General features: G+C 68.7%; 110 protein-coding genes, 1 tRNA gene and 1 pseudogene (1 of these 112 cut by a window edge). 61 read left to right on the top strand and 51 right to left on the bottom strand.

The genetic code is table 11. The annotated features are described in order from the left end of the window. Positions 1-482 carry the 5' portion of a C-terminal binding protein gene (locus C3L37_RS08150; protein ID WP_129114625.1) on the bottom strand. It extends 457 nt beyond the left edge of the window, so only the first 482 of its 939 coding nucleotides appear in the window; the start codon lies at positions 480-482; its stop codon lies beyond the left edge, outside the window. 300 nt (positions 483-782) lie between these two features. Between C3L37_RS08150 and C3L37_RS08145 the strand changes: the two genes are divergently transcribed. Together C3L37_RS08145 and C3L37_RS08140 are read left to right on the top strand one after the other, a co-directional pair. Next, positions 783-1961: an aspartate kinase gene (locus tag C3L37_RS08145; protein ID WP_129114122.1), complete on the top strand. Its 1179-nt coding sequence runs from the start codon at positions 783-785 to the stop codon at positions 1959-1961. Positions 1962-2084: 123 nt separating this feature from the next. After that, on the top strand, positions 2085-3425 hold the full coding sequence (locus tag C3L37_RS08140) for a tryptophanase (RefSeq protein WP_129114121.1): 1341 nt from the start codon (positions 2085-2087) through the stop codon (positions 3423-3425). 20 nt (positions 3426-3445) lie between these two features. Here the strand turns inward: C3L37_RS08140 and C3L37_RS08135 are convergent, their stop codons facing one another. From C3L37_RS08135 to C3L37_RS08125, 3 genes are all read right to left on the bottom strand, one after another. Continuing rightward, on the bottom strand, positions 3446-4105 hold the full coding sequence (locus C3L37_RS08135; RefSeq protein WP_129114120.1) for a metallophosphoesterase family protein: 660 nt from the start codon (positions 4103-4105) through the stop codon (positions 3446-3448). Positions 4106-4186: 81 nt separating this feature from the next. Further along, entirely contained in the window at positions 4187-4762 is a 576-nt protein-coding gene (locus tag C3L37_RS08130; RefSeq protein WP_129114119.1) for an IMP cyclohydrolase, read from the bottom strand. Between the two features lie 77 nt (positions 4763-4839). Further along, a complete protein-coding gene (locus C3L37_RS08125) occupies positions 4840-5085 on the bottom strand; it encodes a hypothetical protein (protein ID WP_129114118.1) in 246 nt (81 codons plus the stop codon). A gap of 158 nt (positions 5086-5243) precedes the next feature. Here C3L37_RS08125 and C3L37_RS08120 point away from each other — a divergent pair. Then, positions 5244-5316: transfer RNA gene (locus C3L37_RS08120), tRNA-Gln, on the top strand. A 186-nt stretch (positions 5317-5502) separates the two neighbouring features. On the opposite strand, the gene C3L37_RS08115 is transcribed toward C3L37_RS08120, so the two are convergent. The 3 genes from C3L37_RS08115 to C3L37_RS08105 all read right to left on the bottom strand — a co-directional run bounded on the left by C3L37_RS08115 (position 5503) and on the right by C3L37_RS08105 (position 9523). Then, on the bottom strand, positions 5503-6123 hold the full coding sequence (locus C3L37_RS08115; protein WP_129114117.1) for a DUF7344 domain-containing protein: 621 nt from the start codon (positions 6121-6123) through the stop codon (positions 5503-5505). Between the two features lie 437 nt (positions 6124-6560). After that, entirely contained in the window at positions 6561-7085 is a 525-nt protein-coding gene (cgi121, locus tag C3L37_RS08110; protein WP_129114116.1) for a KEOPS complex subunit Cgi121, read from the bottom strand. Beyond that, positions 7082-9523: an ATP-dependent DNA helicase gene (locus tag C3L37_RS08105; RefSeq protein WP_129114115.1), complete on the bottom strand. Its 2442-nt coding sequence runs from the start codon at positions 9521-9523 to the stop codon at positions 7082-7084. The genes cgi121 and C3L37_RS08105 overlap by 4 nt, the downstream gene beginning before the upstream one ends. Positions 9524-10155: 632 nt before the next feature. Here C3L37_RS08105 and C3L37_RS08100 point away from each other — a divergent pair. From C3L37_RS08100 to C3L37_RS08085, 5 genes are all read left to right on the top strand, one after another. After that, on the top strand, positions 10156-10401 hold the full coding sequence (locus C3L37_RS08100) for a ferredoxin (protein WP_129114114.1): 246 nt from the start codon (positions 10156-10158) through the stop codon (positions 10399-10401). Positions 10402-10502: 101 nt separating this feature from the next. Next, on the top strand, positions 10503-10661 hold the full coding sequence (locus C3L37_RS24280; RefSeq protein WP_164974719.1) for a hypothetical protein: 159 nt from the start codon (positions 10503-10505) through the stop codon (positions 10659-10661). 85 nt (positions 10662-10746) lie between these two features. After that, complete coding sequence (locus C3L37_RS08095; protein WP_129114113.1) at positions 10747-13230, top strand: DEAD/DEAH box helicase; 2484 nt, start codon at positions 10747-10749, stop codon at positions 13228-13230. A 76-nt stretch (positions 13231-13306) separates the two neighbouring features. After that, a complete protein-coding gene (locus C3L37_RS08090) occupies positions 13307-13525 on the top strand; it encodes a hypothetical protein (RefSeq protein ID WP_129114112.1) in 219 nt (72 codons plus the stop codon). 96 nt (positions 13526-13621) lie between these two features. Continuing rightward, a complete protein-coding gene (locus C3L37_RS08085; protein ID WP_129114111.1) occupies positions 13622-13840 on the top strand; it encodes a hypothetical protein in 219 nt (72 codons plus the stop codon). 64 nt (positions 13841-13904) lie between these two features. Here C3L37_RS08085 and C3L37_RS08080 read toward each other — a convergent pair whose 3' ends face one another. After that, positions 13905-14543 (bottom strand): Sjogren's syndrome/scleroderma autoantigen 1 family protein, encoded by a 639-nt coding sequence (locus C3L37_RS08080; RefSeq protein WP_129114110.1) that lies wholly within the window; start codon positions 14541-14543, stop codon positions 13905-13907. A gap of 200 nt (positions 14544-14743) precedes the next feature. Between C3L37_RS08080 and mdh the strand changes: the two genes are divergently transcribed. Further along, a complete protein-coding gene (gene mdh, locus C3L37_RS08075; RefSeq protein WP_129114109.1) occupies positions 14744-15658 on the top strand; it encodes a malate dehydrogenase in 915 nt (304 codons plus the stop codon). A gap of 130 nt (positions 15659-15788) precedes the next feature. Here mdh and C3L37_RS08070 read toward each other — a convergent pair whose 3' ends face one another. Beyond that, on the bottom strand, positions 15789-16259 hold the full coding sequence (locus C3L37_RS08070; protein WP_129114108.1) for a hypothetical protein: 471 nt from the start codon (positions 16257-16259) through the stop codon (positions 15789-15791). Positions 16260-16793: 534 nt separating this feature from the next. On the opposite strand from C3L37_RS08070, the gene C3L37_RS08065 reads away from it, so the two are divergent. After that, entirely contained in the window at positions 16794-17618 is an 825-nt protein-coding gene (locus tag C3L37_RS08065) for a TrmB family transcriptional regulator (RefSeq protein WP_129114107.1), read from the top strand. A gap of 24 nt (positions 17619-17642) precedes the next feature. On the opposite strand, the gene C3L37_RS08060 is transcribed toward C3L37_RS08065, so the two are convergent. Next, the gene (locus C3L37_RS08060) at positions 17643-19403 is read right to left on the bottom strand and encodes an excinuclease ABC subunit C (RefSeq protein ID WP_129114106.1); all 1761 of its coding nucleotides are present in this window, start codon (positions 19401-19403) and stop codon (positions 17643-17645) included. Between the two features lie 109 nt (positions 19404-19512). Here C3L37_RS08060 and C3L37_RS08055 point away from each other — a divergent pair, with 109 nt between their 5' ends. The 4 genes from C3L37_RS08055 to C3L37_RS08040 all read left to right on the top strand — a co-directional run bounded on the left by C3L37_RS08055 (position 19513) and on the right by C3L37_RS08040 (position 21997). Then, positions 19513-19761, top strand: a complete 249-nt coding sequence (locus C3L37_RS08055; protein ID WP_129114105.1) for a hypothetical protein — start codon at positions 19513-19515, stop codon at positions 19759-19761. An 89-nt stretch (positions 19762-19850) separates the two neighbouring features. Next, positions 19851-20138, top strand: coding sequence for a hypothetical protein (locus tag C3L37_RS08050; RefSeq protein WP_129114104.1), 288 nt, complete (start codon positions 19851-19853; stop codon positions 20136-20138). 123 nt (positions 20139-20261) lie between these two features. Next, complete coding sequence (locus C3L37_RS08045) at positions 20262-21185, top strand: ABC transporter ATP-binding protein (RefSeq protein WP_129114103.1); 924 nt, start codon at positions 20262-20264, stop codon at positions 21183-21185. Then, positions 21182-21997 carry an ABC transporter permease gene (locus C3L37_RS08040; protein WP_129114102.1) on the top strand — a complete coding sequence of 272 codons (816 nt, stop codon included), beginning with the start codon at positions 21182-21184 and terminating at the stop codon, positions 21995-21997. The genes C3L37_RS08045 and C3L37_RS08040 overlap by 4 nt, the downstream gene beginning before the upstream one ends. A gap of 45 nt (positions 21998-22042) precedes the next feature. Here C3L37_RS08040 and ligA read toward each other — a convergent pair whose 3' ends face one another. Further along, on the bottom strand, positions 22043-24133 hold the full coding sequence (gene ligA / locus C3L37_RS08035) for an NAD-dependent DNA ligase LigA (protein ID WP_129114101.1): 2091 nt from the start codon (positions 24131-24133) through the stop codon (positions 22043-22045). A 173-nt stretch (positions 24134-24306) separates the two neighbouring features. Between ligA and C3L37_RS08030 the strand changes: the two genes are divergently transcribed. Continuing rightward, positions 24307-25512: a pyridoxal-phosphate-dependent aminotransferase family protein gene (locus C3L37_RS08030; protein ID WP_129114100.1), complete on the top strand. Its 1206-nt coding sequence runs from the start codon at positions 24307-24309 to the stop codon at positions 25510-25512. 373 nt (positions 25513-25885) lie between these two features. Here the strand turns inward: C3L37_RS08030 and C3L37_RS24275 are convergent, their stop codons facing one another. Continuing rightward, positions 25886-26047 carry a hypothetical protein gene (locus C3L37_RS24275; RefSeq protein WP_164974718.1) on the bottom strand — a complete coding sequence of 54 codons (162 nt, stop codon included), beginning with the start codon at positions 26045-26047 and terminating at the stop codon, positions 25886-25888. Positions 26048-26251: 204 nt separating this feature from the next. Beyond that, complete coding sequence (locus C3L37_RS08020) at positions 26252-27469, bottom strand: hypothetical protein (protein ID WP_129114098.1); 1218 nt, start codon at positions 27467-27469, stop codon at positions 26252-26254. A gap of 168 nt (positions 27470-27637) precedes the next feature. Between C3L37_RS08020 and C3L37_RS08015 the strand changes: the two genes are divergently transcribed. The 3 genes from C3L37_RS08015 to hisA all read left to right on the top strand — a co-directional run bounded on the left by C3L37_RS08015 (position 27638) and on the right by hisA (position 31083). Continuing rightward, entirely contained in the window at positions 27638-28918 is a 1281-nt protein-coding gene (locus C3L37_RS08015; protein ID WP_129114097.1) for an O-acetylhomoserine aminocarboxypropyltransferase/cysteine synthase family protein, read from the top strand. 4 nt (positions 28919-28922) lie between these two features. After that, entirely contained in the window at positions 28923-30152 is a 1230-nt protein-coding gene (metX, locus tag C3L37_RS08010; protein ID WP_228546174.1) for a homoserine O-acetyltransferase MetX, read from the top strand. A 208-nt stretch (positions 30153-30360) separates the two neighbouring features. Further along, a complete protein-coding gene (hisA, locus tag C3L37_RS08005; RefSeq protein WP_129114096.1) occupies positions 30361-31083 on the top strand; it encodes a 1-(5-phosphoribosyl)-5-[(5-phosphoribosylamino)methylideneamino]imidazole-4-carboxamide isomerase in 723 nt (240 codons plus the stop codon). A 9-nt stretch (positions 31084-31092) separates the two neighbouring features. Here hisA and C3L37_RS24270 read toward each other — a convergent pair whose 3' ends face one another. Continuing rightward, positions 31093-31263 carry a hypothetical protein gene (locus C3L37_RS24270; RefSeq protein ID WP_164974717.1) on the bottom strand — a complete coding sequence of 57 codons (171 nt, stop codon included), beginning with the start codon at positions 31261-31263 and terminating at the stop codon, positions 31093-31095. 183 nt (positions 31264-31446) lie between these two features. Between C3L37_RS24270 and hisB the strand changes: the two genes are divergently transcribed. From hisB to ggt, 6 genes are all read left to right on the top strand, one after another. Further along, a complete protein-coding gene (gene hisB, locus C3L37_RS08000) occupies positions 31447-32037 on the top strand; it encodes an imidazoleglycerol-phosphate dehydratase HisB (RefSeq protein WP_129114095.1) in 591 nt (196 codons plus the stop codon). Positions 32038-32095: 58 nt separating this feature from the next. Continuing rightward, the gene (locus tag C3L37_RS07995; RefSeq protein ID WP_129114094.1) at positions 32096-32596 is read left to right on the top strand and encodes an amino acid-binding protein; all 501 of its coding nucleotides are present in this window, start codon (positions 32096-32098) and stop codon (positions 32594-32596) included. An 85-nt stretch (positions 32597-32681) separates the two neighbouring features. Beyond that, positions 32682-33161, top strand: a complete 480-nt coding sequence (locus tag C3L37_RS07990; protein WP_129114093.1) for a hypothetical protein — start codon at positions 32682-32684, stop codon at positions 33159-33161. 97 nt (positions 33162-33258) lie between these two features. Continuing rightward, a complete protein-coding gene (locus tag C3L37_RS07985) occupies positions 33259-33888 on the top strand; it encodes an IMPACT family protein (RefSeq protein WP_129114092.1) in 630 nt (209 codons plus the stop codon). A gap of 57 nt (positions 33889-33945) precedes the next feature. Then, positions 33946-35100 (top strand): NAD(P)/FAD-dependent oxidoreductase, encoded by a 1155-nt coding sequence (locus tag C3L37_RS07980; protein WP_129114091.1) that lies wholly within the window; start codon positions 33946-33948, stop codon positions 35098-35100. A 132-nt stretch (positions 35101-35232) separates the two neighbouring features. Continuing rightward, positions 35233-37185 (top strand): gamma-glutamyltransferase, encoded by a 1953-nt coding sequence (gene ggt / locus C3L37_RS07975; protein WP_129114090.1) that lies wholly within the window; start codon positions 35233-35235, stop codon positions 37183-37185. 25 nt (positions 37186-37210) lie between these two features. Here the strand turns inward: ggt and C3L37_RS07970 are convergent, their stop codons facing one another. From C3L37_RS07970 to C3L37_RS07960, 3 genes are all read right to left on the bottom strand, one after another. Beyond that, positions 37211-39910, bottom strand: coding sequence for a TRAP transporter permease (locus C3L37_RS07970; protein ID WP_129114089.1), 2700 nt, complete (start codon positions 39908-39910; stop codon positions 37211-37213). Beyond that, positions 39907-40398 (bottom strand): DUF1850 domain-containing protein, encoded by a 492-nt coding sequence (locus C3L37_RS07965; RefSeq protein WP_129114088.1) that lies wholly within the window; start codon positions 40396-40398, stop codon positions 39907-39909. Before C3L37_RS07965 ends, C3L37_RS07970 begins: the two co-directional genes overlap by 4 nt. A gap of 71 nt (positions 40399-40469) precedes the next feature. Then, entirely contained in the window at positions 40470-41525 is a 1056-nt protein-coding gene (locus C3L37_RS07960; protein ID WP_129114087.1) for a TAXI family TRAP transporter solute-binding subunit, read from the bottom strand. 195 nt (positions 41526-41720) lie between these two features. Between C3L37_RS07960 and C3L37_RS07955 the strand changes: the two genes are divergently transcribed. Both C3L37_RS07955 and C3L37_RS07950 read left to right on the top strand, forming a co-directional pair. After that, complete coding sequence (locus C3L37_RS07955; protein ID WP_129114086.1) at positions 41721-43835, top strand: S9 family peptidase; 2115 nt, start codon at positions 41721-41723, stop codon at positions 43833-43835. Positions 43836-44033: 198 nt separating this feature from the next. After that, positions 44034-44222: a hypothetical protein gene (locus tag C3L37_RS07950; protein WP_129114085.1), complete on the top strand. Its 189-nt coding sequence runs from the start codon at positions 44034-44036 to the stop codon at positions 44220-44222. Between the two features lie 19 nt (positions 44223-44241). Here C3L37_RS07950 and upp read toward each other — a convergent pair whose 3' ends face one another. Both upp and C3L37_RS07940 read right to left on the bottom strand, forming a co-directional pair. Next, entirely contained in the window at positions 44242-44919 is a 678-nt protein-coding gene (upp, locus tag C3L37_RS07945; protein ID WP_129114084.1) for a uracil phosphoribosyltransferase, read from the bottom strand. Between the two features lie 139 nt (positions 44920-45058). Next, positions 45059-45238 carry a hypothetical protein gene (locus tag C3L37_RS07940; protein WP_129114083.1) on the bottom strand — a complete coding sequence of 60 codons (180 nt, stop codon included), beginning with the start codon at positions 45236-45238 and terminating at the stop codon, positions 45059-45061. Between the two features lie 58 nt (positions 45239-45296). Here C3L37_RS07940 and C3L37_RS07935 point away from each other — a divergent pair, with 58 nt between their 5' ends. The 4 genes from C3L37_RS07935 to C3L37_RS07920 all read left to right on the top strand — a co-directional run bounded on the left by C3L37_RS07935 (position 45297) and on the right by C3L37_RS07920 (position 48552). Beyond that, a complete protein-coding gene (locus tag C3L37_RS07935) occupies positions 45297-45617 on the top strand; it encodes a hypothetical protein (protein WP_228546173.1) in 321 nt (106 codons plus the stop codon). A 198-nt stretch (positions 45618-45815) separates the two neighbouring features. Further along, positions 45816-46964, top strand: a complete 1149-nt coding sequence (locus tag C3L37_RS07930) for a GNAT family N-acetyltransferase (protein WP_164974716.1) — start codon at positions 45816-45818, stop codon at positions 46962-46964. A gap of 134 nt (positions 46965-47098) precedes the next feature. Further along, a complete protein-coding gene (locus C3L37_RS07925) occupies positions 47099-47998 on the top strand; it encodes a TylF/MycF/NovP-related O-methyltransferase (RefSeq protein WP_129114081.1) in 900 nt (299 codons plus the stop codon). Positions 47999-48144: 146 nt separating this feature from the next. Next, positions 48145-48552 (top strand): SRPBCC family protein, encoded by a 408-nt coding sequence (locus C3L37_RS07920; RefSeq protein ID WP_129114080.1) that lies wholly within the window; start codon positions 48145-48147, stop codon positions 48550-48552. 24 nt (positions 48553-48576) lie between these two features. On the opposite strand, the gene C3L37_RS07915 is transcribed toward C3L37_RS07920, so the two are convergent. Next, positions 48577-49845 carry a GTP-binding protein gene (locus C3L37_RS07915; protein ID WP_129114079.1) on the bottom strand — a complete coding sequence of 423 codons (1269 nt, stop codon included), beginning with the start codon at positions 49843-49845 and terminating at the stop codon, positions 48577-48579. An 89-nt stretch (positions 49846-49934) separates the two neighbouring features. Between C3L37_RS07915 and C3L37_RS07910 the strand changes: the two genes are divergently transcribed. The 3 genes from C3L37_RS07910 (at position 49935) to C3L37_RS07900 (ending at position 53193) form a co-directional block, all read left to right on the top strand. Next, a complete protein-coding gene (locus C3L37_RS07910; protein WP_129114078.1) occupies positions 49935-50231 on the top strand; it encodes a hypothetical protein in 297 nt (98 codons plus the stop codon). Between the two features lie 2 nt (positions 50232-50233). Further along, positions 50234-51199 carry an ArsA family ATPase gene (locus C3L37_RS07905; RefSeq protein ID WP_129114077.1) on the top strand — a complete coding sequence of 322 codons (966 nt, stop codon included), beginning with the start codon at positions 50234-50236 and terminating at the stop codon, positions 51197-51199. Positions 51200-51375: 176 nt separating this feature from the next. Next, positions 51376-53193, top strand: coding sequence for a carbon starvation CstA family protein (locus C3L37_RS07900; RefSeq protein ID WP_129114076.1), 1818 nt, complete (start codon positions 51376-51378; stop codon positions 53191-53193). A gap of 76 nt (positions 53194-53269) precedes the next feature. On the opposite strand, the gene C3L37_RS07895 is transcribed toward C3L37_RS07900, so the two are convergent. Both C3L37_RS07895 and C3L37_RS07890 read right to left on the bottom strand, forming a co-directional pair. After that, positions 53270-53899 (bottom strand): hypothetical protein, encoded by a 630-nt coding sequence (locus C3L37_RS07895; RefSeq protein ID WP_129114075.1) that lies wholly within the window; start codon positions 53897-53899, stop codon positions 53270-53272. After that, positions 53896-54273, bottom strand: coding sequence for a cupin domain-containing protein (locus tag C3L37_RS07890; protein ID WP_129114074.1), 378 nt, complete (start codon positions 54271-54273; stop codon positions 53896-53898). Before C3L37_RS07890 ends, C3L37_RS07895 begins: the two co-directional genes overlap by 4 nt. 96 nt (positions 54274-54369) lie before the next feature. Here C3L37_RS07890 and C3L37_RS07885 point away from each other — a divergent pair, with 96 nt between their 5' ends. From C3L37_RS07885 to C3L37_RS07850, 8 genes are all read left to right on the top strand, one after another. Then, a complete protein-coding gene (locus tag C3L37_RS07885) occupies positions 54370-54594 on the top strand; it encodes a hypothetical protein (protein ID WP_129114073.1) in 225 nt (74 codons plus the stop codon). A gap of 78 nt (positions 54595-54672) precedes the next feature. Beyond that, entirely contained in the window at positions 54673-55359 is a 687-nt protein-coding gene (locus C3L37_RS07880; RefSeq protein WP_129114072.1) for a DUF5828 family protein, read from the top strand. A gap of 107 nt (positions 55360-55466) precedes the next feature. Next, positions 55467-55706 carry a hypothetical protein gene (locus tag C3L37_RS07875; RefSeq protein ID WP_129114071.1) on the top strand — a complete coding sequence of 80 codons (240 nt, stop codon included), beginning with the start codon at positions 55467-55469 and terminating at the stop codon, positions 55704-55706. A 71-nt stretch (positions 55707-55777) separates the two neighbouring features. Then, positions 55778-56149, top strand: coding sequence for a helix-turn-helix domain-containing protein (locus tag C3L37_RS07870; protein ID WP_129114070.1), 372 nt, complete (start codon positions 55778-55780; stop codon positions 56147-56149). 254 nt (positions 56150-56403) lie between these two features. Further along, the gene (thrC, locus tag C3L37_RS07865) at positions 56404-57720 is read left to right on the top strand and encodes a threonine synthase (protein WP_129114069.1); all 1317 of its coding nucleotides are present in this window, start codon (positions 56404-56406) and stop codon (positions 57718-57720) included. A gap of 111 nt (positions 57721-57831) precedes the next feature. After that, a complete protein-coding gene (locus tag C3L37_RS07860) occupies positions 57832-58197 on the top strand; it encodes a hypothetical protein (RefSeq protein ID WP_129114068.1) in 366 nt (121 codons plus the stop codon). Positions 58198-58333: 136 nt separating this feature from the next. After that, positions 58334-58558 carry an antitoxin VapB family protein gene (locus C3L37_RS07855; protein ID WP_129114067.1) on the top strand — a complete coding sequence of 75 codons (225 nt, stop codon included), beginning with the start codon at positions 58334-58336 and terminating at the stop codon, positions 58556-58558. Further along, positions 58555-58938, top strand: a complete 384-nt coding sequence (locus tag C3L37_RS07850) for a type II toxin-antitoxin system VapC family toxin (RefSeq protein ID WP_129114066.1) — start codon at positions 58555-58557, stop codon at positions 58936-58938. Before C3L37_RS07855 ends, C3L37_RS07850 begins: the two co-directional genes overlap by 4 nt. A 24-nt stretch (positions 58939-58962) precedes the next feature. On the opposite strand, the gene serA is transcribed toward C3L37_RS07850, so the two are convergent. Both serA and C3L37_RS07840 read right to left on the bottom strand, forming a co-directional pair. Beyond that, positions 58963-60552, bottom strand: coding sequence for a phosphoglycerate dehydrogenase (gene serA, locus C3L37_RS07845; RefSeq protein ID WP_129114065.1), 1590 nt, complete (start codon positions 60550-60552; stop codon positions 58963-58965). A 110-nt stretch (positions 60553-60662) separates the two neighbouring features. After that, positions 60663-61694 carry a sensor histidine kinase gene (locus C3L37_RS07840; RefSeq protein WP_129114064.1) on the bottom strand — a complete coding sequence of 344 codons (1032 nt, stop codon included), beginning with the start codon at positions 61692-61694 and terminating at the stop codon, positions 60663-60665. Between the two features lie 125 nt (positions 61695-61819). On the opposite strand from C3L37_RS07840, the gene serB reads away from it, so the two are divergent. Further along, positions 61820-62464 carry a phosphoserine phosphatase SerB gene (serB, locus tag C3L37_RS07835; protein WP_129114063.1) on the top strand — a complete coding sequence of 215 codons (645 nt, stop codon included), beginning with the start codon at positions 61820-61822 and terminating at the stop codon, positions 62462-62464. 103 nt (positions 62465-62567) lie between these two features. Continuing rightward, entirely contained in the window at positions 62568-63932 is a 1365-nt protein-coding gene (gene glmM / locus C3L37_RS07830) for a phosphoglucosamine mutase (protein ID WP_129114062.1), read from the top strand. Between the two features lie 372 nt (positions 63933-64304). Here glmM and C3L37_RS07825 read toward each other — a convergent pair whose 3' ends face one another. The 6 genes and pseudogenes from C3L37_RS07825 to C3L37_RS07800 form a co-directional block, all read right to left on the bottom strand. After that, positions 64305-64604 (bottom strand): type II toxin-antitoxin system RelE family toxin, encoded by a 300-nt coding sequence (locus C3L37_RS07825; RefSeq protein WP_129114061.1) that lies wholly within the window; start codon positions 64602-64604, stop codon positions 64305-64307. Positions 64605-64614: 10 nt separating this feature from the next. After that, positions 64615-64896 (bottom strand): ribbon-helix-helix protein, CopG family, encoded by a 282-nt coding sequence (locus tag C3L37_RS07820; protein WP_129114060.1) that lies wholly within the window; start codon positions 64894-64896, stop codon positions 64615-64617. Between the two features lie 118 nt (positions 64897-65014). Further along, positions 65015-66166, bottom strand: coding sequence for a DUF7118 family protein (locus C3L37_RS07815; RefSeq protein ID WP_129114059.1), 1152 nt, complete (start codon positions 66164-66166; stop codon positions 65015-65017). Positions 66167-66175: 9 nt separating this feature from the next. After that, positions 66176-66544, bottom strand: coding sequence for a phosphoribosyl-AMP cyclohydrolase (hisI, locus tag C3L37_RS07810; protein ID WP_129114058.1), 369 nt, complete (start codon positions 66542-66544; stop codon positions 66176-66178). Positions 66545-66653: 109 nt separating this feature from the next. Continuing rightward, a pseudogene (locus tag C3L37_RS07805) lies at positions 66654-67658 on the bottom strand (prepilin peptidase). A gap of 80 nt (positions 67659-67738) precedes the next feature. Further along, on the bottom strand, positions 67739-69130 hold the full coding sequence (locus C3L37_RS07800; protein ID WP_129114057.1) for a GntP family permease: 1392 nt from the start codon (positions 69128-69130) through the stop codon (positions 67739-67741). Between the two features lie 394 nt (positions 69131-69524). On the opposite strand from C3L37_RS07800, the gene nosZ reads away from it, so the two are divergent. The 6 genes from nosZ to C3L37_RS07770 are packed head-to-tail and all read left to right on the top strand — an operon-like array spanning position 69525 to position 76026. Further along, positions 69525-71414: a TAT-dependent nitrous-oxide reductase gene (gene nosZ, locus C3L37_RS07795; RefSeq protein ID WP_129114056.1), complete on the top strand. Its 1890-nt coding sequence runs from the start codon at positions 69525-69527 to the stop codon at positions 71412-71414. 6 nt (positions 71415-71420) lie between these two features. Next, positions 71421-72206, top strand: coding sequence for a hypothetical protein (locus tag C3L37_RS07790; RefSeq protein WP_228546171.1), 786 nt, complete (start codon positions 71421-71423; stop codon positions 72204-72206). Further along, on the top strand, positions 72203-73582 hold the full coding sequence (nosD, locus tag C3L37_RS07785) for a nitrous oxide reductase family maturation protein NosD (protein ID WP_129114055.1): 1380 nt from the start codon (positions 72203-72205) through the stop codon (positions 73580-73582). The genes C3L37_RS07790 and nosD overlap by 4 nt, the downstream gene beginning before the upstream one ends. Further along, complete coding sequence (locus tag C3L37_RS07780; RefSeq protein WP_129114054.1) at positions 73563-74567, top strand: ABC transporter ATP-binding protein; 1005 nt, start codon at positions 73563-73565, stop codon at positions 74565-74567. The genes nosD and C3L37_RS07780 overlap by 20 nt, the downstream gene beginning before the upstream one ends. Beyond that, positions 74564-75451: an ABC transporter permease gene (locus C3L37_RS07775; protein WP_228546170.1), complete on the top strand. Its 888-nt coding sequence runs from the start codon at positions 74564-74566 to the stop codon at positions 75449-75451. Before C3L37_RS07780 ends, C3L37_RS07775 begins: the two co-directional genes overlap by 4 nt. Beyond that, positions 75451-76026 (top strand): nitrous oxide reductase accessory protein NosL, encoded by a 576-nt coding sequence (locus C3L37_RS07770; RefSeq protein ID WP_129114052.1) that lies wholly within the window; start codon positions 75451-75453, stop codon positions 76024-76026. Before C3L37_RS07775 ends, C3L37_RS07770 begins: the two co-directional genes overlap by 1 nt. 22 nt (positions 76027-76048) lie before the next feature. Here C3L37_RS07770 and C3L37_RS07765 read toward each other — a convergent pair whose 3' ends face one another. Beyond that, complete coding sequence (locus C3L37_RS07765) at positions 76049-76264, bottom strand: hypothetical protein (protein ID WP_129114051.1); 216 nt, start codon at positions 76262-76264, stop codon at positions 76049-76051. Positions 76265-76500: 236 nt separating this feature from the next. Continuing rightward, positions 76501-76815, bottom strand: coding sequence for a hypothetical protein (locus tag C3L37_RS07760; protein WP_129114050.1), 315 nt, complete (start codon positions 76813-76815; stop codon positions 76501-76503). Between the two features lie 92 nt (positions 76816-76907). Between C3L37_RS07760 and C3L37_RS07755 the strand changes: the two genes are divergently transcribed. Further along, positions 76908-77249, top strand: coding sequence for a hypothetical protein (locus C3L37_RS07755; protein WP_129114049.1), 342 nt, complete (start codon positions 76908-76910; stop codon positions 77247-77249). 239 nt (positions 77250-77488) lie between these two features. Here the strand turns inward: C3L37_RS07755 and fer are convergent, their stop codons facing one another. From fer to C3L37_RS07685, 14 genes are all read right to left on the bottom strand, one after another. After that, positions 77489-77878 (bottom strand): ferredoxin Fer, encoded by a 390-nt coding sequence (gene fer, locus C3L37_RS07750; RefSeq protein ID WP_129114048.1) that lies wholly within the window; start codon positions 77876-77878, stop codon positions 77489-77491. Positions 77879-78011: 133 nt separating this feature from the next. Further along, positions 78012-79142 (bottom strand): inorganic phosphate transporter, encoded by a 1131-nt coding sequence (locus tag C3L37_RS07745; RefSeq protein ID WP_129114047.1) that lies wholly within the window; start codon positions 79140-79142, stop codon positions 78012-78014. Between the two features lie 160 nt (positions 79143-79302). Then, positions 79303-80730, bottom strand: a complete 1428-nt coding sequence (lpdA, locus tag C3L37_RS07740) for a dihydrolipoyl dehydrogenase (RefSeq protein WP_129114046.1) — start codon at positions 80728-80730, stop codon at positions 79303-79305. Next, on the bottom strand, positions 80730-82364 hold the full coding sequence (locus C3L37_RS07735) for a dihydrolipoamide acetyltransferase family protein (RefSeq protein WP_129114045.1): 1635 nt from the start codon (positions 82362-82364) through the stop codon (positions 80730-80732). The genes lpdA and C3L37_RS07735 overlap by 1 nt, the downstream gene beginning before the upstream one ends. A gap of 3 nt (positions 82365-82367) precedes the next feature. After that, complete coding sequence (locus C3L37_RS07730) at positions 82368-83366, bottom strand: alpha-ketoacid dehydrogenase subunit beta (protein WP_129114044.1); 999 nt, start codon at positions 83364-83366, stop codon at positions 82368-82370. 1 nt (position 83367) lies between these two features. Continuing rightward, positions 83368-84471: a pyruvate dehydrogenase (acetyl-transferring) E1 component subunit alpha gene (gene pdhA, locus C3L37_RS07725; protein ID WP_129114043.1), complete on the bottom strand. Its 1104-nt coding sequence runs from the start codon at positions 84469-84471 to the stop codon at positions 83368-83370. 266 nt (positions 84472-84737) lie between these two features. Continuing rightward, entirely contained in the window at positions 84738-86102 is a 1365-nt protein-coding gene (locus C3L37_RS07720; protein ID WP_129114042.1) for a M20/M25/M40 family metallo-hydrolase, read from the bottom strand. Positions 86103-86177: 75 nt separating this feature from the next. Beyond that, positions 86178-86369 carry a hypothetical protein gene (locus tag C3L37_RS07715; protein WP_129114041.1) on the bottom strand — a complete coding sequence of 64 codons (192 nt, stop codon included), beginning with the start codon at positions 86367-86369 and terminating at the stop codon, positions 86178-86180. 178 nt (positions 86370-86547) lie between these two features. Next, positions 86548-87036, bottom strand: coding sequence for a hypothetical protein (locus C3L37_RS07710; RefSeq protein WP_129114040.1), 489 nt, complete (start codon positions 87034-87036; stop codon positions 86548-86550). Positions 87037-87038: 2 nt separating this feature from the next. Then, positions 87039-87575: a DUF7342 family protein gene (locus tag C3L37_RS07705; protein WP_129114039.1), complete on the bottom strand. Its 537-nt coding sequence runs from the start codon at positions 87573-87575 to the stop codon at positions 87039-87041. A gap of 120 nt (positions 87576-87695) precedes the next feature. After that, positions 87696-88631 (bottom strand): lipoyl synthase, encoded by a 936-nt coding sequence (gene lipA, locus C3L37_RS07700; RefSeq protein ID WP_129114038.1) that lies wholly within the window; start codon positions 88629-88631, stop codon positions 87696-87698. Positions 88632-88734: 103 nt separating this feature from the next. Then, positions 88735-89631 (bottom strand): trehalose-phosphatase, encoded by an 897-nt coding sequence (otsB, locus tag C3L37_RS07695; RefSeq protein ID WP_129114037.1) that lies wholly within the window; start codon positions 89629-89631, stop codon positions 88735-88737. Beyond that, positions 89621-91234, bottom strand: coding sequence for an alpha,alpha-trehalose-phosphate synthase (UDP-forming) (locus tag C3L37_RS07690; RefSeq protein WP_129114036.1), 1614 nt, complete (start codon positions 91232-91234; stop codon positions 89621-89623). The genes otsB and C3L37_RS07690 overlap by 11 nt, the downstream gene beginning before the upstream one ends. Before the next feature lie 5 nt (positions 91235-91239). Then, a complete protein-coding gene (locus tag C3L37_RS07685; protein WP_129114035.1) occupies positions 91240-91644 on the bottom strand; it encodes a hypothetical protein in 405 nt (134 codons plus the stop codon). Between the two features lie 165 nt (positions 91645-91809). Here C3L37_RS07685 and C3L37_RS07680 point away from each other — a divergent pair, with 165 nt between their 5' ends. The 3 genes from C3L37_RS07680 (at position 91810) to C3L37_RS07670 (ending at position 96453) form a co-directional block, all read left to right on the top strand. Further along, positions 91810-92475 (top strand): helix-turn-helix domain-containing protein, encoded by a 666-nt coding sequence (locus tag C3L37_RS07680; RefSeq protein WP_129114034.1) that lies wholly within the window; start codon positions 91810-91812, stop codon positions 92473-92475. Between the two features lie 97 nt (positions 92476-92572). After that, entirely contained in the window at positions 92573-93982 is a 1410-nt protein-coding gene (locus C3L37_RS07675; protein ID WP_129114033.1) for an MATE family efflux transporter, read from the top strand. Positions 93983-94119: 137 nt separating this feature from the next. Beyond that, positions 94120-96453, top strand: coding sequence for a DEAD/DEAH box helicase (locus tag C3L37_RS07670; RefSeq protein ID WP_129114032.1), 2334 nt, complete (start codon positions 94120-94122; stop codon positions 96451-96453). 10 nt (positions 96454-96463) lie between these two features. Here the strand turns inward: C3L37_RS07670 and C3L37_RS07665 are convergent, their stop codons facing one another. Next, positions 96464-97102, bottom strand: coding sequence for an HAD family hydrolase (locus C3L37_RS07665; protein WP_129114031.1), 639 nt, complete (start codon positions 97100-97102; stop codon positions 96464-96466). Between the two features lie 169 nt (positions 97103-97271). Between C3L37_RS07665 and C3L37_RS24810 the strand changes: the two genes are divergently transcribed. From C3L37_RS24810 to C3L37_RS07645, 4 genes are all read left to right on the top strand, one after another. Beyond that, positions 97272-98318: a hypothetical protein gene (locus C3L37_RS24810; RefSeq protein WP_129114030.1), complete on the top strand. Its 1047-nt coding sequence runs from the start codon at positions 97272-97274 to the stop codon at positions 98316-98318. A 41-nt stretch (positions 98319-98359) separates the two neighbouring features. Further along, positions 98360-99106: a topoisomerase DNA-binding C4 zinc finger domain-containing protein gene (locus C3L37_RS07655; protein ID WP_129114029.1), complete on the top strand. Its 747-nt coding sequence runs from the start codon at positions 98360-98362 to the stop codon at positions 99104-99106. 87 nt (positions 99107-99193) lie between these two features. After that, the gene (gene endA / locus C3L37_RS07650) at positions 99194-100249 is read left to right on the top strand and encodes a tRNA-intron lyase (protein WP_129114028.1); all 1056 of its coding nucleotides are present in this window, start codon (positions 99194-99196) and stop codon (positions 100247-100249) included. After that, positions 100246-101934 (top strand): tryptophan--tRNA ligase, encoded by a 1689-nt coding sequence (locus C3L37_RS07645; protein WP_129114027.1) that lies wholly within the window; start codon positions 100246-100248, stop codon positions 101932-101934. The genes endA and C3L37_RS07645 overlap by 4 nt, the downstream gene beginning before the upstream one ends. A 27-nt stretch (positions 101935-101961) precedes the next feature. Here C3L37_RS07645 and C3L37_RS07640 read toward each other — a convergent pair whose 3' ends face one another. Then, complete coding sequence (locus C3L37_RS07640) at positions 101962-102774, bottom strand: hypothetical protein (RefSeq protein WP_228546169.1); 813 nt, start codon at positions 102772-102774, stop codon at positions 101962-101964. 368 nt (positions 102775-103142) lie between these two features. Between C3L37_RS07640 and pheS the strand changes: the two genes are divergently transcribed. Together pheS and C3L37_RS07630 are read left to right on the top strand one after the other, a co-directional pair. Then, positions 103143-104648, top strand: a complete 1506-nt coding sequence (gene pheS, locus C3L37_RS07635; RefSeq protein ID WP_129114026.1) for a phenylalanine--tRNA ligase subunit alpha — start codon at positions 103143-103145, stop codon at positions 104646-104648. Further along, positions 104648-106438: a tRNA ligase subunit PheS family protein gene (locus C3L37_RS07630; RefSeq protein ID WP_129114025.1), complete on the top strand. Its 1791-nt coding sequence runs from the start codon at positions 104648-104650 to the stop codon at positions 106436-106438. The genes pheS and C3L37_RS07630 overlap by 1 nt, the downstream gene beginning before the upstream one ends. 24 nt (positions 106439-106462) lie before the next feature. Here C3L37_RS07630 and C3L37_RS25745 read toward each other — a convergent pair whose 3' ends face one another. Then, a complete protein-coding gene (locus C3L37_RS25745) occupies positions 106463-106954 on the bottom strand; it encodes an NUDIX hydrolase (protein ID WP_129114621.1) in 492 nt (163 codons plus the stop codon). A 628-nt stretch (positions 106955-107582) separates the two neighbouring features. On the opposite strand from C3L37_RS25745, the gene C3L37_RS07620 reads away from it, so the two are divergent. Further along, complete coding sequence (locus tag C3L37_RS07620; protein WP_129114024.1) at positions 107583-110180, top strand: valine--tRNA ligase; 2598 nt, start codon at positions 107583-107585, stop codon at positions 110178-110180. 23 nt (positions 110181-110203) lie between these two features. On the opposite strand, the gene C3L37_RS07615 is transcribed toward C3L37_RS07620, so the two are convergent. Together C3L37_RS07615 and C3L37_RS07610 are read right to left on the bottom strand one after the other, a co-directional pair. Next, positions 110204-111259: a quinone-dependent dihydroorotate dehydrogenase gene (locus tag C3L37_RS07615; protein WP_129114023.1), complete on the bottom strand. Its 1056-nt coding sequence runs from the start codon at positions 111257-111259 to the stop codon at positions 110204-110206. A gap of 83 nt (positions 111260-111342) precedes the next feature. Further along, entirely contained in the window at positions 111343-111540 is a 198-nt protein-coding gene (locus C3L37_RS07610; RefSeq protein ID WP_129114022.1) for a hypothetical protein, read from the bottom strand. A 243-nt stretch (positions 111541-111783) separates the two neighbouring features. Here C3L37_RS07610 and C3L37_RS07605 point away from each other — a divergent pair, with 243 nt between their 5' ends. Next, positions 111784-112092, top strand: coding sequence for a non-histone chromosomal MC1 family protein (locus tag C3L37_RS07605; protein WP_129114021.1), 309 nt, complete (start codon positions 111784-111786; stop codon positions 112090-112092). The last annotated feature ends 703 nt before the right edge of the window (positions 112093-112795 follow it).

The following is a 112795-nucleotide window of genomic DNA, read 5'->3' as shown; positions in this document are numbered from 1 at the left end:
AGGATCGTCGCGTCGAACCCCGACAGGAGTTCGACGAACCGCCGCGCGATCGGCCCGAACGAGACGACGCCGACGGTCGTCCCGGGGAGTTCGTGGATCGGCCCGCCGACCTCCCACGTCCACCCGCCCTCGCGGGTGTCGCGGTCGTACTGCGGCACCGACCTGACGGCGGAGAGCAGGAGCGAGACCGCGTGGTTGGCGACTTCGTCCGTGCAGTAGTCGGGGACGCGCACGACGGTCACGCCCCGTTCTGCGGCGGCGACGACGTCGACGTTGTCGATCCCGTCGCCCGCCCGCCCGATCACGGAGAGCGAGTCCAATCGCTCTATCGCCTCCGGCGGAACGGCCGTGGTCACGTCGGTCACGATCGCGTCCGCGCCGTCGGCCGCCGAGACGAGCGCGTCGGTCGACCCCATCTCCGCCGTCTCGACGGTCGCGCCGATCGGTTCGAGCACCCGCCGATGGTGCGCCGCGTCGATCATCGGATCGTCGCAGAGGACGACCCGAAAGCCGTCGCTCACGATACGTCGACCCCCGGCGTCCGTCGTCGCGACGGTTCCGTCCGCCGCGCTTTCCAGTCCGCTCGTGGCTCTCGTGTCCGGTTCATCGCCCGAGGGTTGCGAGCGCGCGGTAAAAAACCCCGGCCGCGATTTTCGCGATCCGGGATCGGCGGCGACCGCGGCAACCGTTGAACAAGTGGACACAGTTATGCGTGAGCCAGCGCTACGGCACCCCATGATTGAGCACCAGCGTGGAGACGCGCAGCGCACGGAGGGACGCGCGTGCGCGTAGTCGCGAAGTTCGGCGGCACGAGTCTGGGCAGCGGCGACCGGATCAACCGCGCCGCCGACTCCATCGCGGCGGCGGTCGCGCAGGGTCACGAGATCGCCGTCGTCGCCAGCGCCATGGGTAGCACGACCGACGAACTGCTCGACGAGATCAAGTTCGACGCGACCGACCGCGACCGCGCCGAGATCGTCAGCATGGGCGAACGCACCAGCGTCCGCATGCTCAAGGCGGCGCTCGGCGCTCGCGGCGTCGACGCGGTGTTCCTCGAACCGGGGAGCGACGAGTGGCCCGTCGTCACGAACGACCTCGGCGAGATCGAGGTCGAAGAGACCGCCAGCCGGGCGGCGGCGCTCGCCGACCGGCTCGACGGCGTCGTTCCGGTCGTCACGGGCTTTCTGGCGCAGAACGCCGAGGGCGAGATCACGACGCTCGGACGCGGCGGCAGCGACACGACCGCCGTGATGCTCGGCAGGTACATGGACGCGGACGAGGTCGTCATCGTCACCGACGTCGAGGGCGTCATGACCGGCGACCCCCACGTCGTCGAGGGCGCGCGAAACGTCGCCCGGATCACGGTCGACGAGCTCCGGAACCTCTCGTTCCGCGGCGCGGAGGTGGTCGCGCCGTCGGCGCTCTCCTACAAGGACGACGGCTTGGCGGTCCGCGTCGTCCACTACCAGCACGGCGATCTCCTGACCGGCGGCACGCGGATCGAAGGCCAGTTCGAGAACCTCATCGACATGCAGGAGGAGCCGCTCGCCTGCCTCACCGTGGCCGGCCGCGCCATCCGAAACCGACCCGGCATCCTCGCGGACCTCTCGCAGGCGCTGCGGCAATCCGACATCAACATCGACTCGGTCGCGAGCGGCATGGACTCGATCACCTTCTACGTCGCCGAGGACGTCGCCGAGGAGGCCGAGAACGTCCTCCACGGCGAGGTCGTCGCCGACGAGTCGCTGTCGAGCATCACCGTCGAGGACCCCATCGCCGTCGTCCGGGTCACCGGCGGTGAACTGCCGAACCAGCCCGGGGTCATCCAGGGCATCCTCTCCCCGATCGCGGAGGCGGGCATCAACATCCACGACGTGATCACGAGCGCCACCTCGGTCGCCATATTCGTCGCCTGGGACGACCGCGAACGGACGCTCGAAATCGTGCAGGGCGAACTCTGAGCGGACGGTCGGTCCGTTTTCCGATCGATCGTGTCCAGAATCGAACGCTCTCCACCGACTCTGTCGGGTAACGAGCGAGTGATAGCAGCGTGAAATTATGTGGGCGGGCTTCGAGACGCCACCATGCGCTCGTACAAGGCCAAGATGGTCGAGCCGATCACGCTCCCGTCCCGGGAGCGACGCGAGGAGGTTCTCGCGGAGGCCGGCTACAACGCGTTCAACATCCCCGCCGAGAACGTCTACGTCGATCTCCTGACCGACAGCGGCACGGGGACGATGAGCGACGCGCAATGGGCCGCGCTCTTTCGCGGCGACGAGTCCTACGCCGGCAGCGAGAGCTTCCACCGGCTTCGGGAGGCCGTCGAGGACGTCACGGGCTTTTCGCGCGTGATCCCCACGCACCAGGGTCGCGGCGCGGAGAACGTCCTCTACGGCTGTCTGGTCGAGGAGGGGGACGTCGTCCTCAACAACGCCCACTTCGACACGACCAGGGCGCACATCGCGAATCAGGGCGGCGATCCTGTCGACTGTCCGGTCGAGGGCGCGCGCGACCCGGTGCGGGACGCGCCGTTCAAGGGGAACTTCTCCGCCGACCGCGCCCGGGACGTCGTCGACGACGTCGGCGCGGAGCGCGTCCCGGTCGTCGTGCTCACGATCACGAACAACTCGACCGCCGGTCAGCCGGTGAGCGCGGCGAACGTCCGCGAGACGGCCGCCTTCGCCGAGGAGATCGACGCGACGTTCGTGATCGACGCCTGCCGGTTCGCGGAGAACGCCCACTTCGTGCGCCGGCGCGAGGAGGGGTACGAGGACAGAACCGTCGCCGACATCGCCCGCGAACAGCTCTCGCACGCGGACGCGATCGTGATGAGCGGCAAGAAGGAGGCACTCGTCAACATCGGCGGGTTCGTCGCGGTCCGCGACGCGGATCTCTTCGAACGGGCGAAACAGCGCGCGATCCTCTACGAGGGCTTTCCGACGTACGGCGGGATGTCGGGCCGGGACATCGAGGCCATGGCGGTCGGCCTGCGCGAGGCCGTCGAACCCCCCTACGTCGAAGACCGCGTCGAACAGGTCGAAGAACTGGGTCGCATGCTCGAAGAGCGGGGCGTCCCCATCTACCGCCCCGTCGGCGGGCACGCCGTGTACGTCGACGCCGGCGAGCTCCTCTCGCACCTCCCGAGCGAGCAGTTCCCGGGGCAGGCGCTCGTCTGCGAACTGTACCGCGAGGGCGGCGTTCGGGGGGTCGAACTCGGGAGCTTCGCGTTCCCCGGTGCCGATCGCCTCGAACTCGTCCGGCTCGCGATCCCCCGCCGGACCTACGGCCGCGAGCACCTCGAGCACGTCGCGGACGCGGCCGCCGCGGTCGGCGAGCGCGCCCCGGAGGTGACGGGGCTGGAGGTCGTCTCCGAGCCGCCGACGCCGGAGCTTCGACACTTCTCGGCGGAACTCGCGCCGGTTTGACGGGCGCACCTCGCCGCACCTCACCGCCCCTCGTACAGTCGCGTTCCGATGCGCTCCGGAAGGCCGGCCGCCTCGACCGCCTCGACGACCCGCTTCACGTCGTACTCGACCCGCCGCTTCTCGACCGTCATCGCGTCCAGATCGAGCACCGCGTAGGCCGCGCGGGGGTCGCCGTCTCGCGGCTGGCCGACGCTCCCGGGGTTCATCACGACCCCCTCGTCGAACCGCCGGACAGCCTGCACGTGCGTGTGACCGAGCACCAGCACGTCCTCGTCTCCGAGCAGGTCCGGCCCGAACTGCTCCGGATAGGTGTAGCGGTCGGGATCGGCGGGGTGGCCGTGGACGAGTTTCACGCGCCCGTCGGCGACGACCCGATCGTCGGGGAGCGACGCGAGCCACTCGACGGCGTCGGCCGACAGTTCGGCCCGGGCGTACTCGACGCCCGCGCCGGCCATCGAGTTGAACCCGAACGACGTCCCGCCGGCGACCGCGCGGTCGTGGTTGCCCATCACCGTCGGGACCGCCCGTTCGCGGAGCGCGACGACGCACTCCGCGGGCCAGGGGTTGTAGCCGACGACGTCGCCGGCGCAGACGAGACCGTCGACCGGCGGCATGTCGCGCAGGACGGCCTCGAGCGCGACGCGGTTCGCGTGGACGTCGGAGAGTACGCCGAGTCGCATGGACGTCGCTACGGCCTCCCGAAATTTGTGCCCTGCGGCGGACCTTCGCTCGATCCCTCGCGGAGCGATCGATCTCCCCGTCTACGATCCGTTTTCGATCGCCGTCTCGATTCCACCGCCGTCGACCCGGACGCCCGCGGCGCAGACCGCGTGTTCGAAGTCGAGATCGTAGGCGGTTTTCGCCGCCGTCGCGGCCGTGTCGGCGTCGAGCGCGAACGCGCGCGGTCGATCCTCCTCGTAGGTCGCGACGAGCGTCGGCTCGTCGACCCGCTCGACGAGCAGCGCGTCGCGGCGGACGATGCCGACGAACGCCTCGTCGGGACCGACGACGCCGGCGATGCGCGGCGTGTCGTAGTCGTCCTTCTCGTAATCGAGCGCGAGGAGGCTCTCGGCGAGCGCGTCGCGGGTGGGGTAGCCGAGCGCCAGCTTCTCGGCGACGGGGTCGACGTGCGATCCGTTTCCGAGGACGGCGCTGCCGCTCGCTTCCCGCACGCAGTTGTACGAAACGTACGGGTTATCGGTCTCCGCGGCGTCCGGGGTCGGCCCGACGGTCAGCGTCCCGTCTCGGTCGACGATGCGGCGGTTCGGGAACGACCGCGACGAGACGCGGTACGCGCCCACGCCCGGTCCGACGACGACGAAGCGTCCGACGTACATGCACGGAAATGCATATTTCGTCGCCAAATACGTGACGATTTATGCACGGTGGAGCCAGCTAATCCGACCGCGCGCCGTCAGTCCTGTTCGATCCGCCTGTCGACGATCGTCCTCCCCCTCCCGGCCGGCTTGAGCTCGACCCACTCGGGGAGCTCGTTCTCGTTGACCGGCGTGAGCATCATCAGTTCGGCCGACTCCGTCTCGACCAGCTCCTTGCCGGTTGTTTCGTCCCACATGCACAGCCGCCACACGTTGGTGTCGAGCTGCCTGCAGACGTCGCGTTCCGTGTAGAACCTCCCATTCGTACCTTCATACACGGGCATCATCGCCGGATCAGGTGTCCTAGATCATAATTCTATTTTCAGAAATCCCACACAAAATCGGCTCGTCCGGTCTCCCCGCCGACTGTCGTGTGACCCCCATTACCACGGCGGGGAAAACGCGCAACGCTTACATGGGCGTGGGCTGTAGCCGTGGATGCAGTCCCATGGGGTAGTGGCCAATCCTGTCGGCTTCTGGGGCCGACGACACAGGTTCGAATCCTGTTGGGACTACTGATATTTTCGCGCGAGTTCCGTACTCCGACGAGTCCTATCCGTCGGATTCTGGAGTCGAAACGAAGGGGTTCTCGATCCGGACGCGGTTTCGAACCGACTCGAACTCGAACGCAGGCGCGTCCGCTGGGCGAGATCGTCCGCTCGCTTCGCGGTCGGTTCGAGCGATCGACGCGAGAGCCCGGCCTATCGTTGAACGCCCGCGCCGCGGAGGTGCTTGACGCCGAGACCGACCGTGATGAACGCGAACATGCCCGTGATGAGCGGTCCGAGGTACGACGTCAGGACCGCCGGTGCCATCCCGAGCATCGACGCGAGCGTCAAAAGAGCCCCGACGACCGTCGCCCCGCCGTAGTACCCGGTCGATCCGTTCGCGGCCGGTTCCTCGTGCTCGTCGTCGCTCACCGTCGGCGTCTCGGTCTCGGATCCCTCGCCGACGTCGACTCCGAGATCGAGGTATGGATCGAATCGATCGGCGAGCGGCGTGCGCTCGACGATGCCGCGGCTCTGGTTGTACTTCAGAACGCCCTTCTCGTCGAGTTTCGGCAGGTGCGACTGGTAGAGCGCGATGTAGACGCGCTGGCGCTCGTCCGAGGTGAGCGCCTGTACCGTCGTGTCGTGCTCCCACGCGGCCACCTGCTCGGCCACGTCGCGCATGTCGACCCGATCGTCGCGCCCCTGCATGTACTGGAGTACGTACCGGCGTCGCTGGTTCTGCAGGATGTGGAACAGGTCGTCGGTCGACAGCTCGGCTCTCTTTTCGGTCGGTTCATCTCCCTCCTCGTGGCGTCGTTTCTGTGTGCTCATCTCCGATACCCTCCCTCGGGATCGATCGCGTCCTCCGTTTGCACTTGCTGCTCACCCGTTACCGATAGGAGTTACGGGTTGGTATTCAACGCTACTCCTAATCAGTTTGGACTGTGTGCGATTCTATATCGTGTCCGGCAGAGATATATACGTTTCGCTGAGTAATAGAAACAGTCGACACATCTTCTCAAAAAACAGCCAAAACCGCGAGACTCCGGTCAGACGACCGAACTGGTTCGGCCGCATCACTACTCCTCGGTCGAAGCCGACGCGGACGCTCCGGGCACCGACCCGACCGCTCGACGGTTCGTCTACCTTCGGAATGTGACGTATCCACTTTCAGTTAGCTCTGAGAAAAGAATCGAAATCCAACCGTCTCTCGTCCGTCGATTTCCAGTCGAAATGAAGGGGTTGGTGAAAATCGGAGTATTTTTATATCATTTCTCAACGTCAAGCAACGCGACACGTTCGAGGACGACGTCGGCGAGGTCGCCGTCGACGGCCGCGAGTTCGGCGTCGACGACGCCGAAGAACTCGCGAACGCGGGCGCGATCGAATTCGCCGAGCGTCGCCGCCGGTTCGAGGAGATCTGCGACCGCACCGGCGGCATTCGACTCGTTCACGCCTTCTCCGTTCGCGCCTTCCCCATCCGCGCCCTCTCCGTCGACGAGCGCGACGATCGGCCGACGGCCCTCGCCGACGCCCATCTCCAGCGACTGGTCGATCTGCCGCCGACCGGCCGCGTAAAGTAGGATTTCGACCGCGCGTTCGCGGGCGACGTTCTCGTCGCGCTCGATCGCACGATCCGCCAGCTCTGCCGCGCGTTCGAGGTGTCCGCGCCCGACGACGTACCGCGCGTCGAACGCCTGCACCGTGACGCCGTACTCGTCTGCGATCTCGTCGACCCGGGCGAGGAACGCGTCGAGGTCGTCGATCTCGGCGATCCCCTCGACGAACCTCACTGGAAATCACCCAGGTTCGCCTGTCCGTCGCCGTCGGCGCTCGCCCCCGGTCGTGCACCGGTACCGGCGACGGCCGCGCCGGTCGCCTCGTCGGCGTCGACGTCGTCCATCGACGGGTCGCGCCGCCCGACGTTTTCGAGGATCCGCTCCGCCGTCTTCCGCCGGCCGCGGAGCGCGGCGAGGACCACGGATTTGTCCGCCTCGCGGAGGTCTGCGCGGCTCTCGACGCCGGCCTCGTACAGCCGTCTGGCGCGCTTGCGGCCGACGCCGCGAACGCCCGCCAGATCGAGCAGTTCCTCGCGGACGCCGTACTGGACGCGCTTTTTGGCCTCGCGGACCGCGACGTTCGTCCCGAGGTCGAGTTCGCCCGCGAGCTGTTCGGCCGCGCCGAGGAGCCACTCGGCCGTCTCGACCTTCCCGCGGACGTCCCCCGGTCCGACGCCGTACCGCTCGGTGATGCGATCCTCGTCGACCTCGCTCGCCCAGTCTTCGAGCAGCTTGGCCGTCTTGAGGGCCGCGAGCCAGTCCTCGAAAGCGACGTCGTCGTACTCCGACGGCGTCCGACCGAGGAGTTCGCCCTCCCGCTCGTAACACTCCTCCGTGTACGTCTCCCTGTCGCCCGACTTCAGGTACAGCTCGTACATGTCCGGGGTTCGGCAGACGAGGTGGTACAGCCCGAGCGGGGTCGGCTTCGGCGGTTCGGCGTCCTCTGCCTCGTCGGGGACGAGGTCGCTCGCGGGCGTGAACCCGTCCGCCGCGTCCGCGTCCGTCACGTCCGCCGCATCCGCACCCGAATCCGCCTCGGCCGCGGCGGGTCGGGATCGAGCGCGTCCGGCTCGCGCCCGAGATTTCGGGTCCGCGGCGCGCTCCGCCCCGTCGCGGAGGCCGTCGATGATCTCCGCGGCGCTCATCGGGTCGAGGTAGAGCCGCGAGACGGTGTGGCCGATCCCCGTCGCCGAGATCGCGTCGCCGTCGCGCTCGACGAAGTCGTTGACTTCGAGGTAGTCGAGCACCGAGTCCGTCACCGATTCGAGCCGCCCGCGGCCGTCGGTCTGCGTCGCGTACAGCGTCCGATCGAGGAACTCCAGGATGGCCTCCCGGGAGTTCGCGAACCCCGACGCGACGGTCGCGAGGAGGTGCGTCCGGAGGGCGGGTTCGGCCGCGAGCTTCGAGTGGACGTCCTCGGGGTCGGCCCAGACGTACCGCTCGAACAACTCGTCCATCGTGTCGGCGTCCGTCGCGAGCAGCACGGCCTCGCCGTAGGGGTCGAGGCCCGGTCGGCCCGCGCGCCCGCACATCTGGTGGATCTCCAGCACGTCCAGCGGTTTCATGCCGCCGAACTCGCCGTCGTAGCGCCGCCAGTCGCGGACGATCACCCGCCGGCTCGGGGTGTTCACGCCCGCCGCCAGCGTCGGCGTCGCGCAGACGATCTTGACGAGCCTGTCGCGGAAGGCGTCCTCGACGAGGCGGCGGTGCTCGGCCGCGAGGCCGGCGTGGTGGAACGCCGCGCCCTTCGCGACGACCCGCGCGAGCGTCTCGCTCGTCTCTGTGTCCGAGACGCCGCGGATCTCCTCGGCCAGTTCGACGAGGTCGTTGCGCTCGCCGGTCGTGATCCGTTCGCCCGCGACGCCCGCGAGGCGCTTCGCCGCGGCCTCGGCGTTCCGCCGGGAGTTGACGAACACGAGCGTCGAGCCCCCCTCGTCGAGGGTGTCGGCGGCGAGCGCCGCGGTCTTCCGTTCCCCGGAGGCGACGGGCACCTCCCGCTGGCTCCCGTCGTCGAAGTTGATCGCGTTGCCGTAGTGGACGCCCGTCTTCAGGTCGATGGGCCGCCAGTCCGACTGGACGAGTTCGGCGTCGAGCCACGCGGCGACCTCGCCGGCGTTGCCGACCGTCGCGGACAGCGCGACCACCTGCAGTCCGGGGTTGATCCGGCGGAGCTTCGCGAGGGTGACTTCGAGCGTCGGGCCGCGGTGGCGGTCGTCCACGAGGTGGACCTCGTCGGCGACGACGCAGGAGAGCTCGGAGATCCACGGCGCGCCGTTGCGGACGAGCGAGTCCACCTTCTCGCTCGTCGCGACGATGAGGTCGCGGGTGGCGAGCCACTCGCCGCTCGACTCGTAATTGCCGGTCGAGACGCCGACGCTCACCCCGTGCTCCTCCCACCGTTCGAACTCGGCCTTCTTCTCCGACGCTAGCGCGCGGAGCGGGACGATGTAGAGGGCCTTCCCGCCGCGTTCGCGCTGGACGGACGAGAGCATCGCCAGCTCGGCGATGAGCGTCTTCCCGCTCGCCGTCGGGACCGACGCGACGAGGCTCTCGCCCTCCATGATCCCCGCCTCGACGGCCTCGGCCTGCGGCGGGTAGAGCTCCTCGACGCCCTCCGATTCGAGCCGCTCCGCGACGCCCGGCGGCAGACCGGTCAGGTCCGCTGTCTTCATTGGCCTCCTTTGGATCGTGTTCCGGTTTAAATTGTCGGAGGCGGGGCGGAAGTGGAGCGGGGAAGGGCCGCGTCCGGCCAGTAGACCGATCATCGACCCCTTCGGGTCCATCGACGCCGGGGTTTTCACCCTCCCACCCGTACCGTGCTCTGTTCGGTGGGTCGTTCACCTCTATCGCTCGGCGACGGACTGGGCGTACCTCCGACAACGGTTGCGAGCGTTTCGAGGTACGCTGAGTGATCCCTTCTTCAAACGCATCAAATATTTATAACCTAACCCCGCCAAGCCGAAAGTAGCGATGAATTGGATCTTACCGCTGGCCTCTCTGGGTTGTCTTCTTATGGGGGTCGGAAGTTACGCCGTCTGGTACGCGTTCGCGCACCCTCTCTGCACGTTAACTGGCGAGTGCGGACCGAACGTCCCGATCGCTCTACCGGGTCTCTCAGCCGCCCTCATCGGACTTTCGCTGCTCCTCTACGTTCGGCGACGAACCTAAACGCCGGCCGGCGGCATCCACACCCACCACGGGACCGATAGTTGTCGCACCGAGGCAGGGACACGCGCCCATCTCCCTCGGAGAAACCCGCCGCCGCGTCGCCACCCCTATGTAACCCACCCGCCAACCCACTCGTATGAGGATCGAGTACGACCGCGACACGTGCATCGGGATGTTCCAGTGCGTGGACGAGTGGGAGCGGTTCGAGAAGAACCTCGACGAGGGGAAGGCCGACCTCGATGGCTCGGAGGAGGTCGACGAGGACCTGTACGTCGTCGAGGTGCCCGAGGGCGAGGAACTCGACGCGGAGTTCGCCGCGCGGGTCTGCCCCGTCGACGCGATCGCGCTCTACGACGACGACGGCGAGCGCATCGTCCCCTGATCGTCCGCCCACCGCCCGGATCGCAGACGTCCGTTTCGTTCAACCGAATCCGACGCAACTGTTATCTTCCTCACCCGTGATAGCTCCCCTGAGCACGAGCCATGAGCCGACGTTCCCACGATCGCCGCGGTTCGCGCGACCGGCTGTCGGAGTGGGCCGCCCTCGTCGGCGCGGAACTGCCGGGGGAGAGCGAGGCGTCGAGCCCGGCCGACGACGAGGCGTCGCGGTCGGCGGAGGCGGACGCCGACCGCCGTAGCTGACGATTCGGTCCCGCCCGCCGCGCCGGCTTCACTTTCACCCCGGTTCGGGAACGCTTAACCGCGCGGCCCCGTAACCGGACGGACGATGGCGGCAACGGACGACGTGGCCTACGTCGAACACCCACTGCTGACTCCGTCGTTCATCCAGCGCCGGCTCTACCAGATCCGGCTCGCCGGCGCGGCGCGAGACGCGCACACGCTCGTCTGCCTGCCGACGGGGCTCGGAAAGACGACCGTGAGCCTCCTCGTGACGGCCGAACGGCTCGACGAGGTCGGCGGGAAGTCGCTCTTTCTCGCGCCGACGAAGCCGCTCGTCCAGCAGCACGCCGACTTCTACCGCGAGGCGCTCTCGACCCCCGACGACGAGGTCGTCGTCTTCACCGGCGACGTCCGCCCGGACGACCGCGCGGCGCTGTGGGACGACGCCCGGATCGTCGTCGCCACGCCGCAGGTCGTCGAGAACGACCTCGTCGGCAACCGGATCAGCCTGCGCGACGTCACCCACCTCACCTTCGACGAGTGCCACCGCGCGACCGGCGACTACGCCTACGTCTACATCGCGGAGCGGTACCACGACGACGCCGCGAACCCGCTCGTGACCGGCATGAGCGCGTCGCCCGGCGGCGACAAGGAGGCCATCCTGGAGGTGTGCGAGAACCTCGGCATCTCGGAGGTCGAGGTGATGACCGAGGACGACGCCGACGTGTCGGAGTACACGTACGACACGGAGGTCGAGTGGGAGCGCATCCAGCTTCCGCCCGAGATCCTGGCGATGCGCGACGCGCTCAACGAGGTGATCCGAGACCGCCTCCGGAAGCTCAAGTCGCTCGGCGTGACGAACACCACGCAGCCGGACGTCTCTCAGAAGGAGCTGAACAAGATCGGCGCGCAGCTGCGGACGATGATGAACAACGACCAGTCGGCGGGCTACAAGGGGATGTCCACGCACGCGGAGGTGATGAAGCTCCGACGCGCCGTCGAGCTGGTCGAGACCCAGAGCGTCGAGTCTGTCCGGCGGTACTTCGAACGGCAGCGAAACGCCGCGCGCTCGTCGGGGGCGTCGAAGGCGAGCCAGCGGCTCGTCACGGAGCCGAAGGTGCGCGAGGCGATGCGGAAGGCCGAGTCGTTCTCCGACCTGCACCCGAAGTTCTCGAAGACGCGCATCCTGCTCGCGGAGACGCTCGGCATCCGCGGCGGCCGGCGCGTCATCGTCTTCACCGAGTCCCGCGACACCGCCGAGGCGCTCACGGATTTCCTCTCCGAGAGCTTCGACACCCGGCGGTTCGTCGGACAGGGCGACAAGGAGGGGAGCGACGGGATGACGCAGAAAGAACAGCAGGAGACGCTGGACGCGTTTCGCGCCGGGGAGTTCGAGGTGCTCGTCTCGACCTCCGTCGCCGAGGAGGGGCTGGACGTGCCGGAGGTCGACCTCGTGCTCTTTTACGAGCCGGTCCCGACGGCGATCCGCTCGATTCAACGGAAGGGCCGAACCGGGCGGCAGACGGAGGGTCGGGTCGTCGTCCTGATGGCGGAGGACACCCGCGACGAGGCGTACTTCTGGATCTCCCGCCGGAAGGAGAGCCAGATGGAGGACGAACTCCGGAAGCTCAAGGGCGTCGCCGCGGAGGTCGAAAAGGAGCTCGACGACAGCCAGCGGTCGCTGTCGGCGTTCGGCGGGGCGAGCGGTGCGGGGACGGGCGACGACGCGGCGGCGGAAGGCGAACCGGCGGACCCGCCGGGCGACGAGCCGTCGTCCGCGGGCGCGGGTCGGCGCGAGCGCCTCCAGCCCGGACTGGGCGATTTCGGCGAGACCGGAGGCGGTGGGAACGGAGAGGAAAAACGCGAAGACGGCGACGCGGTCGACGACGAAGCGGAACCGGACCGAGACGGCGTCGTCGCGGCCGCCGGCACCGACGCGGCGGAGGCGGTCGAGATCGTCGCGGACCAGCGGGAACTCGACTCGACCATCGCCCGCGACCTCTCGACGCGCGAGGGGATCGAGACGCGCCTCGAAACGCTCGCCGTCGGCGACTACGTCCTCTCGGACCGGGTGGCCGTCGAGCGCAAGTCGGTGTCGGACTTCCTCGACACGCTCACCGGCGGCGATCGGTCGCTGTTCGACCAGATCCGCGACCTCTCGCGTCACTACGCCCGGCCGGTCGTGGTGATCGAGGGCGACGGTCTCTACGAGGAGCGCAACGTCCACCCGAACGCCATCCGCGGCGCGCTCGCCAGCCTCGCGGTCGATTACGGCGTGAGCGTCCTCCGGACGGAGGACGAGCGCGACACCGCAGACCTGCTCGAGGTGATCGCCTCGCGCGAGCAGACGAAGCGCGACCGCGCGGTGAGCGTCCACGGCGAGAAGGGCGCGAAGACGCTGGCCGAACAGCAGGAGTACGTCGTCGGCGCCATCGCCGACATCGGCCCCGTCACCGCCCGATCGCTGCTCGATCACTTCGGCAGCGTCGAGGCCGTGATGACCGCCGACGAGGACGACCTGCTCGAAGTCGACGGCGTCGGCCCGGTCACGGCGGAGCGCATCCGAGAAATCGTCGGCGTCGAGTATTAGGTGATATTATCGAGACTGTATGCTACAGCTAGCTTGCAGGAAACCTTTATATGCCTTGCTGACGATTAACTCAAACATGAGTAATAAATTCGAAACCGACGTCGCCCCGGCCGACGTCGCGTTCTACGGTCGACCGCAGCACGAGAGAGCGACGGCGTCCGAGCGGGAGTGGTACGGGGGTGAGGACGACGTCTCGGTCGCGGAGTACGAACGCCGCGCTGCGCTCGCTCACTACCACGAGATTCCCGCGGCGATCGCCGCCCCGTCGGTCGAAAGAGCCGGTGCGACCACGTAATAACCGGCAGAACGCTTTTGGGTGACGCTCGTGTCACGTACATCCACACCCATCATGTCGCCACCACAGGCGGACTCTCTCGACGGGAGGTCGGAGATGTCCCTGTACGGCGCTCCGCAGCACGAACGCGCGTCCGTCGACGAACGGCGGCTGTACGGCCCGCCGCAACACGAGACGGACGTCCCCGAGGAACCCCCGTTCCTCTTCCCGCGGTGGCGGTCCGATTCGGACGACGGATCAGCGAACGGTTCCTCGTCCGGCCCGTCGCCGACGGTCGTGACGGGCGGCTACCCCGCGACCGTCCTCGACGACTGACGCCGCGGATTTCGACCCCGCGAAACGCGTATTTTCGCCGCACGATCTCCGACGAGAGCCGCGGTTACTGGCGCAGCGCGGCGAGCGCCTCGGCCGCCTCGCGCGACGCTGCGAGCCACTCGGTCGCGCTCCTCGGGTCGTCCGCCGCCTCCGCCTCTCGGGCGCATCGCGTCAGCGCATCGACCAGCGCCGCCCGGGCTTCGCTCGGACCCGCGCCCGCGCTCTCGCCCGTCGCGACGACCCGACGGGATGCGGCCCCGTCCGCCGGTGACGACCGGCCCGCCGGCTCGTCGACGTTTCGGCTCGCTCCCCCGGGCGCTTCCGGGTTCTGACCGTCGACGCTCTCCCCCGCTGCAGCGGCCGGTCCGCCCGACGGTTCGTCGGCCGGTCGATCTTCGCCGGCCTCGGCGTCGCCGGCCTCGCTCGCGCCCGGAACGGCTTCCGTCGCCCCCGTCGCCCCGGTCGCCTCCTCGCCGTCGTCGACCCGTGCCGCCTCCGCGCCGGCTTCGCGGCAGATGGGGCAGAACTCCTCGCCGCCCTGGCGAAAGAGGGGGTTGCCGCACGCGTCGCAGTGTTTGTTCGTCATCGTCGCGCCCTGGAGCAGGAGTTCGCTCATCACCTGCGTCGATTTCCGCTTTTCCCTGTCCTTCTCGAACTTCTTGCGGAGTTTCTCCCGCTCGGCCTCCTTGTCGAAGTCGCTCATGTCGTCTACGTGGTTCCTCGGGTCGAAAAAGTCAACGGGACGGCGGGCGGAGAACGACGCCCTCCCGCCGGCGACGCGCTCGTCGTCGACGCCTTCGCCGGGACGGAATTCGACGTTCGACGAACATAATTTTCGTCAGGCCCTCCTTTTCCGCGTCTTTCGAAGCGTTTAATCGGAACCGCGGGGCAGATTCACGTGGTATGTCGAAAGTTAGCGTGGTCGGCGCCGCGGGCACGGTGGGCGCTGCCGCAGGATACAATCTCGCACTCCGCGACGTCGTGGACGAGCTCGTGTTCGTGGATATTCCGGACATGGAGGACAAGACGGTCGGACAGGCCGCGGACACGAACCACGGCATCGCCTACGACTCGAACACGCGGGTCAGACAGGGCACCTACGAGGACACCGCCGGCTCGGACGTGGTCGTCATCACGGCCGGCATCCCGCGCAAGCCGGGGCAGACCCGGATCGACCTCGCGGGCGACAACGCGCCCATCATGGACGACATCGGTTCCTCGCTCGCCGAGCACAACGACGACTTCGTCTCCGTCACCACGTCGAACCCCGTCGACCTCCTGAACCGCCACCTCTACGAGACGGGCGACCGCGATCGCCACGCCGTGATCGGCTTCGGCGGTCGCCTCGACAGCGCCCGCTTCCGCTACGTCCTCTCGCAGCGCTTCGGCGTGCCGGTGAAGAACGTCGAGGCGACCATCCTCGGCGAGCACGGCGACGCGCAGGTCCCCGTCTTCTCGAAGGTCCGCGTCGACGGCCGCGACCCCGAGTTCACGGACGACGAAAAGGAGGAGATTCTGGGCGACTTACAGGAGTCGGCCATGGACGTCATCGAACGCAAGGGCGCGACCCAGTGGGGTCCCGCGACGGGCGTCGCCCACATGGTCGAGGCGATTCTGCGCGACACGGGCGCGGTGCTGCCCGGATCGCTCGTCCTCGACGGCGAGTTCGGCTACGACGACACCGCCTTCGGCGTGCCGGTCAAACTCGGCTCCGACGGCGTCGAGGAGGTCGTCGAGTGGGAACTCGACGAGTATGAGCGCGAACTGATGGACGGCGCGGCCGAGAAACTCCGCGAGCAGTACGAGAAGATCTCCTGAACGGTCGGTCGACGGACCTCGCCGGCGTCGAACGCGAGGATCGACGGGATGACCGAACGCGACGATCAGAACCGAACGCGACGATCGAACGCGGACCCCGATCGGCGTCTCACCCGGACGACCGCGCGAACTACCGGCCGTCGGTCGCGAGCCGGTAGAGGCCCGAAGCGACCAGCAGGCCGAACGCGGCCGCGGCCCACGTCTCGACCGAGAACGCGTCGAACGGCGGCGTGCCGGCGTTCGCGCCGACGACCGCGACGACGCCGCCGACGCCGACGAAGAACTCGACCGGCGGCGATGCGGACGTCCTCTCGTCGCGGCGTTCGGCCGCTTGTTCGGTCTCCACGATCTCCTCCGCGAGTTCCGCGACGGTCATCCGTCCGCCGTTCGCCGCCAAACACCGCACGATCGTCCGCTGTCGATCGTCTTCCAGCGCGATCTCCGCGGCGTCGTTTTCCGACTCCGACGAGCGTGCGGACGACGCGTCCGCTCGGCTCCGCTGTGATTTGCGAGGGGCCTTCCTTCGACGATCGGGTGCCTCCGACTTCGGATTCGAAGCGCCGAGGCGCGGATTCGCCGCCTTCGCCAACATCACCGCCATAGCCGCCCAATCGGAACGATCGCCGCCCGTGCTACGCTCGTCGGCCTCTTCGACAGAGCCGTCTCCTTCGGTGGGATGCCTCTTACTCCGTGCGTCTCCCGCTTCGGCGCGCGACCGATCAGTTCTCGACGAACGCATGCGTTAACAGTCCGTTTCGAAGACTGCCATCCGAGGATGACAGCCCGGCGTGCGCCGTGAGTGGTTGGGCTCTCTTAGCACGCCAACCCCTAGGTTTTCCCTTCCCGTTATAACCGTTTTGTGATTAAACGAGTTAAAAAAGATGTGCACGCGCGAGCGGGTCACGCCGGGCTGTGAGGGACCGTACGCGTTCATTTTAGTTTCTAGTGACAACGACGGTGGACCCGATCCACGGCGTGCGTAAGGGCTATTCCTTTCGGTGACGTCATAACTCACCTGCGGTCGATCAATCTGCTTTCGGCTCGTCTCGATTTCGAAAACGGGATTCCGATAGGATATTTTGGGCCGACTATCAAGTGGGGGCAGGCCTGAAAGCAGGAGGCCGTGGTTGGGCTCATGACGAACACATCACCCGAACGGGAATCGATCGATCTGTTACAGCAGTTGGGAATGAAACAGTACGAGGCGGAGTGCTTCGTCGCGCTGACGCGCCTTTCGAAGGGCGGCACCGCAAAGGAGATCAGCGACGTCACGGACGTTCCGCGGACCCGCGTGTACGACGCGATTCGAACGCTGGAGGCGCAGGGGCTCGTCGAGGTCCAGCACAGCAGCCCGCAGCGCTTCCGGGCGCTGTCGATCGACGAGGCCACGCACACCCTTCGCCGGCGGTACGACTCGAAGGTCGACAGCCTCCGAGAGACGCTGGCTCGGCTCGAACCCGAGGAAGTCGCCGGCGACGAACGTCCCGTCCACGAGGTCTGGTCCCTCTCCGGCGAAACCTCGATCGAATCACGGACGCGACAACTCGTCGACGACGCCGACGAGGAGATCCTCTTTCTCGCTTCCGACGACGCCGCGATCTCCGGACCGTTGCTGGACGCGTTCGCCGACGCGACGGAGCGCGGCGTCTCCGTGGCGGTCGGAACGCTCTCCGACGCCTCCCGGCGCCGCGTTCGCGACTTCGTCCCCGAGGTCCGGACGCTCGGCTCGGGGTTGAAGTGGCTTCGGAACGACGCCGACGACGCCGCGCTGGTTCGGGTGCTCCTCGTCGATTGGGACGCGCTACTCGTGAGTTCGCGCGCGACCGGAGCCGACGGCCCGGCCGGAACCGAGACCGCCATCTACGGCAGCGGGCTCGACAACGGGGTCGTCGTGCTCGTTCGTCGGCTGCTGTCGACCGAGGCGTCCGGCGTCGTCGACCTCGCGCGCGAGACGACCTGACGGCGCGCCGTCGCCCCCAGTCGTTCACAACCGCTCTCTCAGCGCGCGCGCCGTCTTCTCGCCCACGCCCGGCACGTCCAGCAGGTCGGCGACCGACGCTCGCCTGACGTTCTCGACGCTGCCGAACCGTCGCAGGAGCCGCCGTCGCGTCGCCGGGCCGATCCCGGGCACGTCGTCCAGCACCGTCTTCACCTCGTCGCGAACGGTCTGGTGGTACTGGACGGCGAAGCGGTGCGCCTCGTCTCGGACGCGCTGGAGGACGTGTAACTGCGGCGCGTCGCTCGGCCACCGGCGGACGCCGTCGGGCGCGATCACGAGCTCCTCTTCCTTCGCCAGCGCGACCGCGGGCACGTCCCAGCCGACCTCGTCGAGGGCGTCCAGCGCGGCGGCGAGCTGTCCCTCGCCGCCGTCGATGAGCAGCAGGTCGGGATCCGGGCGGTCGTCGCGCCCCTCGACCGCCCGCTTCGCCCGCCACCGGATCAGCTCCCGCATGTTCGCGTAGTCGTCGTTCCGCTCGGGGAGCTTCTTTCGGCGGTAGTCGGCCTTCTCCGCCACCGCCCTGTGGGAGCGTCCCCCCACCCCCTCGTCCACGAAGCAGACGTCGCTTCCGACGACGGCCCGACCCTGCGCGTGGCTCACGTCGAACCCCTCGATGCGGGTCGGCCGGGGGAGCGAAAGCGCCTCGCCCAGCGCGCCGAGTTCGTCCTCGCCTCCCGCCCCCCGTCGCGCGTTCTTCAGGGCGAGCTCGACGAGCTTCGCCTCCCGCCCCGTCCCCGGAACGCGGACGGCGACGCCCTCGGCGTCGAGCCAGGCGAGCAGCTCGTCGTCGTCGGGGCGCTCGGACAGAAACAGCGCGTCCGGCAGCTCGCGCTCCGCGTAGTACTGCGGGATGAACGCCGCGAGGAGCGTCGCGATCCGATCCTCGCCGTCCGGCGCGTCGAGGCGGTGGCGCGAGCGGTCGACGAGCTGGCCGCGCTCGCTGTGGAGGCGCGCGACGGTCGCCGCGTCCCCCTCGATGGCGACGCCGAGCACGTCGACGGCGCGCTCGTCGCGCCGCGCCGACACCGCCTCGCCGCCCTCGCCGTGGAACGACTCGACCGCGTCGAGCCTGTCGCGGAGGTTCGCCGCGCGCTCGAACTCCCTCCCCTGGGCGGCCGCCTCCATCGCCCGCCGGAGCGGATCCGAGAGCACGCCGGTCTCGCCCTCGAAGAAGCGGACGACGGATTCCACGTCCTCGTTGTACGCGGCCTCGCCGATCTCGCCGGTGCACGGTGCGGTGCAGAGGCCCATCTCGTAGTCGAGACAGGGTCGGTCGCGCCCGGCGTACTTGTGATCCGAGCAGCCGCGGAGGCCGTACGTCTCCCTGAGCGCCTTGACGACGGTCTCGACCCGACCCTTGTCGGTGAACGGACCGAAGACGGTCGCGGCCTCGTCCGGGTCGCGGGTGACCTCGATGCGCGGGATCGGGTGCGCCGTGAGCTGGACGAGCGGGTAGGACTTGTCGTCCTTCAGCCGGACGTTGTAGCGCGGCTGGTAGCGTTTGATCAGGTTCGCTTCGAGCAACAGCGCCTGCGTCTCGGTGTCGGTGACGGAGAAGTCGATCCCGTCCGCGCGCGCGACCATCCGTCGGATGCGGTCGCTCCGGGGATCGGCGTACGACCGAACCCGACTCCGGAGGTCGACGGCCTTCCCGACGTACAGCACCGTCTCGTCCTCGTGAAACTGGTACACGCCCGGCTCGCGCGGAAGGTCGCTCGCGCGCTCGCCGACGCCGCTCGCATCCATCGGTTTCGGTAGCGTCCGGACGGCCTTGAGGGTGACGCGTTCGGCGTCGAACCCGCCCGCTCGGTCCCGACCAGTGCGTTTAACACGTCCGACCCGTCGTAGTGGGCGTATGGACTCTCGATCGACCGAGAACGTCGACGATCGGACGGAAGCCATCGACACGCTCGAAGACCTCTCCAGCGCCCTGAGCACGGCGTCGCACGAGGTCGGCGAGGTCGAAAAGACGCTGCGAACGCCGAAAGTCCCCGACGACCTCGTGTCCGACTCGGACGTCGAGGACCTCCGGGTCGCCGTCGAGAACGTCGACGCCGTCAAGTCGCGGCTCGACGAGCTCACGGCGCAGCTCCGCGACGCGTAGGCGCGACGTCGGGGAACCCCCCGCGAATCCGACGACTCGCGGCGCGCATCCCGAGGTTTACGTCGCCGACGCACCTACCGGCGAGCGACATGACCGCCGACTCGGACCCTGACCCAGACGCCGTCCGTCTGTGGCTCGTCGAGCGCTCGTACGACGACCGGAACCTCATCACCCTCGTCTACGCGACGCCGGACGGCGAGCGGATGCTCCGCAAGGAACAGGCGGCGACGATCATGCGCCAGCGCGGGGCGTCCGTCACCGCCGCCGTCGACGCCGAACCGGCGGCGCTCGACGCAGTTCCGGAGGAGGATCGCGACCGATACGCCGAGGAGGCGGCGCGAACCGCAGCGGGGTACGAACCGGGCGAGGAGGTTTGAGCCCGACGCCGAATCCGCCCCCTCAAATCGCCCGACGCGTCCGGCCAGAGCCGGTCTGAACAAGAATCTGTCGGCTGCGGCGAGACCTAAACTCTTTATCGGATGCTGAGACAAAAGCAACGCATGGCCGCTATCGAACTGGCTGGCGTGACGAAGCGCTTCGGCGGCGTCACCGCCGTGGAGGACCTCGACCTCACGGTCCCCGAGGGAGAGGTGTTCGGTTTTCTCGGCCCGAACGGCGCGGGAAAGTCGACGACGATCAACATGCTGTTGGACTTCGTCAGGCCGACGGCCGGCACGGTTCGCGTGCTCGGGCTCGACGCGCAGCGCGAGAGCGTGACGGTCCGCCGGCGGACGGGCGTGCTCCCCGAGGGATTCGGCGTGTACAATCGCCTCACCGGGCGCAAACACGTCGAGTTCGCGATGCGCTCGAAGGAGGTCGAGGGCGACCCCGACGCGATCCTCGAACGGGTCGGCATCGCCGACGCGGCCGATCGGAAGGCCGGCGGGTACTCGAAGGGGATGCGCCAGCGCCTCGCGCTGGGGATGGCGCTCGTCGGCGAGCCGGACCTCCTCATCCTCGACGAGCCGTCCTCGGGTCTCGATCCCGCCGGCGCGAAGGAGATGCGCGACATCGTCCGCACGGAGGCGGGACGCGGGGCGACCGTGTTCTTCTCCAGTCACGTGCTCGGACAGGTCGAGGCGGTCTGCGACCGCGTCGGCATCATGCGGGCGGGCGAACTGGTCGCCGAAGACAGCATCGCCGGCCTCCGCGAGGCGGCCGGCGGCGAGTCGACGCTGGTCGTCACCGTCGATAGCGCGACCGACGACGACCTCGCCGCCGTGCGCGCGCTCCCCGGCGTCTCCGGCGCGTCGACCGACGGCGGGACCGTCACCGTCGCCTGCGACTCGGACGCGAAGACGCGGGCCATCGCCGCCCTCGAAGAGGAGGGCATGACCGTCAGGGACTTCAAGACGGAGGAGGCCTCGCTGGAGGACCTGTTCCTCGCGTACACCGAGGACGGTCGGCAGGAGGTGCGCGCATGAGCTGGCAGGCGGTCGCGCGAAAGGACTTCCAGGACGCCGTCCGCTCGCGGTGGCTGCTCGCGCTGACGGCGCTCTTCGTCCTGCTCGTCTCCGCGCTGGCGTACATCGTCCGCCCCCAGCAGGGCCAGACGTTCAGCTCGAACGAGATCCTCAACCTCGCGAACGGAACGCTCGTCACGACGCTCGTGCCGCTCATCGCGCTCGTCATCGCGTACAACGCCATCGTGGGCGAGCGCGAGACCGGCTCGCTGAAGCTCCTCCTGTCGCTGCCGCACTCGCGCGCCGACGTGGTCCTCGGGAAGGTGCTTGGCCGGTCGGGCGCGATCGCCGCGCCGATCGTCGTCGGCTTCGTCGTGCCGGCGCTGCTGCTCGCGATCGGACCGCTGCAGTTCGACGCGGGCTCCTACCTCGGCTACACGCTCCTCACCGCGTTCCTCGGATCCGTCTTCGTCGCCATCGCGGTCGGATTCTCGGCGGCGACGGCCTCCCAGCGGCTCGCGATGGCCGGCGCGGTCGGGCTGTACTTCCTGTTCGTCCCGCTGTGGGGCGCCGTCCGATTCCCGCTTCAGATGTACTTCGGACTCGGCGGCGGCCCCGACTGGCTCCCCATCGAGGGGTCGCAGGTGATCGAGATACTCACGCTGCTCAACCCCACCGGATCGTTCAAGATCGTCTCGGGGGCGTTCCTCGGCGGCGACCTCTTCACGGCCGGCGACGTCTCGACGCAGGCGGCCGCGGCCGCGATGCTCCTCGGCTGGCTCGCGCTCCCGCCGCTGCTCGGCCTCTGGAAGTTCGAAAGCGACGACCTCTGAGGTCGTCGTCCGGTCCGACCGTCATCGCCCGTCCGACGGCGTCCGCTACCGATCCGGCGACGGCGAGTAGTCGACGCCCCGTTCTTCGAGCAGGTCGGCGAACCCTTCCTCGTCGAGGACCGGCACGCCGTGCTCCTCGGCGTCGTCGAGCTTTCGCCGTCCCCCCCCTTCGCCGACGACGAGGTAATCTGTGTTCCCGGAGACGCTGCTCGTCGCGGTCGCGCCACGGGCCTCCACCAGCTCCTGCGCCTCGTCCCGCGTGATCGAGAGCGCCCCGGTGAACACGAACGTCAGCCCGTCGAGTTCGTCGCCGCCCTCGACCGCCTCGGCTCGCGGCGTCACGTACTGTAGAAGATCGTCGATGACCGCCTCGTTCTCCTCGTTCTCGAAGAAGTCGCGAACGTGCGCCGCGACCGTCGGGCCGACGTCGTCGACGGCGCGAAGCTCCTCCGCGGAGGCGCTCCGGACGGCGTCGAAGGTGCCGAACTCGCGGGCGAGGCCGCGGGCGGTCGCGTCGCCGACCGTCGGAATCCCGAGCGCCGCGAGGAAGTCGCCGAGCGGCGGCTCGCGGGACGCCTCGATCTCGCGGACGAGGTTGTCGGCGCTCGTCTCGCCCCACCCCTCCAGTTCGGCGAGGTCGTCGCGGTCGAGCCGGTAGAGGTCGGGGAGCGATTCGAGCAGTCCCGCCTCCCGCAGCCGTTCGATCCGCTCCGCGCCGAGCCCCTCGATGTCGAGTCCGCCCCGGCTGGCGTAGTGCTGGATCGTCCGTTCGAGTTGGGCCTTGCAGGCCAGCCCGCCCGTGCAGTAGGCGATCGGGCCGTCGCGTTCGACCTCGCTGCCGCAGACGGGGCACTCGTCGGGGTACTCGAAGTGCCCCTCGGCGTTCTTCTCGACGACCTCATCGACGTAAGGGATCACGTCGCCCGCGCGCTGGACGCGCACGCTGTCGCCGACGTTCACCCCGAGCGACTCGATCTCTTCGGGGTTGTGCAGCGTCGCCCGCGAGACCGTGACGCCGCCGACGTCGACGGGATCGAGCAGCGCGACGGGCGTGAGCCGGCCGGTTCGGCCAACCTGGATCACGACGTCGGTCAGGGTCGTCACCTCCGAGCGGGCGGGGAACTTGTACGCGAACGCCCAGCGGGTCGCCCGCGCCGTCGCGCCCAGCCGCTCGCACTGCTCGCGGTCGTTCACCTTGACGACGACGCCGTCGATCTCGTAGTTCAACTCGTCGCGCTCGACCAGGAGGCGGTCGCGGTATTCGATCGCGCCCTCGACGCCGCCGACGAGCGCCGCGCGGTCGTTCGTCCGCAGCCCCCACTCTGCGAGCCGCTCGTACTCCCCGAGGTTGGTCTCGACGCCGTCCCAGTCGTCGCCGTCGGCCGTCGTCGCGGCCATCACGTCGTAGAAGAAGCAATCGAGCGGACGCTCGGCGACGACCGCCGGGTCGAGCTGACGGAGCGTCCCGGCCGCGGCGTTTCGCGGGTTGGCGAACGGGTCCTCCCCGGCTTCGACCCGCTCTCGGTTGTGCGCCCGGAAGGCGTCCTTCGGCACGTACACCTCGCCTCGGACGGCGAGTCGGTCGGGGAAGTCACCGCGGAGGCGCGTCGGCACCGTGCGGATCGTCCGGACCTGCGCGGTCACGTCGTCGCCCTCGCGGCCGTTGCCGCGGGTCGCCGCGCGCTCGTACCGGCCGTCCTCGTAGATCACCTCGACGGAGAGGCCGTCGAACTTCGGCTCGCAGACGTACTCGACCTCGCCGACCGCTCGACGGACGCGCTCGTCGAACGCCCGTACGTCGTCGGCGTCGCCGCTCCCTTCGATCGACAACATGGGCGCGACGTGCTCGACCGTCTCGAGTTCGTCCATCGGCTCGCCGCCGATGCGCCGGGTGGGGCTGTCGGCCGTCTGCAGGCCGAACTCGTCCTCCAACTCCTGCAAGCGGGCGAACAGCGCGTCGTACGTTCGGTCCGCGATGACCGGGTCGTTCTCGACGTAGTAGCGGTGGTCGTGCTCGCGGACGGCCTCGCGCAGCAGCGTCACCTGCTCTTCGGCTCGCTCCTCGTCCATCTCCTCCAGCGGTTCGAAGTCCGTCGGCGGATTTCGCAGGTAGGGGTTCGACGCCTGCTCGCTCATTGACGCGGGTTGGTGCGTCTTCGAAGTAAAGCCTCTGGAGACCGAGCGCGCAGCCTCGGAACGCGGATTCGGCTCGCGCCCGGGTCCGCAGTCGCCGACACGGCGAGGTCGCCCAGTGGCGACGTTTGCAGTCACCCGCGACGCTTATCCCGCGCGAGCGTGGACGACCACGTATGCCAGAGGACTCGGAGGACTTTCTGCTCCTCAATCCCGGCCCGGTACCCGTGACGGACGAGGTGCTGCGGGCGATGGCCGAACCGATGGTCTCGCACCGATCGACCGAGTTCGAAGCCGTCTACGAGCGCGCGCAGGACGGACTCGACTACGTCTTCACGCGCTCGACGCCCGACGGCGAGACGACGAGCGAGGGCGGCACCTCGCTGATCCTGAACGGGACGGCGACGATGGGGATGGAAGCCGCCGTCGCGAACCTCGTCGGAGGCGGCGGCAACGTGGTGTCGCTCGTCAACGGCAAGTTCGGGCGGCGCTTCGCCCGCATCGCCGACCGCTACGCCTCCGTCACCCGCGTCGAAGCCGACTGGGGCGCGTCGATCCCGGTAGAGGCGGTCGCCGAGGCGGTCACGGACGACACCGACCTCGTCACGATGGTCCACAACGAGACCAGCACGGGCCTGCTCAATCCCGTCGCCGAGGTGGGCGAGATCGCGGCCGAACACGGCGCGCGCTTCGTCGTCGACGGCGTCACCAGCCTCGGCGGCGACGAGTTCCGAATCGACGACTGGAACGTCGACGTGGCGATCACGGACGCCCAGAAGGCGCTGGCCGCGCCCCCGGGGACGAGCGCGATGTACGTCACCGAGGGCGCGGAAGACGCGCTCGACGGGGAGTCCGCCCCGTTCTACGAGGACCTCGACTGGCACCTCCGCAAGGCGGCGCAGCACCAGACGCCATTCACGAGCGCCGTGCCGCTCTTCCGCGCGCTCGCCGTCGCCGTCGAGGACATCGTCGAGGAGACGATGCCCGCCCGCATCGAGCGTCACCGCGCGCAGGCGCGCGCGTTCCGCGAAGGTTTCGCCGCGATGGGGCTCGATTCCTTCCCGGCCCCCGAGGGGCCGACCGCCTTCTCGAACACCGTCACGGCGATCTCGCTACCCGAGTCGATCCGCGGCGACGACTCGGCCGCGTTCTTCGACGCCGTGGCGGACCGAAACGTCAGCATCTCCGGCGGCCAGGCCCACCTCGGCGGGCGGATCTTCCGCGTCAGCAACATGGGTCGGCTGTCTGCGGCGCAGATCCTCCGCGGGGTCCGAGCGGTCGGCGAGGCGATGGACGAGGTCGGCATCGACGTCGACGTGGACGCCGGCGCGGACGCCGCCGAGGCTGAACTTCCAGCCGAGGCGGACGCGGTCGAGGCGTAGGCGGGTTCGCGTCGAATTCTGCAACGTCTTTTTCCTCTCTCAACACTGGTAATTGGTTCTGAGCCTGCGGCCGATCCGCCTCTTGTGCGGTACTACGTGCCGCCCGTTCACGTCTCGGGCGTGCCCCGCGCCCCACGTTCTATATCGTAGCATAACATTCATCGATTCCTCTTACGGGCTAAAAGCGCGGTCGTTCGGAGTCGGCGCGCTGTCCGTTTCGATCTTCACTTGAGCCCTATCGTCTACCTTCGGCGACCCATGGAACTTACGCTCCTCGCTCCCGGCGACTCGGCCGGCTTCCCGATGCTCGATGCGGCTGCGAGACCTGCCGGTCCGCCCGCGAGTGCTGTATCGAGCGGTCGTACTTTTCGGTTCACGACGATCGAACCGACGAGGCGTTGCTCGCCGTCGCCGGACCCGAGTTCCGGACGCGGGAGGCGACGCTCCCCGACGAGCGCGCCGTCACCCACGACTTCGACCGCGCCGTCGGCCTCGGCAACGCCGGAATCACCTCGAACGGGGCGATGAGCCCCACGGTCGGTTTCCGTTGCAGCCGACGACGCGGGGACGGCCGTCCCCCATCCGAACGCGAAGACGACCGCCGCCCTCGCCGACGGGCTGGACGCCGAGCGGACTCGAATCGTCCACGTCCGCCACCACTGCCCGCCGATGTGCCGTTCGACGAATCGATCGCGAACGACGGCGGCGACGCGTTCTCCGAGTCGTATCCGGCGTCCGCTTATAACTGTAAACCGACCATCGCGATACGAAAGCCGACTCGTTCCAATTCGTCGGTCCGTTCGTCGGCCGGGTAGACGACCACCGGAACTTCGTCGGCCTCCGTCGCCGCGAGCGTCGACCCCACGGCGTCGAGCGCCTCCGAGGCGGTCTCGGCGACAGCGATGCGGAGCGTCGACGGCCACGCGTCGACGCGGAAATCGACCGCCTCGTCGGTCGTCACGCCCTCGCCGTAGTGCTCGGCGAGTCGCCGTTCGACCCGGTCACGAAACGACGTGCGCGTCTCGTCCGCCGAGACCGGCGTCAGTTCGCCGTGCTCCTCCTGAACCGTCTCCATCGGGATCCCCAGCGTCGTTCGGTCGCTCCCGGCGAAGAGGAGGCTGACGCCGTAGAAGCCGTCCTCCCGCTCGATCCCGATGACGCTCCCGCTGTCGCCCCCGGCGCTCATCGGGCCGAACACGTCCACGCCCTCGAAGACGACCGGCTCGTCGTAGTAGCCGCCGACCCTGATTCGCGCGTCCCGGCTCCGCAGGTCGCCCGCGGTGACGCCGGTCGTCCGGCCGCTTTTCACGTACTCCTCGCCGAATTCGGCGTCGGTCCACCCGCGGAACGGGCCGATCCCCAGCACGTCGTCGCGAAGGCCCGCCTCGTCGACCGCGACGAGCGCGCTGTCGGTCCGGTTCGGCTCGTCGGGATGGATCTCGCCCCACTCGCGTAGCTCTCCGATGCGGTCCTCGGCGTCGCCGCCGTCCGCCGGGCCGGGCTGGAGGACCGGGTCGTCCCGCTCCGCGCTTCCCACCGGCGCGGCGACGTGGGCGTTCGTGAGCGCGACGGTTTCTCCGCTTTCGGTTCGGAGCGCGGGCGTTCCGAGCGTTCCGGCGCTCACCTCCGGATGGCCGCACGACACGCCCGCCGGCGCGGGTCGCCATCGACGCTTTCGGTTCCGATCGGTTCGTTCGACCGGCCGAACCGCCGCCTGCGTGCGAACGTCGCCGACCTCCTGTACGTCGGTCTGCACCTCCTCGCCGTCGATCGTCACCGTTCGCGGCAGGCGGTCGGACTCCGAGAGTTGCGCCTCGGGCACTTTCCTGCTGACGAACACGACGACCGCGTCCTCGCCGGTCTCCCGTTCTCCGACGCGCTTCGGCCCGATGCCGGTCCCGACGACGTTCGCGCACGATTCTAACTCGTTCCGTACGTCCGCTGGAATGTGATCCATGGGAATAATTCCACATCAAAAAACATAGTTGTTGTCTATACTGTACTCGGATAAACCGCCGAGGTGGAGCCACCGTCTCCGCCCGATCGCGTCCCCGCCGGCGTCTCCGCCAGCAGCTCTTGCCGTAACTGCTGGTTATAAGACTCTGAGGTAATATGCGTAGTACACATGACCCGCGGCTTCCACACCCGAAGTCTCCACGCCGGGCAGGAGCCCGACCCGGCGACGGGTGCGCGCGCTCCGCCCATCTATCAGACCACGTCGTACCTGTTCGAGGGCGCGAATCACGCCGCCGACCTCTACGCGCTCGACAGGGAGGGGGACGTGTACTCGCGGATCTCCAACCCGACGACGCGCCTGCTCGAAGACCGTCTCACGGACCTCGAAGGCGGCGTCGGCGCCGTCGCCACCGCCGCCGGGATGGCCGCCATCGACGCGGCGACGAGCGTCCTCGCCGAAGCGGGGGACAACATCGTCGCCTCCGCCGACATGTACGGCGGCACCTCGACGTACTTCACGAAGATGGCGAGTCGACGGGGCGTCGAGACGCGCGTCGTCGAAACGCTCGATTACGACGCCTACGAGGAGGCGATCGACGCGAACACCGCGTTCGTCCACGTCGAGACGATCGCCAACCCTTCCCTCGTCACGCCGGACTTCGAACGGATCGCCGAGATCGCCCACGACCGCGCCGCGCCGCTGGTAGTCGACAACACGTTCGCCACCCCCGCCCTCTGCCGGCCGATCGAACACGGCGCGGACGTCGTCTGGGAGTCGACGACGAAGTGGATCCACGGCTCCGGGACGACCGTCGGGGGCATCCTCGTCGACGGCGGGACGTTCCCGTGGGACCACCCGGACGCCGAGTACCCGGAACTCGCGGGCGAAAACCCCGCGTTCGGGATCGACTTCTCCGAACGCTTCGGCGAGCGGGCGTTCGCCGCGGCCGCCCGCCAGCGCGCCGTCCGAAGCCTCGGCAACCAGCAGTCGCCGTTCGACGCCTGGCAGACGCTGCAGGGGCTCGAAACCCTCCCGCTTCGGATGGAGAAACACTGCGAGAACGCCCGCGCCGTCGCCGAGTTCCTCCGCGATCACGACGAGGTCGGGTGGGTCACCTACAACGGGCTCGAGGAGCACCCCACCCACGACAACGCGACCCGGTACCTGTCGGGGTACGGCGGGATGATCACCTTCGGCCTCGCGGCGGGTTTCGACGCGAGCAAGCGACTCTGCGAGGAGGTCGAACTCGCTTCGTTCCTCGCGAACATCGGCGACGCGAAGACGCTCGTCATCCACCCCGCGAGCACGACGCACGCGCAGTTGACCGAGGAGGAACAGCGGGCGGGCGGCGTGACGCCCGACATGCTCCGCCTTTCGGTCGGGATCGAAGACGCCGAGGACGTGATCGACGACCTCGACCGCGCCATCGAGCGCGCGACGGGGGGGTGACGCCGTGGCCGTACCGATCGACCGCGGAACGCGCTCTCTCGGGGAGTTCCGCTTCGAGTGCGGCGAGACGATCGACGACCTCGACGTCGCCTACGAGGCGTACGGCGAGTTCGATGGCTCCAACGCGGTGCTGATCTGCCACGCGCTCACCGGCAGCCAGAACGTCGCGGGCGGTCGATTCGGCTCGCGGGCGTCCGACGGCGATCCCGGCACCGCGGGTCAAGCGCGCGCGTGGTGGAACGACATCGTCGGCCCCGGAAAGGCGATCGGCGCGACCGAGTACTACGTCGTCTGCGCGAACGTTCCGGGATCCTGCTACGGAAGCTCCGGACCGTCGAGCGAGAGGCCGGACGGCGAGCCGTACGGGACGGACTTCCCGCCGGTGACGGTCGGCGACTGGACGCGCGCGCAGCGGCGGCTGCTCGACGACCTCGGCGTCGGCCGACTCCACGCCGTCGTCGGCGGCAGCGTCGGCGGGATGAACGTCCTTGACTGGGCGAAGCGCTACCCGGACGACGTTCGGCGGATCGTCCCCGTCGCGGCGGCCGCGAGGCTCGACCCGCAGTGTCTCGCGCTGGACGCCATCGCGCGCCGGGCGATCACGACCGATCCGAACTGGAACGGCGGCGATTACTACGGCGGCGAACCTCCGAGGCACGGTCTCGGACTGGCGCGGCAGATCGGCCACGTGATGTACCTCTCGAAGAATTCGATGGAGCGGAAGTTCGGCCGCCGCGCGGCCGGTCGGGACTTCGCGGGCGACGCGTTCCCCGCCGACCCCGCGGCCGCGTTCTTCCCCTACCGCGACGTGGAGTCGTACCTCGACTACCAGGCCGAGAAGTTCGTCGAGCGGTTCGACGCCAACTCGTACCTCTATCTGACGCACGCGATGGACGACTACGACCTCGCGGAGGGGTACGAGTCCGACGCCGCCGCTCTCGGCGCGTTCGAGGGCGAGGCGCTGGTGATGTCGTTCACCGGCGACTGGCACTTCACGACGGAACAGGCGGAATCGCTCGCGGCGGCGTTCCGCGAGGCGGACGCGCCGGTCGCCCACCACGTCGTCGACTCCGACCACGGCCACGACGCGTTCCTCGTCGAGCCGGAGAGCGTCGGTCCGCCGCTCTCCGACTTCCTCGCCGACGGCGTTCGCGGTCGGGCGGTCACGGACACGGCCGAACGGGGCGGGGAACCCGAGTTCGCCCCCGTCCACAACAGCCTCTTTTCCGGGTGAGCGAGATCGAATCGCGAGGGGTGCGACGCGCGATCCTTGGCGAACGGACGGCACGACCGGCGGCGCGAAGGGAGCGTGCCGTGCGACCGCGGCACCCCTCGCGGCGATTCGTCAGGACATAGCACGGGGTGGTGCCGTTTTGGTACGTGAACCTTCGGTCGAAATCGGAACCGCGCGACTTTACCGTCGACCGGGCGAGAAGCCGACCATGACGCACTTCCCGGAGTTCGAGGTCGTCCCCGCGGTCGACGTGCAGGGCGGCGAGGTCGTCCAGCTGGTGCAGGGCGAGCGCGGCACGGAGAAGCGGTACGGCGATCCGGTCGAGGCGGCGCGGCGCTGGGTGGACGAGGGCGCGCGGACGCTCCACCTCGTCGACCTCGACGGCGCGTTCGAGGGAGAACGGAAGAACGCTCCGGCGGTCGAGTCCATCCTCGGCGCGGTCGACGTGGACGTCCAACTCGGCGGCGGCATCCGGACGGCCGCGGACGCGATCTCGCTCCTCGACCGCGGCGTCGATCGGGTCATCCTCGGCACCGCGGCGGTCGAGACGCCCGAGATCGTCGAGGAGATCGGCGCCGAGCACCCGGGCGCGGTGATGGTGAGCCTCGACGCGAAGGCCGGCGAGGTCGTCGTCTCCGGGTGGACGGAGGGGACCGGACTCGATCCCGTCGAGGCGGCGGCGCGCTACGAGGACCTCGGCGCTGGCGCGATCCTCTTCACCGACGTCGACGTCGAGGGACGGTTGGCGGGCGTTCGGACGGAGGGGGTTCGGCGGCTCGTCGGGGCGGTCGACATCCCCGTCGTCGCCAGCGGGGGGGTGGCGACGCTCGACGACGTGCGCGCGCTCCGGGAGGCGGGCGCGTCGGCGGTCGTCGTCGGCACCGCGCTCTACGAGGGCGAGTTCACCCTCCGCGAGGCGCGCTCGGCGTAGCGGAGCCGATCAGGGTCGTATCGGGACGCCCCGGCCGAACCCCCGGGCGACGCCGTCGACGGTCGAGTACGCGCCGAGGAGCACCAGCGGGACCCCGAGCGCAACGCCGATCGGCGTGAGCGAGCTGAGAAACAGCCCGCCGATCGCGAGCGTGAGGAACGTGAGTACGATCCGTTTCATAGGGGTGCGTTCGGGCGAGTCCACATCAATATCCGGCAGACGGCCGTCAGACTCGTGTTCCGAGGGTTACAGGAGCGCTGCGGGAGTCAGACGTTCTCCGAGGGTCTCGACGCGCGTGGGTCTCGCGTCACCGCCGGCCGGCGGCAACGCAACTGTCATAGGTTCGGCGGACGAGGCTCGACCATGAACGAGCGGACCGCCGCCGCCTCCCGGGAGACGGCGGAGACGGCCATCGACCTCACGCTCACCGTCGACGGCGGCGGCGAGGCGGCGGTCGACACCGGCATCGGCTTCTTCGACCACATGCTCGAAGCGTTCGCGAAGCACGGGCTGTTCGACCTCACGGTCAGCTGCGACGGCGACCTGCACGTCGACGACCACCACACCGTCGAGGACGTGGCGATCGTCCTCGGGGAGGCGCTCGACGAGGCGCTCGGCGAGCGGCGCGGCATCGTGCGGTACGCCGACCGGCGGGTGCCGCTGGACGAAGCCGTCGCGGGCGTCGTCGTCGACGTGAGCGGTCGCCCCTTCTTCGACTTCTCGGGGGAGTTCTCCCAGCAGTCGGTCGGCGAGTTCACGAGCGTCATGGCGGAGCACTTCGCCATGTCGCTCGCGATGAACGCCGGGTTGACGCTGCACGTCGACGTCGAGGGGGAGAACGCCCACCACGAGGTCGAGGCGCTCTTCAAGGCGCTGGCGCGGGCGCTCGACGACGCGACGCGCGTCGACGAGCGTCGAGGGGGCGAGACGCCGAGCACGAAGGGCGAACTGTAGTCCCCGCCCCAGCCGATCCGCACGATTATATTCGAACCGCGTCAATTCACGGTAAGGAATGTTCGACGAGATCATGGGGAAGTTCGAGGGGAGCCCGAGCCAGCAGGCGGTCATCCGCCTCCTGCTCGAACGCGGCTTCTCCGTCAACGACGAGGGCCGGGTCGTCTCCGGGGGGATCGAGATCCCGAACACGGGGATCGCCCGCGAGATCGGCGTCGACCGCCGCGTCGTCGACTCGACGACCGACGCCATCCTCGCGGACCCCGAACTGCGGCGCATCTTCCAGAACATCTCGGCCATCCCGAGCCTGATGGACCTCGCGCCCGTCCTCGACCTCGCCGTGCTGACGGTCGAGGTCGAGGACGCGGACGAACCCGGCATCGTCGCCACGATCACCTCGCTCATCGCCGACGCCGACATCAGCATCCGCCAGACGATTAGCGAAGACCCCGAGTTCACGGACGAACCGAAGCTGTACGTCATCACCGACGACCCCCTCCCCGGCGACCTGCTCGTCGAAATCCGAAACCTCCAGTTCGTCCGCAAGGTCGAGTTCTGACCCGATTCGGCTTTCGAAGCGCGTACTAGCCCGCTCTCGCGCCCGAATGGACACGCTCTTTTGACCTCGCGTCCGAGTCGCCGCCATGGACGACACCACCGAAGGCGCGCTGACGTTCTTCGCCGTACAGGGCGCGCTGGTCGCCGCGCTCATCCACCTCTGGGAGGGGCTGCCGAACCTCCTCGTGTACCTCCCGCGGGGCTCGTTCGTCGACCCTCGCCCCTACCTGTTCGTCCCGTCCGCGCTGCTCCTCCTCGGCATTCTCGCGGCGCTGTACCTCGGAAAAGGGAGCGACGCGCTGTACGCCCTCGGGGCGGGTATCCTGCTCGGATACCTGGCCGGGTACGTCTGGTGGCACCTCGGCGATCACGGCGGGTTCGTCCCGGGCGGTCACACGAACGCGTCGCCGGTCGCGGTTCTCGCGCAACACCTTCTGAACGATCCCGTGGAGTTCATCTCGAAGGTCGCAGAGCTCGTCGGGGCCGCCGCGTTCCTCGGCCTGCTGGTCGGCGACACGTCGGAGTCGACCGCGGATCGGGAGGAACGAGGGACGACCGCGGAGTGAGAAGAAAGAGGGACGGCCGCGGTGAAACCGGCGAACGACGGCCGCGCGGGGCGAGACGAACGACAGGACTTACGCCTCGTCGGCCGTACCGCCCGACATGACCGATCCCTACCGGACCGTCGCCGGCCGCGGGGAGGCGCGCTTCGAGGTCCGGGGCTCCGAGTTCATCGGCCACGTCGCCCCCGCCGACACCGTCGAGGGGGCGGAGGCGTTCGCCGAGGAGATCGAAGCGCGACACCCGGACGCGACGCACAACGTCCCGGCCTACCGCGTCCCGGCCGGCGAGGCGTCGAGTTCGCGGCCGGGCGGGAGCGCGATGCTCCGCGAGTGGTCGAGCGACGACGGCGAACCGTCCGGCTCGTCGGGGAAACCCGCCCTGAACGTGCTCGTCCAGCGCGATCTCCGGAACGTCGCCGCGGTGGTCACGCGCTACTACGGCGGGACGAACCTCGGCGTCGGCGGGCTGGCCCGGGCGTACTCGCGGGGGGTGAAGGAGGCGGTCGACGCCGCGGGCGTCGCGAGGGAGGTCCCCCACGAGCGCCTGTCGGTCGTCGCCGAGTACGACGACTCCGGCACGGTTCGGGGGATCATCGAGAGCGCCGGCGTCGAGTTCGAGGCCGACTACGGCGCGGACGCGCGCTTTTCCCTCCGGGTCCCCGTCGACGAGGCCGAGGCGCTCCGCGATCGACTGCGGAGCGCGACGAGCGGCCGGGTCGGGATCGAGTGATCCCCGTCGTCCCGCCGGCCCCGTCGGATTGAATACCCCGGCCGCCCCACGCGAGCCATGACCCAACGCGAGTACGACGCCGTCGTCGTCGGCGGTGGCATCGTCGGCAGCGCGGCCGCCTACCACCTCGCCCGCGGCGGGACGGAGACGCTGCTTCTCGACCGCGAGGACGCCGGCCGCGCGACCGACGCCGGCGCGGGGATCGTCACGACCGGCACGGAGCAGCGGGACGGTCCCGACGACTGGTACCGCTTCGCCGCCGACGCGATGGCGTACTACCCGGCGCTCGCGGACCGGCTGGAGGCGGACGGCTGCGCGGATCACAGCTACCGACGGCGCGGGATGTTGCAGGTCGCCGTGACGCCAGACGAGCGGGACGCGCTCGCGGCGGCGAGGGAGCGGGCCGAGCGCCGGACCGATCGCTTCGGCCACCCGCCCGACGGGAGCGTCGACCGGCTCGACCCGGACGAGGCGACGGAACTGTTTCCGCCGCTCTCCGACGTCGAGGCGGCGCTCCACTACCGCGACGCCGCGCAGGTCGACGGCCGGCGGTTCGAGCGCGCGCTCCGGACGGCCGGCGAGCGACGCGGCCTCGACGTTCGAAACGAGGCGGCGACCGGCGTCCGACTCGCGGACGACGGGGCGGTCGTCGGCGTCGAGACGGAGCGCGGCGGCCACGACGCCCCGTCGGTCGTGATCGCCGGCGGCGCGTGGTCGCCCGCCTTCGCCGCGGATCTCGGCGTCGACCTCCCCGTCGAGCCCCTGCGCGGGCAGATCGTCCACCTCGACTGCGCCGACTTCGACGCCGACCCGGACGCGTGGCCGATCGTCGGCGGCTTCCGACACCACTACGTCGCCCCGTGGGCGGAGGGCCGAGTCGCCGTCGGCGCGACCCGCGAGCGCGGCGTCGGGTTCTCGGCGACCCCGACGCTCGGCGGCCTCGACGAGGTGACGGCGGAGGCGCTGCGGCTCGCGCCGGGGCTCGCCGACGCGACGTACCTCGAAACCCGGGTCGGCCTCCGCCCCGCCACGCCGGACGACCTGCCGATCGTGGGCCCCGTCCCCGGCGTCCCCGGCGCGTACGTCGCGACCGGCCACGGGGCGACCGGCCTCCAGCTCGGCCCCTACAGCGGGAAGGCCGTCGCGGACCTGATCGCCGGCGGGAACCCGGTCGACGGGCTCGCCGCGTTCGCCGTCGATCGGTTCGATTGATCGTCGCGGGAGGGAGACGGCGAAGCGTCGACCGGCCGCGGGTCGATCGAAAACTACCAAAAATACGAAGTTTACATAAAATAATCTAGTCGAATCAGATTTAATAATTCGGTTACTGTACGGATGTTCGTAATGTCGGGTGACAGCGAACGACGCGGCGATCGGACGGACGAATCGCGACGCGGCGACCGATCGGGCGAATCGCGATACGGTGGCCGATCGGACGAATCGACGGACGAACGCGCGGCCGGGGGTGCACCCCGGACGAAGCGTCGGGGCTTTCTCAAGGGATCGGCCGCCGCGCTGGGCGGCGGCGCGTTGATCGGGGGTCGGGCGCGGGGCGCACCGGGGGGCGCGTCGTTCGACGCCGGGGGCGCGGACGGAACCGGCGTCGGGGGGACGTCGACCGCCCGGGGCCGAAACGGGATGGTGTCGACCGTCCACCCGCTTTCGACCGAGATCGGCGCGGACGTGTTGGAGGCGGGCGGCAACGCGGTCGACGCGGCCGTCGCCGTCCAGTTCGCGCTGAACGTCGTCCAGCCGCACAGCTCCGGTATCGGCGGCGGCGGGTTCATGCTCGTCTACGCCGCCGAGGAGGACGAGCTGTACGCGATCGACAACCGCGAGGAGGCCCCGCTCGGGGCCGACCCGGAGATGTTCCTCGGCGACGACGGGGAACCGGTGCCGTTCCGCGGGCGGCACACCAACGGAAAGGCCGTCGGCGTCCCCGGCACGCTCCGCTGTTGCGACGTCGCGCTCAAGCGGTTCGGGACGATGGAACTCGGCGAGCTGATCGACCCGTCGATCGACCTCGCGGACGGCTGCCGTCGGGTCGCGGTCGACGAACCGCTCGCGGAGGCCATCGCGGACAACGTCGAGGCGGGCGAACTCGGCGAGACGGCGCGGGAGGTGTTCGCGCCGGGCGGCGACCCGCTCGAAGCGGGCGACCCCCTCGTTCAGCCGGATCTCGCGGACACCTTCCGACTCATCCGGTCGGAGGGGATCGAGCCGTTCTACCGGGGCGAGATCGCGGCGGACATCGCCGAAACCGTCCAGAACGCCGAGGGGTACCGCGACGAGGGAGGCAGCATGACCGTCGACGACCTCGCGCGCTACAACGTCGAGGTCACGATCCCCGAGCGCGCCACCTACGACGGCGCGGCCGGGGAGCTTACGGTCCGGACGATGTCCCTGCCGAGTTCCGGCGGGCTCACCATTGGCCAGATTCTCGGCCTCCTCGAACCGTTCGACCTCGCGGACGAGGGCCGACGGTCGGTCGAGACGTACCACGCGATGATCGAGGCGTTCCGGCTCGCCTTCGCGGACCGCGGCGAGTACCTCGGCGACGACGCGTTCGTCGACGTGCCGTGGCAGGGTTACCTCGACGGCGAGTACCTCGACGAGCGGCGGTCGCTCGTCGATCCCGACGAGACCGCCGAGACGCCGGTCGAGGCGGGCGATCCGTGGGCCTACCAGCCGGGCGAGCCGTACCGGGTCGGTGCCGCCGGCTCGCCGGGCGACGACGGCCGCAACGTCCACAACCGCGGACAGACGACGCACTTCACCGTCGCCGACGGCGAGGGGAACCTCGTCTCGTGGACGACCACCATCGAGCAGCTGTTCGGCTCGGGCATCATGGTGCCCGGCCGGGGCTTCATGCTCAACAACGAGCTGACGGACTTCGACGCCGAACCCGGCGGACCGAACGAGGTCCAGCCCGGCAAGCGGCCGCTCAGCAGCACGAGCCCGACCGTCGTCTTCCGCGACGGCGAGCCGTACCTGACCGTCGGATCGCCCGGCGGGCCGACGATCATCACGACCGTCTCGCAGGTGCTCCTCGGCGTCGCCGAGTTCGGGATGTCGCTCGACGCCGCCGTCGCGGAGCCGCGGCTCTACGCCGACGCCGAGTCGGACGTGCTCTACGAGGAGACGCTTCCAGAGGGGATCCGGCGGGCGCTCGAAGAACGGGGGCACGGCCTGAGCGAGGAGTCGTCGATCGGCAGCGTGCAGGCGCTCGAAGTCACCGACGACGGCTACTTTGGCGTCGGCGACTACCGGCGGGATAGCGCGGTCGAAGGGTTGTAGGGCGGAACGACGGGGAAGAGTGGGGTCAGGCGACGTCAGGCGTCACGTCCGTCCCCGGCTCCGTCTCCGCGGCCCGCCGGTTCTTCGCGGCGAGCGTCACGAAGACGACGCCGCCGACGAACCGGAGCGCGAGGTCGAGGACCAGCGTCTCGACCCCGACGTTCACGCCGCCGAGCGACAGCAGCGCCAGCGTCGGATCGATCAGCATCCGGGGGGCCATGAGGAGGATCGAGGAGACGGCGAACAGCGCCCGGTCGGTCCGACTCACCGTCGTGTAGAGGTAGCCGATGATCGTCGGCCCGAGCGCGACGACGCCGACGAACACACCGACGATGGGGATCACGACCTCCGGGACGAAGTAGCCGAGATCGGCGACGTCGGCCGCGTTGACGATGTGGTAGTTCTCGGTGCTCTCCCCGCGGATCAGCAGGATGCCGGGCGAGAGGACGAACGCGAACGGCACGATCGCCTTGTTGAGCGACAACGAGAACGCCTCGATGCCCGTCTGGAACGGCTCGGACTTCGCCACCCCGGAGGCGGCGTACGCCGCGACCGCCACCGGCGGCGTGATGTCCGCGATGACGCCGAAGTAGAGGATGAAAAGGTGCGCCGCGAGCTCCGGCGCGTTCGACAGCGTCGCGATCGGCTCGCCGAGGAGCGCGATGAGGATGATGTACGTCACGGTCGTCGGCATGCCCATCCCGAGGATGATGGAGGCGACGGCGGTGATGACGAGCAGGGCGATGAGGGAGTTGCCGGCGACCGCCTCGATGAAGCTGAGGAGGTTCGGCCCGAGGCCGGTGACGCTGATCACGCCCGGGATGATCCCGGCGGCGGCGACCGCCACGACGACCATCGTCGCCGTCCGCGCGCCGGCGTCCATCGACTTCAGCACGAACGTCCCGAACCGGTACGCGCCGTTCTCCGCCATCTCCGGCCGGCCGACGGCGGACGCGGTTCGCTCCGCCGCTCCGTCCACGGCGTCGTCGTAGTCGAGAAGCGGCGTCCGGCCGCGTGGCCGGAGCAGGAGCGTCGCGCCGCTCACGAGGACGACGATCGTGCCGAGCTTTCCGGCCGCCGCGCCGAGCGCGGCTCCGACGGGGAGACCCGCGCCGCCCGCACCCGTCAGCGCGCCGACGAGGCCCGCCCCGGTCGCGGCGTACGCCCCCACTTCGAGCGCGAACAGGCCGGCGATCCCCGCGAACAGCGTACCGCGCGTTCGCTCGTTGTACGCGGCGACGAGGGCGATGAGCGCCACGACGGCGACGATGGTGTACCACGCCGACCGTGCGACGGAGAGGCGCTCGACGAGGAGGTAGTACAGGAGCAGCGCGAGCGGGACGAGGTAGAACCACCCCCGCTTCAGGTGCGGCCGGACGGAGACGAGCTCCGACGGATCCACGCCGCCGATGCTCTCCTTGGACGCTTCGAGGTGGACCATCACCCAGACGCCGAAGAAGAAGACGATCGCCGGGACGGTCGCGGCGACGATCACGTCGGGATAGGGAACGCCGATGAACTCGACGATGAGGAACGCCGCCGCGCCCATCACCGGCGGGAGGATCTGTCCGCCGGAGGAGGCGGAGGCTTCGACCCCGCCGGCGAACTCCGGCCGGTAGCCGGAGCGCTTCATGAGCGGGATGGTGAAGGCTCCGGTCGTGACGGTGTTCGCGATCGACGAGCCGCTTATCGTCCCCATGAAGCCGCTGGAGAGGATGCTCGCCTTCGCCGGGCCGCCCTTGCGGGTGCCGGTCAGGCCGTACGCGAGGTCGATGAACCACTGACCCGCGCCGCTCATCTCCAGGAACGCCCCGAAGAGGATGAAGATGTAGATCAGGTCGACGCTCACCTCGACCGGGATGCCGAACACGCCGTTCGATGTGTTGTACCACATGTTCTGGACGACCGAGTCCCACTCGGCCGAACTCGTCGAGAGGATCCCGAGGTAGGGGAGGTCCTGCGGGATCTGCGATGCGTACCGGGCGTACACGAGGAAGGCGGCGACGAGCAGCATCAGCAGGGTGCTGAGCGCCCGCCGCGTCGCTTCCAGCACCAGGAGCACGCCGATCGCCCCGAGGACGAACGCGTAGGACAGCTCGTCCAGCGGGAACCCGAGCGCCGAGACGACGTCGACGACGGGGGCGAGGACGGGAATCGCCTCCTGCGTCGGCTCCCCGTAGTCCAATCCGAGCGCGCGCATGCTCCGGACCTCGTCGAAGCTGGTGAGCATGTACTCCGCCGTCGCCAGCGCCAGCACGGCGAGGACGACGTCGACCGGCGTGACGCGGTTCCGATCGGGATCGACGATCGCCCAGCGGACGGCGGAGCGGACGCCGCGGCCCGCCCTCGTCGCCGGGTGATCGGGTCCGAACCGGCGTTCGAGTCCGGGGACGACTCGCGCGAACCGGCGCGTGAAGAAGCCGTCGTCGCTCGTCGCCGGGAAGAGCAAGAACGCGAGGACGAGCGCGAAGGCGACGTGGACGGATCGGACCTGCAGCGGCTGGAGCGACCCGAAGCCGACCTCGCCGACCGCCGGCAGCACCACGTCGAAGGTGTACCCCTCGGCGGCGAGCCACAGCTGGTACGCCGAAAAGAGGATCCCGACGAGCGAGACGACGACCGCGGCAATCCCGCGGAGGCTCCGCTTGCGCTCCAGTTCGTCGAGCAGTTCCTGTTTCTCCTCCTCGGAGAGTTCCTCGTCCGGGTTCGCGTCGTCGACTGTCATGGCATGATCCTTTCGAATATGGTTCGTCGTTCGATGTGCACGCGGACCGTCTCGCCGTCCGAGAGTTCGACGAGATCGTGCGTCCGGCCGTCGACTTCGAGTCGGTGCTCCGCGACCTCGCCCGGCGAGACGTACACCTCCTCCGTGACCACGTCGGGATCGTAGACGAACGTCCCGTTCTCGCGCGTCACGTTCGCGTCGGCCGGGAAGCCCCAGCCGTAGGACGAAAACTCCGCGCGGGTCAGGTCGAGCCGATCGCCGCGGACGACGTACACGTCCCGAACCGGGGTCTTCTCGACGCTGTGGGTGTACGTCAGCGCGACCGTCGCGCCGTTTTCGACCGGCGCTTCGAGCAGCCGCTCGCCGCTCTCCGCGTCCTCGACGACGAGCGCGCGGTCGGGCGTCTCCGCCGCCACGACGACGCCGGCGATCGCCAGCGACGCGACGACGACGATCAGGGTCGCGATCCGCCCGAAGCGGCCGCTCATGACCGTTCCTGACGACGCGTGCGCGCTCGGGTGGTCATCGGTTCAATCGGAGAGTGGCGGTCGGGTGTGGTTCAGTTGCCGCTCTCGTTGCCGCCGCTTTCGTTCCCGTCGCTCTCGTTGCCGCCGGAACCGCTCCCCTCGAAGTACGCCTGCGCGCCGGGGTGCAGTTCGATCGACATGCCGTCCTGCGCGGACTCCTTGGTGATGAACTCCTGTTTGATGTTGATCTGGTCCGTGTTCTCGAAGATAGCCTCCGTGACCGTCTGGACGACCTCCTCGGACTGATCGGCGTGCGTCCCGATCATCGCCTGCACCGCGACCGTCGGGACCGCCTCGTCGACGCCGTTGTACGTGCCGGCGGGGATCTCGTCGTCCGAGAAGTACGACCCCGTCTGCTTGACCTGTTCGCGCGCGTCGCCGGAGATCTCGACGATCCGGATGTCGGCGGAGTTCGACAGGTCGGAGATCGCGCCGACCGGCCACCCGCCGACGACGAACGCCGCGTCGACGTCGCCGTTCTGGATCTGCTCCGCGGCCTGCGAGAAGTCCGAGTTCTGCTCGTCGTAGTCGTTCACGCCGACCGCTTCAAGGATCTGTCGCGCGTCGACCTGCGTCCCGCTGCCGAGGTCGCCGGTGTTGATCGTCCTCCCCTGCAGGTCGCTGACGCTCTCGACGTCCGAGTCCGCCGGCGTGATGACGTGGATCGTCTCGGGGTACAGCGTCGCGACCCCGCGGATCTTGTCGAGTTCCTGCCCCTGGAACTCCTCGATCCCCTCGCCGTTGACGGCGAAGTAGGCGACGTCGTTCTGCAGGAGCGCGAAGTCCGCGTCGCCGCTCTGGAGGCTGCCGGCGTTCTCGACGCTCGCGCCGGTGGATTGCACCTGTAGCTTGTAATCCGTGTTCTCCTCGACGATCCCCTTGAACTGCGTGGAGAGCGGGTAGTACGTCCCGCTCTGGCTGCCGGCGTGCCACGTGAGCTGGTTATCGCCGCCGCCGTTTCCACCATCTCCGCCGTCGCCACCGTCGCCGTTCCCATCGCCGCCGTCGCCGGTACAGCCGGCCAGACCGACGATGCCTGCCGCGCCAGTCGCTGCGATAAAGTCACGTCGCTTGAGATTCCGAACCATGATCCCTGATACTTTACAACCGGATATATATTTGTCCATAGATCATCGTGAGTACGCTTATCCTACGATTCGGTAGCCGAATGTAATTTTTCTGTGGTGTACGGCTCGAATACTCGCGGTCGCGCTCCCGGAGCGGCCGACTGCGGTCTGCCGGCATCCGGAGAGCTATACCTCCGAAGAACCCGCTTCGGAGGTATGGCACGCGTCGCCGCCCGCGACTACCACGACCTTGCGAAACCGAGCGATCCCCGACTCTCGCCCGACGGGGGAACGGTCGCGTTCGTCCGCAGCGTCCCGAAGGACGGAGAATCGTACGAGTCGACCGTCCACCTCGTCCCCGCCGAGGGCGGCCGTCCCCGGCGGTTCACCGCCGACGAGGGCGTCGACTCCGCGCCGCGCTGGAGCCCCGCCGGCGACCGCCTCGCGTTCGTCTCGACGCGCGGCGAGAACGACGGACAACAACTCTGGGTGATGCCGACCGACGGCGGCGAGGCCCGGCGGGTGACGAACGTTCCCGGCGGCGTCCGCGATCCCGTCTGGAGTCCCGACGGCACCCGAATCGCGTTCGTGCAGGCCACCACCGAACGCGAGCGCGAGGAAGGGCTCGACCTCGGTCTCGACGACTACGAGGCCGACGGCGAGGCGTACGAGCGCGAGACGCCCGACCCCCGCGTGATCGACCGGCTGATCTACCGGCAGGCCGCGCGCTACGTCGACGGGGCGAGGAGCCACGTGTACGTGGTCGACCTCCCCGGCGACGGAGCCGGCTCGTCCTCCGACCTCGGCGGCGATAATGCCGCCTCGTCCTCAACCGACCCCGAGGCCGTCACGCGCCTCACCGACGGCGACTACGACTTCCACGCCCCGGCGTGGGGCGACGACTCGACGCTCTTCTACGGCGTCAAGCGGACCGACGACCCCGACGACAACGCCGCCGTCGACGTGGTGGCCCACGACCTCGACGCCGACGAGGCGGAGACGATCGTGCGGACCACCGCGTGGGCGGTCGCGCTCGCGGCGACCGACGACGGGCGGGTCGCCTACCCACGAACGCCCGAGGACCGCCTTTCGATGCGCCAGACCGACGTCGAGGTGTACGACCGCCGGACGGACGAGACGACCGTCCTCACGGCCGACCTCGACCGCACCGTCGAGTACGCGGCCGGCCTCAGGTGGGACTCCGAGTGCGAACACCTCTACTTTCTCACGCCCGACGAGGGCGACGTCGTCGTCCGCCGGGCCGCCGCCGATGGGAGCGGCGTTTCGACCGCCACCGTCGGCGGGCACGCGACCGGGTTCGACGTGGCGTCCGACGGCGGGGGCGAGACGGTCGCGCTCGTAAAGAGCGAGTGGGACCACCCCGGCGACGTCTTCCTCGTCCGCGCCGACGCGGAGACGCGGCTGACGGAGCTGAACGCCGACTACCTCGCGGAGCGCCGCGTGGCGGAACCCGAGGAGATCCGGTTCGAGTCCGACGGGCGCGAAATCCAGGGGTGGGTGCTGACCCCGCCCGAGTTCGACGAGGACGGCTCGTACCCTCTCGCCGTGGAGATCCACGGCGGTCCGCACGCGATGTGGTCGACGTCGGGGACGATGTGGCACGAGTTCCAGACGCTCGCGGCGCAGGGGTACGTCGTCTTCTGGTGCAACCCGCGCGGGTCGACCGGGTACGGCGAGGCGTTCTCGATGTCCATCGAGCGCGACTGGGGCGCGGTCACGATGCGGGACGTGCTGGCCGGCGCCGATCTGGTCTGCGAGCGGGGGTACGTCGACGAGTCGAACCAGTTCGTCACCGGCGGCTCCTTCGGCGGCTTCATGACCGGTTGGATCGTCGGCCACACGGACCGCTTCCGGGGGGCGGTCGCCCAGCGCGGCGTCTACGACCTCTCGTCGTTCTACGGCTCCACGGACGCGTTCAAGCTGATCGAGTGGGACTTCGGCGCGACGCCGTGGGAGGAACCGGACTTCCTCTGGGAGCGCTCGCCGGTCGCCTTCGCCGACGCGGTCGCGACGCCGACGCTCGTGATCCACGCGGACGACGACTTCCGCGTCCCGGTCAACAACGGCGAGATGTTCTACCTCTTCCTGAAGAAGAACGGCGTCGACACCAGACTCGTTCGCTACCCCCGGGAGGGGCACGAACTCTCCCGGAGCGGCGAGCCGGGGCACGTGGTCGACCGCATCGAGCGGATCGTCCGGTGGTTCGACGGCTACTCAGACCACCACGACGCCCCGCGCGCGCTCGACCGCGGCGACGACGGCCTTTCTGCCGGTACGGACGTGGACGAGGGTCGGTCGGGGGGCCAGTGACGCTCGGCGCTCCGAAGCGCCCCGAGCGCTCGTGTGAACAACGGTCGACTATCGAGCGCTCAGGGGGTCGGCTTCGGCAGCGATTTAGCGCCGAGAAATTCGGCCTCGGTGGTGCGGTTTTCGAGTCGAAAGAAGGGGGTTCGCGCCGTCGGCGCACGAGCGCGCCACGAACATGCGAACCCCGGTCGTATCGGGCGTATGCCATCGCCGGACGACACACGAGGCGCGTCGACCGACTGCGACTACTGCGGCTGCGACGTCGCCGCACACTCGCCCGTCTCCGTGGCGGAGGGGGTCGACCGCGACCCGGCCGGGACGTTCTGCAACTACGGCTGCCTCGTCGCGTACGTCGAACGGGAGGGACTCGCGACCGGAACCACCTGTTGAATCGACTGAACGCGACCGCTCACGCCGTCCGGAACGCCCGGTCGCCCGCGTCGCCGAGGCCGGGGACGATGAAGCCGTCGTCGTTGAGGTGGTCGTCGATGGCGACGGTGAGCAGATCCGCCTCGGAGAACTCGCCGCCGACGCGGAGCAGCCCCGCCGGGGCGCTGACCGCAGAGAGGACGAACAGGTTCTCGTAGCCCGGGGCTTCGTCGAGCACGTGTTCGAGCACGGCGCACATCGTGCTCCCGGTGGCGAGCATCGGGTCGGCGACGATGACGGTGTCCGTCTCCGTGATCTCGGGGAGTTTCACGTAGTCGATGGTGATCGGGAACTCGCCCGCCTCGTTCATTCCGGCCTCCTCGTCGCGGCCGGCGCTGATGACGCCCTGCTTCGCCCGCGGAAACGCCTTCAGGAGCCCCTCCACGAACGGCGTCGCCGCCCGGAGGACGTTGATGATGACCACGTCGTCGAGTCCCTTCACGCGCTCGCCGGTCGTCTCCGCGAGCGGCGTCGTGACGGGGACGTACTCCGTGTCCATCGCGCCGTCGATGATTTCGTAGCCGCAGATGCGTCCGAGCTTGACCAGCCCTTTTCGAAAGGCCACCTGTTCGGTCTCGACGTCGCGGAGCCGCGACAGCGTGTCCTTCGCGAGCGCGTGGGTGATGAGATACGCGTCGTCTCGGTCTTCGATGGTCATGCTACCCGTAGGCGGAACGCGAAGCGACATAACGCCTGCCATCGGCCGCGACCGCGCGACTGGAGGGGGTCATCGACGATCCGATCCACCGGACCGTCGCCGATCGATTCGATCCCCCCGGTCGCCCAACCCACTCCGGTCAGCGGGTGACGAGGTGCGTGACGACGAAAAGCAGCGCCGCGAGGACGGCGACGCGTTCGAGCGTGAACGGGACGACGTCGATGAAGGAGAGCCCCCAGACGACGACCGCGGCGAAGGCCGACGAGAGGGCGAGATTCATCGTCAACAGCACGCGAGGGTCGCCCCGTGATCGAGCCATACCGCCCGTGGTTCGGCCGGCGACTTAGCTTCTTGTACTCTCCAGCGATAGCCTCCCTATGGCCTTGAGGCTCAGGAACCGCCGCGGCGCGCCCGTCGATCCGGTGCCGTTTTTCGTCGTCGCCTCGCTGGCGTTCCTCCTGACGCTGTCGTTCGGTCCCGCGTACGGTCGGGCGCTGGGGCTGTCGTATTCGGCGGCGTTCGGCGGATCCGTCGTCGCGTTCGTCCTCCTGTCGACGCTCGCGTACTACCGGATGATCTGGACGGCCCGCCCGGACCTCCGGGCCGAGATCCCGGCGCCACAGCGGCTTCTCCGCCTGATATACGCGATGATCGCGCTCTTTTTCCTCATGCTCCTCCTCGCGTTACCCCTGTTGTGACGATCACGTTCTCCGACCGTTTCACGCCGGAAACCGTCCCTTGCGCGCTCGTCCCGTCGTCCGGCGCGCGACCCCCCGGGTTCAATGGCGCGTTGGCCGACCGAAACGATCCGTCGAGCCGAGGAAACCAACCGCTGCCTTCCGAAACGGATCGTACGCCGACGAATAACAAAACGGCGATCCCCGCAAGGAACGTCGATGACGCGCACGAAGGGCGAGCGCGGCGATCGCGAGGCTGACGACGCCTACGAGGTTCGGAGATACGCTCCGGGCGACCGCAACGGCGTCCTCGCTCTCGATCAGATCGTCTGGGGGCGGCCGCGCGGCGCCGACTGGTTCGTCTGGAAGTACGTCGACAACCCCTACGTCGACCACGTGCCGATCTTCGTCGCCGAGCGCGACGGCGAGATCGTCGGCGCGCGACCGTTCATGGCCTTCCGTATCCGATCGGGCGACCGGACGGCTCTCGCGTTACAGCCGTCCGACACGATGGTTCACCCCGATCACCGACGGCGAGGGCTCTTCTCGCGGATGACGGCCCGGGCGGTCGACTACTACGCCGAGCGCGACGCGGCGTTCTTCTTCAACTTTCCGAACGAGCTGTCGCGCGCGGGCTACCTCAAACTCGGGTGGCGCGACGCCGGGCTCAGGACGACGTTCTACCGCGTGCAGGATCCCGAATCGCTCGCACCCTCACGGGCCGGCGGTGCGGGCCGCGCCGTCGCCCGCCTCGCGACGCCGCTCGCGCGCGGGTACTGTCTCGCCCGCGATCGACGCTCCGATTCGTCGGACGGGATCGCGATCGAACGGCACGCGGACGTTCCGGCCGACCTGCTCGCGTCGTTGTACGAACGGCGGGTCCCCGACCGACTCCACGCGCTTCGCGAACCGCGATTTTACCGCTGGCGCTTCGCCAGCCCCGTGTGGAATCGGACGACGTACGTCGCCAGGCGGGACGGGACGCCGGTCGCCGGACTCGTCGCCCGGACTCGGACGACGACCGACGGCGTGACCGTCTCCCAGTTCGCCGAGATCGTCCCGCTCGTCGGCGACCGCGACTGGCTCGCCGCCCTCTCGCGACTCTTCGACGTCGCCCTCGCGGGCCACGCGGCGTCCGATCTCGTCGCGGTCGCCGCCGGCGGCGTCCCCCGAAATTTCCTCGTCCGACGGGGCTTCCTCCCGGACGACGCCCCCCCGCTGTCCGTCCTGAAGCGCAGCAGGTGTACGATCGTCGCCAGACCGCTTCGCGACGACCTGGAGGAGGACGACGCGTGGACGCTCAACGGCCGATCGCTGGTCGAACGGGACAGTTGGCTCCTGTCGTTCGGCGAGCGGGACACGACGTGAGTCCGTACGGTCAACCTGATTGGTTTCTCGGATTCCCGTTTTCCCGGTGTAGGGTAACGCTACCCGGGTGAAACGCTCGTCGGTGAGAGGTAGCGAATGGATAACAAAACCCGGCGCAACCGAGCGACTCCGGTATGGAACGCAGTGGACGGAACGCGGTCGCGACGCTCGCCAAGCTGTACCGGCTGGCGTTGCTCGTGCTGAGCACGCCAGTCGTTCTCGGCGAGTACTTCGCCCGCGAGACCGGAGCGGCGTACGGCGTCGGATTCACGAAGAAGTGCGAACTGGCCGGCCGGATGCTCCTGAACAACACCCGGATCCCGACCGGATCGTCGTTCGTCGAGCACCTGATCATCGCCACGCAGATCCTAAACCTCCCGCCCGAGCGCGACGGCGTCGTCGTCGAGTGCGGCTGTTACATGGGCGGGAGCACGGCGAACCTGTCACTCGCGGCGGGCGCGTGCGACCGCAAACTCGTGGTGTTCGACTCGTTCGAGGGGATGCCGGAACCGACCGACGTCGACCGCGCGCACGTCCTCATCGGATCGAAGGAGGTCCACACCTACGACGAGGGGTCGTGGCGGGGCTCGCTCGGGACGGTTCGGCGCAACGTCACCGCCTACGGCGACGTCTCGGCGTGCGAGTTCCGCAAGGGGTACTTCGAGGAGACGATGGCGGATTTCGACGAGCCGGTCGCGCTCGCCTTCCTCGACGTCGGCCTCCGCCGGTCCGCGGAGACCTGTCTCGAACACCTCTGGCCGCTGCTCGACCGCGAGGGGTACCTGTTCACGCACGACGTGAAGCACATGGAGATCGCGAGCCTCTTTTTCGACGCCGAGTGGTGGCGCGAGCACCTCGACTGCGACGCGCCCGGCGTCGTCGGCGCGGGCAGCGGCGTCGGCCTCCACCCGAAGACCAACGGGTTCGGCAGCCTCCTCGGCTACACGGTGAAGGAGCCGGAGCTCCGGTCGTTCACGCGCGTCGAAGAGGACGGCGCGGAAACGTACCGCGTCGGCGCGTCGGACGACGACTGACGGACTATTCGATCGGTCGCCCGACCGCGATTCGATCGGCCGTCCGACCGCCGATCGATCGACCGGCTCGTTCGGTACGTCCGGACGGTCGAGGCCCGATCGGCGGACTCGCGGCGTTTTTGTACCGTCGGCCGAAAGCGCGAGCGATGCGCGAGGTGCGCGCGACGCGGTTCGTGAGAGCCCCGCCGACGGTCGTCGAGCGGACGCTCTCTCCGGCCGCGGTCGTCGAGTCCGAGGGGAGCTTCGACGTGCGCGCCGTCGACGAGCGCGACGACGGGACGACGCTCGTGACGGCCGGCGCTCGCGGCCTCGAACTGACGTTCCGGTTCGAGGCGCGCGAAGAGGGACTCTCCTACGCGCAGGAGGGCGGCCCGTTCGACGCGATGGAGACGCGGCTCTCGGTCGCGCCGGAGAACGAGGGGTCGAGCGTGACGATGCGCTCGACCGTGAGCCTGGGGTTGCCCGCGGCGGCGGTGACGGACCGTATCGCCGCGTGGAAGCGCCGGGGGGAGATCGAGCGGGCGCTCGACGCGCTCGCGGCCGACGTGGAGTGAGCGCGGAGCGCGATCGAAATCCCGCTACGGCTCGACGAGCGCGCGTTCCTCGCCCTGCTCGGCCGGGAAGCGGTTCTCGAAATCGCCCCAGTCGGCGTCCATCTCGTCGTCGGAGAGGAGGCAGTCGTCGAGCGCCGCGACGAGCGCGTCCTCGTCCATCTCGCGACCGATGACGACCAGCTCGGTGCGCCTGTCGCCCCACTCGTCGTCCCACTCGACGGTGCGCCGGTTCGACCGGTACAGCTCCCGATCCAGTTCGGGGAGCGACGCGATCCACGGTCCGGCGGCCTCGACCCTGACCGACGGCCCGGCCTGCCCGAGCAGCACCTGCTGTTCGCGGCCCGCGATCCAGCACGTCCCCTTCGAGCGAACGACCGACTCGGGGAGCGCGGTCAGGAACGAGGCGAACCGATCGGGATGGAACGGTCGACGCCGCCGGTAGACGAACGACGTGACCCCGTACACCTCGTCCGGGTGCGCGTGGTCGTGATGTTCGTGGCCCGGGTGGCCGTGATCATCGTACTCATCGTGCTCACCGTGAGCGGCGCGATCGTCGCGGTTCGCGCCGTCCGACTCGGCAAGCGCCCGCTTCCACCCCGCGGCCTCGGCGGCGGTCGCGGGGTCGTACAGGTTCCGCCCGAGCAGCCGGTCGACCCCCACCTCGGCGAACGTGGCCGGGACGATCTCGGCGTCGGGTCGGAGCGTCGCGACGATCTCCTCGACCGTCCGCAGCTCCGCCTCCGAGACGAGGTCGCGCTTGTTCAGGACGACGACGTTCGAGAACTCCACCTGCTCGACGAGGAGGTCCGAGAGCGGCCGCGTCTCGTCGCCGTCGCGCTCGACGCTCCGCTCGGCGCGGCCTTCCTCCCCGAAGGCGTCGTAGAACAGGCGGGCGTCGACGACCGTCACGAGCGAGTCGATCGCGTAGAGCGCCGCGGCTTGCGACCCGGTCGTGAAGAGGCGGGCGACCGGTCCGGGCTCGCTGATGCCCGACGACTCGACGACGAGGTGGTCGAAGTCGCGATCGCGGGCGAGGCGGACGACCGCCGCGTTCAGGTCGTCCCGGAGCTCACAGCAGATGCAGCCGTTCGACAGCTCCGTGATTCCGTCGTCGACCGACAGATCCGACCCCTCGGACACCAGTTCGGCGTCGACGTTGATCTCGCCCATGTCGTTCACGAGCACTGCAACGTTCGTCCCGCCCGCGTTCCGAAGCAGGTGGTTGAGGAGCGTCGTCTTCCCGGCCCCGAGGCTCCCGCTGAGGATCGTCACCGGGATCGAATCGCGGCTCATGTGCCGTCCGAGGCGGCCGGCGGTAATGAATCCCTGTCGAACGATCCTGAGCGACACCCTTTTACCCGCCAGACGGGGAGTGCGAACGCATGACGCTCGAAGCGCGCATCGCGGCGTTCAGGGAGGTGGTGGAAGAGTGGCTGCGCGGGCTGTACCACGGGATGATCGCCCATCCGGCCTACGAGAAGATCGAATCGGAGGCCGAGGACGTGGAGGACACGTTCATGCTCGCGTGCTTCCCCGACGCGTTCGGGATCCCGAGCCCCGTCTCCTACTACACCGCCGAACTGCTCCCGTACCTCGAAGACGAGTTCGAGGCGTGGGAGCGGCGGATGTGGGATCGCGGGTCGCTCCTCGAGCGCAAGGGCCACCAGTACCACTTCTGACGATGCGCAAGTTCGTCTTCTTCGGCGGGAAGGGCGGCGTCGGCAAGACGACCGTCTCCTGCGCGTACGCGCTCAAGTGCGCCCACGCGGGGCTGGAAACACTCGTCGTCTCGACCGACCCGGCCCACAGCACCGCCGACGTGTTCGACCAGCGGTTCGACGACGCGCCCCGACCCGTCGAGGGCGAGAGGAACCTGCACGCGATGGAGATAGACCCCGACGATGAACTCGAACGCCACCTGATGGAGACGAAGCGCGCCCTCTCGGATCAGGTCAGCCCGGCGATGGTGAACGAGATCGACCGACAGATCGAGATGGCGCACCAGACGCCCGGCGCGTACGAGGCGGCGCTCTTCGACCGCTTCGTCGAGGTGATGCGCGACGCCGACGACTACGACAGGGTCGTCTTCGACACGTCGCCGACGGGCGGGACGCTCCGGCTCTTGGCCCTTCCGTCGTTTCTCGAAGGGTGGGTGACGCGCCTCGCGGCCAAGCGGAAACAGAGCGTCAAACTGTTCGAGCGGGCGGCGATCGGCAACAACCAGCCCCGGCGGATGATGGAGGGCGACCCGATCATCGCCCGCCTCGAAGCGCGAAAGGAGTTCTTCGAGTTCGCGGGCGAGACGCTCCGCGAGGAGGCGTCGTTCTTCCTCGTGTTCAACCCCGACGAGCTGTCGGTGCGGGAGACGCGCCGGGCGATCGACGGGTTGGCCGACCGCGGGCTCTCGGTCGACGGACTGGTCGCAAATCGGCTCACGCCCGCGCCCGACCCGGACGAGAACGGTCGGGGCGCGCGCTACCTCCGGGAACGGCGCGCGACGGAGCGCGACCGCCTCGACGGGGTCCGCGAGGGGTTCGACGAACCGCTCGTCGCGGCCATCGAGACGCGCGTCTCGGAGGTCAAAGGCGAGCTACTCGCGGAGGTCGCGTCGGAACTCGACGTCGAAACCGCCGTCGAGGCGGCGTGAGCACCACAAAGTATTCAAGCCACCTCTGATCTATTTTCTACTAATATAACTAAGAAAACAATCGTTTTAGTCCGTTTCACTATCTATATCGGGCGTTGACGGAGTGTCAACGGCCGCGCACAGAGGCCGAAGCTTTAAGTGGCCTATTTTCATGGATTGTAGTGAGGTTTGCACACATGGTACAGGTAATCTGGCTGGTCGTGACGGTGCTGGCGCTTTTCAGCGTCGGATATCTGGGGTACTCCCGATACCTGACGCAGTTCGTCGAACTCGACGACGATCGGGCCACACCGGCGCACAAGTACGAGGACGGGCAGGAGTACGTTCCTGCGACGAAACCCGTCCTCCTGGGGCACCACTATTCGAGCATCGCGGGCGGCGCGCCGATCGTCGGTCCCATCACCGCGGGGGTGGTGTGGGGCTGGGTTCCGGCGCTCCTCTGGATCGCCATCGGCAACCCGCTTATGGGCGCGGTCCACGACTTCACCTCGCTGTCGAGCAGTCTCCGGCACGACGGGAAGTCGGTCGGCTACATCATCGGCGAGTACGTCGGCGAGCGCGGCAAGAACATGCTGCTCTGGTTCGCGTTCTTGACGATCATCCTCGTCGTCGCGGTGTTCGCCCTGGTGGTCGGCGTCGTCTTCAACGCCTACCCGCAGGCGGCGACCGCGAGCCTCGTGTACATCGCGCTGGCGTTCGTCTTCGGGATCTACCTCTATCAACTCGATCTCCCGTTCGTGCTGGGGACGGTCGTGTTCGTGACCGCCGTGTTCGGCGGCGTGTGGCTCGGCATTCTGTACCCACTCGCGCTGTTCCAGCCGACCGCGGACACCGCGCCGGCGAGCACGATCGTGCTGTTCTCCGGCGAAGGGCTGTGGATCCCCGGAGCCGCGGCGCTCGGCGCGAACACCGCCGCGTGGATTCCGGTTATCATGATCTACGGGGCGCTCGCCAGCGCGCTTCCGGTGTGGATGCTGCTCCAGCCGCGCGACTACCTGTCGTCGTTCCTGCTGTACGCGGGCGTCGGCGGGGCGCTCCTCGCGATCATCGTCGGCACGCTCCTCGGCACGTCGGCGCAGCCGCTCGAGATCACCCTCGAACCGTACTACGGATTCATGGGTACCGCGGGCTTGCCGCTGTTCCCGCTCCTCTTCATCACCATCGCCTGCGGGACGATAAGCGGCTTCCACTCGCTGGTCTCCTCGGGGACGACCTCGAAACAGCTCAACAAGGAGTCCGACGCGAGGCTCATCGGCTACGGCGGCATGCTCGGCGAGGGCCTCCTCGCCGCCGTCGCGCTCGCGGCCGTCTCCATCGTCGGCTTCGCGCAGGGCGACGGCATCGCGCTGGCACTGCCGAACTTCGCCGCCGGCGGCGGCGTCATGCTCACGAGCTTCGGCATCCCGGCCGCGTACGGCGCGCCGTTCATGGCGCTCGTGCTCGTGAGCTTCCTCCTGACCAGCACCGACACGGCGGTGCGCCTCGGCCGGTACATGATGGAGGAGATCGTCGGGCCACCCGAGTCGTCGGTCGAGAAGGCCGCGACGAACCGGTACGGGAACGCGCTGGTGCAGATCGCCATCGCCTACGTCCTCGTCTCCAGCGGCACGTGGGAGGACCTCTGGCCGCTGTTCGGCGGCGCGAACCAGCTCCTCGCGGCGCTGGCGCTCCTGACCGTGACGGTGTGGCTCGCCAACTGGGACGACTCGAAACAGCTCATCAGCACCGGCGTCCCGATGGCGCTCATGACGATCATCACCGTGTGCGGGCTCCTGTACCTCGCGCTGTATCAGAACCTCTACCAGAAGTTCATCCTCACCGGCGGGGAAGGAACGCTCGCCTCGCAGGCGTCCGTGGCGGTTCAGATCGTCATCGCGCTCGTCCTCGTCTATCTGGCGCTCTCGCTCGTTCGACTCGGCTACGACAACATCAGACGCGCGCGTGCCGCCGGCGGTCAGGTCGCCGCCGACGGCGGCACCGAGTCGGACGACTGACCGTCCGCCGCCTCGACCTCGCCCCCCTCTCGACGCTTTCTCGCCTTCTCTCCGAGTCACCCCCGCCCTGCGAGCGTCAGGACCGACCGAACCGCCGGAACACGCGCGCGAAAAGGCCCGGCGACTCGGCGGGCACGTCTCGCCACAGCCGAAAGGCGCGGATCACGTCGGCGTTGCGGCTGCCGACCGCCGCTTCCTCCTCGGGGGCGACCACCAGCAGGTTGATCTCGTAGTGACCGTAGTAGCCGTACTTCAGGAGCGTCCGATCCGAAAATCCGGAGACGAACTCCCGCACGTCCGCCGGGATCCGCGGGACGACGAGCGCGAACGTGAAGTCCGTGCTGAAGTGCTCCTCGCTCGGCTCGATCCACTCGTCTCCGAGCCGGTGGCCGAGGTCGACGAGCGATTCGAGTTCTCTCGCCGTCGCGCGTCCAGCCCGTCGGGCGAAGAGGTGTTCCTCGGAGCCGTGGTTCGCGTAGTTGAGCACCGGGTGAAACAGGTGCTTTTGGCTCTCGATCCGCATCCGCCCGTAGAGGTCGAACCGCTCGCCGTCGATCACCTCGTCCCGCGTCAGGTCGTAGTTGTGCATCAGCCGGTCGGAGACGCGGTCGAGGTACGGATCCTCCCACGTGGGGACGTCGTCACCCGTCGCGCCGCCGGTCTTTCCTCCCGTCGCCCGGCCGTCGTCCACCTCCCGCCCGTTCATGCGTCCGGATCGTACCGGTGAGCGTCGCCGCTCGTCGGCGGCGCGCCGATCGCGATCACGTCGACCGGGCTGTCAGCCCCCCCGGGGTTGTACGCCCGGTGGGGGCTTCCGGGATCGACGGCGAACAGGTCGTTCGGCCCGAGTTCGTACGTCTCGTCGGGCGTCTCGACGCGCAGCGTCCCGGAGAGGACGTAGAACGCCTCCTCCTGTTCGCCGTGGTAGTGGTACGCGAGCGGTATCTGCTCTCCCGGTTCGGCGACGAACCGGTTCATCGCCATCCGTTCGAGCCCCGCCGGATCGGAGAGCCGCCGCAGATCGCACGGTCGATCCGGGACGGCGTCGACCTCGTCGGTCCGAACGACACGGTATCCCATGGACGGATAGACGCCGGTCCCCGTAGAAAAGTCCGTCGGGCCGCGCGGCGGCAACGTTTAATCGTGTGGTTCCCCTACGCCGACCCGAGAACACCCATGGCCAAACGAACCGAGGCGTGCGGACGCTGTGCGATGAGTTCCGTCGTCGACGCGTCGGTCTCCGACGCCGACGAGGACGACCGCGACCGGCGAGATCCGTACCGCGGCGATCGCATCGAGGTCGACGAGTCGGCGCTTCGGGCCGTCTCGCCGGCGGCGTGGATCGAGGGGACCGTGCGGCGGCTCGACGCGTTCGCGACGCGACTCGTCCGGGGCCGGTGAGCCGTCGGGAGGCGGTGAGTCGTGGTACCATTCGGCCGGAGACGTTTATATTCGTGACTCGCGTACCCCACGCAAGGGATGGAAGAGAGTATATCGGGCTTCAAACAGCGCGGTTCGTGGGGCGACATCGTCGAACACGGCGAACGCATCACCAGCGCGCTTCAGGAGGTGGACGCCGACGACGAGGCGTTCGAGGAGTGGAACGAGTGGCGACCGAAGACCCACGAGCGGCTCAGCGAGGACGTGAACGAAAAGACCGCAGACCAGGCGAGCGTCGACGAGGGGGAGGGCGAGAGGGCGGGAAAGGATCCGGACGAGGATCTGAAGACGGCGGGCGACAAGCTCTCCGAGTCGTACGAGCGCGTCGAAGCCGGTGACAACGAGGGCGCGATAGAGCGCTGGCAGGACTCCATCGACTACGTCGCCCGCGCGGCCGATTCGGCCGGTCGGAAGGCCATCCGCGCCGTCGAGGGGACGGTGTACCGGAAGGTGATGACGCAGCTCGCGCCGTACTACTTCGACAACGAACTCGTCAGCGCGAACATCCAGAAGACGACCCGCGGCGAGGACGAGGAGACGTTCATCTTCGAGGTGAACGTCAACGACGACGACCTGAAAGAGGAGGTCAGCCGTCGCCTCGGCGAGTACGAGGACGAGATCGACCGCTGGCACGTCGACACGGAAAAGGACACGGAGATCGTCGAGGTCGTCGAGGGCGTCGAACCGCCGAAACCGCCGACCGACACGAAGAGCACGACGAACTGACCTGCCGACGTTTCGCCTTCCGTTCCGTCCGACGCCGTCCTCCTTCGGCCGTACCGCCCTCCGTTCCCGCCAAACAGTGATTACGGCGGAGCGAGAGGGGACGGTCGATGCAGGAACCGCTTCGCGCGAGAGCGGGAGAACTGACGGCCGAGGAGATTCTGGCGGCGCTGGACGAGGGTCGCCGGGTCGTCATCGAGACGGAGATGCTCGGAGCCTCCCACGAGGTGACGCTGCGCCACGACGGCGAGACGTACTACTGCGACACGCCCACGACGCTCCACAAACACGAGAGCGAGGCGGAGATGCGCTCGTGCATCGACAAGATGGGCTACGGCCGTTCGGACTGACGATCGTCGGAGGAACCAGCAAACGGGGGCGCAGACAGAAGGTTAATCGCCGCGATGGCCGAACAGGGCGTATGGCTGACGCGCCAGACATGGAGGATCTGATCGGATCGGACGATCCGACCTTCCAACACGTCCTCGCCTGCGTCTTCGGTATTCAGGACCACGAGAGTCGAACGTATCTCGTTTTGCTCGGCAATCCCGGGAGCACGGTCGCCGAACTGGCGGATCTCCTCGACCGCGACCGGAGCAACGTCAACCGATCGCTGACGACGCTGCTGGACAAGGGGCTCGTCGAGCGCCAGCGACGGCTCTTGGACCCCGGCGGGTACGTCTACCAGTACACGGCGACGCCGCTTCCCGAGGCGAAGACGATGCTCCACGAGGCGCTCGACGAGTGGGCCGAGACCGTCCACGAACGGATCGACGAGTTCGGGACGACCTGAGGAGTTACTCTTTTCGACGAGTCGGACGGAGCCGAACTATCGTAGCGTCTGCAAGTCATCACACGCTCGACCCCACGCTGTCGTGCGGTCGGATGTGCACACGGTTGCAGACGCTACTATCGAATCGTCGAGACGGTAGAGGCGCCGTGAGGGTGACGAACCGAACGTGGCATGGCCGTCAACGCACTTCGACCGCCCGGCGGGATTCCCGCCGAACCAGCCCACTTTTCTCCGCGGACGCCCACCCCCCGGTAATGAGCCTGGAACTCTCCGCGCCGGCCCCGTCGGAGCCGGAGGTCGCGGACGACGGCGTCTGGTTGGAGTGCATCGAGTGCGGCGAGGCGTTTGCCCCGTTCGAGACGGTCCGGTACACCTGCGACGAGTGCGACGGACTGCTCGAAGCCCGCTACGCGGAACTCCCGACGTGGGAGGACTTCGAGGGCCTCGGCGTCTGGCGGTACGCCGCGACCCTCCCGTTCGACGAGGGCGTGAGCCTCCCCGAGGGAGACACGCCGCTCCACCGCGTGCCCCGGCTGGAGGAGTCGGTCGGCGTGCACCGACTCAGGATCAAACACGAGGGGATGAACCCGACGGGGAGCTTCAAGGACCGGGGGATGACCGTCGGCGTCACCGTCGCGGAGCGCCTCGGCGCTGAACGCCTCGCGTGCGCGAGCACCGGCAACACGAGCGCCGCGCTCGCCGCCTACGGGTCGCGCGCGGGGCTGGAGACGCTCGTGCTCCTCCCCACGGGGAAGGTCGCCGCGGGGAAGGTCGCGCAGGCCGCCCTGCACGGCGCGCGCATCCTCGAAGTCGAGGGCAACTTCGACGACTGCCTCGACATCGTCCAGGACCTCGCCGCCCGCGACGAGGCGTACCTGCTCAACTCCCTCAACCCCTTCCGGCTGGAGGGCCAGAAGACCATCGGACTGGAGATACTGGAGGAGTTCTACGCCGCGGAGGGGCGCTACCCCGACCGCATCGTCCTCCCCGTCGGCAACGCGGGCAACACCGCCGCGCTGTACAAGGCGTTCCGTGAACTCGTCCAGAGCGGCGCGCTGCACCCCCGGGACGTGCCGAAGCTGACCGGCGTGCAAGCGGAGGGGGCCGCCCCGATGGTCGAGGCCATCGAGAACGGCGAGGACTCGGTGCGCCGCTGGGACACGGTGGAGACGAAGGCGACGGCGATCCGCATCGGCAATCCGGTCAACGCGCCGAAGGCGCTCCCCGGCATCCGCGAGACCGGCGGCACGGCTGTCTCCGTCACCGACGAGGAGATCACCGCGGCCCAGCGCGCGCTCGCCGCGGAGGGAATCGGCGTCGAGCCCGCGTCCGCCGCCTCGGTCGCCGGCCTCGAAGCGCTCCGCGCGGAGGGGATCGTCGAGGACGACGAGGACGTGGTCTGCCTCACGACCGGCCACCTGCTGAAGGACCCCGACGCCGCATTCGAGGCCGGCGGCGAGCCGGAACCGGTGCCGAACTCGACCGACGGCGTCCTCCGGCACCTCTCCGGGGAATCTGACGGCTCGTCGTCGGGGGTGCTTGGTCGACTTTTCGGCGCGTTCCGTCGCTGACACGGGTCGCGACCGGGGCCGAATCACGGTTCGAACCAACGTCCCGGCGTCAGACGCGCGCACGACGGCGTCTGACGCACGTTTTTACGGGCCCCTTCCGTACGTGAGGACGTGCCTCGAGACGGGTTCCTGACAGAAACCGGCGCGGACGGATGCGATGGCGACTCGACGCCGCGCTCGCCGATCGACCGGCGCTCCGAAACCGCGCCCTTCACCGACGGCGGTCCGATCGACGATTCGACCGCCGGTCCGGGTTCCGACTCCGACCGGATCGCGGAACTCGAAGCGGAGGTCCGATCGCTCGAACGACGGCTCGCCCGCAGCGAAGCCGCCCGCCAGAACGTCATCGACCGCTACGAACGCCTCCTGTCGGCTCACGACCCCGCGACGTTCGCGAATCGGCCCGGGACGGACCCGGACGCGGTCTCGGACCCGTCGCTTCTCGCCCGCCTCCGCCGCCTCGTCCTGCGAATCTGACCGCGCTTTCGTCCTCGTTCGCCGATCGAAGCGCCGGAGAGGTATCGTTTCAAATTCCTCCGTCGAGGGTCGAAATCTACGATCGCGTGAGTGTGAGACGCATCAGCTAAGTGGGTGTACGCCTAAACGTACATGCATGGGAACGAAGAGCCTCACGATTACGGACGAAGCGTACGAACGGCTCAAGAACCACAAACAGTCGGGTGAAAGTTTCACAGACACGATCCTTCGACTCACGGGAAGTGACCGTGACGTGCTGAAGGGTTTCGGCGCGATGCGCGACGTCGAGGACTTCCGAGAAACGGTGGAGGAGACCCGAAACGAGTTAGACGCCGATCTTCGAGAGCGGTCCGACCGATGATCGCTTTCGACACGAGTTTCCTCTTGGACTATCTCGACGGTGTGGACACCGCTGCGGCCTATCTCGAAGCGAACGAGAGAAAGCCGTTCTTCGCACCGTCGCTGGCGCTCTTCGAAGTATACCGGGGTGTCGCCCGCGTCGGCGGTCACGACGGGATCGAGTGCGTCGCGTCCGGCCTCGATTGGATCGAACCCCTTCCGCTAACCGACTCGGCGGTTCGCGAAGCCGCCCTCATCGAGACCGAACTCCTCGATGCGGGTAACCGAATCAGCCTCGGTGACACGCTCATCGCCGGTATCTGCCGCCACAACGACGCGCGCGTCGTCACGCGCGACAGTCACTTCGAACGCGTCGACGGGCTCACCGTGGAAAATTATTGAGAACAGTGCGGGCCGCGCGACCGACTATTCGCCGGTGCCGTTCAGCACGATCGTCCGGACGCCGATGATGCGCTCGTCGGATTCGAGCGTCTCGATCACGTCCTCCGGGACCGAGGTGTCGAGGTTGTAGACGGTGAGCGCCTCGCCGCCGAACGTCTCGCGGGCGTTGAACATCCCCGCGATGTTGACGTCGTGGTCGCCGAGCACCGTCCCGATGAAGCCGATGACGCCGGGGCGGTCGTAGTTGCGCGCGACGAGCATGTGCCCGTGGGGGATGGCGTCGACGCGGTAGCCGTCGATGCGGACGATCCGCGGGTCGTCGCCGGCGAAGAGCGTCCCGCAGACCGACACCGACTCGTCGCCGTCGCCGACCGTGACGGTGACGAGGCTCTGGAAGTCCTCCGCCTGCCGGGTCTTCGTCTCCGCGACCTCGATGCCGCGCTCTTCGGCCATCGTCGGCGCGTTCACCGCGTTGACCTGCCATTCGAGGGGGGTGAACACGCCCTTCAGCGCGCTCGCGGTCACGAGGTCGACCTCCTCCGCGGCGATGTCACCCTCGTAGCGCACGTCGATCTCGGCGACGCGGCCGTCGAACACCTGCGCCGCGACCTTCCCCGCAGTCTCCGCGAGGCCGATGTACGGCCGGATGCGCGGGAAGGCGCTCTCGTCCACCGAGGGGGCGTTGAGCGCGTTCATCACCGGCTCCTCGCGGAGCGCCGCGATCACCTGCTCCGCGGTGCTCGTGGCGACGTTCTCCTGCGCCGCCTCGGTGCTCGCGCCGAGGTGCGGCGTGACGACGACGTCCTCGACGGCGAGGAGCGGGTTGTCCGCGTCGATCGGTTCGTCGGCGAACACGTCGACGGCGGCCCCGTCGATCGTTCCGCTCTCGACGGCCGCGGCGAGCGCCGCCTCGTCGACGACGCCGCCGCGGGCGCAGTTGACGAGGTACCCCCCGTCCATGCGCTCGAACTCCTCGGTCGAGACTAGTCCCTCGGTCTCGGGGGTGAGCGGCGTGTGGACGGTGAGGAAGTCGGCGCGTTCGAGACACTCATCGAACTCGACGAGCTCCGCGCCGAGCTGCTCCGCGCGCTCCTCGCCGATGTAGGGGTCGTAGGCGACGAGATCCATCCCGAGCGAGCCGAGCCGCTTTGCGACCTCCTGGCCGACGCGGCCGAGTCCGACGATGCCGAGCGTCTTGCCGTTGACCTCGGCCCCGAGGTAGTCCTTCTTCGCCCACTCGCCCGCCTTGAGCCGGACGTGCGCCTGGGGAATCGACCGCGCGGCCGCAAACGCCATCGCGACGGTGTGCTCCGCGGCGGCGCGGACGTTGCCCTCCGGCGCGTTGGCGACGATCACGCCGTGGTCGGTCGCGGCGTCGATGTCGATGTTGTCGACGCCGATGCCGGCCCGCCCGACGATGACGAGTTCGGGCGCGGCCTCGAACACCTCGCGCGTGACGTCCGTTCCGGAGCGAACGATCAGCGCGTTCGCGTCGGCGATCGCCTCTAGCAGTGCTTCGCCCTCTACGTCGTACGCGGTTTCGACTTCGTGGCCCGCCTCGCGTAACGTTTCGAGGCCGGCGTCCGCGATGGGATCCGTGACGAGTACCCGCATGTGGATAGGGACCGTTGGCCCGCGGTTAAGGGTTTCTCCAACGGCGGATAGTGCGTGCGACAGCGTGTCGCGCGAGGTGCTGACGCGCGCCTCGCCCCCGTCCGTCTCGGCTACCGATCTTCCGCGCGCGGCAGCGTCACGCGGAACACCGTTCCTCTGGGCTCGTTCTCGTCGACGCGGAGCGACCCGCCGTACCGCCGCGCGAGCGTCGCGACGAGGTGGAGTCCGAACCCGAACACGTCGGCGTCCGCCTCGCCGGCGTTGAGCGCGGCCGAAAGCGCCGCCGGGAGGCCCGGACCGTCGTCGGCGAGACAGACCGTCACGTCGTCGGCCGTCGTCTCGGCCCACAGTTCGATCTTCGGGTCGAGGTCGGCGTGGTCGACGGCGTTCGAAAACAGCGTCTCGAAGAGCGCGCTCACGCCCTCGTCGGCCACCACGACCAGCCGTTGGGGCAGTTCGGCGGTCACGTCGACGCCCTCTCGGTCCGCGGCCTTCGACGCCTCCCGCCGCAACACGGTCGCGAGGTCGATCCGGCGGATTCGCTCGGTCTCGCCCGTGAGAAGGCGCATGCGCTGGACCTGTCGGGCGACCGTCCGCGCCCACCGGAGGACGGCGTCGGCGTCGTCGCGGTTCGGTCGCTCGCGCAACCGCTCCGCCCTGCCGATCACCACCTGCATCGCGTTCAGCACGTTGTGTCTGAGCAGGTCGTTGAGAAAGTCGAGCCGATCCCGTTCCTCGGCGAGCGCCCGTTCGTGCTGCTCGCGCCGTACGTCGGCCGCCCCGAGGTACAACCCGGCCACCGCGCCGGCGGCGAGGTACATCCCCGTCACTCCCGCCGGGTCGGCGGCGTCTCCCCCGCGCGCGACGGTGACCGTCATCGTCCACAGGTTCAGCACCTGCACCCCGGCGACGGTCGCGAGCATCCTGCCGGTCACCGCGCCGACGAACGCCGCCGATTCTGCCCGCGCGTACTGGCGGCCGACGTGCGCGACGCCGGCGAGAAGGCCGATCGGAAGCGCGCCCTCCAGCACGACCGCCAGGGGCGGGTGGGCGACCGCGCGGAGGTGCGCGAGGGGAACGAGCGCGAACAGAACGGCCGCCGTCGTCAGCGACCACCGACGTACTGCCCCTCCCCCGTCCATCGCTACGAACGACCGACCCGACCGTTTAATACCTTTCTTTCTACAATTGTTCGCGTGTACGATGATCGCCGATCCCGCCGGACGGTTCAGGAGGTTTCAAACCGGAGCACGCCGACGGTACGCGCATGAAGCTGATCGCGTTCGACTTCGACGGGACGCTGTCGGACTCGGAGATGACGGTCCTTCTCGGTCGACGGAAGGGAGTCGCGGCCGAGATGGCCGAGATCACGGAGCGGGCGATGAACGACGAGATCGGCTACGCGGAGAGCCTGCGGCGGCGGGCGCGGCTGCTCGAAGGACTGGAGGAGGAAACGGCCGAGGCGGCGTACGGCGAGGTCGAACTCCGACCGGGCGCGGCGGATCTCATCGGCCGGCTGAACGACTACGGTCACCGCACGGCGATCCTCACGGGCGGGTTCGAACGCGGCGTCGAACGCGCGCTGGAGAAGGAGGGCGCGTCGGTCGACGCGATCGTCTCGAACCGACTGCCCGTGGCCGGCGGGCGACTCACCGGCGAGGTCGAGGGTCCGCTCGTCGAAGGGACGAAGGACCGCGAGCTCGAACGACTCGCCGACGAACTGGGCGTGCGGATGGAGCACACCGCCGCCGTCGGGGACGGCGCGAACGACCTTCCGATGCTCGAAGTCGCCGGCCTCGCGGTCGGATTCGCCCCGAAAGACGCGGTTCGGCCGGTTTGCGACGTGGTCGTCTCGTCGATGCACCGGCTCGAAGCGGAGTTCGAGGAGCGCGGGCTGCTGCGCGCGGAGTAACCGACGCGGCGACCTCCCTCGCCCCCGCGTCGCGCCTCCCGCTCGCGTCGCGTTCGAGGCGCGTTCGGAACGGCTTTGACGAGGGAACGATCACATTCCGATAATGAAGCTATTCGGGTCAAGCGGCACGCGCGGGGTGGCGGGCGATCAGCTCACCCCCGAGTTCGTCCTCCGCGTCGCCAAGGCCGCCGGCACGGTCTGGGACGCCGACCGGGCTGTCGTCGCCCGCGACACCCGGACCACGGGCGGCATGTTCACGAACGCCGCGACGAGCGGCCTCGCGAGCGTCGGCGTCGACGTCGACCGGCTCGGGGTCGTTCCGACGCCCGGCGTGGTCCGCTACTGCGAGGTCGAAGGCGTTCCCGCCGTTCTCATCACCGCCTCGCACAACCCGCCCGAGTACAACGGCGTGAAGCTCGTCGGTTCCGACGGCGTCGAGCTCCCGGTCCACCGGCTCGAACGCATCGAAGAGCACATCCTCGCGGAGGACTTCGACGTCGCCCCGTGGGACGGGGTCGGATCGACCGTGCGGGTCGACTCCGCGAACCGCGACTACGTCGACGAGATGCTCGCGACCGTCGACCGCGGGAGGATCGCCGACGCCGACCTCACCGTCGCGCTCGACCCCGGCCACGGTGCCGGGGCGCTCACCAGCCCCGACTTCTACCGAGAACTCGGCTGTCGGGTCGTGACGATCAACGCCCAGCCCGACGGACACTTCCCGGGCCGCGACCCGGAACCGGTTCCGGGGAACCTCGCGGACCTCGGTCGGCTCGTCCGCACCGCCGACGCCGACGTGGGAATCGCCCACGACGGCGACGCCGACCGCGCCATCTTCTTCGACGAACGCGGCGAGTACGTCGAGGGCGACGCCTCCCTCGCGGCGCTCGCGGCGGCGACGCTCGGCGCGGGCGACACGACCGTCGCCGCGGTGAACGTCTCCCAGCGGCTCGTCGACGTGGTCGACTCGGCCGGCGCGGCCCTCGAACTCACGCCCATCGGGTCGACGAACATCATCACCCGCATCCGCGAGCTGTGGGCCGAGGGCGAGTCGGTCCCGATCGCGGGCGAGGGCAACGGCGGCGTCTTCTTCCCGAACTACCGGCTCGTCCGCGACGGTGCGTTCGTCGGCGCGAAGTTCCTCGAACTCGTCGCCGAGCGGCCGGCCAGCGAGGTCGCCGTCCCGTACGCCGACTACCACAACGTCCGCGTGAACCTCACGTACCGGTCGGAGCGCGAACTCGACGCGATGCTCGCGGCCGCCGACGAGTACGCGGCGACGGCCGACGCGACGCCGAACACCACCGACGGCTACCGCCTCGACTACGGGGACGCCTGGGTGCTCGTCCGACCCAGCGGGACGGAGCCGAAGGTTCGGATCTACTCGGAGGCCCGCGACGCCGACCGGGCGCGGGAACTCGCCGACGGCGCGCGCGACGCGCTCGAATCCGCGCTGCGGACGGAGTGAACGACTCGCGGTGAGATGTAGACCGGGCGAAACGGTGCTTGGCCGATGGCGACTGCCAGCGGGTCATCGTACTCCTCTTCCGATTCGTCCACAGACTGGAGAGCCTCGAAGAGCGTCTCGTTGAGTGGTGGGTAGGCGAATCGTACCTCAGACGGGCCGTGGCCCCCGCTTGCGTGCTGGTGGCGGAGGAAGCCCCGGTGGATGACAAGCATGTCCTCCGGGTCGATTCGATTCAGTAACTGGGCGACCTCTTCCCAGTCTTCTTCGGGGATCTCGTCGTACGGGGGAGACGTTCGACCCCGTTCCCGCCGCTCTTCTCGACGCACTCCCTCGCCGCTTCGAGAAACTGTTCTGTCCTTTCAGTCGGGTCCGTCATTCGTCGTCGCGCCAGGACCCCCAGACCTCGCGGTATTTTCCGAGTTCGCGGTATTCCTTCTTCCGCTCGAAGACGTCGATGGCGTAGATAGTCTCGTTGTCCTTGTCCCAGTCGATCAGCACGCGGAAGTCACCGACTCGGAGCTTGTACCCCGGGTGGTTCTTCAGCCGATCGAGGAAGTGCTCCGGGAAGTCGCCGATGTCTTCGAGTTTGTTGATGACACGCTTCGCGTCTTCCGTCTCGAACTGCTCAACCGTCAAAAAGAACGCCTCTGTCAGAACGATGTCGTTCACCACTCGTCAGCCCTCACTCCTCGCTTTCGTCCTCGATGCCGAGTCGGTCCTTCGCTTCCGAAATCGACATCGTCCGTCCCGCTGCCACGTCCGCGTACCCCTGGGAGACGCCCTCCTGCGCCCCGGGCGTCAGAATCGGCTCCGTCGTGTCGCGCAGCACCTCACGGACAAACTCCGACCGATTGGTGTAATTCAACTCCTCGGCGAGTTCGTCGAGTTCTTCCAGAAGCCGCTTGGGGACTTTGACGTTGAGCTTCACCATCTCGCCGTTGTTCTCGCCCGCGTCCGTGCTCATGTATCGTGGTACTCGCGTGGTACACATAGAACTATCGCTCACTCGTTCTGACGCGGGCCGAAGCTATCGATTCAGAGGTCAGATTGAATAAAGAAACCGTACTACCAACTACTGTTCCCTACCGTCCCGGCGACGGGTGCGCTTCCAGCGCCGCCGTGAGGCGTTCGCGGCGTTCGCGGAGCGTTTCGCGCTCCGATTCGACCGCCCCCGACTCGATCCGCCGCCGCTCGTCGTCGTCCACTTCGGCCCTCGCGACGGCCGCGGTTCGCAGCCGCTCGTACCGGTCGGCGTCGGCGGTCAGATCGCGGACGGTCCGCGCCTTTGCGACCGCCTCGTCGGGCGCGAACCGCCCGACGACGGCGACCAGCTCGCGCGCGCGGTACCGCAGGTGATCGGCCGACGGCGGCGGCCACGACACCGTCAGCGGCTCCGCGCTCAGGCGCTGGAGGTACGTTCGGTTGACCGCGACGCAACGCTTGAGCGCGGCGGGATCGTCGACGTAGTGATCGAGCTTCGAGTTCGAGTACTCGGCGAACGAGAGCAGCTTCGGAATCGGCTTTTCGCCCGCCGGATTCGACTCGACGTACTCCCGGAGGTCCGCGGGCGGGCGGTCGTAGTCGACGAGCGGATACGCCTCGGTCGACGTGACGAAGTCGAGCAGGTCGCGCGCGCTCGCCCCCGACTCGAACGCGCCGAACGCCTCCCGAACCGCCTCGTTGTACGCCTCGATGGGGTCGCGGAGCACCTCGACGGGTGCGTCGAGATCGACCTCGCCGAGCGTCAGGAGCCGTTCGAGGCGGTCGATTCGCTCGTCGATCGCACCGAGACGCTCCTCCGCGGCGTGTCGCGCGCGCCGGAACCGCTTGCGAGCGTCCGCGCGGTCGTCGAGAAGACCGGCCACCTCGGCCGCGGCCGACAGCGTCTCCCGCGCCCGGTCGAAGTCGCGCTCGCGAAGCCGGCGGCGGTCGAGCGCCTCGTTCGCCTCCTCGAACGCGTCACGCGCCGGCAGGTCGTCGTCGAGATCGTCGACGAGGTCGACGAACGACTCCTGAAACCGAACGTACGCCCCGAAGTCGCCGGTGCCGGTCGCAGAGCCCTCGTATCGACGGAGCAGGTCTATCGCCCCGTCGTGCGCCGCCGCGACGGCCTCGACGCGCGCCTCGCCGACCGCTTCGATCTCGTTCTCGACGGTGCGCAGGTTCTCCGCCGCGGATTCGAGTTCCTCGATCTCCGGGATCGCCCCCTCCGCGTCCCCGAGCGATCTGGACATGGTCGCGGGCTACTCCGATTCGTACACGCGTTCGGGATCGAACACGCGCTCCCCGACGCGTTCGCCCTCGACGGTGCGATAGAAGCAGGAGCGGTGGCCGGTGTGGCAGGCCCCGCCCGCCTGTTCGACGACGTACACCAGCGCGTCGGCGTCGCAGTCGACCCGCACCTCGCGGACGGTCTGGACGTGGCCGCTGGTCGCGCCCTTCTCCCAGAGTTCGTCCCGGCTGCGGGAGTAGTAGTGCGCGCGCCCGGTCTCGCGGGTTCGTTCGAGCGCCTCCGAGGAGACGTACGCGAGCATCAACACCTCGCCGGAGTCGGCGTCCTGTGCGACGGCGGGGACCAGGCCGTCGTCGCCGAAGTCCACCTCGACGGTCATGCCTCGAAAAAAGTGGTTGCTCCCGATATGCTTTGTGACTAGCGGGCGGCGTCCGAGGAACGGTCGGGGGAACGGAGGTTGGTTGGAGCCAACGGCGTCCGCTCTTGGATCACACGACTCCGATCGCCGTGAGCGACCAGAACAGCAGGTCGCCGAACGTGAAGGCGCAGAGCAGGCCGACGAACATCGGAACGACGAACGGGAGGCCGGGCGACACCCACACGTCGTCCTGGGCCGTCACGGCTTCGAGCCCCTCGCGGAGCGAGTCGGGCGTCGTCCCGTACGCCGATCCCTCGACCGACGAGAGAAACGCCGCGGCCGCCCACGGATCTTCGACGTCGCGGCCGTCGGATCCGTCGGAGCCGATCGCCCCCGGTTCGGCCGGGCCGACGCCGCCGTCCGTCGCCGGCGCGGCGTGAACCGCCCCGTCGGTGGGGTCGTGCGTTTCGCCGACGCTCGCCGGATCGCGGTGACCCGTCGGGTCCGCGCGCAGGTCGGCGAGCGTCGCGCCGCGCCAGCGAAGGTACATCCGGAGCGCGTCGAGGTCGAGCCCGCTGCGGGTGATCCCCCGGCGCGTCTCGAAGAGGCGGCCGTGCGCCGTCGGGAGGGCGTCGGCGGGAAGTCGCCGCGCGAGGAACATCGCCGGCCGAATCTCGCCCGCGCGGGCGTTTCGGAGCGCGAGCGCGAGCGGATACGCGAGGCCGACGAGCACCGTGTTCGAGAGCACCGTCAACGAGAACACGCCGAGCGGCGCGTGGACGAGCGGGAACGCGACGGCCCCGAGGTCGTAGGTCGGGACGGTCGGCAACAGGACGGCGAGCGTCATGAGCGCCTTCGCGTCGGCCCCGCCGAAGCCGCCGAGCCGCTAGAAGGCGTAACTGAGCGAGACCACCAGCCCCACGCTGACGGCGACGCGGACGAGAAAGAGCCGGTCCGCGAAGCCGACGAAGGGGGCGTGAACCCACAACTCCCAGCCGAGCAGAACCGTGCCGAGCGCACAGAGTGGGTACCAGAGGCGGTTCGGAAGCCGACGGGTGCGATGGTCCCGCAGGGCCGCCCACGCGAACGCGGGGAGCGCGAGCAAACGCAGGAGGTCGGGCACGCTACCGAGCACGGGAGTTCAGGCGAGGAGCGAGGTGTTAAATGTTCGCTTCCGGACTGGTCAGGGAACGTGATAAACGTCCCCGGCGGGCGTCAGGCCAGCGGGAGAACCGTCGAGAGGACCAGCGCGTTGAGGAGGCCTGTTATTCCGATCAGGATGGTCGCGACGGTCCACGTTTTGAGCGTCTCCGTCTGCGTGAGGCCGCCGATCTCCTTTACGATCCAGAAGCCGCTGTCGTTGTACCACGAGCAGAAGGTGGCGCCGGCACCGATCACCATCACGAGATAGGCCAGGTTGACCGAGAGGTCGCCGGCCAGCGGAGCCGTGATCCCGGCGGTGGTGACGATGGCGACCGTCGCCGATCCCTGGACGACGCGAACCGCGGCGGCGATAACCCACGCCGTCACGAGCAGCCCCAGACCGACGCCTTCCAGCGCGTTCGCGATGTACTCCCCGGCGCCGGCCGTTTCGAGCATGACGCCGAACGCGCCGCCGGCGGCGGTGATCGCGGCGATGTTGCCGCCGCTTTTGAGCGCTTCCGTCAGTTCGTCGGCGAACGTCTCCCTGTCGACGGCGCTGATGCGGAAGTACGTGAGCGCCGCCGCGATCGCGGCGGCCGTCAGCGCGAAGTTCGGGTCGCCGACGAAGCTGGTCACGGCCGCCGGGGCCGAATCCTCCCCGACGAACGTGTCGACGGTGGTGTCCGCGCCCACGAGCACGACGGCGAGGAGGATCGGGAGGAGCGATTCGAACACGCCGGGTAGCTGACCGACGGGCGTCTGGGCGACGTCTTCGAGCTCGTCGACCGTGGTTCCCATCGCGTCCCGAAGCGGGATCGTCATCCGCCTGTTGATCCAGTACCCGTAGCCCAGCCCCGCCATGATCGCGGTCGGGATTCCGACGAGCAAGCCGACGAGGATCGTCTGCCCGAGGTTGGCGTCGAACTCCTCCACCGCGAGCAGCGGTCCCGGCGTCGGCGGAACGAATCCGTGCGTCACCGCGCCGGCCGCGCCCACGGCGACGATGTACAGCGCGTAGTTTCCGCCGGTACGCGAACGGGCCGATCGCGCCAACGGCGCGAGCAGGTAGAAGACGTTGTCGAAGAACACCGGCACCGCCAGCACGAAACTGCTCCCGAACAGCGAGATCTCGGTGTTCCCCTCGCCGAACAGCGACGTGAACGCGCGAACGATGCGATCCGCCGCCCCGCTTTCGACCATCGACTTCCCGATGACCGCCGCCATCAGGATGGGGATCCCGATGCCGGCCATTCCGTCGCCGAAGAAGGCGGCGGTCTCGGCGGCGACGTCTCCCAGCGGGACTGCCGGGGTCACGAGCCCGACGGCGAACGTCGCGAGGATGAGTCCGATGAACGCCGGAACGTCCAGCACGACTAATAGCAACACGACGGTGATCACGCCCACCAGCAGGGCGGCGACCGGTGCTTGTCCTCCGAGCTGGAGTACCGTGTTCGCAAATGGCATGTCGGCGAAAATTTCCCCCAATCCCCTTATTGGTTTCGGTATTAATAATTATATTCGTCGTTAATAAATCTGAGTGGATTCAGGGAGGGGGTCACGACGCGGCCATCTCGCCGTATATATCAGAAATTTTACATATGATCGAGTGACGTCGTCCCTCGAATTCTCGTCGAACGCGGCGGGGTTTCGGGCGCACGCCGACGACCTCGGTCGGGACGTCGCGGGTCGCGGCCGCACCGACGTTCTCGCGAAGACGACCTTCCCGAAGCGAACATGTTCTCGCGGTTTACCGTCTCGTGGGAATCTGAGACAGCACTTTACGGATCCTGCGCCGACGGCCGATCGTGGCGGGGACGTCGTCGGCCGGTTCGGTCGCAGATCTCCGCCGGTGAATCCGATGTCAGACGCGAACACTGCAAACGAGCGGCGCTCGAACGACGGCCCGGCCGACGATCGCGAACCCCTCTTCCCCCGCCTTCCGCGTCGGGACTTCGTGAAAGCGGGGATGGCGGCCGGCGCGATCGGGTCGCTCGCCGGCTGTACGAGCGTTCTCGACCGGGGAAGCGACGACGACGTGAACAGTTCGCGCGGGGACGTCCCGCCGGGGGAACACGACGAGTACTACGCGTTCCTCGGCGGGGGCCACTCGGGCGAGGTGCGGGTGTACGGCCTCCCCTCGATGCGTCAGCTCATGCGCATCCCGGTGTTCGGCCGGGAGAGCGCGCGGGGGTACGGCTACGACGACGAGACGCGGACGATGCTCGAAGAGGCCGGCGGCTACTCCTGGGGCGACGTCCACCACCCGCGGTTGAGCCAGACGGACAACGACTACGACGGCCGCTTCGCATACGTCAACGACAAGGCCAACGGCCGAATGGCCCGGATCGACCTCACGTACTTCGAGACGGACGCGATCGTCGACATTCCGAACACGCAGGGCGTCCACGGGGCGTGCGCTCGGCTTCCCGACACGGACCTCGTGTTCGGCGTCGGCGAGTTCCGCGTCCCGATGCCGAACGACGGCCGAGACCTCGACGATCCGGGGTCGTACACCTCGGTGTTGACGGCGATCGACCCCGACTCGTGGGACGTCGCCTGGCAGGTGCTCGTCGACGGCAACATGGACAACGGCGACGGCGGGAAGAACGGCCGCTGGTTCTTCGCGACCGGCTACAACAGCGAGGAGGCGGTCTCTCCGAGCGAGATGACGGGTTCGGACACGGACTACCTGAAGGCGTTCGACACCCTCCTGATCGAGGACGCCGTCGAAAACGGCGACTACGAGGAGATCGGGGGCGTCCCGGTCGTCGACGGTCGCCGGGACAGCCCGCTCAACCGCGGCGACGAGCCGATCGTCCACTACGTCGACGTCTCGAAGAGTCCCCACGGCGTGAGCGTCACGCCTGACGGAAAGTACGCCATCGCGAGCGGCAAGCTCGACCCGACGTGTTCCGTCGTCGACATCGAACGGCTCGACGAGGTCGACGATCCGACCGAGGCGATCGTCGGCCGTCCGAGCGTCGGGAACGGACCGCTACACACGGCCTACGACGGCCGAGGGCACGCGTACACGACGCTTTTCATCGACTCGCAGGTCGTCAAGTGGGACATCGAAGCGGCCGTCGAGGCCGAGGAGGGGTCCGAGGACCCCGTGATCGAGAAAATCGACGTCCACTACAACCCCGGACACCTGATCGCCTCCGAGTCGTACACGGCCGAACCGCAGGGCGACTGGCTGATCTCTTTGAACAAGCTCTCGAAGGATCGGTTCCTCCCGGTCGGGCCGATGCACCCGGAAAACGACCAGCTGATCTACATCGGCGACGACGAGGAGGGGATGCAGCTGGTGAAAGACACTCCGGCGTACGCGGAGCCGCACGACGCCTCGATCGTGAAGGCGGACAAGCTCGATCCCGCGGCGGTCTACGATCCGGCCGATTCCGACGCCGAGTTCGTCGCGGCCGGCGAGGACGATATCACCCGCGAGGACGGGCGCGTCCACGTCCGGATGACCTCCGTGCGAAACGAGTTCGGCTATCCGGACGTCACGGTGACCGAGGGCGACGAGGTGACGTTCACCGTCTCGAACATCGAGGAGACCTCCGATATGCTGCACTCGCTCGCGATCCCGGAGTACGACATCAACATCAAGATGGCACCGCAGGAGACGTCGGAGGTGACGTTCACCGCCGACCGGCCGGGCGTCTACTGGATGTACTGCGCGTACTTCTGCAGCGCGCTGCACCTCGAAATGCGGGCGCGGCTGCTGGTCGAACCGAGCGGGTGATCGCCGATGCTCCGCCTCTCACGGATGCTGGAACTGCGTCGGGCGCTCGCAGTCGTCACGGCCGGGTTGCTGGTGGCCGCCCTCTCGGTTCCGGTGTGGAAGATCACGCTCAGCGCGCCCCAGTACGTCGATCCGCTCACGGTCGAACTGTACGCCTATCCGCGACTGGCGGGGGATTTCGAGGAGGTGAGCGCGCTCAACAAGTACGTCGGGTTCTACTACCCGGACCCGGTGTACGTCGAGCCGAACTACGAGGTACACGACGCGGCCGTCGACGTCCCCGAGTGGGTGCTCGCTCCGGTGGCGTTCGTCGGCGGCGCCGTCGCCGCCGCGGTCGTCGCAGTCCTGCCGTCGGACAGGATCTCTCGGGGACTGACCGTCCTCTTCGTCTCGACGGTCGCGGTCTTCGGGACGATGCTCGCGGGCGTCCAGTACCGGCTCCACCAGGCGGGCCACGCCCTCGATCCCGACGCGCCGCTCGAAGGGATCGACGGGTTCACGCCGCCGGTCCTCGGCAGCTACGAGGTCGCGAACATCAGCGGCAGCGCCGGCTTCGGTCCCGGCGGCTACGTGGCGGTCGGCGCGCTCGCCCTGCTCGCCGTCGCGTTCTCCCTCCGCGACTCGACGGCCACCGTCGCAGACGTTCCGACGCTCCTTCGCGCTGGGCGACGCCGGCTCCGGGATCGCATTTCGCGCCGCGGCGCCGGCGACCGGGACGGCTCCGCGGCCAACGGGGACGGGTCGGCCGCGACCCGGATCGGCGACGCGCCTCCGGACGGTGAGCCGCCGTGAGAGAACGGTACTTCGCCGTCGTCGCCGCGGCGGTGCTGGTATGTTCGGTCGCGGGCTCGGCCGTCGCGGGGACGGACGGTCCCGCGTGGGACGAGACGACCGAGAACTGGCGGCCGGACGCGCCGGACGTGACCGACGCCCACGAACCCGACGCGCCGGGCGTCGCGACCGTCGACGGCGAGGAGTACGACTCCGTCCAGGCGGCCGTCGACGCCGCCGACCGGGGCGAGACGGTCGTCCTCGACGGGCGGTTCGACGAGACCGTGACCGTCGAGACGCCGGGGGTGACCGTCGAGGCGGCCGAACGCGACGGCGCGCTGATCGACGGCGGCGGCGACGGCTCGGTCCTCGCGGTCGAGGCCGCGAACGTCACCGTGAAAAACGTCTGGCTCCGCAACTCGGGGACGGACCGCAGCGACGAGGACGCCGGCGTCTTCGTCAACGACTCGGACGCGACCCTGTCGGCGATCAGACTCACCGAGGTCACCTTCGGGATCTGGGTCGACGGCGTCGACGGAGCGACCGTCGAGGGCGCGGAGATCGCCGGCGACGAGGAGCTGTCCGCCAACGAGCGGGGCAACGGCATCCACCTCTGGGAGGTCGACGACGCCGTCGTCGAGGACAACGCCATCACACGGACGCGAGACGGGATCTACTACTCGTGGTCCGAGGGCGTCCGCGCGGAGGACAACGTCGTGTGGGACCTCCGCTACGGCGTCCACTACATGTACTCGAACGACAACCACCTCGAGAACAACACCGCCTTCGACAACCACATCGGCTTCGCGTTGATGGTCTCCGAGGAGCTTTCGCTCGTGAACAATACGGCCGTCGGGAACGACGAGGGGAGCGGCCACGGGATTCAACTGAAGGACGTCGAGGACAGCGAGATCAGCGGCAACGACCTCGTCGCCAACGGCGACGGTTTCTACGTCCACAACGCGCAAGACAACGACCTCGCCGACAACCTCGTCCTCGAAAACGACGTCGGGATCCACATCGCGGCCGGCAGCAGGGGCCAACGCGTCGCGGGCAACAGCTTCATCGCGAACGACGTGTCGGCGTTCGCCGAGACGACGGAACAGGAACGCTGGAACGGCACCGACGCCGGCAACTACTGGTCCGACGCGAGCGCGGTCGACCTCGACGACGACGGGACGAGCGAGGTCCGCCACCAGCCCGCCGGTGCCGTCGAGCGGCTCGTCCGAGACCGGCCCCGGGCGGCGGCGTTCGCCGACAGCCCCGCGTTCGACGCGATCCGGCTCGCGGAGAGTTCGTTCCCGGTCGTCGAATCGCCCGGCATCGTCGACCACCGACCGCTCGCCGAACCGAACCACGACGACTGGGAGTCCTACTATGAAACTCACGATCACTGACGTTCGAAAGCGATACGGCGACGTGGTCGCCCTCGACGGCGTCTCCTTCGAGGTGCCGTCCGGGTCGACCTTCGGCGTTCTCGGGACGAACGGGGCGGGCAAGACCACCCTGTTCGGGTTGCTGGTCGGCCACGACGATCCCGACGAGGGGCGGCTCGAAGTCGGCGGCCTCGACGTCTCCCGCGCGGGGAACCGCGTCCGAGAGCGGATCGGATTCCTGCCCGACCGCGCCGGCTTTCCGGGATCGATGACCGGCCGCGAGGTGCTCGACGTCCACGCCCGCCTCCGCGGGATCGACGGCCGTCGAGAGCGGATCGCGGAGTCGCTCGCGGTCGTCGGCCTCGCGAACGCGGCAGATCGCGCCGTCTCGGGCTACTCGAACGGGATGGGCCGCCGGCTCGGTCTCGCCGCGGCGCTGCTCGCGCGGCCGCCGGTGCTCGTCCTCGACGAACCGACCGCCGGACTCGACCCCCGCGGGGTCGCGACGTTCCACGGGATCGTAGAGCGGATCGACCGCGAGACCGACGCGACCGTCGTCGTCGCCTCGCACGCCCTCTCGGAGGTCGAACGCCTCTGCGACGGGATCGCCGTCCTGCGGGACGGCCGACTGTGCGCGACCGGTTCGATCGACGAGATCCGCGGTGCCGGCGGGGATTCGATCACCGTCCGCGTTCGGCCTGCCGGCGATCCCGCGGCGCTTCGCGAGTCGATCCGGCGGTACGGTCCGACCGCGACCGCCGGCGACTGGCTCGAAGCGACCTGCGACCGCGCGGACGCGTTCGACCTCCTCGGCTCGCTCGACCGCGAGCGCGTCGAGCGATTCGAGATCCGGGAGCCGGGGCTCGAAGCGGCGTTCCACGAGATCGTCGCGCGCGGGGACGTCGGAGGCGACGCACACGTCGAAACCGGCGCGCGTGACGGATCCGACGAACGCCGCGGAACCGACGCAGCCGCCGGGACGGCCTCGGAGGGGGCGGAGCCGTGACGTCCGACGACGCGGCCCAGCGCCCGGACGGGGGGTACGAGACCGCCCTCGGATCGACCAGCGTCGGCGCAGCCCGGGGCTGGTGCCGCCAGGTTCTGGTCGTCGCCGAGACCGAGTACCGCCTCGCCGTTCGGGGCCGCTGGGCGCTCGCGATGACCGCGATCTTCGCCACGTTCTCCCTCGGACTCGCGACCTTCAGCGGCGCGAGCGTCGCCCCCGAGGGGTTCGACCGAACCGTCGCCAGTCTCGCCGTGATCGCCGTCTACCTCGTGCCGCTGGTGGCGCTCGCGTTCGGCTACGACGCGGTCGTGGGTCGCGAGGAGAGCGGCTGGCTCCAGGCGCTGTTCGCGCTGCCGGTCGATCGGTCCCGGATCGTCGTCGGGACCGTCCTCGGGCGGGTGGTCGTGTTCGCGAGCGCGGTCGTCATCGGGTTCGGGATCACCGGCGGCCTCCTCCTGCTGGAGTTCGGCCTCGACGGCTTCGACACCTACGTCGGCTTTCTGCTCGCGACGGTCGCTCTCGGCGTCGCGTTTCTCGCGTTCGGGATCTTGCTGTCGACGCTCGCCCGCGAGAAAACCCACGCGCTCGGACTCTCGCTGCTCCTCTGGGCGTGGTTCGTCCTCGTCCACGACCTGCTCGCGCTCGGCGTGCTCTCGGCGTTTGACCTCCCCGACGCCGCGGTGTCGGCGCTGCTCGTCGCGAACCCGACCGGCGTCTACCGCGCGCTCGTCCTCGGCGCGCTCGGCGCGGGCGGCGACGCCGGCTTCGCCGCGGTTCTCGCGAGCGCCGGTCTCTCGGGATCGGTCCTCGTCGCGGCGCTGGCCGCGTGGATCGCCGGTCCGATCGCGGCGGCCGCGATCTGCATCCGCCGGAGGCGAGTGTGATGGCGGACGTCGGGTCGACCCGTCGTCGGCTGCTGGTCGGAATCGCCGGGGTCGGCGTCGCCGGCGCGGCGGGCTGTCTGGCCGGCGACGAACGCGAGGGGCGCGACGACGCACCCGCCGACTCGATCGATCTCGACGGTCGCGAGTGCGACGCCTGCGGGATGGTGATCGGCGAGGCGTACGGCGTCGCGGGCCAGCTGTTTTACGCCGACGGAAAACCGGAGGATCCCCCCGCCAGGTTCGACAGCGTCGTCGAACTCGTGACCTACCACGAGGAGCGCCGGGACCGCGGCTGGGAACTCCGAGAGGCGTTCGTCGCCGACTGCTCGCGCGTCGACTACGACCTGGAGACGCGCGAGGGCGAGCGGTACGTGACGACCCACGCCGCCGACGACGCCTTCGCGGACGCGACCGAACTGCGGTACGTCGTCGACAGCGGCGTCCGGGGGGCGATGGGACCGGCGTTCGTTCCCTTTTCCGACGGCGACGACGCCGCGGCGTTCGCCGACGAACACGGCGGCGAGGTGGTCGGGTGGGACGAACTCCCCGATGCCGCCCGATCCGCGTCGCGGTGACTGCGATCGAGTCGGCGAGTGGCTACAGCGTCAGCCCCAAGACGGCGACTACGAACCCACCGACGATCCAGGCGAGGCCCGCGCGTCTGTAAGCCTTCTCTCCCTCCTCGGTGAGCCCGTCCCCGTCCGGGCCGAACGGCGCGTGCTCGAACCGGAACGTCGCCTGCGGCTTGAGGAGATACGCCGCGCCCACGACCCAGAAAATCGTGCTGATGAAGAGGACGCCTCGCCAGCTCATACCGAGTGGTTCGAACGGGAGACGATGTGTCTTTCGTCGCCTCGGACGATCCGCGACCACGGCCCGTCGGTGGAACGGCCAGTCGTATAAAAGCGGTTATCGGGGAGGGGACGCTCGCTAGAAAATCGGTTTGGGTGGCCCGTTCGGGCCACGTCGAGACCTAGATGTAGATGACGCGGGTCTACAGGCGGAGCAGCCCGAGTGCCTCGGGGCAAGCCCTGAGGGGATTCGCCTGACTAGGCCCAGTCGTGATCTTCTATCCCTTCGTAGTGTTTCAGACGGCTGTCTATCTCCCATTTCTCCCATTTACACTCGTGATAGAGAACGTCAGCAAGGATGCCGAAGTTACTCGTATCGAGTTCGATTCCCCGATTACCACGGTAGGTGATGTACGGCTCACTTCGGAGATCATCGTAAACATCGCGCGCGGTCGGGTAGTCGCCGTCGATAGCTGAAAGGCTAAGAAGATCTTCCTTCGTGATCGGTGTCTCCCACTTGTGTTTCGCAATCATCGTCGCCAAGAGGGCGCATCTCACCGACGGCTTCTGCATACTCGGAGTATTGAACTACCAACGTATAAATACTGTTAATGGGAGTTAACAGTGGTGGAAACGCTTATGAACTCGCGTAGCCTGAACCCTGTATGAGCAGTACGGAGCACACGGAGGGCGGCCGCGAGCAAAAAAAGGAACTCCGCAAGGACCACCCCAGCGGGTGGTTCCACCTCACACAGCACGACGCGATTCCGATTCTCGTGGATGCGCTGCTTGACCTACCGCCCAATCGGGAATTCAACAAAACAGAGTTCGCGGAGCACGCGGGCGTTACGCGGCAGACCGTAGGCAACTACACGGATCTACTGCTGGAAGTCGAACTGATCGAAGAAGTCCCGAACACCTCCCCACGCCGCTACCGGGTCGCAGATAGCGACGTTGTTCGAGAACTCTTCGAATTGAACAGCGCCCTCAACAACGTTGGCAAATAACCCGCCCGAAACCCTGTAGTGGAATCCCCAATAGTAGGGAGGTGAGATCGCTCACTCTCACCGCTCACTGATACACTATCGGTAGCTCGCTAATGATTTCAGAAAAATGTTCTGTCCGCAGCTAAGAGATACTCTTAGATAGGCTTGAGGCGCCCTCTCGGCGGTGAAATCGACGATTTCGAGAGTATCCAAACCCCGTGAGAGGGGTGGTTTGTTAAACGAGCGTTTTACGCCGTTAATTAGATGACGCGGTTCTGCAGGTAGTCGAGGTGCTTCGCGTTGTAGACGATCTTGACCTCGTCGGCGGCCGGGCTGCCGATGCAGGTGAGGCGGACGTTCTTGTCGTCGACCTCCTCGTCCGAGAGGATCTGCTGCATGTCCATCTCGATCTCGCCCTCCTTCAGGATGGCCGCGCAGTTCGCGCAGGCGCCGGCCCGGCAGGAGAACGGCCAGTCGTAGCCCTGCGCCTCCGCGGCTTCGAGGATGTACTCGCCCTCGTTCACGTCGAGCGTGCCGTAGTCCTCGTCGCTCAGGCCCGCGTCGGCAGCCTGGCCGAAGAGGTCGTCGTCGTTTAGATCCCAACCCTGGTCGTCGAGCACTTCGTAGTTGAGGTATTCTACCGTGGGCATCAGCCTGCGGTTCGGCGGCCATCCCATTAGACTTTGCTGTTCTCGCGGCAGTTTTCCGATCCGACCGCCGCGTCGATCGAAAACGCGTCGCTCTCGTCGGCGTCCTCGAAGCCTCGTGCGGCCGATCGCGTCGTCACATCACCGGGCCGTACCTGAATACGACGTACGCCACGACGGTCGCGATCGCCGGGACGAGGTTCTGCAGCACGATGACTCGCGCCGTCGTCGCCGGTCGGTAGAGTTCGGCCGCGGTCTGGGGTTCGGCCTCGTTCGTCCCGGCCTGTTCGATCGGTTCGGCGGCCACCGCCGCGTCCGCGGCGTCCGGCGTCTCCAGTGGTTCGAGCGGCCCTTCGGCCCTCGTGGCCCGCCCCCACCCGAGGCCCACGATGCTCATCGTGGCGATGACGACGAAACTGGCCGGGACGCCCAGCGCCGAGAGGACGGTCACGAGCGATGCGCTGACCGCGGCGACGACGAGCGCGGCGACGAGCGGCAGTTCGGTGAGGTCGTTGCCCATCGTCTCCAGCGTCCGCCGCGCGATGGTGAGCGCGCCGAGTCCCATCGCGCCCGCCGCGAGCAGGATGCCCTGGTTCATCGTGAGCGACCGGTTGCCCACGAGGGGGGCGACGGCGTTGGCGACGTTCGACGCGCCCGCCGAGAACGCCATGTAACAGGCGATTCCGATCACGAGTAACGTCCCGCCGAACTCCCGCGGCGTCGTCTCCGGTCCGAGTCGCGGGTACGGACCGAACTCCACGAGCGGCCCGTCGCTGCGTTTGATGGCGATCCGCGCGGCCAGCCAGTCGTAGCCGTACCTGCCGATCACCGCGCTGATCCAGAACCCGATGACCGGCGAGACGAGCCACCACGAGATGATCTCCAGGATGATGCCCGTGTTCAGCCGTCCCGTCGCCAGCCCGAGTCCGGCGATGGCCCCGACGGCGGTCATCGAGGTCGACGCCGGGACGCCGAAGACGTTCGAAACGAACAGCGCGGTGCCGATGAAAAACAGCACCGCGATGCTCGACGCGAGCGTGAACGGGTCGCCGCTCACGAGTTCCGAGCCGAGCGTGTCGACGACGCGTCGCCCGACAGTCCAGCCGCCGAGCAGGGCGAAACCGGTCATCAGGACGCCCGCGCCGATCTTCGACACCGCGCCGCTGCCGACGGCCGGGCCGAACGCGACGCCGGTGTTCGAGCCGCCGATGTTGAATCCGACGAAGACGGCGACGATCAATCCGACGGCGAGGAGAATTTCGCTCACTGTGTAATGCTTCGCGCCCTCGTATAAGAGGGTTATTTCGACGCGATGAGATTCGGACGCGGCAGCGTTCGGGTGCGACCGTGTTCGAGTACGAATCCGCCCGAGCGAAGTGCGGTCGTGCGGCCGTGCGGCCACGCGCCCGCCGCGGGCGCGCAGCGAGTCACCGATTCAGCGTGTGAATCGCCTGCCCCTGCGCGTTCTCCGCCGCTTCCATCACGGCTTCCGCGAGCGTCGGGTGGGTGTGGATCGTCGAGGCGACGTCCTCAAGCGTCGCGCCCATCTCGATCGCCAGCGCGACCTCGGCGACGAGTTCCGACGCCTCGGGGCCGACGATCTGCGCGCCGAGGACGAACCCCGCGTCGTCGTCGGCGACGATCCGGACGAATCCCTCCGTGTGGTTCGTCGTCAGCGCGCGTCCGCTGGCGTTGAACGGCATCTCCCCGACGACCGGATCGAAGCCGGCCTCCTCCGCTTCCGCCTCGGTCATGCCGACGGTGCCGATCTCGGGATCGGTGAACACCGCGGCGGGGATCGCCTGGTGGTCGAGCGCCGCGGGTTCGCCGGCGATGACCTCGGCGGCGACGATGCCCTCCGTCGACGCCTTGTGCGCGAGCATCGGCTCGCCGGCCACGTCGCCGACGGCGAAGATGTGCTCTTTCTCCGTCCGCGCGCGGTCGTCTGTTTCGAGGAAGCCGCCGTCGTTCGTCGAGAGCCCGGCGTTCTCCAGGTCGAGCGTGTCCGTGATCGGCCGTCGACCGACCGCGACGAGCACCCTGTCCGCCGGGTACGCCGACTCCTCGCCGTCTTCGTCCTCCGTGACGACCTGGATGCCGCCGTCGCCCGACTCGCGCCACTCCTTCGCCCCCTCGCCGAAGTGGAACTCGACGCCGAGGTCCTTCGCCTTCCGTTTCACGACGCGTGCGACGTCGTCCTCGTAGCCCGGCAGGGCGTCGTCGAGCATCTCGACGACCGTCACCTCCGTGCCGAGTTTGGCGAAGACGGTCGACAGCTCCATTCCGATGTAGCCCGCGCCGACGACGACGAGACGGTCCGGGATCGAGTCGAGTTCCAGCGCTTCTTTCGACCCGATCACCGGGTCGTCAGCGTAGCTGAAGTTCGGGATCTCGATCGTCTTGCTCCCGGTGGCGACGATGCAGTGTTCGAACTCGATCGTCTCCGACCCCTGTCCGTCGCCGCCGTGGGCGACGCGGACGCGGTTTTCGTCGGCGAACGTCGCGGTCCCCTCGACGAGGTTCACGCCGTTCGCCTTGCAGAGCTTCTCGACGCCCCCGGTCAGGCGGTCGACGACGCCGTTCTTCCAGTCGAGCATTCCCGCCATGTCCACGACGGGATCGGCGTGGATGCCCATCTCCTCGGCGTGGCCCGCCTCGTAGGCGAGGTCCGCCGCGGTGATGTACGCCTTCGAGGGGATGCAGCCCCGGTTCAGGCAGACGCCGCCGTAGGCGTCCTTTTCGACCAGCGTGGTGTCCAGCCCGCGCTGCGCGGCGCGGATGGCGGCGACGTAGCCGCCCGGTCCGGCGCCGATGACCAGTACGTCCGTTCCGGTTGAGATGTCTCCGACGACCATTATTCGATGAGCAGCAGCTTCGGGTTCCGCAGGTACTCCATCACGCGGTTCGTGAACGCCGCCCCGTCCGCGCCGTCGATGACGCGGTGGTCGATCGAGAGCGACAGCGGCAGCGTCTCGCGGGCGACGACGACGTCGCTCACGGTTTCACCGTTCGCGTCACGAGATTCCTCCGGAATCTCGCGTTCTTCCACCACAGGACGCTTCTCGATCGCGCCGAGGCCCAGGATCGCCGTCTCGGGGTAGTTGATGATCGGCGTCGCGTACTCGCCGCCGATCGCGCCGAAGTTCGTGATAGTGAACGTGCCGCCCTGCAGCTCCTCGCGGGTGACTTTCCGCTCGCGAGCGCGGGAGGCGAGGTCGTTCACCTCGCGGGCCAGTTGCAGGATCGACTTCCGGTCCACGTCCTTCACGACGGGCACCATCAGCCCGGCGTCGGTGGCGACGGCGATGCCGATGTTGTAATACTTCTTGAGGACGACCGCCGATTCGTCCTCGTTCTCCTCGTCCAGCGTCGAGTTGAGCACCGGGTACTCCTTCAGCGCCGCCACGAGCGCCTTCATCACGAACGGCATGTACGTGAGCCTCACGCTGCGCTCCTCCGCGACTTCCTTGAACTCCTCGCGCAACTCGACCAGCCCGTCGACGGCGACCGTGTCGTGGTGGGTGACGTGCGGCGCGGTGTACTTCGACCGCTCCATCTGCTGGCCGATGGTGCGTCGGACGCCCCGGTAGGGGACGCGCTCCTCCTCGCCTTCGGCAGCGGCCGCGGTCGTCGTCTCGGCCGCCGCTTCGGCCGCTTCGGCGGCCTCGACCGGCTCGGCCTCGGCTTCGACCTCCGCCTCGCGGGCCGCCCGCTGAGCCGCCGCGTACTCCGTCACGGCGGCGGGCGTGACGAACGGCTGCCCGTCGCGCTCCTCGGTCGCCGGCACGTCGTTTATGTCGATCCCTTCCTCCTCCGCGAGCCGTCGCGTGGCCGGCGCGGCCAGCGTCCGATCGCGTCCGGCCGCGTCCGGTGCCGGACCGGTCGGTCCTTCGCCGTCCCGCGACTCCGCACGCTTCGTGACGGCGGCCTGTCCGCCCACGTCCGCGTCGCGCGGGCCGGACGGCTCGGCCTCGGCGTCGTCGCCTTCCTCCGCCACCGCGCGCACGTCGGCGTCGGTGACGCGTCCGCCGGGACCGCTTCCCGCCACGCCCCCGATGTCGACGCCGAGTTCGCGGGCGAGCCGTCGGGCGCTCGGAGCCGCGAAGACGCGGCCGCCGGGCGTCCCCACCTCGTCGGTCTCGGCCGTGGCCGTCGCCTCGTCGCCTTCCTCTCCGTCGGTCTCGGCCAGATCGGCCGGCTCGTCGGCGCGTTCCTGCGCCTCGGCGCTCGCCGCTTCGTCCTCCTCGCCGTCCACGTCGAATGTGATGATGACGTCCCCGACGGGGACCATCTCGCCCTCCTCCGCGAGCAGCTCCTTCACCGTCCCGTCGTACGGCGACGGCACCTCGACGAGCGCCTTGTCCGTCTCGACCTCGGCGACCGGCTGGTCCTCGGAGACCCCGTCGCCGGGTTCGACGAGCCACGAGACGAGTTCGCCCTCCGCGACGCCCTCGCCCACGTCCGGCAGTTTGAATTCCTTCGTCGCCATCGTTCAAAACTCCACGGCGCCCCGGATACCTTCTTCGACCCGCGCGACCGACGGGAGGTAGTAGTCCTCCAGCGCGTACAGCGGGAACGGCGTGTCGAAGCCCGCGATCCGCTCGACCGGCGCTTCCTGGTACAGGAGCGCCTCCTCCTGAATTATCGAGGCGATCTCGCCGCCGAGCCCGCCGGTCTTCGGCGCTTCGTGCACCACGGCCGCCCGTCCCGTCTTCTTGAACGACTCGACGATCGTCTCGCGGTCGAGCGGCGACATCGTCCGCAGGTCCACCACTTCGCAGTCGATGCCGTCCTCGGCGAGGTTCTCCGCCGCGTCGAGCGTCGGTCGGGTCATCGCGCCCCACGTGAACACGGAGACGTCGGTTCCCTCGCGCCGAACGGCGGCCTCGCCGATCGGAACCGTGTACTCCTCCTCCGGAACCTCGCCGCGGAAGGCGCGGTAGATCAGCTTGGGTTCGAGGAAGATCACCGGGTCGGGGTCGCGGATGGCCGAGGCGAGGAGCCCCTTCGTGTCGTACGGCGTGCTCGGGATGACGACCTTCAGCCCCGGCTCGTGCGCGAAGAACGCCTCCTTCGACTCGGAGTGGTGCTCGGGCGCGCGGATGCCGCCGCCGTAGGGCGCGCGGACGACCAGCGGGCAGGTGAACCGCCCGCGGCTCCGGGTGCGGAGGCGGGCGGCGTGACTGACGATCTGGTCGAACGCCGGGTAGATGAAGCCCATGAACTGGATCTCGGGTACGGGCTTCAACCCGTACGCCGCCATGCCGATGGCGGTGCCGACGATGCCCGACTCGGCGAGCGGCGTGTCGATCACCCTGTCGGGCCCGAACTCGTCGTACAGCCCCTCGGTGGCGCGGAAGACGCCGCCGTTCTTGCCGACGTCCTCGCCCATGACGAGCACGTCGTCGTCGCGGTTCATCTCGGTGTACAGGCCGTCGCGGACCGCCTGTACGAGCGTCAGGTTCTGTGTCGCGGTTTGTTGCGTCGCCATGTCACTCCCTCAGGAACGCTTCGTCGCCGTACTGCTCTCGGAGCGCTTCGAGCAGCGCTCGCTGCTCGCGCAGGTCCTCCGGGATCGATTCGTACATGTACTCGAATATCTCCTCCGGTCGCGGCCGTTCGACGGCCTCCGCCGCGTGGATCGCCTCCGCGACCTCGTCTTCGACCGACTGCCGGACGCTCTCGATCGACTCGTCGTCGAGGCGGCCGGTGTTTCGGAGGAACGCTTCGAGCCGCGGAATGGGATCTTTCGCCTTCCACCGCTCGACCTCGTCGGCGTCGCGGTACACCGTCGGGTCGTCGGCGGTCGTGTGCGCGCCGAAGCGGTACTGGACCGCCTCGACGAGCGTCGGTCGGCGCTGACCCTCCTCCGGGTTCTTCGCCTTCTCGACGGCCGCGCGGGTGACCGCGTAGACGGCGAGCGGATCCATCCCGTCGACCTGCACGCCGTCGAAGCCGTAGGCGATCGCCTTCTGCGCGATCGTCTCGCTCGCCGTCTGGCGCTCGCGGGGCACGGAGATCGCCCACTGGTTGTTGTTGCAGAAGAAGACGTTCGGCGTGTCGAAGACGCCCGCGAAGTTCAACCCCTCGTGGAAGTCGCCCTCGCTCGTGCCGCCGTCGCCGAAGTAGCAGATGAAGGCGTTGTTCTCCCCCTTGAGCTTCGACGCCCACGCGGCCCCCGTGGCGTGGAGGATCTGCGTCGAAATCGGCACGGCGACGGGGAAGATGTTCACGCCCTCGTCCATCCTGTTGCCGTCCTCGTGTCCCATCCAGTAGAGGAGCGTCTGCTTCAGCGGCAGTCCGCGGACGACGCCCGCGCCGTGTTCGCGGTAGCTGGGAAACATCCAGTCGTCCGCGTCCAGCGCGTGGGCGCTGCCGATCTGCGCGCCCTCCTGTCCGGACAGCGGCGGGTACGTCCCCATTCGCCCCTGTCGCTGGAGGCTCACGGCCCGCCGGTCGAAGTGCCGGGCCAGCCGCATCTGTCGGTACATCTCCACGAGCTCCCCGTCGGAGAGGTCCGGTACCTCCCCGACCACCTCGCCGTCCTCGTCGAGAACTCGTACCTGATCTCGGGGGTCGTGCTGCAGCGTGCTCACGGTCGAACCCTCCTGTGCATGGACGAAACGTCTCCCGCCCGAGTTATAGGGTTTTCGTAAATAATTTACTATAGTTGAGAATCTTGCCAACGATTCGCAAATGAATTCGCGAGATCGCAAGTGAATTAGAAATATTCCAAAAATACGTCCGACGATCGGCTGAGAACGGGACCGTTGTCGACTTCACGGGATCATATTGAACGAACGTGAAGGTTATCCGACGGTCGGCCGACGCGCGCGCCGCCGTCGACGGCGCGTTACCGCCGTCAGCCGTCCGCGTCGTACCGCCGGATCGTCTCGTAGACCGCGTCGCTGCCGAACGAGACCGATTCCGCGGGGATCCGCTCGTCGGCCGCGTGGACGAGTTCGAGGAAGTCGAAATCGGCGGGGAGGTTCATCGGTGTGAATCCGTACGTCTGGACGCCGACGCGCGCGAAGTGGCGGGCGTCGGTGACCGCCGGGAGCACGAACGGGACGGGAACGGCGTCCGGTTCGGCGTCCCGGAGAACGCCGCCGAGCACGTCGAACAGCCCGAGGTCCGTCTCCGCGGGCCCCTCCTCGTACCTGAGGATCTCGAACTCGATCCCGTCGCCGAGGAGGTCGCGGAGTTCGGCGAGGACGTCGTCGGCGGTCTGGCCCGGAAGCAGCCGACTGTCGATCGTGAGTTCCACCCGCGAGGGAATGACGTTCTCCTTACCGCCCCCGCGGACGATCGTCGCGTTCGCCGTGTTGTGCAGGAGCGCCTCGAACGTCCCGGCGTCCTCGCCGAACGCCGAGAGCGCCGCCTCGACGGAGTCGGCGGACTTGAGGTCGGCGAGCGCCTCGCTCGTCGGCTCGCCGACCGCCTCAGCCATCCGGTCGAGCATCTCCTCTACGGGCGGCGTCAGGTGGTACGGCAGGCGCTCGCGGTCGAGCGCCGTCAGCGCCCCACCGAGGCGTCCCATCGCGTCCCCGCGGCTCGGATAGGAGGCGTGTCCCCCCGGCCCTTCGATGGTCGCGCGCAGCCAGCAGAGCCGCTTTTCGTTCACCTGCACCGGGTAGAGCCGCGCGCCCCCGAGGTCCATCGGGTAGCCGCCGAACTCGCCGAGCGCGAAGCGGACGTCCTCGAACAGGTCCGGGTGTTCGTCGACGAGGTAGCCGGCGCCCGCGTCGCCGCCGCCCTCCTCGTCGGAGAGGATACACAGCAGCACGTCGCCGGCGGGGTCGACCCCCTCGCGGACCGCCCGGAGGAACGCGGCGACGAACATCGCCACGCCGGCCTTCATGTCGAGCGCGCCGCGACCCCACACGAAGCCGCCCTCCTCGACGCCCGCGAAGGGCGGGTGCGTCCACGCCTGATCCGCGGTCGGGACCACGTCGACGTGGCCGTACAGCATGAGCGTCGGCGCGTCGCCGCCCGGCAGCCGGGCGACGAGGTTCGGGCGCTCCGGCTCCGTCGCGTACGCTTCCGCTTCGACCCCGGCGTCGGCGAGGAGTCCTTCGATCCACTCGACGCAGGCGCGCTCGGCCCCCGGCGGGTTCGTCGTGTCGAACCGGATCAACTCCCGCAGCAACTCGGCCGGCCGCTCGCAGATCTCGGCGTCCGCGGCCGGGCCGCCGTCGCCGGTGTACTCGCCGCTCGTCTCCGACATGGCTGCGCTACGCTCACGGCGGACGGTCATAAAGACTCGCGTCGCAGCGGTTCGCGTCGGCCGATTCCGCGCGATCTACGGGCCCGTCCGTCGACCGCGCATCAGGAGCCAGTACGCCCCGTAGAGCAGCGCGGCCAACGCGAGCAGGCTCACGACCGCCTCGACGAGCATCGTGAGGAGTCCGAGCGCGAAGCCGAGCACGCTCAGGGCGACGAGCGCCGCGAGGAGCACGAGGCCGACTTTCAGGAGGGTGGTTCCGGTGCCCATGCGCACGTGTTGGGCGGGGAGAACAAGAACCTTGGCGGTGATCGCGCCGGTAGCACTCAGACACGGGGCGGTCGCCGGATTCGGTATCGCCGACGACGCGTCCGAACGTCCCTTCCTTCGGTCGCCGTTCACTACTCGGCGGTCGCGCGAGCGACCGCCCTACTCGCGGTTCCTCGCGTCACCGCTCGCTATTTGGCGGCGGCTCTCGCCGCCGCCCTGTCCCCTCACCGATCGCAACTCGCTCCCAGAGATCCGCGATACGATCGTCGACGTTCGCCATCGTTCGAGTCAGCACGTCGGCCGGGTGGGTGACGGTGACGGGGTCGTCGACGACGTTCGTCGCGTCCGCGTCGGGCGGTCCGTGAAAGTGAGCGTCCGCCGCGTGCGGGTTCGGATGTCGGTCCCACCGACACTGCCAGACCGTCCCCTCGTCGTGGCGCTCGCGGTAGTGAAAATTGTACTCGTCGTTCACGTACCACTGGATCTCGACCGACGCCTCCAGAACGGTCGCCGGATAGCGGTCCGCGTCAAGGTGGAGAACGAGCGCGGTCAAGCGACCGTCGGTTCGGGCGCCGCCCGTCCGCGCCACGAGCGAGTGACCGCGGACGCGATCGCGAAACGATTCGAGGACGGCGCTGTCGATCGGCCCCCGGCCCGCGTCCGCCATCGCTACGCGTGAAGTCCGTCTCGCTTCCGGCGCGCCATCGAAATCGCGTCGCGGTAGACCCCGAGGTCCCGCCGGATCGACGCCCACTCGCCGGTCGTCTCCCACAGTTCGTGAACCGTCTCGTGATCCGCGTCGGGGGGGAACGAGACGGCGTCCGGCGTCGGAACCCCGTACCGCTCCTGAAACGCTTCGTCCTCGGATTTCAGCGTTCGGAGTCGATCGAGCAGTTCCTCGGACGTGCGCTCGGTCGCGAGTTCGTTCGCGCGACGCCACCGGAAGTACTCGTCGTTGCGGGCGTAGCGCGCGCGGTCGCCGTCGGTCCACCTCCGCGCGACGCCAAGGTCGGCGAGTTCGGACAGGTGTTTTCGCGCCGCGTTCGGCGAGCACGCCGCCCGCTCCGCGAGCGCGGCGATCGGCGTCGGCTCTCGAACGCCGACGATGACGTCCTTCACTCGCTGGCGCGTGTCGCGCGTCTCGATCCACCGCTCGCGCTCGCGTTCGATGGACTCGTCCGACGGTGCCGGACCGAACTCGGGCATGATCAAATATTCGCGTCAGACCATCATATATCTTCGCACGCGGTCCAGCGATAGCGATTGACGAACTGCTTGGCGGCGGCTCTCGCCGCCGCCCTGCTCACGGCTCCCTTCGGTCGTCGTTCACTGCTCGGCGGTCGCTCGCGCGACCGCCCTCGCCTCCTCCACGGTCTTCCCCTCCCGAATCAGCGCGTCGACGAACAGCTCGCCCGCCTTGTACGACGACCGGACCATCGGTCCCGACGCGCAGTAGAGAAAGTCGAACTCCTCCTCCGCGACCCGCCGCCACGTCTCGAACGCGTCGGGGTGGACGTACTCGAACACGTCGAGGTGCGAGCGCGACGGCTGGAGGTACTGGCCGAACGTGACGACGTCCACGTCGGCCTCCCGGAGGTCCGAAAGCGTCTGGTAGATCTCGTGTTCGTACTCGCCGAGACCGAGCATGAGGCTCGTCTTCGTGTAGGCGTCCGATTCCCGCGCGGCCTGCTCTAGGACGCCGATCGACTGCTCGTACCCCGCCCGACGATCCCGTATCGGCCACTGGAGGCGCTCGACGGTCTCGACGTTGTGCGCGAGCACGTCCGGCTCGGCCTCGACGATCCGGCGCACGAGTTCCTCCTCGCCCCGGAAGTCGGGGATCAGCACCTCGACGAGGACGCTCGGATCCCGTCGCTTGATCTCGCGGATCGTCCGCGCGAAGTGGCTCGCGCCCTGATCCGGCAGGTCGTCGCGGTCGACGGAGGTCAACACGACGTAGTCGAGGCCGATTTCGGCGACGGCCGCCGCGACGTTCGCCGGCTCGTCGGGGTCGAGCGGTTCCATCCCGCCGGTGCGCACGTCGCAGAAGTTACACCCCCGGGAGCACCGGTCGCCCATGAGCATGAACGTCGCCGTCCCCGGCCCGTCCCGCCCGCTCCAGCACTCGCCGAGGTTCGGACAGTTGGCCTCCTCGCAGACTGTGTGTAGGTCGCGGTCGCGGAGCGTCCGCTTTATCTCCGTGAACCGGCGGCCCGACGGCGGCCGCATCTTCAGCCAGTCCGGCTTCCGCCTGGTCTGCATACCTCCTCCTTCGTCCCCGAGGGCAAAAACGTGCGGATCGTGCGGATCGTCGAGCGTCGGAACGATCGAACGATAGCGCGGTCGATCGCCGGTCGGCCCGCGGTCACGCAATCCGGTCGTCCGGATCGCCCGCCGTCTCGGCTCCGAGTTTCGCCGTCCCGGTCGTCGCCAGCCAGCGGAAGAACGCCTCGACCGCCGCCGGATCCGCGACGCTCTCGGCGGCGACGGTCTCGCCGTCGGTGCCGACGTAGACGCTGACGCCGCCGCGCGCTTCGACCGTCCGGAAGCCCGACTCGTCGGTCCGGTCGTCGCCGAGAAACACCGGGAGGGGTTCGTCATCGCGCTCTTCGAGCAGGGCCGCGATCCGCTCGCCCTTGTCCCACTCGATCTCCGGGTGGATCTCGACGGCGTCCTTCGCCGACTCCGTGCGGAGGCGGCCGTCGCTGAGCCACTCGACGACGGTGTCGACCGTCTCCCGGAGCGCCTCCCGTCGATCGGGCGGCGTCTCCTGCAGGTGTAGCGTCGCGGACAGCCCCTTGTTCTCGACGAGCAGGCCGTTTTCGACCGCGAACTCGCCGTCGAACGTGCCGCAGACGCGGTCGACGTCCTCGGCGTACTCCTCGGCGCGCGGGTGGACCGTCCGCTCGCCGTCGCGGAGCTGTTCGAGACCGTGGTTCCCGGCGTAGGTGATCCCGTCGACGCCGACGCGCTCCGCGACGTCGGTCAGCTCCCGGCCGCTGATCACGGCGACGGTGACCCGGTCGTCGGCCGCGAGTTCGCGCAGGAGTTCGCGGATCTCCGCTCTGATCTCCGCCGCGTCCGGCTCGTCGACGATCGGCGCGAGCGTCCCGTCGAAGTCCGTACAGAGGAGCAGCGCCGAGCGATCCGGCAGCCGCTCCGCGAGCGCGCGGAGGGCGCTCGGGAGCGGTCGGCCGCCTCCGGGGACGCGGCGGTCGTCGCGACGTCCCGCCCCGCGACCGTCGGCGTTCTCAGTTCCCATCCGTACGCTCCCGTGACGACTCGCGTCCGTTCTCTCCGTCCCGCAACCGCTGCGTTCGTTCGAGCACGGCGTCGATCCAGTCGTCGAGGTTGTTCTCGGCGACGGTCTTCCGAAGCGTCCGCATCCGCGTCCGTCGCTCGTCCGTGGGCATCGTCAGCGCCGCCTCGATCGCCTCGGCGAACGCGGCCGAGTCGTACGGCTCGACCGTCTTCGCTTGCGCGCCGAGTTCCTCGTCGGCCCCGGCGAGCGTGCTCAGGAGCAGGACGCCGTCCTCGTCGGCCTGTGCGGCGACGTACTCCTTCGCGACGAGGTTCATCCCGTCGCGGATGGGGCTGATCAGCGCGAGGTCGCTGTGGCGGTACAGGCCGTACAGCTCCTCGTTGGCGAGGTGGTCCTCGATGTAGACGACGGGCGTCCAGTCGTCCGTCCCGAACCGCTCGTTGATCCGCTCGACCTGTTCTTTCACCTCCCGTCCGAGCTGCTGGTACGCCGGGATCGCCGACCGACTCTCGCTCGCGCGCTGTACGTACGTGAGCTCCCCTCGCCACTCGGGATTCTCCTCCCAGAACAGGTCGAGCGCGTCGAGCCGTTCTGGGATCCCTTTCGTGTAGTCGAGCCGATCGACGCCGACGGCGACGCTCGCGTCCGGATCGATCCCGAACCGGTCGCAGAACGACGGCCAGAACGCCTCGTCGGCGCGTTCGCTCAACTCGGCTATCCGTTCGACGTCGACGCCCATCGGGAACGCCTCGACGACGGTCGTGTGCCCCTCGTACTCGACCTCGCCGGCGTCGAAGTCGACGGCCGCGTCGTCGAGGCAGGCCGCGACGCCTTCGAGGAAGTTGTCGCGGTACCGCTCGATGTGGAAGCCGAGGAGGTCGGTCGCGAGCAGCCCCTCGACGAGTTCGCGCCGCCGCGGACAGACGCGGAAGGTGTCCCACGCCGGCCACGGGATGTGCCAAAACTGCATCAGCGTCGCGTCCTCGCCGAGCGCGGGACGCACCATCCCCGGCGCGAGCGCGAAGTGGTAGTCCTGAAACCAGACGATCGCGTCGTCCGGCGCGGCCTCCGCGACGATCCCCGCGAACGTCTCGTTCACGTCGCGGTACCGCTCCCAGTACGACTCGTCGTACTCCATCTTGTCGACCAGGTCGTGACACAGCGGCCAGAGCACCTGATTGCTGAACCCGTAGTAGTACTCCTGGATCGCTTCCTCTTCGAGCCAGACCCGTTTGAGGGTGTAGCTCGGATCCTCCGGCGGCACCCGGACGCGGTTCTCCGCGTCGACGACCACCGGATCCGCGTCCGCGTCGCCCCACGCGATCCACAGGCCGTCGATGTCGCGCATGACCCGGTCGAGACCGGCCGTGAGGCCGCCGATCGGCTGATCGACGACGATCTCGTTGCTCTCGTCGGCGTAGTTGTGCCGGTACGGCTGTCGATTCGAGACGACGACCAGATTCGAGACGCCTTCGGACCTCTCCGTGTCCGCCTCGCTGTCTTCCTCCTCTTCGTTCTCCTCGTTCTCCCTCCCGTCGCTGGAATCGACGGATCGCGGGCCCTCCCGCTCCACCGCCGTCCGATCGGACCGTATGGGTAACATGTCTGTCACAGCTCCGCGACTCGGGCGTCCGTTCGAGCGTCCTGCGGCGGTTCGTGCGCGCCGAGTCGCTCGGTGAGTTCGCCGAACGGTATGCCGGCGTCGGAGTCGACGCTCTCGACCGTCGCGTTTATCAACTCCATCCAATCGTACAGCACGCACACCGCCTCCTCCTTCGCCGACACACGGAGAATGGGTTTGACGCTCATCGCCTCCCCGGCCGACTGTCGGCACTGGAGCTGCCATCGGTGCGAACGCCCGGACCCGGGCATCTCGGCGGCGTCACCCACCTCGATCGCTTCGAGGTGGACGCCGACGTCGCGGTGGCGGAACCGAACCGCGTTCCCGTCGGTCGGTGCTCTCACCCAGTTGGGCGGCACCTGTCCACGGGCGAACCGTGTGATGTCACTCATTCACTACCCTTTATGAGGCCTCCTTCGGGCATCCTGATTGTGCTTGTATATACCACCCTTTCGTAACGGAGGTGATCCCCCGTAATATAGCCGCGACGGAGTGTCATCCGCGCCGATCGATCGGCAATCCGGTAACTTAACCGAGTGGCCCGACGTGGGGCTCTCATGAGTACTATCGCAGAGGTGGAGGTTCCGGCAGCCGAATTCGCCCTTCGGGAGACGCTCTCGACGCTCCCCGACGTCCAGTTCGAGGTGGTCCGGCTCGCGGCCCACGACCACGAGCAGGTAATGCCCTACCTACGCGTCTCCGAGGGCGACCTCGAATCGGTCGAGCCCACGCTACTCGACGATCCGAGCGTCTCGGACGTGGAACTCCTCGACGATCTCGGGAACGAACGGCTCTTCCGGATGAACTGGGTGAGCGACATCCGCGTCATTCTCCACGTCGTCCTCGACGAGGGCGCGACCGTCGTCGACATGCAGGGAAAGGACGACTCGTGGCAGCTCAGGATACTCTTCCCGACCCGCGATTCGCTCTCCGCGACGCACGACTTCTGCGTCGAAGAGGGGCTCACGTTCACGATCAGGAACATCTACGACCTGAAGGAGTCGGTCGGGAGCGGCCAGTACGGTCTCACGTCCGAGCAGTACGACGCGCTCGTCACCGCCGCGGAACGGGGGTACTTCGACGTTCCCCGCCGGCTGACGATGTCGGAACTCGCGTCGGAACTCGGCGTTTCCCAGCAGTCGCTCTCGGAACGGCTCCGACGCGGACACAAGGCCCTCGTCGACAGCGCGCTCCGCGTCGGCAAGTCGTCGTTCGGAAAGTGACTCCCCTCCGAGGGCGATACTCGTGCGGGTCGGATCCATCGTATGACAAACATCGACAAACCTTTATTGTATTATATGATATGCGTAAATCGTATTGATGCTCGACCTCTCGAAAGAGGACATCACAGAAGGTCCGATTCCCCGCGCCCTCCTCCTCCTCGCAGCTCCGTTGCTCGTCCAGAACGTGACGCAGGTCATACAACAGATTGTCGATATATTCTGGCTCGGTCGGATGACAGGCACCGCCGATCCGGTTGCGGCGGTGGGGTTGAACTATCCGATCGTCAGCGTCTTCCTCATGCTCGCGGTGTTCGCTCCCTTCGTCGGGACGCAGGTTCTCGTGGCGCAGCGCGTCGGGGGCGACGATCCGGCGGGGGCGCGATCGGTCGCGTTCCACGGCGCGACGATGGGACTCGCGTTCGGCGTCGTCGTGGCCGCAGTCGCCGCGGCCGGGGCCGGTCCGATCGTCAGGGCGGTCGGGGCCGGTCCCGCGATCGCGGGCATGGCGACGGCGTACCTCGCCACCTACGCGCTCGTGCTCCCGTTCGCCGCCGTCAGCGACGCGGTCGAGGGGGCGTTCGTCGGCTGGGGAGACTCGCGCGCCGCCCTCTACGTCACCGTCACCGCCGTCGGCGTCAACGTCGTTCTCGATCCGATTCTCATCTTCGGGTACGGCTTGATTCCGCCGCTGGGCGTGCGGGGGGCGGCGCTCGCAACGGTGCTCGGCACGGCAACCGGGATGTCTCTCGCGGTCGCGATGGCCGTCGGACCGCGCGGAAGCCTCTCGCTTTCGCCCGCCGACGTCGGCTTCGAAACCCGCACGTACCGGGAGATCCTCGACGTCGGCGCGCCCCTCGTCGGCCAGCGCCTCGCGCAGGACGGCGTCCGGGTGCTGATCGTCGGGATCGTCGCGAGCGTCGGCGGCGCGGCGGGTCTCGCCGCGTACACCATCGGGGCGCGCGTCGCGAGCGTCGCGTTCATCCCGGCGACCGGCCTCCAGCAGGCCGCCCAGAGCATCGTCGGACAGAACCTCGGCGCGGAAAAGCCCGCCCGGGCGGGGCAGACCACGTGGGTCGGAGCCGGTATCGCGGCCGCGGCGCTCTCCGTCGTCGGGGCGGTCCAGTGGCTCTTTCCCGGGACGATCGCGCAGCTCTTCGTCCCCGAGATCGGACCGGACGCCCTCTCGCTCACGATCTCGTACCTACAGATCCTCGCCTACGGCTACTGGGCCATCGGCGCGAGCTACCTGTTTCTCGCCGGGTTCAACGGCGCGAGCAGAACGCGGACGAGCATGGCCGTCTCGCTCGTGCAGTACTGGGGCGTCCGCCTTCCCGTCGCCGCCGTCGGCGCGTACGCCCTCGACATGGGCGTCGCGGCGGTGTTCTGGGCGGTGACGCTCTCGAACGTCGCCGCGGCGCTCGGCGCGGGCGCGTACTACTACTACACGACGCAGGCGGGAATGCTCGAACGGGCGGCAGAGCGCGCCGCCGGGGCGGTCTCGGACTGATCGGCGTTCGATGGTTCGAGAGCGACCGACCGACCGCCGCCCCGTCGACCGCGAAGGAAACGCCTTTGCCGCCGTAGCGCCCGCCTTCCTCTGATGAACGCGTCCCCCTCGCATTCGTTTCCGCCGGTGGTGCGCCGATGAAGGTCGTCGACGCCGTCCCCGAGTTCGCCGGCGCGTTCGGCTTCGAGGAGTTCAACCGGATGCAGCGGGAAGCGCTCCCCGCCATCTTAGAGCGCGACGACAACGTCGTCGCCAGCGCGCCGACGGCGAGCGGCAAGACGGCGCTCGCCGAACTCGCCATCTGCCGCTGTCTCCGCGACGGCGGCACGGCGCTCTTCGTCGCGCCGATGCGGGCGCTCACGAACGAAAAGGAAAGCGAGTGGGAGCGCTTCGAGGAGCTGGGGTACTCCGTCTACGTCGTCACGGGCGAGCGGGATCTCAACCCGCGGCGCGCGGAGCGGGCCGACATCCTCGTGATGACGCCCGAGAAGACCGATTCGGCGACCCGCAAGCACGACTCGGGTCGCTACTCCTTCGTCGCGGACGTCGACTGCTGCGTCATCGACGAGGTCCACCTCCTCGACTCCGAAAAGCGCGGCGGCGTGCTTGAGGTCACGATCTCGCGCCTCCGCCGGCTCTGCGACCCACGGATCGTCGCGCTGTCGGCGACGATGCCGAACATCGAGGACGTGGCCGAGTGGCTCGACGCGCCCCCGGCGGCGACGTTCGACTTCGGCGACGAGTACCGGCCCGTCGACCTCCACGCCGGCGTCAAGACCTACTCGCACGGCGAGAACTCCTTCGCCGACAAGTACCGCCGGCTGTACCGCGCGCTCGACCTCGCGGAGCCGCACATCCGCGACGACGGGCAGGCGCTCGTGTTCGTCTCCTCCAGGCAGGACGCCGTCATGGCCGCCGCGAAGGCCCGCGACGAACTGGCGGAGCGGGACGTGCCGGTCGGCGCGCGCGGCGACTACGACTTCCACAACGAGGCGAAGGAGCTGCGCAACGACAGCCTCCGCAAGGCCGTCCTCGACGGCGTCGCGTTCCACCACGCCGGCCTCGCGAAGTCCGACCGCGACCGGGTGGAGGCGTGGTTCCGCGACGGGAAGGTGAAGCTGCTCTTTTCCACCTCGACGCTCGCGTGGGGCGTGAACCTCCCGGCGCGCTGTGTCGTCATCCGGGACACGAAGTACCACGACCCGCTGGAGGGCGACGTCGACATCAGCCCGCTCGACGTGTTACAGATGCTCGGGCGCGCGGGCCGGCCGGGGTACGACGACGTCGGCTACGGCTGGGTCGTCTGCGACCGCTCCGACGCGGACCGCTACCGTCGACTGCTCCGCGAGGGAACGGAGATCGAATCGCGGCTGGCGGAGGACATCGACTCGCACCTGAACGCCGAGATCGCGATGGGGACGATACGCGACCTCGACGACGTGATGTCGTGGCTGGAGACGACGTTCTACTACGTCCGGGCGCGGAGCGAGCCGGAACGCTACGACTTCGACGGCCTGCACGGCCGCGTCCGGGAGACGCTGGAGACGCTCGTCGACCGCGGTTTCGTCGAGACGGACGAGGACCTCGGGGTCGAGGCCACCATTCTCGGTCGTCTCACCTCGAAGTACTACCTCCGGCTGGAGACGGCGAGCCGCTTTCACGCCCTCACGGAGCGCGAGCGGATCGCGGTCGGAGACGTGCTCGAAGCGGTCGCCGGCGCGGCGGAGTTCGACAGCGTCTCCGCCCGCCAGTCGGAGCAGGACGCCGTCGATTCCGTGCTCGGCCGGGACACGGCGCTGGAGAACGGCCACCGGAAGGTCCTCGCCATCCTCCGGTCGAGCATGACCGGATCGACGCCGTCGGACCTCCGCAGCGACGCGTGGGTGATAAAGCAGAACGCGCTCCGCCTCCTCGCGGCGCTCCGTGAGTTTCTCGACCGCTTTTCGGGTCCACGTGCGGCCACCCTCGCCCGCCGCGTCGAGGCCCGCGTCGACCACGGCGTCAGCCGGGACGCGGTCGGATTGACCGCGATCGACGGCATCGGGGCCGCCCGCGCCAGCACGCTCGCCACCGGCGGTATCGAAACCCCAGCCGACGTGATCGACGCGGGGGCGGACGAACTCGTCCGCGCGGGGATGTCGCGGGGCGTCGCGGAGCGGATCGTGGAGTCGGCCCGCGCCCTCCCCCGCGTCGTCGTCGAGTGGGGGTCGTTCCCGGACCGAATCGACCGCGGCGAGAGCGAGATGCGCGAGGTGACGGTTCGAAACGTCGGCGGCGGCGCTCGCGCCGGCGTGCGCGTGACGGTGAACGACGTCGAGATGAGCGAGAAGACGACGTACCTCTCGGGCCGGACGACGGTTCCGGTCGGCGTCTTCGGCGCGCAAGAGGAACTGACGTTCGCCGTCGAGGTGGTCTTCCCCGACCTGCCGCTCGCGCCGGTCGTCGAGTCGAGGACGGTCGTCGTGGAGTGACGTTCCCGGTTCAGCCGAGGAGCTCCGCCCGCAGCTCCGCCGGCCCGTTCACGACCACGTCGGCCGCCGAGAGGTCCGTCCCGGCGTTCGTCTCCGTCCGGTAGCCGACGACGTAGGCTCCGGCCCGCGCCGCCGACAGCGCGCCGTTGGTCGAGTCCTCGACGACGGTGCAGTCTTCGGGTTCGACGCCGAGCTCCGCCGCCGCGCGCTCGTACACGTGCGGCCGGGGCTTGCCCGGCCCGTCGATGTCTTCGGCGCTGAGCACCAGATCGAGCGGCCCGAGGTCGAACCGGTCGACGACGGTCGCGATCCAGTCCGGGGGCGCGGAGGAGACGATGGCGAGCGTCCGGCCGCGGTCGCGGAGGTCCCCGCAGAGGTCCGGGAACCCGTCCATGAGCGTCACCTTCTCGCCGTAGATTCCCGTGGCGGTCCGGTCGTAGAGGTCGATGAACTCCGCGCGTTCGACGACGAGTTCGTAGTGCTCGTCGAGGTGGTCGTGGATCTCGCGGTAGTTCATCCCCGTGATCTCGTCGTCGTCGGGGCGATCGCCGGCGAGCGTTTCGGGAAAGAGGGTTTCCTCCTCGAACTCGTGCCAGTAGTCCTCGGAGTTCACGATGACGCCGTCCATGTCGAAGCACACTGCGTCCATGTCGGTGGCCGTCACTTCGCGGATGGGAGCTAAAGGTGTTCAGGCCGGGCCGGCGATCGTGCGCTTCGGCCGGCTCTAGTCGCATCCTACCCGCGGTCGCCCCGGCGTTTCCCGTCGCATAACAATGAGCCGTGAGCGCGAACCGTCGACCGACCCACTTCGAACCCCCATGACGCCGAATCGCCGCTCCGTCGCGCTCCTCTGTGCGACCTCGCTGCTCTGTCTCGCCCTGATCGTCGCGTCGGCGGTCGGAGCGGCCGGACCGCACCGGTCCGGGACCCTCGACGGTCCGACGCCGTCCGTGAACGCGGTCGGGGCGTCGCCGCCGGTGGCGCAGCAGTCGGAACCGCCGAACGGCTCCGGGTCGAACGGATCCGACGATCCCGCGAACGAAGGCGACGGCGAGAACGGAAGCGCGGGCGGCGGCGGGGACGGCCCAGCCGCGAACGACGGGGGCGGGAACGAGAGCGCTGGAAACGGAAACGGCGACGGAAACGCCGGCGACGGGAGCGAGGATGCGGTCGACGACGGTGGCGGAGAGGGGGACGCCGACCGAAACGCGACGGACCGAAATCGGAACGGAGCGCCGTCGACGCCGACCCAGCCGTCCACGCCGACGCCGCCATCGACACCGAGTCGGCCGTCGACGCCGACCCAACCGTCGACGCCGAACCAGCCGTCCGCGCCGTCCCCCCAGCCGACGCCAACGTCGACTCCCAGTCCGACGCCCACACCCACACCTACGCCGACGCCGACGCCGGCCCCGACGTCCACGCCGAACAGGACCGGGCCGGAGGGCCTCCCGCACGGTCAGATCGGCGTGACGGACGTCTCGGCGAACCGGTCGACCGTCCCGGTCGGCGCGCCGGTCGGAATCGAGGTGACGGTGTCGAGCGCGCGCTCGTCGCCGCAGTGGTACACCGTCGGGCTGTACCTGTTCGACGAACCGGAGCGCGTCGAGCGCGTGCGCGTCCCGCCGAACGGGTCGGTGACGGTCCGGTTCGTCCACCGGATCGACTCCACGGGGTGGCACGTCGCGCGCGCCGGCGGGGAGGAGACGACGATTCGGGTGGTCGAGCGCGACCGAGCCGGCGGGGCGGCCCGATCCGACGAGAGACGAAACGGCTCCGACGTCCTCGCCCTCTGGCTCGCGCTGCTCGTCGGCGCGATGGTGGCCGCGACGGCCGCGACGGCCGCCGCGGCTCGGCGGTCGTAGCCGGCGAACGTTTAGGTACGATGACGGGACCAGCCCGTTCCATGCCCGACACGATGCGGATCTTCGCCGGCGAGTGCACGACGACGTTCGAGGGGACGCGCGACGCGACCCAGCGCGGGTCCGTGGTCGTCGTCGTCAAGCCGGACAAGACGGTTCTCGTCCACGACGCCGACGGCTACCAGCCGGTCGCGTGGATCACCAGACCCGACGCCGTCACCGTCGAGACGGCCGGCGAGGGGTTCGGCGTCACGGCGCGGGCGGGCGAGCAGACGCTCCGCGTCGTCTCCCATGACACCGCCGGCCGCGCCGACTACCCCGTCTCCGAGGCGGGGGTCCCCGTCGGGGAGTGTCCCGACTGCGGGGGCGCGCTCGTCCGAACCCGCGGCGACGTGGCCTGTCTCGGCTGCACCGCCAGATACGGCCTGCCGGCCGGGGCGTCGGTTCTCGAAGACGCCTGCGGGGGGTGCGGGCTCCCGCTCGTCCGCGTCGAGCGCGGCGACGCGTTCGAGGTGTGCGTCGATTACGCCTGCGACCCGCTCGACGAGGCGGTCCGCGAGCGATTCGACCGCGCCTGGTCGTGTCCCGACTGCGGCGACGACCTCCGGATCGTCCGCGGACGCGGTCGCCTCCTGGCCGGGTGCGACGCCTATCCGGACTGCGAGACGGCCTTTTCGATCCCCGCCGGCGTCGTCGCGGGCGAGTGCCCGTGCGGATTGCCGGCGTTCGAGACGGCGGCCGGCCGTCGGTGTCTCGACGGGACGTGCGAGCGACGGACGGACGACCGGTGACGGTCGGACGTCGCACAGAGCGCTCCGTCCCGCGATTCCGCCGGGCGCACCGCAGTCCATATGTCGGTGCCGCCCTGCACCTCACTCATGGACGGATCTCTTCGGGGCGACGTGGTGCGCGTCGGCGGCGACGCCCGACAGCGCTTTCACGACTCGCGGGGGTACGGCCGCCCCGCGGGCGGGAATCGGATCGACCTCTCCCGCGTCGAGGCGGCGCACCTGCTCTTTCGCGGCGATCTCGACGCCGTCGACGGACGCGGCTTTCGCGACTTCTTCGTCACCTCGACCGGCGAGAGCGACCGATTCGCCCTTCGATTTCTGGTGTACGTCGACCTTCGCGAGCGGGGCTTTTATCTCTCGCCCGCCCGCGACGGCTGGCCGGGCGTCGGCGCGGCGGCCGACTACGACTATGCGGTGTACCCGCGCGGCAAGGGCCCCTACGACGGCGACGTCGCTTACCGGGTCCGCGTCGTCGGCGAGCGACAACCCGTCGCGGCGACGCGTCTCGCCGGCCGCGTGCTCGCGGTCGTCGACGAGGAGAGCGAGATCACCTACCTCGACGTCGCGCGCCACGAGTTCGACGGCCGGACCGACTACGAGCCGCCCGCGTCGCTCCGGGGGGAGCTCCTGGACGATCGCGCGATCTGCTGGAACGCGCCGAACGAACTGTACGAGCGCGGGTTCTACGGTCAGCCGCTGACCGGCCGGGAGACGGCGGCCGACGGCGCGCTCCAACTCTCGCTCGTCGAAGCCGCCGCGCTCGCGGAACGGGGGTATCTGACCGTCGACGACGAGGAATCGGACGCGTACGAGGCCGTCGTCGATCGCGGACGGTCGGTCGAGGGCGAGCGGTTCGACCGTCGACTCCGCGTCTACCGGGCGCTTCGGGACCGCGGCGTCGTCCCGAAAACCGGGTTCAAATTCGGCGCGGACTTTCGGACCTACGCAGAGGTCGAATCCGTCGAGGACCTCGGCCACTCCGAGAACCTCGTTCGGGTGATCCGGCCGGACCACGAGTTCGCGCCGCGGGACCTCGCGCTCGACGTGCGGCTGGCCGGCGGGGTCAGGAAGCGAATGGTTTTTGCGCTGACCGACGCCAACGGAGGCATAGACTGGCTTTCGGTCGCCCGGTTGACGCCATGACACGAGACAGACCTACCGAGACGGACGCACGGACGGAGGCGGGAGCGGATTCGACGCCCGGAACGCGGCCGGCGACGGACGGCGGCGACGCGGCCGCCGGGGCGGACGCCGTCGCCCTCGACCCGTGGGGCTCTTCGACCGTCTCCGACTACCGGAAGCTGTTCGAGGAGTTCGGCATCGAGGAGTTCGACGACGCCCTCCCCGAGGTGCCGGAGCCGCACTACCTGATGCGGCGGGGCGTCATCTTCGGCCACCGCGACTACCGACCCATCGCGGCGGCCATGCGCGACGGCGGCGAGTTCGCCGTCCTCTCGGGCTTCATGCCGACGGGCGACCCGCACGTCGGTCACAAACTGGTGTTCGACGAGATCATCTGGCACCAAGAGCGCGGCGCGGACGCCTACGGTCTCATCGCCGACCTCGAAGCCCACAGCGCGCGCGGCCTCCCCTGGGACGAGATCGACGAGCACGCGCGCGACTACCTGCTCTCGCTCCTCGCGCTCGGGTTCGACGCCGACGAGGGGACGCTGTACCGGCAGTCGGACAACCGCGAGCTACAGGACCTCGCGTTCGAACTCGGCTCGAAGGCGCGGTTTTCGGAGTTCGAGGCGATTTACGGCTTCGACGGCGAGACCTCGGTGTCGCACATGCAGAGCGTCGTCACGCAGATGGCGGACATCCTCTACCCGCAACTGGACGGCCCGAAGCCGACGGTGATCCCGGTCGGGCCGGATCAGGATCCGCACGTCCGCCTCGCGCGGGACCTGGCGGCCAAGATGCGCTTTTTCAAGGTGACGGAGGCATACGCGAGCTTCGAAGCCGACGCGCTCGAACGCGACGTGATCGCCGAGGCGCACCGGACACTGTCGGTCGAGGCGTCGGGGGGATCGGAGGCGTCGGAAGGGCCCGGCGAACGCGGCGGAACCGACTCCGTCCGCTGCGAGGACGCCGCCGCGTGGCTCGAATCGGGCGAGTTCGACCGATCGCGGCTCGAATCCGACGGCGTCGGCGTCTCCGAGGCCGTCGTCGAGTCGGCGGTCTCGAAGCTCGACGCCGCGGGGAAGGAGCCGCTGCGCCCCCGCGTCCGATTTCTCGACCGCAACGCGACCGAGTCGGCGTTCGAGGCGCTCATCGACGCCGTCGAGGGAGAAAAGCGCGTCTTCGAGGGGCACGTCGATGCGTTCGACCTCTCTCGCGAGGCGGCGGAGGAACTGGCCCGCGAGGTCGAGATCGACGAGGGCGGCTACGGCTTCCTTCCCCCCTCCTCGATCTACCACCGGTTCATGACCGGCCTCACGGGCGGGAAGATGTCCTCGTCGGTCCCGGCGAGCCACATCAGCCTGCTCGACGACCCCGAGGACGGCTACGACAAGGTGAAGTCGGCGACGACGGGCGGCCGCGAGACGGCCGAACTCCAGCGCGAACTCGGCGGCGAGGCCGACAAGTGCCCCGTCTACGAACTGTACGCCTACCTGCTCGCGGGCGACGACGACGAGTTCGCGAAGGAGGTGTACGACGAGTGCGTCGGCGGCGAGCGCCTCTGCGGCGACTGCAAGGAGCAGGCGGCGCGGTTGATGCGCGAGTTCCTCGAGGACCACCGCGAGAAGCGGGAAGAGGCGGAGGCGGTGCTCGCGGACCTCGACATCGATCTCGACTCGAACCGAAGGGGCGTGGCCGGCGAGTGAGAAGCCGACGAGCGCCCCCACAGCCGATCACAGCAGGACGAGCACGCCGGTGTACAGGGCCGCCCCGAGGGCGAACGCCCAGAATCGACTCTGTCGCCCCTCCGGAAGCTCCTCTTTGATCACGTTGAGGATGACGCTCCCGGCGAGAAAGGAAAAGAGGGCGTCCACCAGCAGCTCGTTCACCTCGACGAGGAACCCGATCAGCGTCCCGCCGACGACCGCGGCCGCGAGCATCCACCGCCCCCACCGGTGGTAGACGCCGCCGTGGTGGTCCCGGAGGCCGTAGTCGTTCACGAAAAAGTGCAGCGCCATGGCCGTGAAAAACAGGAAGAGTCCGGTCACGCCGGGGTCCTCGCGGTGGACCAGCAGGTAGCCGATGAGGGCGTTGTAGACGGCGAACGAGCCGACGTGCACCCAGAAGACGCCCGCGTCGTCCTCTCGGTTTCCCGGGCCGCCCTCCCGGTCGCCTCCCTGCCCGTCCCTCGATCCGGCGGCGAGCCGTTCGAGGCCGTAGAAGGTGACGAAACCGACGAGCGCGAGGAGGTAGACGTGGTATTCGACGAACAGCGCCACTCCCGTCACCTCCGTCACCGTCCGCTCGAACCGCTCCGCGGCCCGCTCTACCTCCGGCAGGACGTGCACGAACACGTACGCGACCGACGCCCCGCCCGCGAAGGAGAGCCAGCGACTCCGCGGCACGACGTCGAGGAAGCGGAGGCGGCCGCCGAACAGGTGGACCGCGGCCAACCCGAGGGCGAGCGCGAGGACGAAGAGGGCGGACGGTTCTTGCGTCCGAACGCTCGAGTCAACGATCGCCGCGACGGCCGAGACGCGGTCCATGGACGTTCGATTACACGCCCGCCCACAAGAGCGTGGAGGCCGCTCTCAGCGCGCGACGGCGGTCAGCGCCGGAGGCCTGTCAGCGCGTGACGGCCGTCGGCGTCCGACGGAACGCTTTTGGTTCGACGCAGCCATCGACCCGGTATGACGTCCGGACCCGACGTCGAGAGGGCGGACCGTGAATCGACCACCCCCGGGTTCGGCTTCTTTTTCCGCGCCTGATCGGCCGGCGGACCCCCGCCGCGGCGTCGGGGCGAAACCGCCCGAATCGGCGCGGGGACCGCCCCGTTCCCGTCGGGGCGCGGCGGCCCCATCCCGGAACGGCTAACTGACGACGACGAACAATCGGTATCAACGGACACAGAGGAATGCGACTCCCGAAATCACAGGTCGCGGTCTTGGAGGCCGCGAGCGCGACGGAGGCACAGCCGATCGAACGACTGGCCGAGGAAGCGGGCCTGAAGCCCGAGACGGCGACCGGAGCCGTCTTCGACCTCCGAGACGAGGGGCTCGTCGAGGTCGAAGAGCGGACCGAAACGAGCGTCGAACTCACGGCGGAGGGGCGCGCGTACGTCGACGGCGAACTCCCGGAGGTACGGCTCTACCGCGCCGCCGTCGACGCCGGGGCCGACGAGGAGCCCGCTCGGATGGGGCGGGCGATCGGCGCGTCGGGCCTCGACGGGCCGCAGGTGAACATCGCGCTGTCGAACTACGCCCGGAAGGGGTACGGGCGGATCGAGAGCGGCGAGATCACCGCCGACCCCGACGCCGACCCCGACGCCGACGACGAGGCGGCCGCGCTCTCGGCCGCCGCGGAGGGCCGGGAGGTGACCGACGCGACGGTTCTCGAACGGGTAGAGAGCCGCGGACTCGTCGAGCGCCGCGAGCGCACCGTCCGCCTCGTCGCGCTCACGGACGACGGCGTCGCGGCGCTCATGGAGGGCGTCGAGGCGGCGGAGACGGTCGACCGGCTCACGCCCGAGCTGCTCACGAGCGGCGAGTGGCGCGACGTCGAGTTCACGGCGTACAACGTCGAGGCCGACGCCGCCGAGTACGGGGGCGGCAAGGTCCACATCCTCCGGCAGACCGCGGACCGCGTGAAGGACGTGCTCGTCGGCATGGGATTCAAGGAGATGGCGGGCCCGCACGCCGACGCAGACTTCTGGATCAACGACTGCCTGTTCATGCCGCAGGACCACCCGGCGCGAACCCACTGGGACCGCTTCGCGCTCGACGTGCCGCCGATCCGCGACCTCCCCGAGGAGCTCGTCGAGCGCGTCCGCGCGGCCCACCTGGAGGGCGTCGGCGACGACGGCGACGGCTACCACTCGCCGTGGTCCGAGAACTTCGCCCGGGCCGTCGCGCTTCGCGGTCACACCACGTCGCTGTCGATGCGCTACCTGTCGGGCGACGCCGTCGGGCCGCTGGAGCCACCGCAGCGGTACTTCAGCGTCGAGAAGGTGTACCGGAACGACACGCTCGATCCGACCCACCTGCTGGAGTTCTTCCAGATCGAGGGATGGGTGATGGCCGAGGACCTCTCGGTGCGCGACCTGATGGGGACGTTCGAGGAGTTCTACCGACAGTTCGGCATCACGGACCTTCGGTTCAAGCCGCACTACAACCCCTACACCGAGCCGTCGTTCGAGCTGTTCGGCCGCCACCCCGAGACGGGCGAGCTCATCGAGATCGGCAACTCGGGGATGTTCCGCCCGGAGGTGCTCGAACCGCTGGGCGTCGACTGCGACGTGATGGCGTGGGGGCTCGCGCTCGAACGCCTGCTCATGCTGACGTACGGCTTCGAGGACATCCGCGACGTCCACGGGACGCTCGCGGACCTCGAACTGCTCCGCGAAACCGAGGTGATCCACTGATGCCAGTCGTAGACGTCGACCCGGACGAACTGCGCCGACTGACCGGCCGCGAGGAGAAGACGGACGAGGAGTTCAAAGCGGACCTGTTCGCGCTCGGCCTCGAATACGAGGGCGAGACGGAGGACGGGGAGATGCAACTGGAGTTCGGCCCCGACCGCCTCGATCGGCTCTCGGTCGAGGGCGTCGCGCGGTCGCTCCGGTACCAGTACGGCGACGACCGCGGGGTGTACGTCCCGAAGACGAACGACCCCGACTGGACGATCGAGGTGGACGAGAGCGTCCCCGAAGAGCGCCCCTGCGTGACGGGCGCGATCGTCCGCGGCGTCAACCTCTCCGAGGAAGCCCTGGATTCGCTGATCCAGTTGCAGGAGAAACTGCACGCGACGATGGGCCGAAAGCGCGCGAAGGGCGCGATCGGCATCCACGACCTGACGATGCTGAAGGGCGAGGTGCTCACGGACGAGGGGAAGGGCGACAACTCCGTGACCTACCGCGGCGTCGCGCCCGACGGCGACCGGTTCGTCGCGCTCGACTCAGACGCCGAACTGACGCCGGGGGAGGTGCTCGAAACGCACCCGACGGGCCGGACGTACGCCTCGCTGGTCGAGGAGTACGAGGCCTACCCGGCGATCTACGACGAACTCGGCCTCTTTTCGTTCCCGCCGGTCGTAAACGGCCGCCGGACGGAGGTGACGGAGAACTCCCGGGACCTCTTCATCGAACTCACCGGGACCGACCAGTGGACGATCGACCGGATGTGCAACGTCGTCTGCTACGCGCTCGACGCCCGCGGCGCGACCATCGAGGAAGTCGAGGTCCGGTACCCGGACGCGACGCTGACGCGGCCGGACTTCGAGGTCGACGCGAAGACCGTGACGCACGAGCGAATCGAGGGCGTGCTCGGGGTCGACCTCTCGACCGACGAGGTCGTGGACCTGTTCGAACGCTCGGGGCTGAGCGCCGAGGTCGACGACGGAGATGGTGCCGGTGCCGAGGTGGCGGGCGGTGCCGGTGCCGAGGAGACGGGCGCCCCCGACGCCGACGGAACGGACGCGGGCGTCGCCTACCGGGTGTCGATCCCCCCGTACCGCGTGGACGTGCTCCACCCGGTCGACCTCGTCGACGACGCGGGGCGCGCATACGGCTTCAACGACCTCGCGCCGCGGTACCCCGACGTGGGGACCGTCGGGGGTCGCCACGAGCGGTCCCGGTTGGAGGACGCCGCTCGGACGAGCCTCGTGGGGCTCGGCTTCGAGGACCTCCTGAACTTTCACATGATCAGCGAGGCGGAGAACTACCGGCGGATGCGGATCGAACCCGGGAGCCCGGTCGTGGGCGGCGGCGACCCGGTCGAGATCACGGAGCCGTACAGCGAGGATTACACGATGCTCCGGACGTGGGCGCTCCCCTCGCTCGCGATGGTGCTGGAGAACAACACCCACCGCGCGTACCCGCAGGACCTCGCGGAGATCGGGCTCGCGGCGGCGGTCGATCCCGAGGAGAACACGAACGTCGCGGAGCGCCGGACCGTCGCGGCCGTCCTCGCCCGCTACGACGCGACCTACGAGGACGCGAAGGCGCGGCTGCAGGCGCTCTGCCGGGACTTCGGCGTCCGGCTGGAGACGCCGCCGACGGAGCACCCGTCCTTCATCCCGGGGCGCGCGGCGGCGGTCGTGATCGACGGCGACGAGGTCGGCGTGATCGGCGAGATCCACCCCGAGGTGCTCGTCGAGCACGACCTGGAGTTGCCGGTGGCGGCGTTCGAGTTCCGGTTGGCGGCGCTCGACTGAACGGCAACGGCGACGAACGCCGCGTCAGAGGTACGCTCGGAGGAGATCGCCGTCGTGGAGATCCTCCGGGATCGATTCGAACCACCGCGCCGCCTCGATCTCCCCGTCGGTCGCTCCCAGCCGCGAGGCGTCCGGAATCTCCCCGTCGGCGCGAGCCGCGTACACCACGTACTGCGCCGTGAAGCGCTCGCCGCCGTCGGCTTTTGCGACGTACGACTGGTCGAAGACGACGATGGGCCCCTCCACGACCGCGTCCAGCGCCGTCTCCTCGCGAACCTCCCGTCTCGCGGCTTCGACGGGCTCCTCGTCGGATCCGACCGCGCCCCCGGGCAGGATCCAGCCGTCCGACCAGCCGTTCCGGACGAGCGCGATCCGTCCGTCTGGGTCCCGAACCCGGGCGGCGGCGACCAGGCCGGAGCCGTCGAGGGCCCACCCTCGAAGGGCGCTCAACTTCGATTCGGGGAGTCGAATCGTCTGCCGTTCGCGGGGCGCGTCGGGGGCGATCTCTCGGGGCACGTTCGCGTTTTCCTCGCCGTTTTTCCATCCCCGTTTCGGTTTCTCGGCCGTTCGTCGGTCGCGGATTCGGTGGCGATCTTCGTCGTCGCGAGTTCCGCCCCTCATCTCGATTTCTGCGAGTTGCGCCGACGGGATCGCCGTGGGAATCTGTCGACAGGGTCGTCGTGAGAACCTCCCGACGAGGTCGTCCGGAAAGCCCGCGGCCGCTCGACTCGCGCGGCTCGCTGCGCGCTTCGCCTCGCTTCCCTTCGGTCGCTCGGCTGCGGTGCTTGCGTCGCCGTGCGTCGCCGAGCGGCCGCCCCCTTTCGATCCCGCCCGTTCGCCTCGGTCCTCCCCAGCCTCGCGGTCGGCACGGGAGCCGACCGCTCCCTCGCGCGCCGCGGTCGGCCACGGAGGGCCGACAGCGCGCGCCGCGCGTGGTGGGTAAGCGTTAGTGTGGTGGGTGGCGTCGGCATCGTCTCTGTTGCCGGCATCGTCTGCGTCGCCGGCATCGCCTGCGTCGTCTGTGTCGCCGGCGCGTCGGTGGTATCGGCGTCGGCGTCGACGTCCCATTCGTCGCCGTTCGCCCGCCCTCCGACCGACCAACCGAGGCGTTTAACAGCACCGACGGCGGTAGATTCGTCAGAGAATGCCGAGTGGAGATTACGATCCCGACACCGTCGAGGCCGAGTGGCAGGACCGGTGGGTGGAGGAGGACACCTACGCCTACCGCGGAGGGGCGGTCGATCCCAACACCGTCTTCTCCATCGACACGCCGCCCCCGACGGTATCGGGCAGCCTCCACTGGGGTCACGTCTACGGGTCCATCCTCCAGGACGTCGTGGCGCGCTTCAACCGCATGCGTGGCAAGGACGTGTTCTTCCCGTTCGGCTACGACGACAACGGGATCGCCTCCGAGCGGCTGACCGAGGAGGAACTCGGCGTCGAGCACCAGGACTTCCCGCGCCACGAGTTCCAGAAGCTGTGCCGCGAGGTCACCGCCGAGTACGAGGCGGAGTTCAACGAGAAGATGCAGTCGATCGGCGTCTCGATCGACTGGAACCACACCTACCAGACCATCGAACCGCGCGTCCAGCGGATCTCGCAGCTGTCCTTCCTCGACCTGTACGACCGGGGGCGCGAGTACCGCCAGCGCGCGCCGACCATCTGGTGTCCGGAGTGCGAGACCGCCATCTCGCAGGTGGAGACGGAGGACGACGAGCGCCCCTCGCACTTCCACGACATCGAGTTCTCGGTCGCGGACGAGACGGAGACGTTCGTCATCTCGACCACGCGGCCCGAACTCCTGCCCGCCTGCGTCGCCGTCTTCGTCCACCCGGACGACGAGGCCAACCAGCGCCTCGTCGGGAAGGAGGCCGAGGTGCCGCTGTTCGGCCAGCGCGTCCCGATCATGAAGGACGAGCGCGTCGACATGGAGACCGGCTCGGGCCTCGTGATGTGCTGTACCTTCGGCGACCAGACGGACATCGAGTGGTACCAGGCGCACGACCTCCCGCTCCGGATCGCCATCGACGAGTCGGGCACGATGACGGAGGAGGCGGGCGAGTACGCCGGCCTCTCCTCCGAGGAGGCGCGCGAGCGCATCGTCGACGACCTCGACGAGGCCGGCTCCCTGCTCGATCGGCGGCACATCACCCACACCGTGAACGTCCACGAGCGCTGCAGCACGCCGATCGAGTTCCTCGTCGCAGAGCAGTGGTACATCGAACTGCTCGACAAGAAGGAAGAGTACCTCGACGCCGGCCGGCAGATGGAGTGGTACCCGGAGAAGATGTTCACCCGCTACATGAACTGGATCGAGGGGCTCCAGTGGGACTGGGCCATCTCGCGGCAGCGCTCCTCCGGCATCCCGTTCCCGGTGTGGTACTGCGCCGAGTGCGACCGCGAGATCCTCGCCGAGCGCGAGCAGCTCCCGGTCGACCCGCTCGCCGACGATCCGCCGGTCGACGCCTGCCCCGAGTGCGGCCACGGCGAGTTCGTCCCGGAGGACGACGTGTTCGACACGTGGGCCACCTCCTCGCTTACGCCGCTCATCAACGCCGGGTGGGACTGGAACGAGGAGTCGGGGGCGTTCGAAATGGAGCGGCCCGAGCTGTACCCGTTCGACGTGCGCCCGCAGGGCCACGACATCATCTCCTTTTGGCTGTTCCACACGGTCGTCAAGTGCTACGAGCACACCGGCGAGGTGCCGTTCGACTCGGTGATGATCAACGGGATGGTGCTCGACGAGAACCGCGTGAAGATGTCGAAGTCGCTCGGGAACATCGTCTCGCCCGACGAAGTGCTCGAAAAGTTCCCGGTCGACGCCGCTCGCTACTGGGCCGCCGGCAGCGCCGTCGGCGACGATTTGCCGTACAAAGAGAAGGGTCTCCGCGCGGGCGAGAAGCTGATCAGGAAGCTGTGGAACGCCTCGAAGCTCGTCGAGAGCCTCGCCGACGAGACGCCGGACCGCCCCGACCTGAAGGCGATCGACAGGTGGTTGCTCGCCGAACTCGACGCCGAGATCGAGTTCGTCACCGAGAAGCTCGAAAACCGCGAGTTCTCGAAGGCCCGCGACGGCCTCCGGAGCTTCTTCTGGCACACGTTCTGCGACGACTACCTCGAAATCGCCAAACAGCGGCTCGACGAGGGCGGCGACGTCTCGGCGGCGTACACGCTCCGAACCGCCCACGAGCGGTTCCTCCGCCTCTTCGCCCCGTTCCTCGCGCACGTCACCGAGGAACTGTGGCACGACATGGTCGGCGACGGCAGCGTCCACCGGGCGTCGTGGCCCGAGCCGCTGGGCGTCGACGCCGACCTCGAAGCGGGCGAGACGGCGATGGCCGTCGTCGGCGCGCTCCGGAAGTACAAGTCCGACAACCAGCTGCCGCTGAACGCCGGAATCGACGCGGTCGAGGTGTACGGTCGCGTCGAGGGCTTCGAGGACGACATCCGGCGCGTGATGCACGTCGACGAGCTGGCGACGTACGACGAGGAACCCCCGATCGAATCCGTCGTCACCGGCGTCGACCTCGACTACGCCGTCGTCGGCCCCGAGCACGGGAGCAAGGTTCCCGAAATCGAGGCGGGAATCGAAGCCGGCGACTACGCGGTCGAAGACGGCGTCCTCCGCGTCGCCGACGTCGAACTCGACGCCGAGGCGTTCGAGGTGAACGAGGAGCGGCGCTACTCCGGCGACGGCCAGATGCTCGAAGCGAACGACGCGCTGGTCATCGTCCGAAGCTGATCGGGAGAATTCGCCCCGTTCTCTTATATATCCACGCCGATCGCGTTCTCGACCCGATCGAACCCGTCGCGCTCCAGCAGGTCGAGCAGCCCCGCGTTGATGTCGCGGGCGATCCCCGGGCCCTCGTAGATCAGACCGGTGTACAGCTGGACGACGCTCGCGCCGTTTCTGATCTTTCGGTAGGCCCCCTCAGCGTCGGCGACGCCTCCCACGCCGACGACGGGGACGTCCGTCCGCTCGGCGACGAAGCGGACGAGTTCCGTCGCCATCCGCTCGACGGGTTTTCCGGAGAGACCGCCGCGCTCCGCTCTGTGGGGGCTCTTCAACCCCCCGGGCCGGGCGGTCGTCGTGTTCGTGACGACGACGCCGTCGAGGCCGAGGTCCGCGACCACCGCGAGCGCGTCCTCGACGGCCGTCTCGGGGAGGTCGGGCGAGAGTTTCACCAGTAAGGGGGCGGCGCCGGCGTCGGACAGCGCCCCGAGGATCTCCTCCAGCGCGTCGCGGTTCTGAAGCGATCGGAGACCGGGCGTGTTCGGGCTGGAGACGTTGACGACGAAGTAGTCGCCGGCCGCCGCCACGCGCTCGTACGTGTACAGGTAGTCGTCCGCCGCCTCGTCGAGCGGCGTCGACTTCGACTTGCCGATATTGACGCCGACGGGAACGTCGGGGAGGGGTTCGTCCTTCAGGCGCGCGCCGATCGCGTCGGCACCGTCGTTGTTGAAGCCCATTCGGTTGACGAGCGCCTCGTCCTCCCGGAGGCGGAACATGCGTGGCCGCGGGTTTCCCGGCTGTCGCTCCGCGGTCACGCCGCCGACTTCGACGTGGCCGAACCCGAGCGCCGCCAGCATCGCCGGAATCTCGGCGTTCTTGTCGAACCCGGCGGCGACGCCGACGGGGTTGGGGAACGCACGCCCGAACGCCTCGACGCGCAGTCGGTCCTCGTCGACCGCGTACCGTCGGCGTATCGCGTCCTCGATCGGCGTTCGCTGGGCGCTTCGGAGCAGTCGGTGAACCGTCCGGTGGGCCGTCTCCGGCGGCAGCGCGAACAACCCGGGCTTCGCGATGTCGTACAGCTCCATCGGAACGAGAGAACCGACCGACGGCCATTAATCCGACGGACCCGCGGCTCGCCGGATCGACGACGCCGCCTCTACGGAAGGGTCTAAAAGTCGTGTTCTACCTCGTCCGGGTCGGCCTTCTGGATGATGATCTTCCCGTCGCGCACCCGCACGAACACTTCGTCACCGATCGCCATGCCGGCGACGGCGAGTTCGTCCTCGTGGAGATTGACGTGCACGTTGTGATACTCGCCGTTTTCGTCCTTGGCGCCACTCGGACTGAGCTTCTTTTTCCGGACCATCGAGGGTACCTATCGATAGGTTCGCCGTAGGATGTACATAAGTGTTTTTTACCGACACTCGACTGCGTCCCAATCGCTGTACTCTCTCTGCGAGAACGCAGCCGCGCGTATATCTCCGTCGAGTCGATCCGAAAAATCGACCGAGTGCGCCGATCAAGTATATAAAGGTACCGCACGATTGCCCTCATTTCGCCGATATATTTATAATCGCCCATGTGCTCGGTTGCCATGGAGGGCAAAACCATGGTACGAGAAGATGGTAAGCGAAACTTCGCACTGCGCGGAAACGACGGAGACGAATCGAGCGTCTTCTCCGGAAACACGCCTCGTCAAGCCGCACTGAAAGCCGCCCGTCGGCTCGAACCGGCCAGTTCCGAAAGCGATGCCGAGCGAATCGAACTCCACCTTCGCGAGAAGGGGACGGACAAGGTGCACATCTACGAGGGCTGGGCCTGGCGCGAGACGGCCCCGGGAAACAAGCCCGATTGGATGCCCGACGAGATCACGGAAGCGAACGTCTCGAAGCAGGGAATCGAGCACCTCGACGAGTAGATTGACCCGTTTAAACGTTCTTTGCGCGCACGCGTAGAACTCGACCGGTCGATGACGACAGGGTTTTCGGGATCCCCGCGCCACTCTCGGCTGCGCGGCCGACACCCGGTTCGACCCGATGTGCTCTGCGCGGGATGACCGACCGGCCTCCAGCCGCGCGACACTCCGCCCGCGAGCGACGCGCTCGGCGGTCAACCGTCGTAAGCCATGAAACCGCATGACGAGGTCGATGTGGTTCGACGGTCTTATACGTGACACTCACCTCGGTGGTAATGCGACGGTCGCCGGTTGCACCGGCGGCCGGGGTTGCCCCGTCACCGGCGGCAATCCCGATCCGACGCCTCTCCGGAGGCGACACGGATTTAAATACGCCGATGTCGATGAAATCGATAGCGAGCGTCGACATCAATCCGACGCGCTTAAGTACTGATGGGACGTCCGGTACGTTGTGACCGCCGCCGGCCGACGTCGGCGGCGTCCGCCCGGCGTCGGGTGTGACGAGCACCCGACCGGGGCGTTCCGACGCCCTTAAGTGTTCGAAGGCGCTCGGAAACGATGCGTAAGACACACCGCGATTGTGGGCCGTTCGACGCGGTCCACGCTCGGACTCGGGCCGCGCGCCCGGCGGATCACTCCGCCGGGCTTCGACGGGTTTAAGACCCCGAACGGCCTACGAAGAAGTCCGAAGATATGAGGATTCCAC

The organism is Halegenticoccus tardaugens (assembly GCF_004116405.1).
GTDB classification, from domain to species: domain Archaea; phylum Halobacteriota; class Halobacteria; order Halobacteriales; family Haloferacaceae; genus Halegenticoccus; species Halegenticoccus tardaugens.
This window is presented reverse-complemented; position numbering and strand designations above follow the sequence as displayed.

Excerpts from the sequence above, each read along its gene's own strand:
- C3L37_RS08140 (WP_129114121.1), top strand. The coding sequence starts at position 2,085 with ATGCGCTCGTACAAGGCCAAGATGGTCGAGCCGATCACGCTCCCGTCC.
- C3L37_RS08135 (WP_129114120.1), bottom strand. The coding sequence starts at position 4,105 with ATGCGACTCGGCGTACTCTCCGACGTCCACGCGAACCGCGTCGCGCTC.
- C3L37_RS08130 (WP_129114119.1), bottom strand. The coding sequence starts at position 4,762 with ATGTACGTCGGACGCTTCGTCGTCGTCGGACCGGGCGTGGGCGCGTAC.
- C3L37_RS08125 (WP_129114118.1), bottom strand. The coding sequence starts at position 5,085 with ATGCCCGTGTATGAAGGTACGAATGGGAGGTTCTACACGGAACGCGAC.
- C3L37_RS08115 (WP_129114117.1), bottom strand. The coding sequence starts at position 6,123 with ATGAGCACACAGAAACGACGCCACGAGGAGGGAGATGAACCGACCGAA.
- C3L37_RS08105 (WP_129114115.1), bottom strand. The coding sequence starts at position 9,523 with ATGAAGACAGCGGACCTGACCGGTCTGCCGCCGGGCGTCGCGGAGCGG.
- C3L37_RS08100 (WP_129114114.1), top strand. The coding sequence starts at position 10,156 with ATGAGGATCGAGTACGACCGCGACACGTGCATCGGGATGTTCCAGTGC.
- C3L37_RS24280 (WP_164974719.1), top strand. The coding sequence starts at position 10,503 with ATGAGCCGACGTTCCCACGATCGCCGCGGTTCGCGCGACCGGCTGTCG.
- C3L37_RS08095 (WP_129114113.1), top strand. The coding sequence starts at position 10,747 with ATGGCGGCAACGGACGACGTGGCCTACGTCGAACACCCACTGCTGACT.
- C3L37_RS08090 (WP_129114112.1), top strand. The coding sequence starts at position 13,307 with ATGAGTAATAAATTCGAAACCGACGTCGCCCCGGCCGACGTCGCGTTC.
- C3L37_RS08085 (WP_129114111.1), top strand. The coding sequence starts at position 13,622 with ATGTCCCTGTACGGCGCTCCGCAGCACGAACGCGCGTCCGTCGACGAA.
- C3L37_RS08080 (WP_129114110.1), bottom strand. The coding sequence starts at position 14,543 with ATGAGCGACTTCGACAAGGAGGCCGAGCGGGAGAAACTCCGCAAGAAG.
- mdh (WP_129114109.1), top strand. The coding sequence starts at position 14,744 with ATGTCGAAAGTTAGCGTGGTCGGCGCCGCGGGCACGGTGGGCGCTGCC.
- C3L37_RS08070 (WP_129114108.1), bottom strand. The coding sequence starts at position 16,259 with ATGGCGGTGATGTTGGCGAAGGCGGCGAATCCGCGCCTCGGCGCTTCG.
- C3L37_RS08065 (WP_129114107.1), top strand. The coding sequence starts at position 16,794 with ATGACGAACACATCACCCGAACGGGAATCGATCGATCTGTTACAGCAG.
- C3L37_RS08060 (WP_129114106.1), bottom strand. The coding sequence starts at position 19,403 with ATGGATGCGAGCGGCGTCGGCGAGCGCGCGAGCGACCTTCCGCGCGAG.
- C3L37_RS08055 (WP_129114105.1), top strand. The coding sequence starts at position 19,513 with ATGGACTCTCGATCGACCGAGAACGTCGACGATCGGACGGAAGCCATC.
- C3L37_RS08050 (WP_129114104.1), top strand. The coding sequence starts at position 19,851 with ATGACCGCCGACTCGGACCCTGACCCAGACGCCGTCCGTCTGTGGCTC.
- C3L37_RS08045 (WP_129114103.1), top strand. The coding sequence starts at position 20,262 with ATGGCCGCTATCGAACTGGCTGGCGTGACGAAGCGCTTCGGCGGCGTC.
- C3L37_RS08040 (WP_129114102.1), top strand. The coding sequence starts at position 21,182 with ATGAGCTGGCAGGCGGTCGCGCGAAAGGACTTCCAGGACGCCGTCCGC.
- ligA (WP_129114101.1), bottom strand. The coding sequence starts at position 24,133 with ATGAGCGAGCAGGCGTCGAACCCCTACCTGCGAAATCCGCCGACGGAC.
- C3L37_RS08030 (WP_129114100.1), top strand. The coding sequence starts at position 24,307 with ATGCCAGAGGACTCGGAGGACTTTCTGCTCCTCAATCCCGGCCCGGTA.
- C3L37_RS08020 (WP_129114098.1), bottom strand. The coding sequence starts at position 27,469 with ATGGATCACATTCCAGCGGACGTACGGAACGAGTTAGAATCGTGCGCG.
- C3L37_RS08015 (WP_129114097.1), top strand. The coding sequence starts at position 27,638 with ATGACCCGCGGCTTCCACACCCGAAGTCTCCACGCCGGGCAGGAGCCC.
- hisA (WP_129114096.1), top strand. The coding sequence starts at position 30,361 with ATGACGCACTTCCCGGAGTTCGAGGTCGTCCCCGCGGTCGACGTGCAG.
- C3L37_RS24270 (WP_164974717.1), bottom strand. The coding sequence starts at position 31,263 with ATGAAACGGATCGTACTCACGTTCCTCACGCTCGCGATCGGCGGGCTG.
- hisB (WP_129114095.1), top strand. The coding sequence starts at position 31,447 with ATGAACGAGCGGACCGCCGCCGCCTCCCGGGAGACGGCGGAGACGGCC.
- C3L37_RS07995 (WP_129114094.1), top strand. The coding sequence starts at position 32,096 with ATGTTCGACGAGATCATGGGGAAGTTCGAGGGGAGCCCGAGCCAGCAG.
- C3L37_RS07990 (WP_129114093.1), top strand. The coding sequence starts at position 32,682 with ATGGACGACACCACCGAAGGCGCGCTGACGTTCTTCGCCGTACAGGGC.
- C3L37_RS07985 (WP_129114092.1), top strand. The coding sequence starts at position 33,259 with ATGACCGATCCCTACCGGACCGTCGCCGGCCGCGGGGAGGCGCGCTTC.
- C3L37_RS07980 (WP_129114091.1), top strand. The coding sequence starts at position 33,946 with ATGACCCAACGCGAGTACGACGCCGTCGTCGTCGGCGGTGGCATCGTC.
- ggt (WP_129114090.1), top strand. The coding sequence starts at position 35,233 with ATGTCGGGTGACAGCGAACGACGCGGCGATCGGACGGACGAATCGCGA.
- C3L37_RS07970 (WP_129114089.1), bottom strand. The coding sequence starts at position 39,910 with ATGACAGTCGACGACGCGAACCCGGACGAGGAACTCTCCGAGGAGGAG.
- C3L37_RS07965 (WP_129114088.1), bottom strand. The coding sequence starts at position 40,398 with ATGAGCGGCCGCTTCGGGCGGATCGCGACCCTGATCGTCGTCGTCGCG.
- C3L37_RS07960 (WP_129114087.1), bottom strand. The coding sequence starts at position 41,525 with ATGGTTCGGAATCTCAAGCGACGTGACTTTATCGCAGCGACTGGCGCG.
- C3L37_RS07955 (WP_129114086.1), top strand. The coding sequence starts at position 41,721 with ATGGCACGCGTCGCCGCCCGCGACTACCACGACCTTGCGAAACCGAGC.
- C3L37_RS07950 (WP_129114085.1), top strand. The coding sequence starts at position 44,034 with ATGCCATCGCCGGACGACACACGAGGCGCGTCGACCGACTGCGACTAC.
- upp (WP_129114084.1), bottom strand. The coding sequence starts at position 44,919 with ATGACCATCGAAGACCGAGACGACGCGTATCTCATCACCCACGCGCTC.
- C3L37_RS07940 (WP_129114083.1), bottom strand. The coding sequence starts at position 45,238 with ATGGCTCGATCACGGGGCGACCCTCGCGTGCTGTTGACGATGAATCTC.
- C3L37_RS07935 (WP_228546173.1), top strand. The coding sequence starts at position 45,297 with ATGGCCTTGAGGCTCAGGAACCGCCGCGGCGCGCCCGTCGATCCGGTG.
- C3L37_RS07930 (WP_164974716.1), top strand. The coding sequence starts at position 45,816 with ATGACGCGCACGAAGGGCGAGCGCGGCGATCGCGAGGCTGACGACGCC.
- C3L37_RS07925 (WP_129114081.1), top strand. The coding sequence starts at position 47,099 with ATGGAACGCAGTGGACGGAACGCGGTCGCGACGCTCGCCAAGCTGTAC.
- C3L37_RS07920 (WP_129114080.1), top strand. The coding sequence starts at position 48,145 with ATGCGCGAGGTGCGCGCGACGCGGTTCGTGAGAGCCCCGCCGACGGTC.
- C3L37_RS07915 (WP_129114079.1), bottom strand. The coding sequence starts at position 49,845 with ATGAGCCGCGATTCGATCCCGGTGACGATCCTCAGCGGGAGCCTCGGG.
- C3L37_RS07910 (WP_129114078.1), top strand. The coding sequence starts at position 49,935 with ATGACGCTCGAAGCGCGCATCGCGGCGTTCAGGGAGGTGGTGGAAGAG.
- C3L37_RS07905 (WP_129114077.1), top strand. The coding sequence starts at position 50,234 with ATGCGCAAGTTCGTCTTCTTCGGCGGGAAGGGCGGCGTCGGCAAGACG.
- C3L37_RS07900 (WP_129114076.1), top strand. The coding sequence starts at position 51,376 with ATGGTACAGGTAATCTGGCTGGTCGTGACGGTGCTGGCGCTTTTCAGC.
- C3L37_RS07895 (WP_129114075.1), bottom strand. The coding sequence starts at position 53,899 with ATGAACGGGCGGGAGGTGGACGACGGCCGGGCGACGGGAGGAAAGACC.
- C3L37_RS07890 (WP_129114074.1), bottom strand. The coding sequence starts at position 54,273 with ATGGGATACCGTGTCGTTCGGACCGACGAGGTCGACGCCGTCCCGGAT.
- C3L37_RS07885 (WP_129114073.1), top strand. The coding sequence starts at position 54,370 with ATGGCCAAACGAACCGAGGCGTGCGGACGCTGTGCGATGAGTTCCGTC.
- C3L37_RS07880 (WP_129114072.1), top strand. The coding sequence starts at position 54,673 with ATGGAAGAGAGTATATCGGGCTTCAAACAGCGCGGTTCGTGGGGCGAC.
- C3L37_RS07875 (WP_129114071.1), top strand. The coding sequence starts at position 55,467 with ATGCAGGAACCGCTTCGCGCGAGAGCGGGAGAACTGACGGCCGAGGAG.
- C3L37_RS07870 (WP_129114070.1), top strand. The coding sequence starts at position 55,778 with ATGGCTGACGCGCCAGACATGGAGGATCTGATCGGATCGGACGATCCG.
- thrC (WP_129114069.1), top strand. The coding sequence starts at position 56,404 with ATGAGCCTGGAACTCTCCGCGCCGGCCCCGTCGGAGCCGGAGGTCGCG.
- C3L37_RS07855 (WP_129114067.1), top strand. The coding sequence starts at position 58,334 with ATGGGAACGAAGAGCCTCACGATTACGGACGAAGCGTACGAACGGCTC.
- C3L37_RS07850 (WP_129114066.1), top strand. The coding sequence starts at position 58,555 with ATGATCGCTTTCGACACGAGTTTCCTCTTGGACTATCTCGACGGTGTG.
- serA (WP_129114065.1), bottom strand. The coding sequence starts at position 60,552 with ATGCGGGTACTCGTCACGGATCCCATCGCGGACGCCGGCCTCGAAACG.
- C3L37_RS07840 (WP_129114064.1), bottom strand. The coding sequence starts at position 61,694 with ATGGACGGGGGAGGGGCAGTACGTCGGTGGTCGCTGACGACGGCGGCC.
- serB (WP_129114063.1), top strand. The coding sequence starts at position 61,820 with ATGAAGCTGATCGCGTTCGACTTCGACGGGACGCTGTCGGACTCGGAG.
- glmM (WP_129114062.1), top strand. The coding sequence starts at position 62,568 with ATGAAGCTATTCGGGTCAAGCGGCACGCGCGGGGTGGCGGGCGATCAG.
- C3L37_RS07820 (WP_129114060.1), bottom strand. The coding sequence starts at position 64,896 with ATGAGCACGGACGCGGGCGAGAACAACGGCGAGATGGTGAAGCTCAAC.
- C3L37_RS07815 (WP_129114059.1), bottom strand. The coding sequence starts at position 66,166 with ATGTCCAGATCGCTCGGGGACGCGGAGGGGGCGATCCCGGAGATCGAG.
- hisI (WP_129114058.1), bottom strand. The coding sequence starts at position 66,544 with ATGACCGTCGAGGTGGACTTCGGCGACGACGGCCTGGTCCCCGCCGTC.
- C3L37_RS07800 (WP_129114057.1), bottom strand. The coding sequence starts at position 69,130 with ATGCCATTTGCGAACACGGTACTCCAGCTCGGAGGACAAGCACCGGTC.
- nosZ (WP_129114056.1), top strand. The coding sequence starts at position 69,525 with ATGTCAGACGCGAACACTGCAAACGAGCGGCGCTCGAACGACGGCCCG.
- C3L37_RS07790 (WP_228546171.1), top strand. The coding sequence starts at position 71,421 with ATGCTCCGCCTCTCACGGATGCTGGAACTGCGTCGGGCGCTCGCAGTC.
- C3L37_RS07780 (WP_129114054.1), top strand. The coding sequence starts at position 73,563 with ATGAAACTCACGATCACTGACGTTCGAAAGCGATACGGCGACGTGGTC.
- C3L37_RS07770 (WP_129114052.1), top strand. The coding sequence starts at position 75,451 with ATGGCGGACGTCGGGTCGACCCGTCGTCGGCTGCTGGTCGGAATCGCC.
- C3L37_RS07765 (WP_129114051.1), bottom strand. The coding sequence starts at position 76,264 with ATGAGCTGGCGAGGCGTCCTCTTCATCAGCACGATTTTCTGGGTCGTG.
- C3L37_RS07760 (WP_129114050.1), bottom strand. The coding sequence starts at position 76,815 with ATGCAGAAGCCGTCGGTGAGATGCGCCCTCTTGGCGACGATGATTGCG.
- C3L37_RS07755 (WP_129114049.1), top strand. The coding sequence starts at position 76,908 with ATGAGCAGTACGGAGCACACGGAGGGCGGCCGCGAGCAAAAAAAGGAA.
- fer (WP_129114048.1), bottom strand. The coding sequence starts at position 77,878 with ATGCCCACGGTAGAATACCTCAACTACGAAGTGCTCGACGACCAGGGT.
- lpdA (WP_129114046.1), bottom strand. The coding sequence starts at position 80,730 with ATGGTCGTCGGAGACATCTCAACCGGAACGGACGTACTGGTCATCGGC.
- C3L37_RS07735 (WP_129114045.1), bottom strand. The coding sequence starts at position 82,364 with ATGGCGACGAAGGAATTCAAACTGCCGGACGTGGGCGAGGGCGTCGCG.
- C3L37_RS07730 (WP_129114044.1), bottom strand. The coding sequence starts at position 83,366 with ATGGCGACGCAACAAACCGCGACACAGAACCTGACGCTCGTACAGGCG.
- C3L37_RS07720 (WP_129114042.1), bottom strand. The coding sequence starts at position 86,102 with ATGTCGGAGACGAGCGGCGAGTACACCGGCGACGGCGGCCCGGCCGCG.
- C3L37_RS07715 (WP_129114041.1), bottom strand. The coding sequence starts at position 86,369 with ATGGGCACCGGAACCACCCTCCTGAAAGTCGGCCTCGTGCTCCTCGCG.
- C3L37_RS07710 (WP_129114040.1), bottom strand. The coding sequence starts at position 87,036 with ATGGCGGACGCGGGCCGGGGGCCGATCGACAGCGCCGTCCTCGAATCG.
- C3L37_RS07705 (WP_129114039.1), bottom strand. The coding sequence starts at position 87,575 with ATGCCCGAGTTCGGTCCGGCACCGTCGGACGAGTCCATCGAACGCGAG.
- lipA (WP_129114038.1), bottom strand. The coding sequence starts at position 88,631 with ATGCAGACCAGGCGGAAGCCGGACTGGCTGAAGATGCGGCCGCCGTCG.
- otsB (WP_129114037.1), bottom strand. The coding sequence starts at position 89,631 with ATGGGAACTGAGAACGCCGACGGTCGCGGGGCGGGACGTCGCGACGAC.
- C3L37_RS07690 (WP_129114036.1), bottom strand. The coding sequence starts at position 91,234 with ATGTTACCCATACGGTCCGATCGGACGGCGGTGGAGCGGGAGGGCCCG.
- C3L37_RS07685 (WP_129114035.1), bottom strand. The coding sequence starts at position 91,644 with ATGAGTGACATCACACGGTTCGCCCGTGGACAGGTGCCGCCCAACTGG.
- C3L37_RS07680 (WP_129114034.1), top strand. The coding sequence starts at position 91,810 with ATGAGTACTATCGCAGAGGTGGAGGTTCCGGCAGCCGAATTCGCCCTT.
- C3L37_RS07675 (WP_129114033.1), top strand. The coding sequence starts at position 92,573 with ATGCTCGACCTCTCGAAAGAGGACATCACAGAAGGTCCGATTCCCCGC.
- C3L37_RS07670 (WP_129114032.1), top strand. The coding sequence starts at position 94,120 with ATGAAGGTCGTCGACGCCGTCCCCGAGTTCGCCGGCGCGTTCGGCTTC.
- C3L37_RS07665 (WP_129114031.1), bottom strand. The coding sequence starts at position 97,102 with ATGGACGCAGTGTGCTTCGACATGGACGGCGTCATCGTGAACTCCGAG.
- C3L37_RS24810 (WP_129114030.1), top strand. The coding sequence starts at position 97,272 with ATGACGCCGAATCGCCGCTCCGTCGCGCTCCTCTGTGCGACCTCGCTG.
- C3L37_RS07655 (WP_129114029.1), top strand. The coding sequence starts at position 98,360 with ATGCCCGACACGATGCGGATCTTCGCCGGCGAGTGCACGACGACGTTC.
- endA (WP_129114028.1), top strand. The coding sequence starts at position 99,194 with ATGGACGGATCTCTTCGGGGCGACGTGGTGCGCGTCGGCGGCGACGCC.
- C3L37_RS07645 (WP_129114027.1), top strand. The coding sequence starts at position 100,246 with ATGACACGAGACAGACCTACCGAGACGGACGCACGGACGGAGGCGGGA.
- C3L37_RS07640 (WP_228546169.1), bottom strand. The coding sequence starts at position 102,774 with ATGGACCGCGTCTCGGCCGTCGCGGCGATCGTTGACTCGAGCGTTCGG.
- pheS (WP_129114026.1), top strand. The coding sequence starts at position 103,143 with ATGCGACTCCCGAAATCACAGGTCGCGGTCTTGGAGGCCGCGAGCGCG.
- C3L37_RS07630 (WP_129114025.1), top strand. The coding sequence starts at position 104,648 with ATGCCAGTCGTAGACGTCGACCCGGACGAACTGCGCCGACTGACCGGC.
- C3L37_RS07620 (WP_129114024.1), top strand. The coding sequence starts at position 107,583 with ATGCCGAGTGGAGATTACGATCCCGACACCGTCGAGGCCGAGTGGCAG.
- C3L37_RS07615 (WP_129114023.1), bottom strand. The coding sequence starts at position 111,259 with ATGGAGCTGTACGACATCGCGAAGCCCGGGTTGTTCGCGCTGCCGCCG.
- C3L37_RS07610 (WP_129114022.1), bottom strand. The coding sequence starts at position 111,540 with ATGGTCCGGAAAAAGAAGCTCAGTCCGAGTGGCGCCAAGGACGAAAAC.
- C3L37_RS07605 (WP_129114021.1), top strand. The coding sequence starts at position 111,784 with ATGGTACGAGAAGATGGTAAGCGAAACTTCGCACTGCGCGGAAACGAC.